The organism is Polynucleobacter sp. 86C-FISCH, from assembly GCF_018882415.1.
Lineage (GTDB): Bacteria > Pseudomonadota > Gammaproteobacteria > Burkholderiales > Burkholderiaceae > Polynucleobacter.
Genome location: NZ_JACVOL010000001.1, coordinates 286,524 through 396,155, shown reverse-complemented (window position 1 = coordinate 396,155; position 109,632 = coordinate 286,524). Strand labels below are relative to the sequence as shown.

Genomic DNA, 109,632 nt, shown 5'->3' with positions numbered 1-109,632 from the left:
AGTGGTGCTACTGCCGATGTTGGTAGCTACAACATTACGGCAGCAAGCGCTTCTGGCGGTACCTTTACGGCAAGTAACTACAACATTAATTATGTGAATGGCAGCTTGAGTGTGACTGCTGCGCCACTGGGCGTAAGTGCAACTGGAGTTTATAACGGCACCACAGTGATGGTTCCTGATGGCTATAGTGTTACAGGATTGATGAATAACGAGACCATTACTTCTGTTAGTGCTTTATCTATTAGTAATGCCAATGTAGCAGCCAATACATATATTGCTGGCCTTACTGTCGGTAATGGTACGGCCAACATGGCCAACTATCAAATTACTCAAACCTATAACGCTGCGCCAAATACCACAACAACCAATGCATTCATCATGACTCCAGCGCCTCTTACGGTGACAGCTGATAATGCCGCCAGATTTATTGGTCAAGGATTGCCGGGTAGTTATAACGTGAGCTACTCTGGTTTTGTAAATGGTCAGAATGCTGGTACATCTGGAATCACCATTGGCACAGTAAGTAATAGCGCTAATATTAGTTCCGGAGCAGGCCCATATACCTTAACTCCCTCTGGATTTAGTTCAACAAACTACAACATTGGTTATGTCAATGGCGTCTATACAGTTACACCAGCAGATACGCTGATGGTTCAAGCGGGGTCTCATACTACTGGTTATGGAACGACGGCAAGCCTAACTCCTGCATCGGTTCAATACTATGTAAACGGTACTGGGGTTGTCTCGCTAAATTATGTGAGCAACAGCGGCAATACATATACCTATAGAGATAACTTCGGTGGCAACGTTACTTTTACATTGTCGCCTGCAAATGCTGTGACAAGTAGTAGCAATAATTTAAAAGCCAACTCCTATCAAATTACTGGTGGTAATTTGACTCAGGGTGGTACGATGAATTTGGTTGGTACTGGAGTCTATACCGGCAGTCTGGATGTGACACAGCGTGCTTTAACTGCAAGCTCAAGCAATGTGTCAAAGGTTTATGACGGCACTACAGCTATGATTGGCGTCAATATTAGTCTTAGCCCTGTGGTAAGTGGTGACAGAGTCGCCACCAGTGGTAACGGGGCCTTTAACCAAGCAAATGCAGGTAGCAATATTGGCTATAACGTCTCAGGTTTAATGCTTGAGGGAGCTGATGCTACAAATTATTACCTTACTGGTGGAACGAGTTTCTCAGGCTCAAATGGTGTGATCTCTCAACGCACGGTAACCTTGAGCGCAAATCAGGTGTACAGCGGAAGTACTGCCTTAACTAACGTAACCATTGGTAATTTAGTTGGCGGAGAGACGTTAACTTACAGCGGTAATGCTAATAGTAAAAATGTACAAGATAACGGTTCTAACTACATCGCCAATATGACGTTAGGTAATGGTACTAACGGCGGCCTAGGAAGCAACTATCAATTGCCGGTACTCAATGTTACAAATGCCCCAGTAACAATTACCCGTTTAAATTCAGTCACTTGGACTGGTGGGTCAACAGGTGATTGGTTTGATCCAGCCAACTGGGCTGGCGGGGCCGTACCTGATTTGAATAACGTAGCTAATGTGGTGATTCCAAGTGGCGCTACGGTTACATTCAATAACAATATTACTTCGCCTGCACAGGCTGGACCTGTATTAATAGATAGTCTAGGTGGTGCTGGAGGAAATCTATCTCAACAGCTCGGCACTCTGAATGTGGGAAGTGGGGGCATAACTCTTAATGCCCTCACGCTGACTGGTGGCAATCTGAGTAGCCAAGGTGCGGTGAACTTATCTACCTTTAATCAGTTGGGTGGCAATGTCACTGTCAATAGCAGTTTTGTGACGCAATCCTATAGTCAATCCAACGGTAGCACTTCTGTTACTGGCAATTTAACAGCCGGCAATATGACCATATCCAATGGAATGACAACAATACTCGCTGACTTGGTTGTTGCTGATCAGTTAAATGTTGGCGGTGGAAACTTGACTGTAGCTGGCGATGCAAATGTTAATGCTTATAACCAAACCAATGGTACTGCTTCTGTTGCGGGCAATTTAACTGCCGGCAGCATGACTCTGTCTAATGGTAGTGCTACGGTACTTGCAAACTTAGTTGTAAGTAACCAACTCAATGTCGATGGCGGAAACTTGACTGTAGCCGGTGATGCAAATGCAACAAGCTATAACCAAAGTGGTGGGGCTAGTCAAGTAAGCGGTAATCTTTTGGTTCAGAATTACACGCAAAGCAATGGCACAACTTCAGTAAATGGCAGTCTGAATACCCAAGCCTACAACCAGACGGCAGGTAATACGACCGTACAAGGCAACATTGATGCTGCTAGCTACGCGCAAAGCAATGGCAATACACAAGCGGGAGGTAATCTTACCGCTTCTAATGTTTCACTAAGTGGTGGCACAACACAGGTGCTTAGTAATCTGCTTGTCAATGGAGTATTTAGTCAAACAGGCGGTCAAGTAAACGTTGCGGGCAGCGGTAATATTTCCACATCTGGGACTATGACCCTTGGCAATCTCTCGGTCGGCGGCACTTTGAATGCAAATGCAGCCTCCGGAAATATTATTCAGAGCTCAGGATCACGCATGTCGGTAACGGGTCTAGCTAGCTTTAATGCCCCTCTGGGAACTGTTTCCTTGGGTGGTAATAATTCGTTTGCTGGCGGAGAAAGCATTGTCGATGAAAATAGCGGCCGCAATGATAATCAGATTAAAGTGCCTGTAGACCCTTGGATTTTCCAGCAATATGCAGTTTTAGGCGGAACTCCGGTATATGTTTCCGTTCCTAAGTTGCAGATTTCAAAGAATGAAAAATTATCTTATACATTTGCCTTTAATAAAGAAGTCGAATTAGTCTCTGAAAACCTCTTTGTCATTCCAGATGATTACGTCAGTCTTGGTGTCGTTACGTTAGAGGAGTCTCTAGGTGCGGCAGCGAATGAATCACCGTCACCTAAGCAGCCTAGTGAGGTATCCAAGCCGCAGCAAGAACGCTTAAAAACCTCGAGTCCTAGTGGATTCATGCCAGTCGTATTTAGACCAAATAAATCAAATTAACAATTTGCTCAAGCTCCTATCCATATGATATTTCGTCTAGAGGACTTTGAGTACGCAGCATACTCTCGCAAGCATGAGGATGCTGCCAAGATGCTGGTTAATTTGCTCGCAATTCTAGATAGTAGCTATGGGGTTCCTGGCCATCAGTTTCAAGCACAGGCATTAGCTGGTATTGCGCCTAAGCAAGCAGAGGCTCACGTAGGCGTCCGCCTAGCCTCAGCTATTTCCTGTTTATTTTCCGACAAAGACTTTCAATTTAATCCGCAAAGCTTAACCTCGCTATTTACATTGCAGCGATGGTTTGCTTCGATCTTTGGCTCGACATTATTTTTAAATGCCGATCATATAGTTCGTGCATTAAACCTGACAGGCAAGGGTAACCTCAGTCAGTTAGAGGTTTCATCGCAAGATTTGCCCAAATTTTGTTTGTTGTACTTGCCAGAATCAGAAATCGTTTTAGAGATCGACACATTATGGGATGCGAATAAACATTTAGCAGCATCCTTGGGAATGGCTTTGCTATCCCCCCGTTTTTTAGGTTCTCCACAGGCGCACGATAAGCGTGAAGCATTGCTACCCTGGTTAACTGAAAAGCTGCATGAAATTGAAAGCCTAGATACCTTACCATTTGGGATCATGCATGATGTCTATATGCACTGTAGTTATGCAGATCAGCCCGAGAAGCATGATATTAAAGGCGCAATTAACGTATTGATTGAGCGTTGGCTAGATTCTCATGGTTTGATGCCTTTAGACACCCCAGTCTCTATTTCATCGGATGACTCTAAACCAACGATGCTGGTTGTGATGGAGTGGTTTAATGCAGGCCATTCTATTTACAGAACCCATTCGCGTACATTGGAAGCTGCTAGAGAGTTATTTCATGTGGTGGGTATGGGGCTTGCTAATGCAACAGATGCAGTAGGGCATGCAGTTTTTGATGAATGGATCGAAATTAAGCCTACGGGTTTGCAAGAGCAGATTGCACAGATTCGTGCGGTAGCAGAAGAGCGCAAAGCCCAAGTCTTTTACATGCCCAGCGTAGGCATGTTCCCTCTGACTATGATGCTGGCAAATATCCGCTTAGCGCCTGTAATGGCCATGGCTTTAGGTCACCCAGCAACCACGCATTCATCATCGATGGATTATGTAGTGGTGGAGGGGGATTACGTTGGGGATCCAGACTGCTTTAGTGAAGAGTTATTAATTCTGCCTAATGATGGCATGCCGTATCGCCCCTCAGGCTTAGCTAGCCAAAATCCTGAGCCGCCAATTATTCGCGAGAATCCTGAAGTAGTAGATATTGTTGTGGCTGCCTCTGCCATGAAAATTAACCCAGGCTTTCTAAATGCACTGAAAGAGATAGCTGTTCAAAGCAAGCAGCCCGTGAAGTTTCATTTTGCTGTCGCATTTGCGCAAGGTATGGTTTATGAGCAAGTTAAGCGAGTTGTCAAGAATGTTCTTGGCGACTATGCAGTGGTATATAGTCACCGTGGATATACCGAGTACATGAATATAGTGCGTAAGTGCGATATGTTTATCAATCCATTTCCATTTGGCAATACCAATGGAATTATTGATACGGTTACGGCGGGATTGGTGGGCGTATGTAAGACGGGCAGGGAGGTCAATGAACATATTGACCAAGGCCTTTTTGAACGCTTTGGAATGCCCAATTGGCTCGTGGCAACCACCACAGAGGATTACATTAAGGCGACCATTAAATTGGCCGAGAATCACAAATTACGCAACGAGCTTAGACGTAAGCATGCTGGACCAGATAAAGTGCAGCGAATCTTTGAAGGTCGCCCTGAAATCATGGGGCAGATGCTGATGGAGCGTCTCCAAAAGGCTTCGAATAATAAAGCTAAAAAACCAAAAAAAATTAGCAATAAACGAAGTAGTATTCCGGCATGGTTAAGTAAAGAGGTTGATGGCTATTTTGCAACCCAGGTTGATGTAAAGCCGAAAACTATTCTTGATATTGGGGCCAATATTGGAGCGTTTGCTTTGCGAGCCCATCAAGAATGGCCCGAGGCAAAAGTAATCTGTTACGAGCCTATGCCATTTAATATTGAGGCTCTAAAGGCTAACGTAGATTCTGCATGGTGTCAGGTTGAGCCTTATGCTGTAAGGGCCTCTGCTGGCTCTGGGGATATTTATATTGGTGATATGTTTGTAACTGGTGGATTCCAGAAAAAAGACCGACAAACCGACAGTAAGATTTCCGTCCAGTGTCTTGCTGCGTCTAGCCTACCATCTGCCGAGTTAATTAAAATTGATACTGAGGGGTGTGAGTTAGAAATTCTGGAGAGGCTTGACCTACGCCAAACTCAGGTCATCATGCTTGAGCATCACAGCTTAGATGACGCTAAAAAGATTAAGTCATTATTAGCGAAAAACTATGTAGCAATCCAGGATGAATCAGATCGAGAGGTCGGAACTGAAGTTTTTGTTAGAAAAGTCTGATTAATACAGTTTTTAGAAAATTAGCCCCATCAATTTTTAGCCCCAAAACATATGAAATTATTTACTAAACAAACCTTCGTAGCTATTTTTTCCATATTCATTTTTGGATCAGCAAATTCTCAACCTGCTAAAACGTTGGTCACAATCAACGGCGTCAAAATTACCTCCACACAATTAGATCAATGGGTCTCAGTGGCTGTCTCAGAAGGTGCTAAAGACACTCCTGAGCTACGTCAGGGGGTGTTAAATGATTTAATACTCAGAGAAGCTATTAATCAAGAGGTTAAGAAGAGTGGGCTGCTTTCAAAAGGCAATAATGCATTTAAGGTAAAGCTTGCAGAGCAGAATGCCATCGTAGATCTTTGGTTTGCACAGTATTTTTTACAGAATCCCGTAACAAATGAAGATGTACGGGCGGTTTATGACAAGCAGGTGGAGTTAAGTAAAGACCCTAAAAATGCTAAAGAGTATTTTGTGGCTCAGATTGTTGTCGCTAATGAGGCAGAAGGCATTGCCTTGATTAATCAAATTAATGGCGGAGCTTCATTTGAGGAGCTTGCTAAGACCCGATCCTTGGATAAGGTATCTGGTCAGCAGGGTGGCGTAGTTGGTTGGGTTCTTTCGAGTCAGCTAACCCCGCCAGTGAATGATATTGTGCCTAATTTAGCTAAGGGCAAGATCACGCAGTCACCTGTCAAGACGGCCAATGGTTGGCATGTCATCAAGGTCGAAGATATTAAGCCATTTGTATTGCCAAGTTTTGACCAGGCTAAAAATGCAATCGCACAATCTCTGATTCAGCAAAGACGTCAAGAGGCCGTGAATGCGTTAACTAAAGGCTTCAAAATTAATCAAGAAAAGTAGCCCTTTAGCACCTTGGATTGTTGAGTTACTTGTTAATTGATAATCATTCCATCAATCCCGAGTAATTTCGTGATGTATTTGGGGTTGTCATCCTAAGGGTGCATACTTGAGGGATGAATAAAGAATTAATAGTAATTAGAATTTGTTTATTAGCTGCTTCTTTGGCTTTATTTGGTTCGGTTAATGCAGCAACGCCACAGGATCTTTTAAAGACCTATGAGTCTCAATCTGGCAAAGCATCTCCAGCCAGAGGTGAGCAGTTTTTTAATGCCAAGCATGGTAAAGAGTGGAGTTGCGCTTCTTGCCACGAAAACCCACCCAATCACGACACTAAGCACATTGTTACTGGCAAGGTAATTAAGCCTTTGTCACCTAACGCCAATCCAGCACGCTTTACGGATGAAGCTAAGGCAGATAAGTGGTTTAAGCGTAACTGTAATGATGTTCTAGGGCGTGACTGCACCGCTCAAGAAAAGGCGGATGTTCTTGCCTGGCTAATAACTATTAAGTGAGGCATTCATGAAAAACTTTTTTACATTGATATTGAGTGTGTTGGTGGTTGTGCCTGCCTTTGCGGCAAAGATGCCTATGCCATCAGATATGCCTAAGTCCTATGAGGGTGAGTGCGCCAGTTGTCACATGGCTTACCCGCCAGGCCTGTTGAGTGAAAAGAGTTGGCAAAACGTCATGAGCGGCTTGAATAAACACTTTGGCACCGATGCAAGTCTTGATGCAAAAGATCAAAAAGAAATCTCCATCTGGCTGCAGAAGAATGCTGCCACCAAGCAAAAATATAACGTAGTAGCCCCAGAAAATCGCATTACCAAAACTTCTTGGTTTATTCGTGAGCATGATGAGATCAAGGCAGATATTTGGAAAAGGGCTGGCGTTAAAAGCCCAGCCAACTGTGGGGCCTGTCACACCACTGCGGCTGAAGGCATCTTTAGTGAAAAAAGTATTTCTATTCCCGCCAAATGAGTAATAAGCAAACCATCTTGGTGTGGGATATCCCTACGCGTGTTTTTCATTGGCTGCTAGTAATTTGCTTTGCGGGAGCATGGCTTACTTCTGAGAGCGAGCGCCTGCAGATGATTCACTATGCGTTTGGCTATTCTGCTTGTGCTTTGGTGCTCTTCAGATTGTTCTGGGGAATTATGGGTACAAGATACGCACGCTTTACCCAATTCCTAAAGGGTCCAGCAGAAATGATGAAGCACGCTAAGGGCCTTTTGAGCGGTAATCAGCATAGCACCCCTGGGCATAACCCAGTAGGCGGAATTGTGATGATTGGCCTCATGTTATTGATTCTATTAATAGGTCTCACGGGCTACTTCAGTGTGAAAGAATTTTTAGGCGACTTAATGGGTGAAGCGCATGAAGCAATCGCCAGCCTAGCCTTAGCAGTAGTTGTGGTTCACGTTGCTGCTGCGATCATCATGAGTTTGCTCCAAAAAGAGAATCTAATTAGATCTATGGTGACAGGTAAAAAGCAGGGCCTGCCAGAAGAGGCGATTCGGTTTCCTCAGTATTTGATCGGGCTCTTGCTGGTTCTGGGCTCTATCTACTGCTTTTATATGATCCTTACAGGAGCTGTTCCTAGTCTTACTCAGTAAGGTCTATGGCAATAGGCTCTCAGTGGGTATATCAGCTATATGGCGATATCACCTCGAGCGACAAAGTCACCAAATAGGCATAGAATCAAAGAATGAGAAAGATATGCATCGCTCTTTGCCTAAGCCTCTTTGCCAGCTTGATTCATGCGGCTGTGATGCCTATTGAGCAACCCGTTTCTCAATCATCAGCTTCCCAAACCCATCATCAAGTTGCTGCGGCTGATAACTCAGCACACCATTGTGATGAAGTGACTAACAATACATCGGATAGCAATAGCAAGCAGCCTTGTCATGGGGATAGCTATCAATGCTGCTTAGGCTTGGTATTTATTTCTCCATTTGCAGTACTGGCTCCTGCGGATTTCAGTGCGATCCCAGCCGCAAATTATTCTTCATTGGCACTTCAGTCGATGATCAACTGCATCTATAAACCTCCAAAATCCTAAGCTCTTTTTGTATTACGCATGAGCTTGATTTGTGATTACTAATCACACACTTATTTTGGAGAAATACTATGAACATGACTCACTACATGGAGTTATTGGCTGTTAACCAGCCTTGGAATTTAATTATCTTTATGGCCATCCCAGTCATTCTGGCGGAGACCTTGGCTATTACAGAGTTATATCTACTATTTACCCGCAAGTTTGATGGGGCAGTCTATTACCTCAATCGATTTGCAGGTATCGCAGTAGGCATCTACTTTATTGGCATCATTTACTACATCGTAGCTAATGCCATCATCCCCATTACCAAGGCGGGTGAGTGGAGAACGATCATTGATGTCATAGCAGTATTTACTTATGTCATTGCTGGTCTTCCATTAATTTGGATTGCCTTACAAGAATTAGGTCTTGTTAATAAAGCGCTTGATCAAATGGGTAAACTCAAAATCCATGCGATATGTGTAGCCCTATTCTTGGTATTTGGGCATATAGCTATGATTGCTGGTATGGCCGATCCAAGTATTCTTGGTTATAAGGGTGCCACCGCTCATCAAATGAGCGGGTCCAATGACTACGAGCATTGTGATCCTGCAATGCACCAACAGATGATGGGCGATCATCAAAAAATGATGAATGGAAACGCATCCTCTCCACCAATGCCTATGGGAAACCAAAACCATAAGCATTAATAGCAAGGTACTCCGATAGAAGTTAGGTAGCGAAATTACTCAATACGGCCCTTGAATGAAAGTTCGGGGGCTTTTTTCTGGTTAGTACGACTACCCATCTTTTCTGTGGAAAAGTCTAGCCTTGATTCAGGTATATTGTTTTTGATTCATTGATAAAAATAGGAGAACACATGAACCGCGAACTATTTGAAAAAGGCTTAAAAACACGTAAAGAGGTTTTGGGTACTGAATATGTAGAGACTTCATTAAAAAATGCAGATGACTTCAATATGCCAATGCAAGAATTGGTCACAGAGTACTGTTGGAATGAGATCTGGAATCGCCCTGGACTTGAGAGAAAAACACGCAGCTTTTTAAATTTGGCAATGATTGCCGCCTTGAATCGTCCGCATGAATTGAAATTACATGTTCGTGGCGCCATCAACAATGGCATAACCAAAGAAGAAATTCGAGAAGTATTTATGCAAGTAGCCATTTACTGTGGCGTACCTGCAGCTATTGATAGCTTCCGTGTGGCTAAAGAGGTCTTTAAAGAGATGGGAATCTAATGAAGTCTGTAGTTTTAGGCTTGTTATTAGTGGTTCTCGCTCTTTCTGGGTGCGCACATCTTTATAAAACGCAAATACATGATGTTGTGTATTTGTCAGACTCTCAATTTGATCAAGTTGCTGATGGATTTGGGGATGTGCGCGTCAATGGTGCAAGCGGTAAGCCCTATGTAATAACTCAACAGCATTTCCAGAATCTGATGGCAGTTAGAAAGAAGATTGCTCCTGTAAAAGGGCAATATATGCAAATTGCCCTGGTTGATTCAGATTTTCATACCTTGCTATTGCTATCGCATGATGGCAAAAGTTATGTAGCGATGAGTTTTGATTTTCTGAATATCTTTGGGTCCGATGAGGAGTCTTTAGCTGCTGCATTGAGTCATCAATATGCACATATAGCCGCTGGCGATAATGCCGATGTTCAGGATAGTAGGGAAGTAAAGTATTTTGTTACCAAAGAAATTGTCAGCACCGGGGTATCGCTTTTTGCAACTGCTGCTGGCGGGTATGGAGCGGGTGCTGCGATTGATGAGGCGAAACGTGTTCAGGATAAAGGGATTGAAGATCAAGTAAACCCACTGGGTATGAAGTGGCTTCTAGATGCCTCTTACTCACCGTGTGGGTATCTGAAGATTAAATATGTAATGGATAAAAATTCTGCTGTTTCCAGTGCGCTTACTTATTTATATACGCATCCTGGAATTAATGATCGCGTTAAGTTGTCAAAGCAGTACTTAAAAGAAAACAATCTTGAGTGCAGCAATCTAACCCCCGACCCATCTGAGGGCGTGGTAAATAAGTCTGGCCGGCTACAGCAATAACAGCATCAGGCAATTGCCGCAACACACTATTTGACCTGAATAATCTCAGAAAAGATAAAGCCACCCGAAGGTTACCTTTTTATAACTGGAAGGTTGGGCGAGACTAATTTCGTCCAAACTTCGTTTTCGAACTCGTGACGAATGGATTGCCAAAGTGCTTTTATCCTTACCTAAGGCTCTTATAAAGGCAATTTGTTAATAAGCAATCTTTTGTAGCTAAAGTAGAGTAAAATACATTCAGCGATTTTCAAGCTAATAGTGTTGTTGTACTAGTAATTAATACCGCAGTTCTGCGATAGTTCTTCTTAGCATCTCCCCCGCCATTCTTGACTTTCGCCCTATTTGGGGCATAGCCCTTTTTTATATTTTTTTTAAGGAATAGTCAGATATGGCAAACGGAACTGTGAAATGGTTTAACGACGCAAAAGGCTTCGGCTTTATTACCCCTGAACTCGGTGGCGAAGATTTATTTGCCCATTTTTCAGCAATTAATAGCAGTGGATTTAAGTCTTTAGCTGAAGGTCAAAAGGTGACTTTTGATATTACTACTGGCCCTAAAGGCAAGTTAGCAGCCAATATTCAACCTGTTTAATTCAGAAGCAAATGCCAGGCGAAAATTATTTGCCTGGTCCAAAGCCCAGCATGACTGGGCTTTTTTATTTTCATTAAGGATTTTAAATGGCAAAAGAAGAGTTGCTTGAAATGGAAGGTCTTGTTGATGAAGTTCTGCCTGATTCTCGTTATCGGGTTACTTTAGACAATGGACATAAGCTTATTGCCTATACAGCTGGAAGAGTCAAAAAAAATCACATCCGTATTTTGGCTGGAGATAAGGTTTCTTTAGAGCTTTCCACTTATGACTTGAGCAAAGGTCGCATCACATTTAGACATATTGAGAAGAAGCAATCTTTTGCTAGTGCGCCGAAAAGACGATATTGATGGCTGTAGAGGTTAAAGCCACAAATTAAATTAATGTTTGCAATGAATCTAAGGCCCTGGACGATACCGCCCCAGGCAAGTAATAAACACTAAAACCACCTTCGGGTGGTTTTTCTTTAGATGCCCTTCTTGGGTCGTTTGCGGCCTGCCAGTTGTCTACCTGTGTAATGTCGTTTAACCCGACCAACCATTCGGCGTCGAGTACGAGATGCACAAGGTCAATCAGTCTGATCCAGCGCCTGCCATCCCGATCTATTTTGGTTCAATAGATCCTCTATTGAGTCAAGATAATGGTCACCGCTCCATTCGGACAAAAGAAAGGGAGGCCACATCTCTGAGATCCCTTTGTATAACTGGTGGATCAGGCGTGATTCGAGCTCGCGACCAGCGGATTAAAAGACTTAAGAATTGTGTCAAACAGCAGTCAATACATTAACCTAAGCCTTTCTGGAAATCCCTATGATCTTTACATACGCTCACATGGCGCTGGTTTTGAGATCTTGAATTTAAAGCGGTTTCGACAGGGCTGTCGCGAGAAGCGTCTGGTTAAGCAACAAATCTTAGTTTTCGAAGCGTAATACGTCTTGGTGCTACATTTAAGTGCTAATGTTTAAAACAATCTTTGCCCTTCCTCGCACAGTTTGGCTAATTGGTCTTATCAGTCTGGTAAATGACTCGGCTAGCGAGATGCTCTATCCGTTAATGCCTCTATATCTAGCCTCAGTATTAATGGCGGGGCCTAAAGCGCTGGGGATCATCGAAGGCATTGCTGAGGCAACTTCTAGTATTTTTAAGCTAGTCTCAGGCGTGATTGTTGATCGCACTAAAAAAGCAAAACCTTGGATTGTTCTGGGTTACACGCTAGCAGGCATTGGAAGGCCTCTTATTGCAATTGCGAACTCATGGTTATGGGTTTTAGCGATTCGTTTTACAGATCGCATGGGTAAAGGTTTACGAAGCTCTCCTAGAGATGCTCTGCTGGCCGAGACTGTTGGTGAGAATCAGCGCGGTGTTACATTTGGTTTGCATCGTTCGATGGATAATGCAGGCGCCGTGATTGGACCCTTGTTGGCTGCCTTATTCTTATCGATGGGGGTTCCGCTTAAAGACATCTTTCTCTGGGCAATTGTGCCGGCAGTCATTACAGTAACCCTCGCTTTGTGCATAAAAGAGCCGCAGAGAGAAGCTAACCCGCAAGCAAGTAAATTTAGCTGGTCGCTGAAAGGCATGCCAGATCAATTTAAAAGATATCTATTAGTGGCCGGAATCTTCGCTTTGGCCAATTCATCAGACATGTTTTTGTTGTTAAGGGCGAGAGAGGCGGGTGTTCCTCAAGAGCAAATCCCACTGTTATGGGCAGCAATCTCTCTGATCACCACTCTATTTGGCACACCTTTATCTGCTTTGTCCGATCGATTTGGGCGCAAGCTATTTATTCTGATTGCTTGGATTGCCTTTGCTTTTTTCTACATATGCATGGGATTGCCCGGCCTCTCCACCTACCAAATATTTGTACTCTTTGGAATTTATGGATTATTTAAAGCGGCTACAGAAGGTGTTGAGAAAGCGCTAGTAGCAGATATGGCTCCCAAGGGATTGGCTGGCACAGCATTTGGATGGTTTAACTTAATCACGGGATTAATGTTATTCCCAGCTTCATTTATCTTTGGTTGGATATACGAGTCGGTAGCGCCGATATATGCATTCATGTTCTCAGGGAGCTGCGCGTTAGTAGCTTTTGTATTAATGGCCTTTTGGGTGGACAGCAAAAAAGAGGCCTAAAGCCCGGTGCCAATTTCCTTTAGTGGAAGAAATATATATATCTTGAGTAACTCATTCCATTCAGCCAAAAGAAAGGGGGCCGCAATTCTGCAATCCCTTTATATAGCCGGTATGTCAGGAGAGATTCGAACTTGCGATCACTAAATTAGAAGAAATCAAACTTCTTTAAAAATACAGACCAATCAATTATTGATAAGCTCTGAATGCGTATGTGCGATTTTGTGCGTAATAGAATTTAGAAATTGTCAGTTGCGCAGGGAATCTTACCCGATTTAACCGCTTTTAAAAATGTGGCATAGTCAGCTTCATTTTGCTTGCTGTAAGCAATCGCGAACTTTACTAGAGCATCATCTAGCGCTTCACTTTTTCCACAGTAGCCAGTAAGAACGGCAGGATCTCCTGAACGAGCATGAGCATTGGCTAGCGCCCAGCCAAAGAGCCTGGCAAAATCAGGGAATACTTTGGTATTGATACCGTCTCCCCCAACTGAAATTCCACCCTTCATATCTCGCAACTGCCGCACATAGAAATCCGATTCTGCTGATTTGCCAAAACCCAAAAAGAGATCAGGGGCCCCTTGAATTAAGCATTGCCCATGAACAACGCGCTCCCCTTCCGACTTAAAACTCGAATTTGGAAAAAAGGGTGCCAGTACAGATTTTTGAGCCTGCTTTGTTTGCAGGAAAAGCGGATCATTGTTATCAAGTCCCTCAAAATACATTACCCAGCAACCAGTCCCCACGCTGCCAACTCCAACAACTTTTCTGGCCCAATCAATCCATTTATACCGCGCTAATAAATGCTTGCGATCAGGTGCAAGAGACTGAATGTAGGAATTAAGGCCCTCATCATTTAACTCTGTAATTCTTATTCCGTGAAATGAAAATTGCGGGTGCTCCATGAGCGGGGGGTTGTTAATAAGTCGAATTCCTGCCTCAGTTTCCTCTGTTAATTTCCCGAGAATACCGTGACCGCTATTTTTCCGCGCTTTATCTAATAATCTTTCTAAATATTTTTGGCTTACTGGCGCTGCAATTTTCGCCGCAATACTTTTTAGTGATTTTTCATCAATATAGGTACGCTTCAGGTCGATATAAGGGACTGAAGCATATTGGCGCAGGTTATTTCGATATGACCTGGAGATATGCCGCACAATTTCTTCACCATAGGTCTGATCTTGACCAAGTAATTGGGATGCAATCATAGCGCTGGCAGCAAGACGTTTTAAATCCCAGTCAAAGTTACCAGGCAAGGTTTCATCGAAATCATTGATTCCAAAGACTAGTTGGTGCTCGGTAGTGGAGAAGAATCCAAAATTGCTAACGTGCATATCCCCGCATAATTGAACCTCAATAGAAGGGCTTGGTAGCTTAGCTAAGTCTTGAGCCATACATGCAGCGCCGCCTCTAAAAAAGGCAAATGGATCGATGGCCATTCGAGCATGACGAATTGGAACATATTCTGGGATTCTGGTTTTTGCTTGAGAAAGCAAAATCTCAATTGGTCCTTGGCACTTACTTTCTACAGTAAATTCGCCAATTGAGGATCGATCAATTTTCTTGCGAATCGATTTTCCAATATCGAGTCGCTCTTGAAGGCTTGGATTTCTTGCGAGAAAGAAGTCATATAGTTCGCTAGTCATGCGAATATGATCTCATAGATAAGGGGCGTAAAAAAGCCCCGCGATGCGAGGCTTAGTACATCTTAGTGGGTCGGGCGAGGTTCGAACTCGCGACCAACGGGTCTAAAGATGTTAGATCGATTCAGATAGAGCGGGCTGGTTAGTCTTTTTGCAGGAAGACATTCACGGTTTCAGTAAGCTTCTTGTAACTCTGGAATAAGAAGGCATGTCCTCCTTCATAAAACGCCAACCAAGCAAAAGGAATTTGGCTGGCGATGACGACAGAGTTCTGTGGATTGTCGATGATATCTTCACGACCATCGGCAACTAACACGGGAATTTTAATTTTCTTTAAATCAAGGTAATTCTGATTGTCGGCATCCCAAAGGGTGATACGAGCTCGAACTTGGCGAGCCTTTGTTTCCTTAGATACTACAAAATCATCAGGGATAGTTCCTGCAGCCTTTGCTGCCATAAATCTTTCATATACAACCTTAGCAGCTGCTTTGCCTTGTGGTGTCATTGGGAATAACAACTCAAAATTCTCCATAGGTGACAAGCTAGGGTTATTTAACTCTTCTCCAACTTTTTTATTAATGGCGATCTGATATTTTCCACCTGGGTTAGGAGCGCACAGAATAGCTTTGCTAACCAGATCTGGATGTCTGATTACAAGCTGTTGTCCAACTCGAGCACCCATGGACCATGAGAATACGTTTACCTTTTTAAAGCCTAATGATTTGACTAGGGCCGCAGCATCATCTGCCATTTGCGGAATAGTTGTATTGTTTTCTTTGGTATCGGTGGATAGTCCAGCACCACGATTATCAAAAATAATGAGTTGGTTATTCTTTGCCAGCTCTTCAAGAAGAGCAGGATCCCATGCACTCAAGGTGCCAGCATAACCCATAATCATAATCATTGGGTCGCCTTTACCTTTGAGGTAATAGGCGAGCTTCACGCCATTCACAGAAGCGTATTTAATTTCAGGCTTTTCTTGAGCTTGCGCTGAAAAGCTATGACCAAGCGAGATTAGAAGGGTTGCAATTGTTAAATAAACACCTCGCACCAGGTTGGCATTTAAACGGCGTAGGGGGTTGTTTAGAGGCATTGTCAGGTCCAGTTTGCGATGGGTTGCTCAAGGTGTCATATTAGCATTGCAAAATTTGCCCCAGATTTTGCGGGCAAAATAAAACCCGCCGTAGCGGGTTTTATTAAGACTCCTGAATTTGGATTACTTTAAAAATGAAGAAGATAAATCCTGAGCGCCGGCATTATTTATTCCATACGCCTGGAGCGCCTTAACCTCTTTTACATCCTTCAATGCAGCCAGATCAACTACAGCCCAATTGAGAGAATTGTTGATACTACGTATGTAATATTTACCACGTGAAAGATCTTTCATTACAGTGAAATCGGAAACTTCACTTGAAGATTTAGTAGTACTAGCACCGCCATCGCCTTTGCTGCCTGCGGCATCAATGGTAAGACCGTCAGGACGATCAAAATTATTCATAATATGGCCAAGTTGATTGATGGCCTGATCCGGTGTCGTGCCTTTTGTTACATAGTTTGCGTAAAAAGCGGCCTTAACAAAACGTCCCTGTGAGGTATTCGCAGCAGAAAGGCCTGCTATTGCATTACCGGAATCCGCTGTGGCTAATTTTAGCTTCCCCAACTGCCCCGTGTTTTTGTCAACATTATTAAATGTATAGTTGTTTAGGTTTTCGAGATGCCATGGAAAATGAGGTCCATTAGTTAAAACGCCAACAGGGTTGTCATAGATATTGGCCAAGCCATTTGTAAATTCAATCACAATTGCGCCGCCACTTTTATCGTGAATTGCATAGTGAAGTGGGACGGGAAGGTTATCAAATAATTTAACATCGGGCAACCAGACCTGTACGGCACCACTAGATAAAACTTTCCTAACTTCATCAACCGTTTTAAAGTTTCCAAGCACCCAAGTGCTAAAAAGTTGGCCAGAAAGAATCTTCGAGTTATCTGACCCCAAAGTCATCGAGGTGGTTGGGGTTATCTCGTTACCAGATAAGCTGAGGCCTTGGTCATTAAGACCATCTAGAAATAGCTGCTGCTTAACACCATAGCCTTTAGAGCTGCCTGCACCAATAAATGCATATTTTGTATTAAAGGTCATGCCTTGCTGACCCGCAGGGGTTGTTGACTCAATTTTTGTACCTGCAGGCATATAAGTCAGCAATGCTGGTGGCCGCGCAGAGTTTTCAAGTGTACGTCCGTGATACACGTTGCCATTTGTGTCGGTGATGACAAGAGATGTACAAGCTATGGCATTGCCAATGGAAGCTGCCATCAAAGATGTAGCCGTGAACAGACTAAGTGTTTTTTTGAAAATATTCACGAAAAATTTTCTTTCTGGATCATTTTTGGGATTTATTAATAGGGCTGAATATCAGGCTTTTAACGACAAACAAGTAAGACAAAAGTTAATTATCTGATAAAGCTTTGTCCAATAATATACAAATTAAGGCTTAAAAAGATGACTTATTGCCCTATAAGTACTGTTCAGTTGCTTGCGATTCGATAATTATGATTATTTGTGGCTTTTAGGTTAAACGGCTCAAATTGGCCCACAGAAGGTGGCTTTCTGATCACAGCCGCATATTTTCGAAAACCTTTGAAATTAGCATCTGTTATAGTTTTTCGAGTTAAATCAAATCCCCCAATCATGAATAAAATTCTCAGTTTTTTAGTATCCTCCGCTCTCATTATCTCTTCAGTCGGTAATGCTTTTGCTTGTACTGCTTTATTGATAACTGATACGAAAGGCAATGCCTATAAAGGGAGGACTTGGGAATTTTCAGCGCCAACTCCGGCGATGGTCACTTATCTTCCTGCTGGCAAAAAGATTGAGTCATTAACACCAAGCGGAGCCAAAGGAAAAGTCTTCGAAACAAAATACCCAATTCTTGGATTAACGCTTGCAATGATGCCGGGTGCGGCGCTACCATTTTTTGATGATGCATCGAATGATCAAGGCCTTACATTTTCTGCTAATGGATTCAATGGTTCATCTGCGCCACCTTTGGGGAATGACAAGTCCAAAATATTGTCGGCAGTTGACTTGGGTGTATGGATCTTGGGTAGTTTTAAAGATGTTACGCAAGCAAAAGCCGCTTTGCTGAGTGAGGACACACAGTTTTGGCTGCCAAAAATTGCGGCAATGGGGGGTAGTTCGCTACCTTTCCACTATGCAATTTGGGATAAAACTGGCGCCGGCATCGTGGTTGAATTTCAAAACGGCAAGAAGAACGTTTATGACAATCCTGTCAATGTGATGACAAATACGCCCGAGTTTCCATGGCATTTAACCAACCTCAATAACTACACTTTCACAAACAAAGATAAAAATACCGGTCAATTAGGAAGCTTAAAGCTAGCAACCGAAGATGCTGGTATTGCTTTGGCTGGACTGCCAGGTGCGGAAACTGCCCCTGGGCGGTTTGTAAAGGGCGCTTTTTATACGAACTATGTTCGTAAGGCCAATACACCAGATGGGGCAATCGTGACCTTGGGCCACATCATGAATAACTTTGATAGGCCTTATGACTTGACCGTTGACGGTGCCGGTGGAGTGGGCGATGGCCCCAGAACCAACTCCGTCTCGAGTGAGGTTACTTACTACACCGTGATGAACGATCTATCGAGAAATCTCTTTTATCTCAGAAGTATCGGTGCACTCAATTGGTCTGTAATAGACATGAATAAATTAAATAATGTCACTGCAATGAAATCAGTTCTCGCCACTGAAGTAAATAAGGCTGGAGCCGATCCTTACACGCTGTTTTATAAATAAGAATCATCCGAATAGCCCGCTAAATTAAATATTGCATACTTCATGAAAAAAATTCTCAGCTTTTTAATGTCTTCCACCTTGATCCTTTCCTCAATTGGGAATTCTATTGCTTGCACCTCTCTGGTGATCACTGATGCTAAAGGCAATGCTTATAAGGGAAGGGGTTGGGAATTTTCAGTCGATACCCCAGCTATGCTGACTTATCTTCCGGCCGGCGGAAAAATTGAATCTTTCACGCCAAGTGGCGCTAAAGGAAAAGTATTTGAAACAAAGCATCCAATTCTCGGTATTACTCTTGAGGTGTTGCCGGGCGTAACTCGGCCATTATTCCTAGATGCCATTAATGATCAAGGTCTTACCATGTCAATTCAGGCATTGAATAACTCATCCGGGCCGGCTGTAGGCAATGACAACTCCAAGGTAATGGCGGTTGTTGATTTAGGCACATGGATTTTGGGTAATTTTAAAACTACAGCTGAAGTAAAAACAGCTTTGCTTAGTGGCGATACTCAGATTTGGCTTCCACTGATTCCGGTAATGGGTAATGTGACTTCCCCGATGCATTATGCGTTTTGGGATAAATCAGGTAACGGGATAGTGTTGGAGTTTCAAAACGGAAAAATGAATGTTTACGACAACCCAGTAAACGTAATGACAAACGGCCCTGAATTTCCCTGGCATTTATCTAACCTCAATAACTACACCTTTACAAACAAAGATAAAAATACAGGTCAGCTTGGCAAACTGAAGCTTGCTACTGAAGATGCTGGAATTGCTTTGGCTGGACTGCCTTCTGCTCAGACATCACAAGGTAGATTTGTGAAGGCTGCGTTTTATGCCAATTATGTACGCAAGGCAAAAACTCCCGATGATGCAGTTGTAACTTTGGGCCACATTATGAATAACTTTGATAGGCCTTATGACTTGACCGTTGACGGTGCCGGTGGAGTAGGTGATGGTCCTAGAACTAAATCCCTTTCAAGCGAGTCTTCTCGCTACATGTTGATGACAGATTTAGCGAGGGGACGCTTTTACGTCAGAACTATCGATGCTCTCAACTGGTCTATCGTTGATATGAATAAATTAAAGGGTCTTACTGCAGTAAAAACATTCCCAATTGCCGACATAGACAAGGGTACGGCTGACCCCTATACCCTCTTTTATAAGTAAGACCTAGTTATTGATTTTATAAAGCCACCTCCGGGTGGTTTTATTTTGTCGGTTAACCCGATAAACTGTCACGTATTGAGATGCTCACGGTCACCCAGCGTAGACCATCCCCACTCGAAACGTCCATTCAGTTCCGCATTGCTCCTAACAGTCACCACATTGATTTCAGCAAAAGAAAAAGCCACCCGAAGGTGGCTTTTGTATAACTGGTGGGTCGGGCGAGATTCGAACTCGCGACCAACGGATTAAAAGAAAAAATACACTAATAAATCCTTGTTAAATCAATACTAAAATAAATGTGTGTATCAAAGTGTGTAGTTAAAGTCTTGTTTTATTAGTTATTTTGATACTACTCTTTAATAATAGTTGTATTGCGTACTAATATGTATTACACTATCTACATGTTTGAGCAATGCCTTTATTTCAATACCACTTCGTTAGCTCGTAAGTTAGAGCGCGAATGGAGTACAGCATTTAAGCCCTTTGAGCTAACGCCACCGCAGGCATTTATGTTGCGAGTTATCTTACAAAAGCCAGCGTCTTTACAGAGTGAGTTGGCTAATGAGATGAATATCACTCGCTCTACTGCGACACGGACATTAGAGGGCTTGCTTAAGCTTGGCTACATTAAGAGAGTGACATCCCTTAAAGATGGACGAGAGACTGAATATCATCCTACGCCTAAAGCAGTAAAGGTTAAGGATGGGATAAATGATGCGAGTGCGGCAGTCACTAAGCGTATGCGTAAAGTACTTGGCAATGATGTATTTGAGAAGGTAGTTGGAGAGGTAAAGGCAGTAAGCGAGTCACTGTAGTTTTTTTTAACCAAATAGTTGTATTGCGTACTAATAAGGAGAGCAAAATGCCAATATTAAATGTAAAGGTAAGCGGCACTAAGAGCGCGGAGATGACAAAGCAAATAACAGATTTGCTATTGGATATTACGACACGGATATTAAAGAAGAAGAGGGAGGTTACTGCTATTGCTATTGATTATGTGGATAGGGATAGCTGGATGGTAGGGGGTAGACTCCTAAGCGAGCAAAACAAAAATAGCTTCTACTTTGATATTAAGGTGACTGATGAGACAAATACAAAGGATGAGAAGGCGCAGTACATAAAAGAGGCATTTGAGGGATTTGCGAGAATACTGGGCGACTTACACGAGGAGAGTTATGTCTATGTAGCAGATGTAAGAGCTGCTGCTTATGGATATGGCGGTAAGACGCAGGAATATCGCTATCACCATTGAGATTAGTAGTTGATATTGGTGTTAGGCAAATAACTGATTGACACCGCGATGTGTCTATTAGAGTATTGCCTAACATATTTGATTCTAGGAAATCAGCAATGCCAGCACCTAAATTATCTCGCGCTCCCATACCTAAATTTACAAAGAGAGAGTTGGATGTAGCAAATCTTTGTGCTGTAGCAATTTGGTATGGAATAAATTATGAGACTGGCGCAATACAGAAGATAAGTGACGCTAATTTAATGAGTAGATTTGCCCCTTACTTCTATGAATATCATCAAACAAAAAAGAAGCCTAATCCAGATATTTTTTTGGCTGATGTGCGAGACCTAATATTGGCTTGTGGAATAAAGATGCTGTTTAGAGGTATTGCTGGGATGGATTTTCGCAAAGGAATCAATGCGATTTACTCTGATGTTTATCCAATATTCCTAAAGGCGCAAAAGAATCCAACACGAGTAAGCTCTTACAAGGATGCTGTTAAATGCTTGGAAGCCTTAAGCAAAGGGTTCGTGGTGAATCCAAAAGACAACAGGCTGAGCTTGGCGTCACGCATCCTTTTCTTTTTGGCGCCAAATCTACAAACTTTCAATATGAATAACAGCATTGCTAAGTCTTATGGTCTACAGTCTCGTCCTCACCATCACTATGCTGGATACTTTGAGTTGCTCGCAAAAGGACTGATTACTAATCAAACGGCTTTAAGCAAATACAAAATCCCTCCAATGCGTGACGAATTAGATTACAAAACTTGGTATGAGGCGAGTAGAACTGATTGGTGGAGGCGAAGGGTGTTGGATTTAGCTGTTATGTTTAGAGCTTCGCCATCAATTGTGCCTAACCCTAATCTAAAGCACTTAATTCAACAGGTGCGTAAGGCTGATGAAGAGAAGGCTAATGCTGTTTAAGCAAGCTCTACAGCACTTCGCAACATATTGTCATTGATGTCTATGTAAGCCTGCGTAGTGCTAATGCTGCGATGTCCAGCTAAGCTCATTAGTACTCGCACGCTAACACCTTTGCTGGCAAGGTTGGTAATAAAGCTACGACGACCTGAATGCGAACTCGCGCCATCAATGCCAGCACGCTTGTAAAGGAAGTGGAAGTGTTGAGTTAGTGTATTGGCATTAAAGCCATCGCTATCCTTTTTTTGGCTGTAAAAAAACTTCATAGTCTTATCTACAGGGCAGTAGAAGCGTATGTACTTGTCAAGCTCCTTACGCAATCTCTCATTTACAAATACAACTCGCGCAAATTGACCTTTAGTCATCGCTGGCGTTAGCCGTATTTCGTTGCGTACAATGCCTTCGCTGTCTACTACATCATTAAACCTTAGCGAGGCGACTTCGCCAACACGCATACCAGACAAAAAAGTAGTCATTAGTAAAGCTCTATTGCGTGCGGCGTGCTTTCGTGTAGATATGTAATCTAATACCTTGCGCAGTTCTTGTTCGTTTAGTGTTTTTGCTTGTTTAGCCATAGCGTATTTCCCATCTAAATAAAGTTTTGCTATGTCTAAATTGTGTTTTCTTATGTCTAAAATTCCTACCGTTTTTTCGTCTTTATGCGGCAAATGATTTTCCTTAATGATTTCAGCTGGTTACACCCTCTAAGCCAGCATCCATAAGGATTCATACGAAAGCTTATGTATTGGTATTTAGTCTAATTAATATGGAATTGGACTAATTATGGATAAGAAATCACCCACGCTAATTTCACCCGTATCTAGCACTTGGGCTCTTATTCCACCTCTTCCAGTAAAAGCACTCTTAAACTCATCTTTACCTGTAAGTTTTGAGGGGTGACTACAGGGGTCACAAAGCTCTGTTCCCCTAAGCCTTATGCTCCCTAGATAAAATGTTTGACCAACTAAATTATTCAGCTCTTCAGGGGCTATTTCGCTAATAACGATATTTCTTCTCGTTTCTTCATCTAAAAAGCTTTGTAAATTCTTCGCGCTTAAAAAATGGTTTGCTGTATCAATACCCATCCTTGTAATTAAAGTTATGTCTCGAACCTTCCCTTTATTTGTATTTGAGAAAGTGCCTACATAAGAAGAGTATCTATCGCCATCAATTCCTTCGTTGGCAATGACCTTGACCTTTAACTTTTTTGTCATTGGTATTGCCGCCTTTGGGCATACAAAAATATTTTGGATATTTGGTTTCGAGTTCATTTGCTGTGTAAGTAACCTTGTAAGTATTCATTTTATTACTTTAAGTTATGTTTGAGAAGATAAAGCTTCGCCAATTAAAGCTTCACACAGCTTCAATTAGTTTCAGCAATAGACAACTTAAGTCAGTAATGCTGTATTACGCTAAATCCCATAAAACATTATCCGTGTCTGCTCTACCTAACTCCTTAGTTAAATAGTCCATCCATCCACTGTCAGCAATGCTTACTTCGCTTTCCTTATCAATACCTACTACCTTAGTCTTAGCGTTATCCACCAATCCCTTAATCTCATTCCATTTAATGTGACTAGGTATCTCACCAATTGCCATATGTAAATGTAAGTTCTTACAGCTACGCTCACCCTCAACTACGATTAAGTACTTCAATCCTTTTCCGTATCGCTTTGCGCTATTTCCAAATATTTGTTGATTTAATTTTTGTGTAAATCGTTTAGCAATTTGCCTACACTCCTCTTTATCAATCTTTTTGTAATAAGAGCCTTTATTACTTTTGACCTCTATTACTTGTTTAAGCGTAAGCGTTAGTGCTACTGGATAGTTTTTGTGTATGCTGCGCAACCAATCGCGTGTAGCTACTTTTTGAGTAGGTAGGGCATTTGGATTAAATGCTGTTTTTTGACGGATTTGAGCTAATTTCATACCTGTATTTATGTAATATCTAATAAAGCAGCAAATTTATGCGAATTTATTAGATTTATTTAATAAAATCAGGTACTTACAAGCGCCTAAATATTAAGCAAAATAAGCTGTTTTTTGCTGAGTTGCTGTGTTGCTATGCGATACCCATATTTGAGTGTTTGTAGTGTGTTTTTGAGTGCTTTTTGACGGCGCTTTGACAGGAACACTATGCGCAGTGACGAGAGAAGAGGGTTTTGAAGTAATTGGCACCTACCAATACCTAATATTTAATTTTGTATGTGCGATAAAAATAGGTTTACTTAGAGCTCCATAGGCAAATAAAGGTTGTCCAGACCGCGAAATAGACAATAACTTAAGTGTGCTTATTACATTAAAGGAGAATTAAATGAGCGCACTAAACAGTCTAAAGTTGGTTGTCAGTAAAAAATACACTACCGTATCGCCAGTTGTTCAGCGTCGCAATAAATTGGTAAAAAGACTACACGAGCAAATTGAATTATGCGAAGCGCAAAAGGCTGGCAATACTTACGCACCAAAAAAACTCAAAACATTTGCCAACAAGCAGACAGGTGAAAGAAAGACTGTAGAAGTCGCTAAGCGAGTAAAAGAGTGGTTTTGGATAAATGACTCTGGCAAAATCAATTTAGCAATTAAGTACGGCGCTAAAACACTTCCATTAAATAAAAAGGGCGCAAATGCTATTGAGCTTGCTACAGGTGACGAGCTAATAAATACGCTTAAGTCAATTAAGGTAGCTGTATTAAATGGCGAATTAGACGATGCTATTACAGAGGTAAGCGAAGCTACCAAGGCTGCTTTTGGAAAATAGTTAAAAAATTAAAGCGCGGAAAGAGAAGGGGTATGTTGATAAAAGAGGTTGAGGTAAAAAACATACCCCCCGTACCCCCTGAAAAAGCTCGTTTAGATGCCTTAAAGCGGCAAAAAGATAATCTAAATAAAACAATTAAGGCTACTAAAGCAAGAGAAAAGATTACACAAGGACAACAACAGCTCAGTAAAGCTCTCCAGTCTTAGTCTGCTTTCTTTTTCTTTGTAGGTTGCTTGTAGCTGTAGCGTTTTTTGACTTCCTTATCCAGCTCCATATCTATTAGCTGCCTGCTTTCGTCTCCTCGCAGTTGATGGACAGCCTTAACGGAGTCAAGATGGCTGTAGTGTTTTTCAATCATCGTTGTGCTTGTACCCATCTGCTTGGCTAAGGTATGGATAGGAACATTGTCATTAGTAAGCGCAAGGGTGGCATAGGTATGGCGTAGGCTGTACAGCACCCGTTTCTTGTTGCTTACAGGGTCAGTTTGTAGATTGTGCTCTTTAAGGTAAGTGTCAAATAGTTTAGAGAAGCTGGTAGGGCGGACTAACTTAGCTTTGCGACTTGGTTTATGTTGTCTCTTACTTACGAACTCCTTGTAAGTGAATATGTAGTCCTTACATTGCTCCTTTAGTAGCTTACTTAATGTTTTGCCATAGTTGCGCTGTGCTATGTCTTCTAATGCTTTAACTGTTGGTAGTCTTCCTATCGCTAAGCGTGAGCCAGTTTTGCCAGCTTGGATATTGATGACAGCAGTCCTATTTAAGTTAAGGATTGTGATTTCTTCGCCTGTATCGCTGAATTCGCTTGGCGGTTCAATGACGCCAGTCTTTTTGACTATTGGATATTTTTTGATTTCTATTTGTGTCCAGCGCAAGTCCAATAGCTCCTTGCCAGGGCGTGCGCCTGTGTCTAGCAGGACCATTACATAGTCCTTAAGCAACTGCCTTAAATCCTTGCTATCAGCCTTGCCAGCTTCTATCCATCCGTCAAAGTTGCTCTTGAGTGCGCGAGTTTCATCTAAGCCAAACTCGATACGCCTCTCACTTGCCTTGCCTTTAGCTATCAGCTTTGGTCTATTCAATTCAACCATAAAGCCTTTGTAAACAGCTTCGTCAAATATCAGCTTGAGTGCGGCATTGTGAGTTAGTTGCGTGCTACGGGTGGGCGCTTTGCCCATACGCTTAGTTCGTCTTCTATCTAACTCTTCCAACGCTTCGTATGTAATGTTGTTTACAGCGTACTTGCCCAGTACTGGAATTAAGTAGGTATCTATTGCTGTTATGTAGTCTTTGTAGATAGGCTTTGCTTTGCCTATCTTCATCTCATCCTTAAGTTTGCGTACGACGGCGTTCGCAATATCCTTAAAGCGTCTTGTGATTGGTGCCGTGTTTAGTTTCTTGCGTACATTGGCTTCTACTAAGATGTCGTGTGCCTTTGCCTTTGCTGTCTCTAAGTCACGCTCGCCTGTGCTTGTCCTTTGCCAGCGACCATCTACATTAAATCTACATTGCCAAATAGCACTACGGTCGCGCTTGTAAACGACCAGCTGTCTTGGGATGAGGGTATGTGTGGTGGGCTTCTGCGTGGTCATTTATCGCTCGCTAAGCCTTTAGCTTACAGGGGCGAGCAAAAATGGGCAATAGGTGTGTAAGCGGTGTGTAGTAAAAGAAAAAGCGCACTTTCGTGCGCTTCGCCTTATGCTATGGTGGGTCGGGCGAGATTCGAACTCGCGACCAACGGATTAAAAGGGCGGTGACCGAATGGACCGCAGGGCCATATAGGCATTGAATTGTCTTGTAGTAATTGTCTAATATATTTCCCGGAAAAACTTCTTTAAAACCCCTTCTGAAAGGGGTTTTTTGCTCTCAAACTACTGGATATTAGACATTTTTGAAGACACGTAATTTTTCAATTCTTGGGTTGTTATGGCGCCACCATTTTTGTAGCTCCGCATCCAGATTAAACAGTGGATGACCACTCCGGATACATCATAGACAATTTGATTGCCCAGATTGGTATGTGGCGTGATTGGGAACTCCCAGAAAACTGCACCAACAATGCAGGAGAGCATTCCGAGCATACCAAGCAATGGGATTATGTTGCCTGCTTGAGCTAGTCTTATAAGGCCAAGATATAAAACGTAGAACACTAGCATGAACACTACTGAAATTGCACTAAGCCCGATTCCGGCTAACAAGTGTTCGATGTTGCAAATGGCGTCTTCAGAAATTCCATAATTTAGTACCCCAAAGTAATCGATCTTGTGATCAAGTCGTGAGTAGCGTAAATAGGCGCCAACTACGCCGCAAATAAAAAATTCTAGGAAATGTAATCTGCAAAACTGTTTTAAAGACATGGTAGTTTAAGTCTCTTTAGAAACTCCATTTGAGATTTTGACTTTGTTTGTATCAACAGCTTCTTTCCAGCGCTGCTTCACATAGATCTCTGTAGTGGATTTGTTTGAGTGGCCGCAGAGGTGTTGAATGGTTTCGATGGGGGTGCCATCAAGCCACATATCAGTAGCGCCTTTGCCTTTTAGATCGCGAAATCCAAACGACAGCATTGGGGGAATGCCTTGCGCCGCCCGAGCCTCATTGGCTTTTTTGATGTAGCGTAAAAGCATGCTCGTGAGACCAGAATAAGTGTAAGCAGTTCCATCGCCCTTTTGAATTAGAGGCTCTTTCAAATACACCACTTTTCTTGATTGCTTGATTTTAAGTAGCTCAATAAGATCGTCGTCTAGAGCGATCTTCATTTTCTTGCCGGTCTTATTTTGTATGAACTGCAGTTCAGTTCCATCGCTTACTAAATTGGACCGTTCCCATAAAATGATGTCACTTTCAGGCCGCTGCAAGGTCCTATAGGTTAACTGCATTAATAGCTTTACATTTGGCGCTGCTAATGCAAACACCTCTGAATATTCAGCATGAGTAACATATCTATCGCGTGCTGTGCCAGGATTTTTCTTAACGCCGCTGGCACGCATACAAGGGTTGATGAGAAGACCCGGTACCTTGCCGGTGCGAATTAGCCAAGATATGCATGAAGAGAGGGCAGCTTTCTCTTTGTTGCCACGTTGGCCACGTCCTAGTTGTTCATTAACCTCTAAAAAATCTTGCACCATCTGCGGCGTTAAATCTTGTGGAGCAAGAGGTGGTGCGAAAAATAGGCGTAAAGCGCCGGGCTTTTTTTCTGTGCCAACGATGGCATTTCTGTAATCAAGCACTGTCCTGGCCGCTAGTTTTTTTGAAGTAGCTCGCGCTTCACAGTCAATTAGAAATTGATCTAGCCAATAAACGAGAGTCCCAAATAAGTTTTCCGGATCGTTATAGTGGCGGCCTTTGCGGTTGGCAATTTCTTTATCTTTGCCAAGAGCTTCCCACTTGCCATCCCTATGCGCATAGTAAAACTGCCCATGCTTTTGATAAACACGGGGTTCTAAGCCGTTGTCATTTTTCCTTTTGCGTCCCATGGCCCCCATTTTATGCCTTTCTAAAGGCCAAAATTAAAGCCTCTCGATTGGTGGTGTTGGCACTGCAGACTTCGCTCATAGAATCTTTTTGTAGGGTGGCTGTATTAATGCCCCGCAAAACCTCATCCCTATGCGCGCGCAGCATTAACGGTTTGCCGCTTGGCTTTACGAGAACGGTAAAGCCTTGCGCGCGCAGGTAACGAATTTGCGCAGCCCCATTCCTCAGGGGTTCACACATCTCATCTATTTCTTCTTGGTGTAGGTATGCACTTGTCATCTCATTACTTTCTCGGTAATGAAATATATCACGATTGTGAATCTAATTCACAATCGTGATATTAAATAATTGAAACGAATTGTTCTAATTTACCTACTTGTAAAGCGGCTGATTGATTATTAACTTGAGCGTGGTCTGAACAAAATAATTTCTGCAGACTGAGCGGCCTTAGCCTTTGTTGAGCGCTGCTTTTTTGGTATTTGCGTGAAGTCGATGATCTGACATATTTTTTTGTTTTTCAGCTATTGCTTCAACATAACCAATTATTTTGTATTTGGTGCTGTCGTGAGTAATTTTGTGAAACTGCATTAACAGCTCTAGGTCAATTGGCTCAAGACCAGAGGCGGTGGTGCGTTCCTTTTGCAATTCTTTTAGACCCTTACCAGTCTCAAGCCACTCAGCTTGTACTTGTAGTGCCTTAGCAAGCTTTAAAAGATTCCTAGGAGCGCCACGCTGCATTGATTCATAGTTACCAATTGCCCCGCTGGATTTAAGGCCAGCAGCTGTCGCGAGCTCCTTTTGAGAGAGACCGAGTTCATTGCGCCTTTGTGCGATACGGGAGCCGATAGTATTCACAGTTGTGATTTTTAATCAAATAACTATCACAAAGGTGTTGCTAACAATCACGAATGTGATATATGATCACATTTATGGATCCTTTAAATAAAGCAATCGAATACGTCGGCAATGCGGGGGCGTTGGCCAGCAAGCTAAAAGTTGTTCCAAGCACTATTGCCAATTGGAAGGCAAGAACAGGCATGGTGCCCCCCAAGTATTGCGCCAAAATTGAGCAAATTACCGGTGGTGCCATCACACGCCAAGACCTAAGGCCGAATGATTGGCTGGAGTATTGGCCGGACTTACCACGTCAAACGCGAATTGTTTGTTTGGACGACTTGCCAGACGATCTTAAGTCAATGCATCCGCTGCTTAAAAATTGCGGTCGTTTTGAGGACGATCATGCCATTTATGCGTTCTTGTTATTACCCCCTGATTTACGAACCCAAGTTTTCAATACAACGCCTTTTAATATCCTGATCAGTGAGGTGATGTGTCTTAAGTTGCGAGCTCATCCTTCGGGCACTTCCGCATGAAGCAATACTCCGAACTTTATAAATTACTAACCCAAACCGATTTGGCCAGGGTGGCACGTAAAGCCCGAATGGATATTGATGATGTGCGCCAGGAGGCCAGACTGCTGTGCTGGTCAATGGCTACTGGTCAAAGCACTTATAACGAACAAAAAGGCACTCCAAAGCAATACATCATGGGCTGTTTGTGGGGGCTAGCAGACCATGAGCATTTTCATGCGCATCAGGAGGCTAATGAAGCAACAGACCATTTAATGGAAATCATGGAGGATGAAGGTTCAAACCCCCTGGAAAAACTTTTGGAAGATGAAAAATTAAAAACAGGGCACTACCTTCCTGATTCAACGCAATTCACTGCAGCGATGACATTAGAAGAAATGCTGTGGTTTTCAGGCGCTTCGTATGCGGCGATAAGTGAATTTACCGGCATTGGTAAAACCACTGTTTTTAAGCGCATCTCAAAGAAATTTCAAGGCCTTAAGGGCTTGAAATGAATTATTACCACTTTGCAAAAGAACAAAACCCGCATGGGCGGGTTTTGGTACTGCGAGCTAAAGAAAAGCAAATAACCTTGGACTGGTTAATAGAAATTCTACAGCTCGTAGTTTCTCTTTGCAAATTTTTTTTGCACAAAAGGAAACTATGGCTACTTCAACGAGCGTAATAAACCCTAATTTAGCCGTGGAAGGGGGCTTGGCATGAAAGTTCAAGTCACCGTAACAGGGTTAAATCAAAAACAGACCTTCACAGGGGTTTTTCCATCGACATGTGATGCGATTTTGAGCGCAATGGATGCCCATTCGTGGGCGTTATCTGCCAGCGCCAAAAATATTGATTCAAAAGATGGTCAATCTTCGTATGTCAGAAGGTCATGGCACATCTTGCCAATGGGTGTAGATCTTGATGAATAGGCATTTTCGATTTATTGAGGCAGTTTTCAGCGTTGGGGTGAACGTCTTGCGCATTAAGGATATGCGGGCGACTAGGATCGCTTCCGAAGAAGGGACTTATCACCCCTCTGTCGCCCTGCATGACGATGCTGCACATCTAAAAATCTGGGCAATTTTTGTCCAAGTCATAGCAAACCTCTATGGGTGCGCCGTGCGAGGGGGAGAAGTCCCCGCCAAACCTCTTGTTTGGTGTGCAGCCTCGCACGGCCGCATCCACCCCTTTTGAAAAGGCGGATGTGTTTGAGACGCATCCTAAGGAGTTAGGCATGGCAGGCGTAATCGAATTTTCGAGTCAAGGCTTGACCGCCCCTTTACACAATATAAAAGTTCGTTATACTGACACCAATGCTGAAACAACAGCAGGCGGATTTGACAGTCCAGTAGGCGACAGCGTGAAGCTGTCAGGTAACAACCTTGCGGCTTTTTTTGCGCCAAGATTTCCCTTCAATGGGCGGTCTGGGCGGGGAGATGCCGCAAGGTATCTCGCCAGGGTCGCCTCTGGTCTGTCAACCCGTCCAGATACCGCCCACCATCGTTTGACAGCGATAGGGCGGTTCGTTAAACGAACTGAAAGGCGACGCGCAATGGCAGCTAAAGCTAAATTATTAGCAGCACCAACCCAAACCTTTTTCCCTAGATTTAAACGAGGCGATGTTTGCAAGTTACGCAAATTTAAACCCATACCCGAATTAAATGGGTTTGTAGTAACACTTCTTTCCAACATTCAAATTGTTCAGGGCTTTGACGCACCACATAAGTGGTGGCTTGGTTACGAAACCGATCTTTGCTATCGGGGCCGATGGATTTTCCCAAGCGAAGATCAGTTAATCAAGATTGGTGAAGTAGAGCTCTGATGAGTAAATACTCGGCATTGGCTGATGCTCATCTGCCTGGTAATGAACGCTTTTTTGATTCTGGTTCTGCGCTTTCTCGTGTATTAAACGAAGCGCCGTTTTATCCCAGAGTTTCAGATAACAAAACGGCTACGCTTACCCGCCCCAGGCATCTTGCAGTGCGCTTTCCATACATGCAAATTAATCGCCGGGATATGGTCAGTTGGTTGATCTTTGATCTTGATCACGCCAACCCTTCTATCTGGGAAGATGCAGGCCTTCCGGCCCCCAATCTGATCGTGCAAAACCGCAAATCAAAAGGTGCTCACCTGTATTACGCAATCAAGCCGGTTTGCACATCAATTGAGGCTAGGACTAAACCGATTGACTACATGAAAGCAATTTATTCAGCCATGGCCACAAAGCTAAAGGCTGATATTGATTTTCATAGTGGGCCAGTAGCGAAGACTCCTGGTCATCCTTGGTGGGCAACAACGGAGTTGCATGGCCACGAATATGAATTAAGCCAATTGGCTGATTATGTAGATCTCCCACTTATTTCTCCCTGGGCGAAAAATCCCAACATTGATTTGGTCTCGCATTCACGCCATTGCATCATGTTTGAGTGGCTTCGGCACTATGCGTACAGCATTGTGAAACACGAGCAAGATCAGGGTACTTTTGAAGGCTTTGCAAAAATGTTAGAGGCCTTTGCTCATAACAAGAATAGTTTTTATGGCCTTGGTTTTTGTCAGAACCTTTCACAGTCTTCCTTAAAGGCTACGGTTAAGTCGGTAGCTAGGTGGACGTGGGAGCGCTATACCGGCAGTGGTCGATGCCATCGCGGTGTTATGCGCTTAGACCCTGCGCTGCCATTAGAAGAGCGTAAACGACTGTCAGCGCTTCGCACGCATGAGCAAAGGCGTAAGGCTACCGAGGCCAAGATCAGGGCAACAGTACGCCATTTACAGCGCGAAGGGGTGGCAGTGACTCAGGCAGCCATTAGCCGCTTTTCTAAGTTGGCCAGACAAACGATTGCCAACTACAAAACCACTATTTCAGATGCTTTGCAGCCGGCAACGATTGCCATTTTGCATTCAAAAAGAACGCTCAACGCAATTGCTAATGTAGTTAAATATGGTGTACATCAGGTAACTGGCTCTTTGCAAAAGAAACAAACCGAGGAGGCCGGGGAGGAGGAGCGCTTGAAAAACGTTCCAAATGTTCCACCTGTGTTCCAAGGAGCGGCACCAGTTGATTGACAAGAGGGTATTTTTGCAAGATTGCTCGGTTGACAGATTTGAGGATTTGCAAGGTTTGTGTATAAGTTGGTAAGGCAAGCAGGGCGGTGGGTAACGGCTTTATGTTATCCACGGCACGCGCGTCAGGTGCCGATGAGCGGTGGGCATACTTTGGTATCGGCTTGCCGATTGTCCATCACCCTTTATGGGTGTGGGCAACAAAGTTGTCCAGGGCGAACGTGATTAACTAATGTGGTTAATTGGCGAGTTTTTGCGCATTTTTTTCTTTTCGCCCATTAAGCTTGTAAGACGTTGATTTACTTGACCTCTTTAATTGGCTAAATTGGACTACTTTTTTTGATCTTTATGTTCTTATTAATGTAGGATTGCACTATGAATGCATTAGCTAATACCTCCCCAAGAGACCAGGAAGACCACCTCTTAAATAAGTGTGTGGCTGTTTCGCTTGGACGCTTGGATAAGGCTGCCGATGGTATAGAGGCTAATGTATTTAGGGTGGCAAGTTTAGTTTTGCAATCGACCTATCCGACTCATGCTACAAAATTAGCTCAGGTGGCGGCAGTTTATTTTGATAGTCATCCAGGTGAGTTGGTTCAAAGTGCTCAAGTCGTGCGCAATCGCTGGGTAGCTAGTCTGCCTCGTTTGCGCGACATGCTTTCTAGTAAATTTAAGTTTGGGGCTCATGCATGAGTAATAAGCCTATTACCTTACATACTGATACTCCGCTTGCTCAAGGCGTCATTGCACTATTGCATGAGTTGGAGACTCGTCTAGAGCTCTCTAAGCCGCTGGGGGTATTTGTTGCAGGTGGTGTAGCAGCGCATTTTTATACTGCTTCCAGATCAACCTACGATGTTGATGCTGAATTTAGCTCTCGCATTCTCATTCCGCAGGATTTAGCGGTAGAAGTAGACATGGGTGAGCAGGGTGTGCAAACCTTATTTTTTGACACCAACTACAATTCGACTTTTGCATTGATGCATGAAGATTATTTGAAGGACTCGGTACCGCTAGACACTGGCCTTGAATTTATTAAGGTTAATTTACTGGCACCGGTGGATTTGGCAGTGAGCAAGATCTCTCGTTTATCCGATAACGATAAGCAGGATATTGCTGATTTGGTCCGATCTGGGTGCACCAATGCTATAGCAATTGAAAAGCGCGCCAATGAAGCTGTTGGTGGTTATATCGGCAATTTGAAAGAGGTGCGTCAAAACATTGACAGCGCCGTAAGCATCGCCAGGCAGGCTGAACCTAAGATCTATAGAGCACCGAAGAAGGGTGTGGATTTTGGGATTTAATATAGGTCAGATTTAACGCTCTAATCCTAAATCCTTTTTTCGCGCAACTGGAGAGGGAGCGCTTATTAAGCGCTCGCTCCTTAGTGAAATAGTCGGTATGCTACTAACTGCCTGCGCTGCATTGGATAGACAATTCTTATCCTCTAAGCTTAACTTGTGCAAGTCACCATCATTAAAGTATGTAAGCGCCTTAAGGCTTTCACTGGGTTGCATTGCATTTCCAAACATACTGCGCGCAGCTCCCAAACCATTTTCAAGGCTTACACCAGCTTTGATCATGGCGGCGATGTCAAAGTAATCTTTGTACTCCGCTCTTTGTAAGATCACCTTTAATTTCGTGGCCATTAAGTCATTTAATGAGGCCACTTGCATTACTCCATCATCAGTAACGAGGGGCGTATCAACTCGCCCCATTTTTAAGTTGCCAAAGAATGAAACCTTTACCTCTTGATCTTCTTTCTGTTGTCCTGGTACTAAAAGACTTACGGCGTTTGATTCCTGTTGGATAACATGAGAATCTTTGAGAAAAGGGAGTTCTTGGTAGAGGGCTTTTATATCTAACGGATCACTAGAAAAGAAATCAAAATCAATTGAGATTCGATGGCCCAGTTGCAATGCTATGGCGGTACCGCCGTAAAGAACATATCCTAATTTTGGCGTTTTAGAAAGCTCTGGCCACAAGTCTTGTTGTGGCTGTGGCAGTGTTTCTTTTTTCGGAGAGAACTTCATGCGCCAAACCTTCGAACGGGGAGCGATGGAACTTCTCCGAGTTTGCACAATTGGAGACGATAGTGCCAGTAATACCAAGAGCGCTCATTAAACCAACCTGCTTGTGCGTTTTTCAGGGTCTTAATTAAAGCCTCTCCGCCCACACTTTCTATGAGGTATTTGGCATCATCAAAATCACCAATATTCATTACTTGGGCGATCACTCTTTCTGGCCAAGTGGCTGCTTCAATTGGGGTTTGCCACCAAATATATTTCTTGGCCATCGCTTGAACGGCTTGTGTTTTAAGGTTTTGGTTTATGGCTTGCATCCCTATATTTTAAAGGTTTTATGCCTATTTGGCACCACTTGATCGCCACAACCCCAGCACACTTGTTCCCATAAAAACTACCTGTTGGCAGAGTATTCCATACAAGCCACTTTCTATGGCAAACCCAATCATTACTATATTCGCCAATAAGAAGCTGACCCACCCATAGCTGGCGTACTTACCATTGATGGCCACTAAGAACGCCCCAATAATTCCCAAAACTGACCCCAACCATTCAAACCCCCAATCAATCATCTTTTACCTTTGAAATTAAACTAAAACCCTTTGGCGTAAGTACGCTCGTCAGGGGGCTTGTTGCTGCATAAGCTTGCCCCGGAACTCCCTTGTAATTATTGTTTCCAGTAGCTTTAGCAATTACCGCATTGGCGTACCTCAACCCTATGGCGCTATTCGTTTTCCCCGTGTTGTAAGCAGATAGGGTCCCTATCAAATTACCCCCGGAGACTTTCCAGCCATCAAGCAATATGTCTTGAGCGATTTTTAAATTTGTACAGGGCTCTAAGACTTGTTCAACTGAGAGTTTGTACCTCGCCAGATGCTGACTATTGATCTGCCCTAATCCCATGTCTACCGACTGTCCGGCCTTGATCATTTTGGTGGCAATCGCCACTGCCTCTTCTTTGCTTGAAGCCTTTACAGAGCTTTTTAAGGTGTTGTTATGCAGCGCATGAGGATTCCAGCCGCTTTCGTGTCTAACGATGGCAGCAAGGGTGGTTGGGGAGATATTTGGTGCGCAAGTTTGCATTAAGTCAATTGGTGCCATACCTCTAATGCCCGCCATGTTCAGGGGTGAACGCCCTGCGCATTATCAATAAGCCCTAGGTGGGCTACTCCCCCAATCTTTAAAGGAGCCTTTATGGCCAATGGTTTAGAGAAACAGTCCTCCGATTTATCAGAGGACTTTTTGACGTATGCATTCACTGAAGACGCTATTGATGATGAGGATGCCTTGGCTTCAGTTGGCCAAGAAGATGCCGATTTAATTACTACAAATTAAGGGATGAATATGGCTAAGGAACAAGCAATTACTCCAAATGAAACCGCCGAAAACACAAAGCAAGACTTTCGCGCGCGATTAACTAGCAAACTCATCGAGCAACTTGAGGCGGGAGTCGCCCCATGGCAAAAACCATGGGATGCGCGGGTTGATTTAATGCCCCAAAACCCGGTTACGGGTAAGCCGTACCGCGGCATTAATAATTTAGCGCTCTCGTTGGAGGGTCGTTCAGACACAAGGTGGATGACTTACAAGCAGGCTGCCGCCGCTGGTTACCAGGTAAATAAGGGTGAACGTGGCTCTCAAATCGAATATTGGAAGCATGCAGAGCAGCAACCAAAGCTTGATGCGACTGGCGCACCTATTTTGGGGCCTGATGGAAAGCCAGAAACAATCAACGTAACCTTGGCTCGCCCAAGAGTTTTTACGGCAGTTGTATTTAATGCTGAACAAATGACTGGGGTTCCAGAGCTAGTCAAAAGTGACCGGACTTATGAGTGGGCTCCAGAGGAGCGCGCTGAACAAATTCTTAATGCCTCCGGCGCACAAATTACCCATGAGCAAGCGGACAGAGCCTTTTATCGTCCCCGTACCGATTCAATTCATATGCCAGGCAAAGATCAATTTGCAAGCAGCCAGGCGTACTACGGTACCGCGTTGCATGAGCTTGGGCATTGGACAGGTCATAGCAGCAGGTTAGACCGAGATTTATCGGGCGCTTACGGCAGTGTTAGTTATGCAAAAGAGGAGCTTCGCGCAGAATTGGCTAGTTATTTTTTGGCTGATCGCTTAGGTATTCCTCATGATCCAGGCCATCATGCTTCATATGTTGCCTCATGGGTTGAGGTCCTAAGACAGGATAAGAATGAAATCTTTAAAGCTGCAGCTGCAGCAGAAAAGATTACTGAGTATGTAATGGGGCTAGAGCAAGAGCGCGGTATCGCTCATGAGCAAGGCCTATCAAATGAACAGCCTATTTCTGTCAAAAAGAGTCCTTTCGTCGAAGGAGGTATTGCAGCCGCAGGTGGCCTTAAATACGCCGAAAATCCTTATGAACGAGGTTCAGAGGACCATCTAAATTGGTCAAAGGGGCATAACGACCCTCGCGCTAAAAGAGCTATGAATCCTGGTGTATTTGAACGGAGCCGCAATGTAGAAATTGCCACGGAATTGCAGGCGGCCATTGAGGATACTGTTTTAGTTGTACCCTTTGCTCAAAAAGAGCTGGCGAAGGCTGCGGGGGCTAAGTGGAATCCAGAGACCCAATTTTGGTATGCGCCGAAAAATGCACCTCTTGAACCGCTGAAAAAATGGTTGCCAAATCATAAAGAAGTTGAGCGGGCAATTTCTAAGGCTGCTCGTGATGCAAATCGTGATCCTCATGAGGAATTTGGAGCTGCAGTTCGCGCAGCAGGGCTCGTGCTGGAAGGCCAGCCCATTATGGATGGCAAGTTTCACCGTGTACCAATTGAGGGTAAGGGCGCTGGCAATAGAGATGGTGCCTATGTTGGACACCTAGATGGAAAGCCTGCAGGCTTCATACAAAACCACGCTACCGGCCTAAAAGAAAATTGGACCATTGGAGGTGAAGAGCTTTCTGCGGACCAGAAGGAGCAGTTGCGCGCACAAATGCAGATCGCCAAGCAACAAAGAGAGGTTGAACTAGCCGAACAACATGAGGCGGTAGCAACCAAGTGCCATGAAAAATACTATGCGGCAAAGCCTATCTTTGAAGATAGAGAGCACCCCTATTTGGAAAAAAAAGGCACTGTCTTTGCCTACGGAGTTCATGTTGATGCGGCCGGCAATCTACTTATCCCGATGCGAGACATTGACGGCAAGCTATGGTCTATCCAAAGCATTTCACCGGAGGGTGAAAAGCGTTTTGAAGCTGGCGGTCAAAAGAAGGGAACAATGTATTTTTTCAATTCTGACAGCGACAAATCAAATCCATCAAAGCCAATTATTGTTGCTGAAGGGTTTGCTACGGCAGCAACCATTGCGCTACATACAAATCAAAATGTGGTCGCCACGTTTGATGCTGGCAATATGGAGCCAGTAGTTGCAGCGCTAAAAGAGCGCTTTCCAACAACTCCGATTTTTATTGCTGCAGATAATGATCGTGATAAATCAGTCAACGTAGGCGTGGAAACTGCCACAAGAGTTTCAGAAAAGTATGGCGTTGGTCTGATTGTCCCGCAGTTCCCTGATGGGATGAAGGGCAGTGACTTTAATGATCTTGCTAGTGGCGCTGATTTTGTAAAGGCCACAACTGAAATTAGCCTCGTTAGGGACCAAATTGAAAAAGGCATTGTCTCAGGTGAGGAGCAAAGCCGTAAGGCAGCTATATCTCTGGGAAAGTCGCTGCTAGGCGAGAAGGCGACCGCTTTGAACGCCGATGCGCAATTGCAACTAGGAACCAATGAATTTTGTGGCAAGGTTTTGGGGCTGACAAGCCTACATGTTGCCCAAGCTGCCCCGGGAAATGAGGTGGTAGTTCATGCAATCAAAAGGCTGGATCGATTGCCGATCGTAGGTAGAGACCTCTCCATCAAATACCAGCATGATGTTGGCGGTCGTGTCATTGGAATGGTCAAACCTACATCTAAATCTTTATCAAAAGATCTACAAAGGTAGTGGTACACCGCTCTATATAGGGCGGTGAATGTTAATTTCAATCAGAAGGAGTGTCGAATGACTATTAATGCGGAAGTAAAAGGTAATTTATTGGCCGACCCAGAACAAAAGGTTATTCAGGTCAAGGGTGAGAATAAAACCATTACCCAAATTCGAATTTGGTCTGATGTTTACAAAAAAGACGCAGCCGACGGATTTTCTCAAGACGAGGAAAAGTCAATGCCAGTTAACATCACCATTTGGAATGAGCGACTTGGCGGTGAAGTCATGCACTTGCTTGGCAAGGGTATGCGAGTAAATGCGCAAGGGGAATTAACAATCCAGACTTGGGTTGATAAAGAGTCTGGAGAACATAAACATCAAGCGCATATCGACGCTAACTACGTCAATCTTGCGTTGAATCGCATAGAGCAAATTCAAATGAAACCTAAACAAGAGTTATGAGCTTGCCTGGGCGTTCAAGAATTTCTAAATAGGGGGTGAACGCCCTGCGCATTATAGGTAGAACCACTTTTGGAACATACCTATATGCGTCTCTTTATTGCCGAAAAACCCTCTGTCGCCGCTGCCATTGCTGATGCTTTGGGTGGTGGTAAAAAAGGTTCAGGCTTCTATGATCTTCCGTCTGTAGATACTAAAGTTACCTGGTGTTATGGGCACCTACTTGAGCAAGCGCAGCCAGAGTATTACGTAGAAGGCGGCAAAGTGTTGCCAAACCATCTCCCAGTAATCCCTGATGTTTTTAAGTTGTCACCAAGACCAAAAGCCGCTGATCAAGTTAAGGTCATTAAAAGCCTCTTGAAGGAGGCTAATGAGGTCGTAAATGCGGGTGATGCGGATCGAGAGGGCCAATTACTGGTTGATGAGCTATTTCCAGTTTTGGGTTGGAATGGTAAAACCTCGAGGCTTTGGCTTTCCAGTCTTGATGCTGAGAGCGTCAAGTTGGCCTTGGCCAAAATTAAGTCCAACAGCGATTACAGTCGCATCTACGATTCCGCTCTTGCACGCCAACGCGCTGATTGGCTAATTTCTTTAAATGCCTCAATTGCGCTCTCTCGTAATCTTCAGGCAATGGGTGAGCAGGGTGCGTGGAGCGTAGGCAGGGTGCAAACACCAACACTCGCTTTAATTACTGATCGTGATGCTGCAATTAAGAATTTCACAAAACAAAACCATTATTTATTGGAAATAACACTTGATGGCATTGTCGCTCGGTGGTCAATACCTGAGGAATTTTTAAATGAGCAAGGCCTTCTATTAAAAGAAGAAATCGCACAACAGTTGTGTTTGGAATTGGTTGGTGCAACTTTAGTGGTATCGGAGTTTGCTTGTAAGCCCGGAACTCGTTCTGCCCCAATGCCTTTTACTTTGGGGACTTTACAGGCAGCTACTAGCAGATTGCTAGGTCTTTCGGCAGCACAAACACTCGCAGCAGCACAAACACTCTACGAGGCGAAATTAACCACTTATCCGAGAACTGATTGCGCTTACTTACCGCTTGAGATGTTTTCTAAAGCGAATCAGATATTGACAGATTTAGGGTTAATTGGAGAAGGGATTGATCCAAAGCGCCAGCATGTTGCTTGGAATACTTCAAAAGTAGAAGCGCACCACGGAATTATTCCTACTGGGGTGGTCACAAAGGGGGCTAACTTAGATTCAAACACCATTAAAGTTTTTGAACTCATTAAAAAGTCGTTTGCCCAGCTTTTTATGGAGCCAGAATCTTTTGAGGTGCGTCAAGCAAAATTTACTTTGGACAACGACCCGTCAAAAGTTTTCTTAGCTAAGTCTCGTACAGTTTTGGTTGCAGGGTGGTCAGGAAGTGAATCAGACGAGCAGCAAGAGGATGGCGACTCCACGAGCTTTTCCCAGTTACCAGACCTCGAGAAGGGCCGGGCGCTCCTTTGTAATAAAGCTGAGGTACTTAGCAAAGAGACGGCACCTTTAAAACATTACACGGATGGCACCCTAATTGCGGCAATGAAATCCGTCCATAAATATATTGATGATCCAAAGCTAAAAGAGCGCCTTAAGGAGACCTCTGGTCTTGGAACAGAGGCCACTAGAGCAGCAATGTTGGAGGCGCTGATTAGCAAGGGTTACGTAGAGCGTAAGGGCAAAAATTTAATTGCAACACTAAAAGGCACGCAGTTAATTTCGTGGCTGAGAAAAGATGTTGGCACGGCAACTTTTGCGCAAGCCGCGACAACTGCATTGCAAGAAGATGCATTGGCTGATATTGCAATGGGCCGACTTACATTAGATGCATTTTTGAGTTCAGTAAAAGATACAGCGCGCCTCTTGTGCAGTGCGCTGCTCAATGCAAATTTTATTGATTTGGCCACGTTGACTTTTAATGTTTGCCCCGCTTGCCATGGCGCTAAGTGCATCTTGCGAACCAGCAAATCAGGAGGCACATACCATGCTTGCGCTGAATGCTGCGCTAGATTTGCAGATGATTCTGGAAAACCCGGTAAGCAGTTTGAGGATTTGCCAAAAAGTAGCTCTTCCAGCTCCAAAGCAAATCTAAAAGGGCCCAATTGTGATCAATGCAATAAACCCACTGCATCACTAAAAACGAGGGCTGACAAGACCTATTTCCGCTGTATGTCTTGTGGGATTTCTTGGTGGCCAGGGTATAAAAATTCAAAAGAACTTGGCTCAAAGTGGCCACTACGCGAAGGAGTTGCAAATCAATGAGTATTAAATCTTTGCGGTCGTTAGCGCCTTTTATTTTTGCACCAGTGGCAGTTATCAGCTTATTGCATTCACAGGTGTCCGCTGCTACCCCAGCTGTAAAAAGTATTAGCAACAAATCGATGCCAGCTGCGACACTGGATACGGCTCCATACAGCGGCTCTGGCAAGTTGCCGGTGGGCTTGGCACTAGAAAAATTGTTGCCAACGGTGTCTGCAATTTACTTGAATAGCAATCTGAGCATGAGCAAGGTAGTCACTTGGAAAGTTGTCAACGGTACGATCGGCCAAGCACTCGATGATATTTTTCATCCGCTGCAACTTGAGTGGTACTTGACGGACAACAGTTTAGTAGTTAAGAGGGCAGCCCTTGGTTCTGAGCAGATTGTTACCACTATTGCTGGACCGCGCGGGTCTTACTCAATCACAGAAAAAGTAACCGTTTCCTCAGGGGGAGAGCTAGACATTGGCCTTACTGAATCAAAAGAACCACAAAAAAATATACCGGCAATAGCAATAGAGCCCCCAACTCGGTATTGGCAGCTCAAAAAAGGTGAAACCATTCGCTCAGAGTTAACTAAGTGGGCCAAGGATTCGGATTGGTCATTAGTTTGGCAGTTTGATAAAGACTGGGTAATTCCCGCCAATTCCGAATTTTCTGGAAATTTTGACGTAGCAGCAGCAAAAGTAATTGAAACCCTCTCAACCAATGGGGTTCTCATTCACGCCAATTTTTATAACGCCAATAAAACTTTGGTTATCACCGGCCCTGGAGTCACACCGCAATGAAAAATTTCAACACAAAAACAAAAAGAAGAGGTTTGTGGGCTTTGCTTTTGACGGCCTGCTTCTTGGTTTCCGCCTGTTCAGGTTTTATTGGAGCAAAGAATAATCAGCGACAAGCTGCTTATGAGGAGCAGCTGGCAAAGTATGGAAATACCGATCCTGCACGACCTGTAGTACTTAAAAATTCAGGGGCGTATTTAGCTGGAGAGAAGATTAGTGTTGCGGAGCAATTATCGCCACTCTTAAAAAAGAAGGTGGTGTACAAGCCTTCGCGTTCAGTTCTTTTGCCTGATGTGGCGCATTGGATCAGCGAAGAATTTAACATCGCGGTTGACTTAACAGGTCTCCAGGTTAATACAGCAACTCAGGCAACCATGAGTGGTGCAGGTATATCAGGGGCGTCGAATACCCTTTCCCCACCACCTACCCCGGCTGCAATTGCACCCAATGCCATGAACGGCTCCGGCCTACCAGCCCCACTTGGCGGCCCAATAACACCGAGCACTTCGCTTGGTGCGAACTTTCAGGCGCCAACAACTACACCGCTAACACGGTTGCCACTTCAGATTCCAATGACCCTTAACTATGAGGGTACCTTAAACGGTCTATTAGATCAGCTCGCGCAAAAAACTGGAGTGTGGTGGAAGTTTGCCGATGGCAAAGCACTATTTTTTCGGAGTGAATCAAAAACCTTTTACCTCCCAACCATCGCTCGTACCTTCAAGGGTAGCTCCACCATTACAACCACCTCATCCTCAGTTTCTGGCTCATCGGGTTCTGGTGGTGCCGCCGCCTCGGGTGGTGCAAACAGCTCTTCCGGCGCTGACAGCACTTCACGTTATGACGTAGATCTTTGGAAAGATATTGAAACAACAGCCAAGGTGGTCGGTAAAGGCGCTGAAGTAGCAGTCAATGCAGCAGCAGGTTCTATTACGGTTACCGGGTCCCCTGCAGAAGTGCGACATATGGAAACATGGGTAAAAACGTTGTCTGATCAGTTATCGCAGCAGGTTCAGATTGATGTCAACATTTATACGGTTGCTGTAAATAACGAAGAGAACTATAGCTGGAATCCTAGTGTGATTTTTAAATCCACTGGTAATCTGGGTTTTAATGTTACCGGTGTTCAAACCCCAGCAGTCATTGGGGGTATTACACCTTTCAATATTGGCGCTTCTGTAATCAACTCTTCGAATTACGCAGGCTCAACAGCGGCATTCAACGCACTTTCAACCATAGGCAAGGTGTCCGAAAAACTTCATCAGCAAGCGATTGCGATGAATGGCCAACCAACACCAGTTCAGTTGGCCCGCCAGCAGAGCTACCTTGCTTCCTCTAACTCTACGACCTCAGCAAACGTCGGCACTACAACATCACTTACCCCTGGGACATTTACTGTTGGATTTACAGCCATGTTTGTGCCACGCATTATCAATGGCAAGATCGTGCTGGCCATGACTATGACAAATAGTGCCTTGGTCTCCCTAAAGACAGTGACCAGTGGGTCGGGATCATCTCAGGCCTCCATTCAAACGCCCGACATTGATACCAGCACTTTCCAAAATACCGTAACTCTAACGCCAGGCGATGCTTTGCTTCTGACCAGCCTCACGAAAGAAACCGGCACGAATCAAAACGCTGGGATTTTATCCCCCTTTTTCTATCTTCTGGGTGGCGGGTTTGATGCAACTTCCGGTAGACAAATTATGGCTATTGTTGTTACAGCCAAAGTGTTGTGAAAATGTTTGAGAAAGAAATTATGAATCAGAAAAATTATATGAGGATTGCCGCCTCATTAGTATTGCTTTTCAACTTTACATTGTCGGCTAGCTCAACCCAAGCGCAGACTTTCGGAAATTTAGTGACCGCAAATGCTGTTCACGAAAGCGGCGTCAAAATTCCCGCGTCAGCAACAGCCCCTAATTCGGAAACATTACCCACAAGCGCCACTCCAACAACGGCATGGGCGGGTCCGTCATTTGGGGATTTGGAAAAATTACGATCAGAAAATGTGATGCTAGCTGAACAATTAAAGAATGCCGAACTAAAGAATAAATTAATTGCGCAAGGCGGCAATGCTGGACCTGCAGCTCCAAAAGGGGTTAATGCAACCTCGGAGGGTGTTGGTAGTAATACTTCGCCTGCCCCTCGAGTGGTAATGATTGCTGGTGCAGAGGGTAGTTATCGCGCCAACATCCTTCTCGCAAATGGTCAAGCTCTTACAGCATCAACTGGAACCAGTGTTCCTGGGTTTGGACTAATTACCGACATTACTCCCAACGCGGTGCAATTTGGTTCTGGTAAGACCAGGCGCTCATTACCGCTGATTACCAGCGGCACTAACGCGGATTACTTAATCACCCCTTAATTCACTTCTTTAGCCAAGATCAAAATTTATGACCAAACAGAAATTGGAATCTACCTCCATCACCTTTAATAAGGATGAGCTCTTTCTTGTGCATTGGATTTTATCGAACGCAACACGATTTCCAAAGAATCTAAAAGAGGAGAGGTTGTTAAATAAGATGCTTTTAAAAGTAGATCGAAAGCTTTGTGCATTTAGCCAAGGAGCGGTCAAATGATTCTTCAGTTTAAAAAAACACAATGGATGTTGGGGATGCAGTGGCAAGCATTTGATGCTAAGCCTACCACTCAAGAAATTAAAGCGGAAGCGAACCATTTTGGAGCGCTGGCTTACGGACTACGATTTGCTGAATTATCAACTCAGGTTGGTTTTAGTGATGAGTCTTTAGTTGATTCAGGTAAAAAATTTTTTAGGCCAAAAGTCTATAGCTTGGCAGCAAAACTGGCTCATGCAAATATGGAGCCTTGGTATGGAATTTTCAATCTAGGGAATGGTCGGTACTGGTATTTGGCAGTTCGCGACGGCTACTCAATATTGCCTGACGGTGATGTAGTTGGTACCCAAGAAGAAATTGAACAAATTAGAAACTTGCATGCAAGTTTTAGTGATTGGAATGTTTCAGAGGGTGATCTCGAATATTTGGAGGCATTACTCGATCAGACGATTGAAAAAGAATCCCGCCACGAAATTCCAAAAGCAAAACTGGTGCCCATCAAAAATATTGCCCGCAATATCAAGGTTCGATTACCGTTGCTAATAGGTGTATTAACACTTTGTATGCTAAGCGCAGGTATTGCCTATTGGCAAGTTAAAGAGTCTGAAAGGGTCGCGCATGAGCAAGCGCTGAAATTACGTGCAGAACAAGATAGAGCCACGAAATTAAAAGCACTGGCTCCTTTAAATCAGCCCTTGCCGAATCAATGGTTAGAGGCCTGTAAGGCAAAATTATTTAACCTCCCATTAAATCAATACGGCTGGAGGCTTGGCTCTGTTAGCTGTCAGGATGCTACTTTTAGCGCAAGCTGGAAGATAGCACCTGGCGCAACTGTAAAAGATCGACCTGAAGGCGTTCTTAATGCAGACGGAACGGAAGTGCTGCATACGGCTTCCTTGGAATTTGCCGGAGATCAGCAATCAGAAAAGACCCTAAACCCAAGCGGCTTAACGGAGAACGCTTTAAAGCTGCGTTTTATCGCGCAAAGCCTAGGGTTAACAATGGAACTTGGGAACAGTAATAACTCACAAGCTGCGCCTTTGCCCGGTCAAACTAGTGGACCCAATTCTATTACGCCAGCAATTGCCGGCTTACAAAAAACCAGTTTTGTTATCACGAGTAAAACAAGCCCATTTGCAATTGATTTTAGCGAGGTACCAGGTATGCGGATCCAGAGGCTCAGCAGTAGTCTGACTGATGACCAAGGGTTCAAGCTGGAGGGGGTGATTTATGGACTTTAAATTATCTCCTCGCAAAGCGCTTATTGAGCCACCTGATGGTTTCGTTGCCAACGGGATTGCTCGTAGTGCCCATAGTTTTGACCCACTCCCCATTCGATTGCTTGACAAAGTGGCAATTGATGAATCGCAAAAGGTGATCTATACGGATAAGCGGACTAGCGGGCACCCGTACTTTTTAAGTTGGATCGCGCGAAACAAAAGACGTGCCGAAATAGAGGTGCAAATATGCGAAATAGCACACATTGCAACCCTACGCGAGCAGGGCTTTACTCAAAAATTATCGATGGAGAAATCTGATCTAATGGTTCGCAGCTATGCCGTTGATTTAATTGCCACCGCCGGAAAGTACGGCGCCTCAGATATTCATCTCATGATGCGAGGAACCCATACTGACATTCAATTTGAAATACAAAGCAAGCTTTATCAGTTTGCAACCTTGTTTCATGCCGAAGGTAACGCTATTGCCCGGGCAATTTTTCAAGGCATTGCGCAAACTAAAGCTGCAATGTTTGAAGAGTTGGCATATCAAAATGCTCAGATTTCTGGGTCGGAGTTTCCGCCTGAGTGTCGCCTAGCCTCCTGCCGTATTTTTAGAGGCCCTGCATTTTCTTTGGGTGCTGATGGTGGAAGCTTTATGACCATACGCCTCCAGTACCTATCAGGTCACCAAAAGGAAGCCGGCCTACCAGCATTGTCTTTCCCTCCTAGACCAGCTGGAAAATTTGCACTTAAAGAGATGGGTTATAGCGCAGATCAAATTGAAAAAATTGACCTGCTAATGAATTCGCCTTCTGGCGTTGTAGTCATTAGCGGTCCGACTGGCTCAGGCAAAACATCAACACTGTTTCAGATACTGCAAGAGCTAGCCAGAATTCGACCTTATTGCCGGCAGGTATGCGTTGAAGATCCAGTTGAAAACCCAATGGCTTGGGCTGTCCAGATGGTTATCACCAATGCAAAAAACGACGAAGAGGTTGGTATAGAATTTGCCAACCTAGTGCGTGGCGCTTTGCGCATGGCCCCGAAAACCCTCTTCTTAGGAGAGATTCGAGGTCCCGCCGTGGCTATGTCGGTAATTGAAGCCGCTCTAACGGGCCATCAGGCCTGGAGCACAATTCATGCGCCATGCCCGTTCACGATTGTTGACCGCATGGAGTTGATGGATCAGGTTTTACTTGCACGCAAGTGTTTTTGCGATGCTGAAATTATTCGTGGACTCATTGCGCAGCGCCTAGTGCCAAAACTGTGTGAACACTGCAAAACCTCTTTCGCCGACGGCCAAAATAACAACATTAGTAGCCGATTAATTAAGGCACTTAGAAGCCGTGGCTCACTCGAGAATGTTTTCTTATTTAAAGAGGGTGGTTGTGAGAAATGCAATTTCACCGGCAGCTCAGGGCGTTTTGCCATCGCAGAAGTTGTGGTCTGTGATGAGGAGCTTATGGCGGACTTTATCAATCATGGCACATCTGTCGCCAGAAAAAATTATCGCGCAAGACTGGATGCCGATTTGCCAATTTTTGATCAAGCGCTTGAAAAAGTATTTTCTGGGCTTATAGATCCGCGGGCGGTTGAAGAGGCCATAGGACGCATTTCATTATTGCCGAAGGATGCAACGTCATCTATATGAGTACTTCTGGCCTCTCCGCGTTAATTGCAAGATTTAAATCGGCAAAAGGATCATTACGCTCATTGGAGCCGAAAAGCCTTGCCTGGCGTATTAGAGAGCCTTTTTACCAACATTTGAGTGACCAAGTGGCTAACGATATAGCGCTTGAAACTTCGCTGAAATTCTTTCAAGACAGGATGGTGCGTCAAAAGCGTCCTGGCTATGCAAAACTTATTGCGGTAATTATTTCGCGCTTAAAAAACGGTGATACTTTCGCACAAAGCCTGCGTGGCCTAGTGCCGGAAAATGAAATTATTATTATTTCGGCAGGTGAACTAAGTAGTAGGCTACCGTTTGCTCTCTCGCTGATTCTTGAGCAGCAAGCCCGCAAACATAGACTTACTCAAACTTTACGCCAAGGCTTAGCTAGCTCTGTAGGTCATTTGCTAATTGCAGTCGCGGTGCTTTGGTATTTGGCAAGCGCTGTCATTCCGCAACTCACTATGGCGGTACCAGAGGCCCAAGCCCAAGGGTTGGTGAGCGCTCTGTACAAAGTCAGTTCTTTTATAAATTCCTACTGGGCCTTAAGTATTCCGATAGGCATCATTGTTTTTATTGCTGCAATTTTTTATACGCTGCCGAGATGGACTGGCCCCTCTCGATTGGTTGCCGAACAATATTTCCCGTGGAGCTACTACAGAGATCTGGTTGGGTATCAATGGCTCATGATTTTTACAACTCTGCTTGCATCGGGGATCTCCGATGTGACCATCTTAAAGACGCAATCAAAAGAGGCAACACCTTATTTGCGCGAGCGCTTAACTTTGTTGTTCCATCGTTTACATAGTGGCGGCATGAGCCTAGGTGACGCTCTTATTACGCCAATACAAGCGGATGGACTGTCGATGAATTTCCCCTCCCCAGAAATTAACGAGTCCATCGTAGCGCTTTATGGATTTGCTAATTTTCCGAAGCGAATCATCACGCTTGTTGAGCAGTGGGCCAAGCAAATCGAAGAGCGCACTTTAACCCTTGCAAAAAAAGTTTCAGCAATTTTTGAATTTGTAATGATTTTTGGTATGGCTCTTTTGATTTTGGCGGTCCAAGACCTCTCAAATCAAGTTGGCATGCTCGCAAAGTAGTTTGTAGTAGTTGTAGTTGTAGTTTTTTAACTTGTAGTTTTTTACTTTAGGAGAAGCAAATGCGTGACTTACTCGGTAGTTTATTTTCAGCATTAATTGTAGTAATTGGTTTGATTGGCGCGGTCTTGATTTATAACAGCGTCACCAGCACCAATAAGTCTTCCCAGGCCTTTACCGACCTTACAGCAATGGTGGGTTCAGTACAAAGTGTTTACGCCAGCCATACCACCTTCACAAACCTAACGCCGTCAGTCATTATTGCCGGCAAACTAGCACCCTCTTCGATGATTTCAGGTACTCAATTAATGAATCCATGGCGAGGAATAGTTACGGTCGCAGCTAATAGTGGTAATGCTGGATTATTTGATGTAACTGAACCATCAGTGCCTAGCGATGCATGCGTCAAGATGGCTACATCTCTTGGTGGTTTGGGTGGCCTTGCTATTAACGGTACAAGCGTAGCGCTACCAGCGGATCCAGCGGTAGTAACACCACTTTGCTCAAGCGATGCAAATTCACTTGTATTTACTTTTGGACGTTAATTAATCCATGGGTTATTTTGCCCCTCTTATTTTTAGCGTGGTGACCATGGGCTTGCTGGCGCTTTTTAGCAGCCAGGCGAGTGTTACAGCAATAAACTCAACGCAAGCAAAATCAAGAAACGATGGACAAGCATTTTTGGCCTATCGTGATGCGGTAATGAGTTACTGGCAAAATAACCCTGGCTTTATTGGAGTCATTCCTAACAATGTATTGCTATCGACAGGCCGACCCTTTTCTACAGATTTTTTGCAAAGGGTTGGCAATGTCATAGTGAATACTGGAGGCAGAAATGGCCGGGCCATTATTTGTTACGGAACCTTTAATCAGAGCGTTGCTTTTGAGGCAGCTCAAGCCGCAGGTAATGACGCCTCATTTGGAGTGTCATCAGGGCCGACTTGGAGCAGTGTCGCTGTTGGTTTGGGCAATACCTCAATTCTTCTCCCAACACTGATTCTCCCGGGCAATATTGTTTCTGTAATCACACTAGATCTTTAATCTGGAATTATCCCTATGCGCGAACTTTTGGGTTCTCTTTTTGCCAGTCTCTTAGTGGTCGGCGCGGCAATAATGTTCATGAATTACAACAATCAGAGCATGACCAATCAGAGAGTGGCTGCAACTGCAGGGCAAGCTCGAGAATTTAATGTTGCCGTTCAGTCCTACATAACACAGTACTCTAGCGCTGTTAGTGCTCTCGCAACACCCACAACACCAGCAGTAATAACTGTGGCAATGCTTAAGGCCCCCGCGGTTAAGTTATTACCCACAACTTTTTCTGGAGCCAATCCATATGGCCAAACTTGGCAGGCCCAGGTTTTAGAGCCAAGTACTGGTAATTTACAAGTGCTGGCACTAGGTATAGGTGGCACTGCTTTACCTGATGAAATCGCCTCAAAAATTGCATCCTTAATTGGGGCTTCGGGAGGCTTCATACCAAAAAATGATTCAGGAACTTGGCCATCCGCTACTTCAATTGCCCAAGGGGCATATGGTGGTTGGAATGTATCAACAGCTGGTTATACCGGAATTTCTGGTGGTAATTTGGCTTCATTGCTTACTTTTAGCAATGGGCAGTTTGTTAGCAATTATTTGTATAGAAATAACGTGGGCAATGCCAGCCTTAATACGATGAATACGCCAATAATTATGGCATCTACTCAAACCAATGGTGGTGCTTGCTCGACTAATGGAGCCTTTGCCCAGGATGGCACTGGCCTTAGTTTGACTTGTCAAAATAACATCTGGGTAAGTAACACTGCTTGTCCGGGATATTACGGTGACCTGAACGTATTGGAAGGAAACCCTGGTACACAATCTTGCGTTAACGGTGCGGGTATGGCTAATGCCCCGACTGGTGATTGGTTCTTCGTAAATATTCAACGCCACGTTAATGGGGCAAATTATTACGCAGTGCAAACTGCAGCGCCGATGACAGGTGCCCACGTCGGATCTAAATATATTCGCGTGCAACAATCCGGGACGGCTGGTGTAGGGTGGGGCGCTTGGAACAAGGTCGTTACACAAGACGCTGCAGGCAATGTTGTGATTCCAGGAAGAATGACTGCGAACACTTTTGTGCCAAGTTTGGTCGCTACCGCAGGCAATGGCTGCTCACCTAATGGCTCGATTGCGCAAGACGCCACGGGCTTGACACTTTCTTGCCAATCCGGGGTGTGGAAAGGAAACTCAGTCAAGGGTCTTGGTTTGGGCGGAGAAACTTGGCACAACATGACAGGCGCACGCAGATTTAACACGCAGTATATAAATCCCTACAATTACCCAATAGCTGTTTCAGCCACAGCTACGTGCGCAACGACTTCTGCCATTCAAGGCTATGTTAATGGTGCTTTAGTGTCATTTTTCCAATGGCAGTTCAATGGTTGCGGATCCTACGGCGGTGCCTTCATTCTTGTGCCGCCTGGGGCTACTTACCAGCTCAATAGTGGCCAGGGGGTTTATAACTGGCAGGAGCTGTACCAATCCTAATGCTTTCATGATGTTTGCCCCAATGTGAATTCCAACTTTTTAATTGCAAAACTAACGTTGGCAAACGACTGAGTATATTTCTCCGCTCCCGAAGTAATTCCAGCCGCCCATCCATGTCCCGGAGTAACCGGCAGGACAAGAACAACCTCCTGTTTGTAAGTTTGCACTCCAACATGAGCCATTGGTATTCCATCCACCAACCATATAAGCGCCACCAAATGAAGTGCCAGGATTTTTCCAAACTCCGGATTGGCAAGATTATCAATAAAGCTCTGACCAATTTTCGATGTAATCGCCGAAGAGTCGAGTAACGCTATATGTAGAGTTTGGGGGAACTATGAATGACAGATTGTCTCGTTCCGTTGTAGCGTGAGCTCCGCTGAATTGGATAGTAGCTCCATTTACATTGGCATATGTAGTTGAACCTGCTGTGGCCGTGTAAGAAACCAAAACCAAAATTGGATAGCTAAGGCTGTTCGTGTAAGTTAATCCATATCCCCTTGAAGCTGTCACGTCGTGCCAAGTTTCTCCGCCCAAACCAAGACCCTTGACTGAGTTTCCTTTCCACACCCCGGATTGGCAAGAGTAGCCTCGATCTAATTGTGGGTGCAATAAGTCATAAATCCATTGCCAATGCCTCCAATAAGCCAAGCGTTCCAGGTGTAATTTGGAGGACAACCCCAGGTTGTATTAACGCCCAGGCAGGTCGAGCCAGTTCCCCCATTATTTGTTGATAAGCCACAAACCGTCCCTTGATCTTCTCCGCCTTGTTTACTCCAAACCCCGGATTGGCAAGCTAATCAAAACATGTGGCCGCTGACCATGAAACATCATCACCGCACTGGCTTTCAAAAAGATACCAATTATTTCCGGATAAATACACGCTTGATTGATTTCCGCAATTGGCCCTTACTCCAACAGTGGAAAGAACACATAATCGATGAGGTCCCATATTGGTGGTTTGGTTTGTATAGCCTTGATAAAAGCTTAAGGTACTGTAGCTAAAAGGTGGTGGCTTCCAGACCCCGGATTGGCAACTAATGATTAAAAGATCGCGGCACTTAATAAAATTTGACCGATCCCGCAATTGTATGGGCTCGAAGTTACCGTATAAGACGATCCTGCCGGCACCAAAAAAGAAGTGCTAGTCGTTTTATATCCGCCCTGCCAAGTGTTGGATGCGCCGCTTACCCATAACCCATCAACATAAGCATTTAAATCATAATTATTGTTACCGCAATAATGGTTTTGATGGCCGCCAGAAGCCACAACAAATAAGCTGGTGCCGTAATTATTTATAAGACTAGCAGATCCAGCGTATGTCAAACCCTTATAAACATAAGTAACTTTACTAGACCCACCCTTCCACACTCCGGATTGGCAATCATGGTTTCATGCAGGCAACATAGGCCACCGCAATGCCGCCATTTGGAGGCTGTCCATTGCAATCCGCAACCCATCCATTCTTGGTAGCAGTAATTCCAGAAAACCAAATTGTTTCGCCTACGTAAGCTGGCCAACTTGCAATAAGAGTTGGGTAAAGATTTGGATTTCCTGGGTTCCACGGGGTGCAATACCCACCTCCTCCAACTACAACTTCATCGTCGTTACATGCGGCAAAACTTCCATCACCAGCCAAATTACCAACCTCTCCCTGAACTCTTCTAAGAGTTCCATTAAATTGTTTTTTCCACACCCCGGATTGGCAAAAAAAGAGTGGTTTATAAACTCATCACACACTAACCTTCACGATCTAACCCAAGGTTATCGGGGGGTTAGATCATTATTTAGTTCATTCTTTCTCAAAAATATTGTATCAATCGGTGTAGCTGGCACCCAATGGATCAATCATAATAATGTTCTTTTCGTTCACCAATTCTAGATATTGATCCGGTAGAGGTATCTTTTTTGACGCCCTCATTGACTGCAAAATGAACCGCAATAATGTGTTTTGAGCGTTTTCAATTGCCGTCTCCTTGCAGGATCCCCTCGCAACTAAATTATCAAAATCTAGCAACTTAATTTGAAACCAATCCTTCGTATTATGAAGAGTTGCTGGATATGGAACTAAACAGTCCAGAATTGCTTGCTTGCCTTTGTGTTTGATGCCTTCCAGTTTTTTAACAAGTCTAGCCGCTTTTAAATGAGTGTAGCGCTTAAGCATTGATAAGCTTTTATGGCCACTAATTGCCGCCACCTCCATTATGTCAAAAGTACCCAATTCAAAAAGCCGACTAACGGCCTCATGTCGTAGATCATGAAAATGCGGAGGATCCACAATCTTTAGTTTTTGAATCATAAATCTCCATGTGGACTTAAGCCCATTTGAAGTGTAAGTAAAAACCTTGCCTTTTGGTTTGGGACCTAACCTTATCAACGCATCCCGAGCCTTTATGGAGAGGGGCACATCGCGCTTACTGCCATTTTTTGTTTCCGGAAGATGGGCAATTCTGGACCTAAGGTTAATATTTTCCCAATGCAATCCTAGTATTTCGCCTTGCCGCATGGCGGTTTCTAAAGCAATAACAACAATTGAATAAAATTCTTTGTTAGTATGCCCAAAGCAGTACCGTAGAATTTGCCGGTCTTCTCTTGTGGTAAGTCGGCGATCACGGCCCGGTGGAGCTTTTGGTTTGCGAACTTTCACTACGGGGTTGCTGTTACATAATCCCCATTCAATTTTTGCAATATCAAAAAAATTAGATAGAAGCGATAGCTCAAGTCGCACTGTCGCCGCAGAAATCGGTTTCATGGTGCGCTCATTTATGGCTTGTAGTCTTTGATCTCGGTAAGTGGCGATATCAACACTGGTAACGGTGCTAACCTTTTTATTTCCTAGGAACGAATCAGAAATTTTCTTTAATCTGTATCGCTCTTGTTCGTAACCCTTTTTTAAGATCGATACTTTTTGTTTGTAATGCGCAAGAGCAAGCGCAAGGGTTGAATTCTTTACTATCTTCATTTTTCACCTTAGGGTTATATGGAAACTACGATATACCCCAGCTCTAAATTTTAGCCCCCATAGATTTTTTGTGGTAAACGCTGTGCGCATTAAAGGCGTTACTGGTAAGAATAAAAAATCACTCATGAAACAAATAACTTTATTTGCAAGGGCGGCAATATTGGCCATAATTTTGGTGGCTACAGTTCCAATTGGTTCATCAGTCGTCCATGCTCAAACTTCTGGAATAGAGGGGTTGGTGCGTTGCCTACAAAGTGACTCTCGTTTTCGGGGTAACGGCTGCAATCAAATTGTCGGTCGCTACTGGGCAATCGAGCCATTAATCACTCAGGCAGCACTCCAGGAAAAAATGGAGCCAGCCCTGTTAAAAGCACTAGTCGCAGTGGAATCTGCATACAACCCTCAAGCGCTCAGTAGGGCTGGTGCTAGGGGCCTTACTCAAGTGATTCCAAGTACAGCCATGAGCTTAGGTCAGCATCCCGATAATCTTTGGGATTCAAGGCAAAGTCTTGCTACAGGTGCTCATTATTTGGCTGCGCAATGGTACACGTTTAAAAATTGGCCATTGGCAATTGCTGCCTACAATGCTGGACCAGGCGCAGTGAGGAAATATGGTGGAATTCCACCATATCCAGAGACACAGGCTTATGTAAATAATGTCCTATATGTTTATAGGCGTTTTAGAGAGTATGAAAAGTAAAACTGCTTGATCATTAGAAATTACCTTTGGAATTCACAAATTCACAGATTTTTAACGTAGGTTCACAGGTGTGATCGTTTGATTTAGAAAATACTTAGCATCTAGTTGATGTGTGCCGTATGCAGTAAGCGCAATCAGTACCCCAACCACGATTAATGAGGTTCTAGAAATAGCGGCAGTAAGCGCTGTTAAAAAGGTCTTCTTAAAGGTCTCTAAAAAATCAAGATGAATGACTGGTTTAATTTGCTCTTGCAGTACTTTGCGAGTAGTTTCCTCTAAAACATTGGTCATTTGTTGCATTGCTATAGCCGTATCTACGGGGTTTGGTGCTCTTGCATAAAAGAAGGCAACTATTGAAATCAGGGCTGCTGATGTGGGCTCCTCAACCGGCCAGCCAGCATCATTCATCGCCTTAAGCAATTCCCGAACTTCAACCTCTTGCCCCGTATTGAGTGGAGCGCCAAGGCAGCGCTCAAATATCTTTTCAGCGATTGGATAAGCCATACACCCCCCTTATTCCGTTTTTTCGAGTTGATCAACTACTGCTGTTGATGCCGCCGCCCTTTCAAGCCACGATTGCAAAGCGAGGCGGTATCCCAGCTCCAATGGTCTGCCATTAAGGCCTTTGTAAAGTACTTCATGAAATGGCCTCCGGCCGATCATTACTGTCAATGAATCATTAAGCTCAGGCAGTTCAGTTTCCAGCCATCCACCACCGGTTACAAGATCATGCAACTCATCTTTTTCCCATAACATGAATTTGTCCGTGGAGCCAAAGAAAAGATTTTTAATGACGAGGCCTTGCTCATATCTAGATGGCATGTTGCGAATTCGATATGCGAGTGATCTGAGGCTTTCTTGAGTGCGACTTAGTAACCAAACAGGAATTGCGTTGGCTTCCCGCAAAACCTCATTAACAATGGGAATAGAGCCATCAAACGCCCTTGTTCCAATTTGCGCTGGCATATTCACAATGCAGCGCACTTCAGTGGTTTGTGCTGCAGCTGTGAGCTTGGAGACTAGGCCGGCGAACTCAATCCAACCATTCTCGGTGGATAAGTCAATTAAGTTTGCGGCGATGATCCCCAAAGACGCATCGGTTGTAAGACCCCCGTCACCGCAAACATCTGGATTGCTAAGATCTGCATCATAAACCGCAACCTTGGGACGTTCACCCTCGGGTTTGCTTATGAAGTGATGTACTAAAGCCCTAGCGGCCAAGCTTTTCCCAACGCCACCTTTATCGCCATCGATAATGTATGTTTTAAGCATTTTTTTATTCCTATTAAATTATTGGTTTGGTTTCACTGCGAGAGTTACGGCGCTGATTGGTGCGGGGATTAATTCGATCCCAATTCCACCGCTGGCTGGTATTGGTTGTGTTTTGTCGAACACATAAATCAAAGCCCGCCTGTCATTTTTTAGCCTGAAAAATACCACGGAGTCCTTTGGCGTAACCATTGCTTGGTTATCGTCGCAAATAACACCAACATTTTTGAAGGGGGTTAAAAGACGATTGATGCTCTCATTTGAGACTCTCACTTGGCTGCCATCCTGGACCAAGATAGGTTCATTAGCCTGCGCCAGCCCCGCATTTAAAAGTAAAGTAAGGATTGGTGTAACAAATATTGCAGCTTTCATTTTGATTCCTTTGTAAGATTAGTAATTAGTGTTCGCCAATAAAACGTTGACGCCCCTTTGGATCAGGTTCAAGGCTTTTGCGAAGTTCATAGTCGGCTGTGCTTTCGCCTGGTTGGCGATCTGAACCGCCGGCTACAGTACCCTCCCCCATTAGCGCGGGTTTATCGGGCTCCTTTCGGGGGTCATCTGACCTACCATTTATGAAATCGATAGTTTTTGGGTCGCGAAGGGGTTCTGATTTAGGCTTTTGAGTGATAGTGCCAGGTGGCTTTTGCTCCAATTCCTCCTCAGTCTTTTGGCGCTCCCTCAGGATGCGTTTTCTTAGAGCCTCTAAAGCCTTAAACAAGTCCCCGGAAGGAATCTCTGGCATTGCTTTTTCAAGGTGCTCTAAAACCACTGCCCATTGAGCTCCTTCGGCAATCATCCCGCGGATCAGGGTTTCTTGAATGGATATCCTAGCCCTAGCCAATTCACGGTTAGTTTTGGCTTCCCTCGCTTTGCGCATGGCAACTGATAGTTTGACTAAAGCAATGTCTCCGGCCTGCCATGAGCGGGTTTGTCTCGCATGTTCTTCTGGAGTTAATTGAATTTGATCGTCGTCGTTTTGTTTTTCCATCTAAAACTCCTAGCTACACATTGGTCATACCCTAAATGCGCAAACCATTCACCCTCTTGCTTTTGGTTTTTTTGGGGTTGGCTAATTTGCGCTTTAAGTTGGGAGTTTTAGGGTTTTTCAAACTGCAACAAGCGAAGCGCGGCGCAGTTCTCTGGAACCAAAACCATTTACAGGAATGGTTTGGATGAAAAATATTATTTTTCATGGTGAAAGATGGGTGTCGGGCGTAGCCTGACCAAGGGGGTTTGTCCACATTTCGTAGAAGATCGGCAGCGTAGCGTCCGAGCTACGTACGGAATGGCAGACAAACCCATACCTTGTACGAATTACATTCGTTTGGGATTTCGGACGCTGCACGGACGTTTTTAGCCGAATGGCTCCCAAAAAAAAATCTATTTACCGCAAAGGGGGTGAATGGTTTGCGCATTTAGGGTATGACAACCAACAAGGTGATGCCCATGAAAAAGCAAGTTACAGACAAAAAAATTCACGCCAAGAAAAACAAAGTGAAGCGAGTAACAGTGCGGTTTACTGAGGCAGCAGCCGCAGCCATCGTTAAAACCAGCGCCAAGGCTGGGCTAGCACCATCTGTTTTTTTGAGAAACTGTGCACTGGGTTTGCAGGTTCCATCAAAAACAGACCAGCAGGCTGCCGCTGAATTAAGGCGCATTGGATCAATGCTCAAGCATTTGTATCCAAAGGATTCCAATTGGACGACAAGTGAAAAGCGCCAATATTGGTCGGCAATGCATACCCTCTTAGGCGTTGCTAAGAATTTAGATGGCAAAGGTTTTAAGGGTGATCAGGATCGGTCCGATGTTGGCTAAAGTTATCGGACTTTCTAAAGGCGGGGTAGTTTCAGCCCAAAAGGTTCTAGCCTATTTGGGCAGGGATGGGGCTGATCAGGCGAATGAGCTTATTCAATTTGGCACTCCAGAGATGGGGGCGATCAATCTCGATGCCAATCTGATCACCGCACAAGACCGAAAAGACGTGGCTGAGTTATGGGATTCCATGGTTTCGAATAACCATGGAATCCGCTCCAACCCTTTTTATCATGTTGCTCTCAATTGGCAAGAAGGGGAGCACCCGGATGCTGAGCATGTTCAAAATGCTTGCAAGCACGTCATGCAGGCCCTAGGTATGCAAGAGTGCGATGCAGTGTGGGCTATTCATCGAGACACCGACAATGATCACGTCCATTTAGTGATTAATAGGGTTCGTTCCGAGGATTTTCAGCTTGTCCATGTCCCAGCCTGGGATTACCTTAAGCTGGATAAAGCGATGCGGGAGCTTGAGATTGAGCAGGGCTGGTCTCACAGTAATGGCCCTTGGATTGCCTTAGAAGTTGAAGGCAAGACAGAAATTGTCAGAATGAGCCGTAAAGAGCGTAGGGCTAGAGGCTTGTTACAAGATGCCAATCTAGTTTCTGATGGTTCAGGACTTACTCAGGCTGCGATTCGGTCTGAGAAAAACTCTGGGGATGATTCTTTTCAAAGATGGGTTGCGGGCTCCCCGTCAATGTTTTTAAAGCAGTTGCTAAACCAAGACCATCCTAACTGGCAAATGGTTCATGAGTGTTTGGCCACCCAGGGATTGAGAATCACTCCAAAAGGTAGCGGCATGATCGTTATTGGCTTGGCTGAAGATGGATCTGAACTAGCCGCCAAAGCTTCGCAGCTGGGGCGGTTTGCAACCAAAGCAGCTTTAGAGAAAGCGCTTGGTCCTTATGAGCCAAGCAATTCTGCGCTGAAGTTGGAAACTAATGCTTACTTGATTGACAAAAGAGGTCATTTGTTTGACAAAGGACCTGTTTTGTTTAATGGTCAGGCGGCCCCGTTTGACGTGGGCGCTGATATTAGGGCGGAAAAGGTTAAGGCAAGAGCCGACGCCAGATTGATTTTGATGGAAAGATTTGAACTTGATCAAGCCCAAAAGAAGGCAACTCGTATAAGCTTGCGTACCGAGATGCGCGAAGCACACGCCTTAGAAAAGAATGCTCTGCGCGTTAGCTTAAAGGATCGCCGACAAGCGGCGCGACTCATCGCAAAATCAAAAGGAAGAGATGTTGGAATTGCCTTGTCGTTGTTTGCATTTGAGGCCGCTAAAGAGCGTGAAGCCTTATTGTCCAGACAGGCAGCTGAGCGCAAGGCTTTAACAGCCCATGTCTCCCGCAATCAAGTCTTGCGCAACTGGCTAGAGACGGAGGCGCTAAGTGGAGATGCGGCCGCCCAGTCGGCATTGCGTGGAATTATTTATCGTGAGCAAAGAGAGAAAAAACTAAAAGAGTCTGCCATTGAAGGGCAAGAGCAGGGTGTGTTTAAAAAGATGGATCTATCTCAACTTCACGCAGAAGTAGATGCTCGTTGCAGAAGAATTACCTATCGCAATCAAACCGGCCAAAAACAATTTACCGATACGGGGCCTCGCATCGAGGTTCATATTAAGACTGGTGCGGGCTTGGACGCAGCTCTAAAGGTAGCCGCTCAGAAATACGGTGGCAGGATCACGTTAACTGGAAGTGGTGCATTTCGTGAACAGGCTGCTAGAGCAGCAACACGTCTGGGCATCACTGTTTTAGATAAGGATCTGGCATCGGTCGTAAGTAATGAAAGACAAGCCAGTCAGTATCCAGCTCAAAAACCCCCGCGAAACACGACCCCTGCAGTCAGTTTAGGAGGCTCACGCGGTAAAAAAGATAAGGGCAATGAGCGATAGGCGGCCATGTTTAGGTGAACGCCCTGCGCATTAAGGATATTGCAGCCATTAGCTGTAACTATCGACATGGAGCGTTCTTGAGTACATCTAATCAGCAGGTCAAAGATCGGCAAATGGAGGCATTGCGCCGGGCACTTGGCGAGGATATGTTGCGCTACCTAGCGGATCCTAAGGTAATTGAGATTATGCTTAACCCAGACGGTAAAGTCTGGATTGACAGGTTGGGTGGCGAGATGGAACACATCTGCGACATGAGCCCCATTCAAAGTAAACAAATAGTAAATACTGTGGCTGGAATGTTGGAGACTGTAGTTACACCAGAAGCCCCAATTTTGGAATGTGAGTTGCCTTTAGATGGCAGTCGATTCGAGGCTTTGATTCCACCATTAGTCGCTCAAACATCTTTTGCTTTACGAAAAAAAGCGCTCCTAGTTTTTACTTTGGATGATTATGTTTCTAAAGGAATAATGAGTGAAAGTCAAAAAGGCATTATTGAAGAGGCCGCTAAAGACCGCTCAAATATTTTGGTAATTGGCGGTACTGGTACTGGTAAAACTACTCTAGCTAACGCGATTATTGATGCGGTCGCCAAGGTAAGTTCGCAACATCGCATTGTTGTTATTGAAGACACTCGTGAGCTTCAAGTGAATGCACCTAATACGGTTTTTCTTCGCACAAGCGATAACACTGATATGACAAGATTATTGCGCGCAACAATGCGTCTTAGACCGGATCGAATTATTGTTGGAGAGGTTCGAGATGGTAGTGCGCTTGCATTGCTTAAGGCATGGAATACTGGGCACCCTGGTGGTGTTGGCACTGTTCATGCTAATGATGCAAGGGCAGCGCTCATTCGCGTTGGACAACTTATTGCTGAAGTCACGCCTCAACCCCAGTCTGAGCTTATTGCTGAAGCCGTTAATTTGGTAGTTTCAATTAAACGCACCGCTACTGGTCGAGTGGTTGATGAGATTGTTCGCGTCAATGGCTGGACGCAAGCTGGGGGTTTCGATGTCACCAGCCTCATCTAATTTATATGTTGTTGACTTGGGGGCTGATTGCCCCCAAAAACTTCCTCCTGGCTGCCGATTTATTGGGTCACTTCATTCAAATTCATTGGGCACAGGGTCATTGATTCAAGTAATTAATAGCGGAATTTATGCATTAGTAGTTGATGGCTCTATTCACTACCTAAATCAATTCGAAATTGAGCAGACATTAAGAAGGTTGCAGCCATCAGAAGAGCTGCCCGAAATAGAAACCACTCTTGGGTTCGCCAAACTTGAGAGTTTATTTGGTGATATTGGCATTGACTGATTTTAAAAGAACGTCGCTATTTAGCGCATATATATGAATGATAAATTAACCCCCGAATACTCAAATGATGATGGCGATGCCAGTCAAAAACATATGCGGGTTGAAGCTGCTTTATCCAAGTTAATTCAAGACTATCCGAACTCTGGCGGCAAGGCTCTTATTGATACCCAAAAGGGTGTGGCGCAGCCTATTCAGATCGATATGCTCGCACATCCAGATAGAGGTTTGGCCACTCCTGATGGTCAGCTTACAGAGTTAGGTGAAGCAGCGCTTAAATCACTTCAAAATAAAATAAATGAAATTTTGCGATTTGATTCACGCAAGTCTACTACTCCTTCTATTGAGAGGGTTGGCAACGAACCTGAGCAGGCGGTAAGAAGCTTTACGTCCTCATCCGTGGTGCGGTCACCAGTTAATGAGTTGCCCATTCAAAATCAAAACAAGTCAAAAAATAAGACGAAGCAAGGGCCTGAAATTAACTAAGGCCTTCTTTGATTCAAGCAATATTCCCAATTAAGGATCGCGCATGACCACTAATAGTCTTTACAACATTCCCGATGCCAGACATGACGTGTCAAGTTTTTCGATGGCGCCAATCATCACTTTCGCCATGATTGTTGTTTTAAGCTGCAGCGCCGCGACGCAATATGTAGCGAACGCATTTGCTTATGATCCTCATTTGGGTGCGCCGATTATGGCATCAATTTATTTTCCTTTCGACGTGCTGATATGGATGTGGAATTTAAATAACCCTAAATTTGGACCCTTTGTAAGAAGCGTGCTAATAAACGCGCAATTAATTTTGGCTGCTGGCGGGGTTGCTTCTTTGGTTTTGCCATTAATGGTTTCCTACCGCCGATCAAAAAGACAAAAAAATAAGAAGAATGATCTGCACGGCTCTGCCCACTGGGCCAGCCCTGATGAAGCAAAAGCTGCAGGGGTGCTTGCTTCAGAGAAAAACAAAGGTGGGGTTTTGTTTGGAGCGTTTGAAAGTAAGGGAAAGATTGCTTATCTACGACACAAGGGTCCAGAGCACATGATGGTATTTGCTCCTACCCGATCTGGTAAAGGTGTTGGTATTGTGATTCCAACCCTCTTAAGCTGGGATGAGTCGGTGGTAGTCCATGACATCAAGGGGGAGAACTGGGCGTTAACTTCTGGTTTCCGCCAAAAAATACTAGGTCAGCGTGTAATTAAGTTTGATCCAACTGACCCAGGTTCGGCGCGGTTCAATCCATTAGATGAAATTCGGATGGATGGAAATTTAGTCAAGGATGTTCAAAACATCAGCACCATGATTGTGGATCCAGATGGTAAGGGTCTTAATGATCACTGGGCAAAAACAGGTTTTGATTTGATGACCGGAGTTCTTTTATTTATCCTGCTTTATTACCCCAAAAATAACCCTAATCGATGTCTTCAAACGGTTCAAGCAATTCTGTCTGATGGTGGCCCTATTCGAAAAATCGCAGATGACATGGCCAAAGAATTTAATGCGGCCATGGACAAGGAGCAGCGCTCAGAGAAGATTGAAGAGGGCACCGCTGCGGTGATGACCTATATTCGGGACACTGCCAATCAAAAGCTAGAAGATGAATCCACTACAGAGTTTTACAAGGTGGGGTGGGGTGCTGTAGCTCAGGCTACTCAGTCATATCTCAATAAAGCGCCTAATGAAGCCTCCGGCGTTCTCTCCACTGCGCTATCCTTTTTATCTCTTTATCGCGATCCGATTGTTGCAGACAATACCCGCTTCTCTGATTTTTCATTGGAGTCATTGATGGGTGGTGCCGTAGTAGATGGCATCCCCCAGTACCCTAAAACTTCCTTGTATTTAGTGGTCCCGCCTAGCGATAAAGATCGTCTTAAACCTTTATTGCGCCTGGTAATCAATCAAGTGGTGAGGCGATTAACGGAGGGTATGGAATTTAATGCGGATGGCTCAGGTAAGAGTAAGTTTCCACATAAGCTCCTGCTTTTAATTGATGAGTTCCCAAGCCTTGGTAAGTTAGATATTTTCCAAGAGGCTCTAGCCTTCATAGCGGGCTATGGTCTTAAAGCCTTGTTAATTGTTCAGGATTTAAGTCAACTGAACGCAGCTTATGGCAAAGATGAATCCATTATTAGTAACTGCCATATTCGGATTGCCTATGCACCAAACAAAATCGAGACCGCAGAGGTGCTCTCAAAGATGGCGGGCCAAGCCACTGTAAGTCATTCGCAGAGGCAGTATTCAGGTAATCGGTTATCGATGATGCTGGGGCAGGTCAACACGAGCGAGCAGATTGTGCAAAGGCCACTGTTAACGGCGGACGAGTGTACTCGCCTTCCCGAGTCTGATGAGATTGTTTTTGTTGCCGGCAATGCACCAATTTATTGTCAAAAGATTAAGTACTACCAAGATGCTAATTTTGTTGCTCGCGTAAAGCTTGGCGCTGCTGATAACACCGGCCGGCAATAAAATGCTTGCCAACAAACTCTTGTTGGGGCGGCGATTCTTTCTCTATCTCGGATTTCCATCGCTATTACTAGTTTCTTTTTATATCTTCTTGCAGTTGGCCTATAACCAGGGGTACCGTATTAACTTCACTAGAAGTATGCCTCTTGGCGTCTATAAGATTCACTCAGGCCCCGAAAAATTCCAGCGAGGGGATCAAGTGATTTTTTGTCTTCCAAAAGAAATATTGCCAAAAGAGGTTAATTTGCCCAAGGGCGACTCCTGTTCTTCCGGAGCGCTGCCCTTTTTAAAAGAAATCATCGCAGTGCCTGGGGATCATGTCCAAGTGCTAGCAGCCGGCGTTGTGGTTAATGGAGTATTGATAAATCAAACTACTTGCAGCGCCGCTACTGGGTTATCTTGTATGGGGTATCAGCAGACCCTGCCTGAAGGGATGTATTGGGTTTTCGGCTCTGGCCATATGCGAAGTTTGGCAAAACATAGTTTTGATTCGCGTTACTTTGGCCCGATATCGATAGAAACAATACAAGGCACTGCTGTAAAGCTGCTTTAGTGGGGTGAACGCCCTGCGCATTAAGGGTATGAGGACTCTTCCTCACTAACCTTAATGGAGAAAAGCATGTTCCCTAAGCACTTATTTAATAATTCACCACTTAAAACTTTTTTCACTTTTTCGCTGTTGATGGGTTTTTATGGTTTTGCTCATGCCAATAGTTCTGGCAGCTTGCCATGGGATTCGTCTCTAACAACACTCCAAAATAATCTTACGGGCCCAGTAGCGGTTGCGGTTGGCTCTCTAGGTTTTTTGGCTGCAGGCCTTGCCTTAGCCTTTGGCGGTGATGACCTAAGCGGGGTTGTAAAGAAGTTACTTTATCTGGTATTGGCAGTTTCTATCATGATCCTGGGGAATAAGTTTCTGGCGGCCCTTGGGTTAACAGGGGCTTTGCTCATTTAATGAAAGAGACCTCTGTTGAATTGCATCAACTTGCACAAGAGGCGCGAGCTTTTTTGCAAAAACTTGTGGCTGCGGGATATGCGGAAGATCAAATACTGGCCACGATTAGGCAGATGGATTCGTGGCTGCAGGTGGACTCTGAAAAAAAAGTATCTGAAGCGGAATTACCCGCTTATACGCGCGAATTCGTTGAGCGTTTGTTAAGAAGTGGGTTTTCAGAGAACAAGATTATGGACGCCCTAAACCACGTGGCGATTTTATTAATAAAAAATAGAGGAGCTAGCCATGAGCACTAAGGAAAGATCGGGAGAAGAGTCGGACCCGGGTTGCATTATTCATGAATCACTTAATAGGCCTTTGCTTTTTATGGGTGGCGAAAGGGAGTTGGTTTTAATGTTATTAACCATCGCTGGAATTTTTATCTTTTCACTAGCAAAAGTCTGGGCTGCTGCAATTGGAATTTCACTTTGGCTGGTAGGTCATTGGATCCTGGTTAAAGCCGCTCAATTTGATCCGCAGCTATCAAAGACGGGGCCTAGATCACTACGGTACCGACATCACTACCCGGCAACTGCAACACCATTCGCAAAAATCAGGGAGGTCGAATGAGCGGTTTTGGGTTAAAGGATTTTCGTACCAACCTACTCAGCTACCCTGACCTTTTGCCTTGGGCGGCATTGGTCGATAACGGTATTGTTTTGACTAAAAGTGGCGGCCTTATTGCTGGCTGGGAATACCATGGGCCAGATCTTGATTCATCTACTAAATCCGAGCTGCTATCTATGTCAGCACAAATTAACAGTGCTCTCAAATTGGGTGATGGATGGGTAATACACTGCGATGCTGTTCGAAGCCCATCGCCTGGCTACGCCCCCGAAGGGGCTTTCCCGGACCCAACTACTATGCTCATGGACGATGTAAGGCGTCTTTCATACTCGGGAGCCGCGGCTGGTTATTCCAGTAGATTTATATTAACTGTCACCTGGTGGCCTATACCCGATAGCGCAAATAAGGCAGCTGCTTTGTTTGTAGATGGAAGGAGTGCTGGGACAGCTACTCGAAACCTAGAACGTTTTAAAGAGCAGATTGATGTTATTGAGGGTCGACTAAGCCATCTTTTACGTATTGACCGAATGCTCGACACAACTGACGATGCCACCGGGATAACAACCAGCCCGCTACTGGGGCATCTAGAGCAGTGCGCAGCCTTTGCGGAAGACTTTGTACCTATGCATCTTCCTCAAATACCGATGTACCTTGATTCAGTAATTGGGCATCACGACTTGGTAACTGGGTTCGTACCGCGAATTGATAGACGTTTTGTAGCTGCAATTGCAATTACCGGCTTTCCTGGTCAAAGTAGTCCTGGAATTTTAGATTTCTTATCGCGGCTCCCCATTACTTATCGCTGGAGCAACCGCTTTATTTACCTTGACCAGGCGCAAGCCGATAGGGTTCTTGGTAAGTACCGAAGCAAGTGGGCTCAAAAAAGAAAAAGCATGATGAATATCTTGCGGGAAAACTCTGGCGGCCAAGCAACTCATATCAATACAGATGCTGATCGAATGTCAATGGATGCGGTGCAAGCCATGGCTGAGGCCTCGTCTGGGCAAGTCTTGTTTGGTTATTACACAAGCGTTATTTTTTTGGCAAATGAAGATCCTCAAAAGCTTGATGAAATATCAAGGGAAGTCGTTAGGTTAATCAACAACAAAGGTTTCTCAGCGAGGATTGAAGATGTGAATTCCGTTGAAGCTATTGTTGGATCTATGCCTGGAAACACGACTGCAAATGTGCGCAGGCCGTTAATACATACACTTAACCTCGCACATCTTCTTCCAACTACTGCGTTGTGGGCGGGTCCTGATAAAAATCCTTGCCCGTTTTATCCAGAAAATAGTCCACCGCTCTTTTATGCAAAGACCGATGGGCACACGCCTTTTCGGGTTTGTTTGCATGATGGGGATTTAGGGCATACGGCCATTATTGGTCCTACAGGATCTGGTAAATCAACCTTAATTGGCTTGGTGGTAGCGCAACATTTTCGTTATCCAAATGCGCAAGTTTTTGCGTTTGATAAAGGGTATTCTCTGTACCCGCTCGTCAACGCTGCAAACGGAGAGCATTACGATATTGCAGGTGAAGGTCCAGACCTCAATTTTTGTCCATTGGGCCGAGTTGATGAGCCGGCTGAGCAGGCATGGGCAGCCGAATGGATTGAATCGTGCGCAGAGCTTCAGGGCGTTGTTATCACTCCGGAGCGCCGTAAGGAGATTTTCAGATCTATTGTGCAGCTTGGTCAGTCGACCGATCGGATGCACCAGCGGACTTTATCAAATTACTTGCTTACCCTACAGGATCAAACACTTCGTGATGCATTGCATGCATACACACTTTCGGGAATGGCTGGCTCGCTTTTGGATTCGGAATCTGACAGTTTAGGTAGCAATCCATTTCAAGTATTTGAAATGGAGCATCTGCTAGGAAAGGGGGATAAGCTAGTTCTTCCGGTGTTAACTTATCTTTTTCATCGACTTGAGCAGCGTTTTAAAGGTCGCCCAACAGTGCTAGTGCTCGATGAGGCGTGGATTATGCTTAGCCATCCGGTATTTAGAGCGAAGATAAAAGAGTGGTTAAAGGTCCTACGTAAAGCAAACGTGGCAGTAGTTTTTGCTACACAAAGTTTGAGTGATCTTGATAGCTCGGGAATTGCTGATGTTATTTACGAAAGCTGCCCCACAAAAATCTTATTGCCAAATCCCGAGGCAATGACAGATAACAGTAGGCCCTTTTATGAGCGCATGGGGTTAAATGCTCGGCAAATCCAAATTTTGTCTCAAGCTGTTCGAAAACGGCAGTACTACATACTGCAGCCTAACGGTCGTCGATTATTTGAATTAGGTCTTTCCGGTGTTGATTTAGCCTTTATTGGATCAGCCGGCAAAGAGGATATTTTGCGGGTTCGTGAACTTCAGAATCAATGCGGGGTTAGTTGGCCGGAGCAATGGCTTGTAGAGCGGGGACAGGCCAGTGCCGCAACCCGGTGGAAGGAATGCTTTGCCGCCAGTGCCATAACAGAAGCAGGGTGAACACCCCGCGCATTATAGGTAGAGCCCTTTTTGGAGAAACCTATGGTTAATGAGAACGCCCGCAGGGTATGGATGCGCTCAGCGCTAATTTTTGGCTTGACTGGTTGCTTACCATTTTCAGAGGCTATGGCTTGGCAAGCCTCTGTAGGAATGCAAATCGTTCAACAAGCCGAACTTTCCGCCCAGCTTCAGCAGCAAATACAGCAAGTACAGGCTCAGTTGCAGATGGTTTCGCAAGGCGCTAAGAATCTTCAATCACTTGGACAAAATGCATGGAATACGGTATCTGGCCCAATTAATGAGATGACTTCCATTATTGGTCAGGCGCAGGGGTTAGCGTATAAGTCAATGTCAACAGCGGCTCAGATTAAGTCCGCCTTTGGAGACCCAACGGGTGTCATTACAAACTATCAACAAAAGCTTCAAGGTTGGGTTAGTAATAACCAGTCTCAAATGGCTGGTGTGATGCAGGTTTATAACAAGTCTGGTGAAATTTTTAGATTAACAAGTTCTGGTGTTGAGATGGCGCAGGGAGCCAGTCAGTCCGCCGTCGGTCAATTACAAGCCATTCAAGCTGCCAATCAAATTGCAGCGTTACAAGCCAATCAAATTGCAGCGCTTCATCAAACAATTCAATCAACATCTCAAGTGATGCTTGACAAAATGGCAGCAGATCAAGCCAAGGACGTTAATGACAACAACATACGTTCCCGTGTTCTCAATGGGTCGCTTGCTAAAGGTGTTTATTGATGAAAAATAAAATACAAGCAACGCTAGCGTTTTTTATTTTGATTGGACTCAGTACAAATGTAATGGCCATCGGCCTCCTGGATGGAATTTTACAAACATACGTAGGTGCCACTGCAGGGTGGATGAAGGTTGCGCAAGGTTATGCTTTTCTGATTTTTGCAGGCCTGTCCCCGCTATCACTTTCGTTCTGGGCGGTTCAGAGCTTGATTTTTGAAGGGCTTGATATATCAGCCCTAGTCGGAAAGTTAATCATCAAAATTTTTTGGCTGGCCTTTTTCTTTACGATTATTGGCCTAGCACCTACATGGGTTCCCCAGGTAACTGACACCTTCATGGTGATGGGCAGGGGGTTTGCTGGTGCAAGTGGTACTGTAGTTACCAGTCCATCCCAAATGATGGGGCTTGGAGTTGATCTTGCTGATGCAATGCTAGGCGTTTGGAAAAATCTAGCGTCGGGGAGTATTACTAGTATAGGTAATGACATCATATTGGGTTTTGGCTTAGTTATTGCCGCAATGTGCGCGTTAGCTGGTTTTGCGATCATCGCTCTTCAACTTTTATTAACTCAAGTGGAATTGGCCATCATTGCGCCTATTGGTGTAGTAATGCTCGGTTTTTTTGGCTCTCCAGCAACAAAATCCATTGCAGAAAAATACCCTTCGTACTTAATTTCCATCGGCGTTAAGTTGATGTTCATTTTTGCTATGGCTAGCCTAGGCCCAAAAATTAGTGATGTAGCTATTGCAAGCATACAAACATTAACGGCGACCAGCGACCAGCGACCAGCTGGAGTCCTGGGCCTTTCCTTCAGCATCCTTATTTATGGAATCCTTTGTCTCCAAATTCCGGCAATGGCATCGGGAATGCTGAGTGGATCAGTTAGTACATCCCTTGGCGGGATTGCTGGAGCAGGAATGGCTGCAGGTGGTGCTGTAGCGGGCGCAGCTATGGCGGCAGGTGGAGCAGCCATGGGGGCTTCCGCTGGAGGTAAGGCTGCGCTTGAGCGACTTACGCAACTAACGAGCATCCCAGGCACCACTAGTGGTGTCGATAGCATGTCTGGGTTAAGTTCCTTAACCTCACCCTCCAATACTCCGGGTACAGGCCTGGGTCCCGATTCAATAGGCGGTGCACCAAGCGCACCAAACCAAAGTAGAAGCGCCAGTACCTTTGGAAGTGGAATGGATAGACTAAATCAAGGTTTAGGGGGCATGGCTTCGCATGAAGGCCAAACGGGCGCTGGCGTAGATATCAACAGCGGCAATCACGGCGGTTAATTTTCCATCAGGAGATGAGATGTTTATTTCTAAAGAATTTAAAGCGGCAATGACGCTATTTAAACAAGCAGTTAAAACACAAAATGATGTTGCTACACAAAAGCCAATGTCAGTAAGAAAACTCCAGCTACTCTCGCTTGCCAATGGAGTTTTCGGGTTGTTTTTTTGTATTGGCGTTGTGAACTTGGTGCCACCCTTTAGTTACTTTCTGGCTTTTAGTTGCCTAATGATTACGTTCATTTTTTGGGGCCTAGCCTTTTGGCTTTACCTGGCGATGCCAAAGGGTTCTGTAGAAAACTGGCCACCGCAATTTAGAACTTACTCGCAGATTCGAAACGGTTTCTTTAAGTTGGAGAACTACCCAAAACTTTCCGATAAAAAAGAAATTTTCAAATAGAAAAAGGCAGCCATATGGCTGCCTCTAAATATCATTATGGTAGCGCCTAATAAATACCTTTGGATAATGTTCCGTTCATTATTCTTTCCTTAACATCTTTTGCCTTTTGCACCTCTTGCTTGTCTTCGTATTTTGAGTAACTATAATAGCCCCCGTAACCCAAGCCAGCCACAATCAAAGCAATTAATAATTTTAGATAGATGCTCATGATAATTTCCTTTTCTTAGTCATCGTTAGCTCTTACTTTAATAACGTTTCATCTATGTATTTTGTTGACATGACAATAATTTATGCATTAGTAATTACCCTCCTACCAAAAAATAATTTCGTCGTTGGTACAGTCATTCGATCCGTATAATTACTTGCATGAGTACTACAGTTCACTTCTCAATTAAATATGATGGGCCAGCATTAAATAGCCACCAAATGGATATACGGGAGCTCGCGCCAGCCCTAATTGCGCTCTCTAATATGCTCGAGGAGGCTAATAAGGTTGCTTTTCCAAATTCCGGTAACGTCAAAGTTAACGTCCAAGGCAACTTCAAAGGCGGTTCATTCGGCGTTGATTTAATTGCCATTCAAAGCATTACAGATCAGATCGTTTCAATTTTGTCAGGTCCAGAAGCTTCTGCGATTTCAAACCTTAAGTCCATTCTTGAAGCCCTAGGGCTAATAGGTGTCCCAGGAGCGGGGCTTATTGGTGTCATCAAGTGGTTGCGTGGACGAAAGCCATCGTCCATCCAAACCAGTGGCGATCATGTGATTTTTGAGGTTGCCGAAGAAGCAATCTCAGAAACCTTCGAAGTTGACCTCGTTGCGGGAAAACTTTATCAAAGCCGCGTAGTGAGAAAAGCTCTGGCTAGTGTTGTCAAACCTCTTGAGCGCGACGGAATTGATATCTTTGCATCAGGTAAGGATGGATCAACGACCGAAGTAATTCGCAAGCAGGAGGCTCAGTGGTTCGAGGTCCCTGAATCCGATGCTGATGTCGTATCTGATTCAATTGCGGAAAATATCCTGCTACAAATTGAGTCGATTGCGTTTAAGGATGATAACAAGTGGCGTTTTAGTGATGGTAGCGGCACTTTTTTTGCGGAGATCGCCGACCCTGTTTTCATCGAAAAGATTAATTCTGGTGCCGAACGGTTTGGCAAGGGGGATGTATTGGTTGTGGATTTACGACGCGTCCAAACCATTACTGATAATGGACTGAAGATGGAGTACTCGATTACGCGCATACACGATCATCGAGCGCCACTTCAACATAAGCTAGGACTTTAAGCGCTCCTCCTCCCCAACATCAATAGTAGGAGGGGTGAACACCCCGCGCATTATAGGTAGAACCACTTTTGGACTACCTAGGATGACTAAGAAATCTTCAACTCAAGGCGCCATCGCCAACCCATACTTAAATGCTCGCCGAGAGTGGGATGAGCGTTATGGTGATTTGCTAACGAGAGCGCATCATTGGCGAGTTTTCGCTCTTATTTCCGCCGGCATTACCCTCGCAGCTGTTGCTGGCGTGATTTATATGGGGTCAAGATCGCACATTGAGCCGATGGTAGTGACTCTTGATACTTTGGGCAGTCCCATTGCTTTAGCGCAGCCATCCACCAAATCTGTAGAACAGCGCGTACTTGTTGCTCAGGTAGCAAACTGGCTTTGGAGTGCCAGAACGGTCTTGCCTGATGCGGCCGCTCAAAAAACTTTAATTAATAGAACATATGCGATGGCTAGTAATCAGGTAGCACAGTTCTTGACTACTGAGTACTCGGCAAACCCACCTTTTGGCGGCAAGACTGTCAACGTACACATCACCAGTGTTTTGCCAATCAGTAAAGATACTTTTGAAATCAACTGGAATGAAGTTACCACTATCGATGGCCAGCCCCAAGCTCCAATACATTGGAAAGCTAATGTCACCACAGGTATCGATCCTGCTCTAGCTAAAACCCCAGAAGTTATCTTGGCCAACCCCCTTGGAATTTTTTTACAAACTGTTTCGTGGACCCAAATTCTTACACCTAAGAGTTAATTAGACGCATATGAACATAATCATCAATATAAATCGCCGCACCGCAATTGCAGTTGCTTGTATTGCATTAGTTTTCGCGGTGACTGGAGCAAGTGCAAACAACCCTGTTGCCCCAAAAGTGCCAGATCTTAGCGTTGTTAAAGCATCTCCCGAGACCGCCCCAGCGGTGGCGCCAGGACAAACGCAATCCGCAACCCATCCATCAGCCACCATAGAACCGCCTGTGCAGTCCATGCCAATAGAGACGGGTTTAAAGGCTAGACCTTTAACTTCGCGAGCTAAACCCGCACAAGGGTTGGCAGCCGGCGAGGGCAGGGTACTCTTTCCTTACGGTCAATCACAACCAACGGTTACATGTGCGCCTCTACATATTTGCGTGGTGACCTTGATGCCTGGTGAAAAAATTAATAATTTGAGCATCGGTGATTCGGTGCGATGGCTTGTACAAACATCCCAAGCGGGCGATAGTCCAATCGTCATTATTAAGCCAACCGAATCTGGCATTGGAACCAATTTAGTGGTGAGTACCAACCGCCAGCGCGTCTATTACCTTATTTTGGAGTCGAGTGCCACAAAGTACCAACCACAAGTTGGTTTTTATGATGCAGCAGAAATGACTACGCACTTTAATCACAACGAAAATGAAGAGTTATCACGCTCTTTGGCACCAGGAAAGATTGATCCAGCTAATCTTGACTTTAACTATAGTTGCGATAGTAGTGGCGGTGATGACTTTATGCCCAGCCGAGTATTTTCTGGGAATGGCCACCTCTATCTTCAGATGCCGGCATCAATGAAAAATGGCGATGCCCCAGCTATTTTTAATATCTCCACAGGATCGACCGAATTAATTAACCATCGCTACGATCCAACAAAAGGCTACTTTGTAGTGGATGGTACCCCAAGCAAATTAAAACTAATTGTAGGAAACAAGGATGGAAATCGGTCGGTAACCTGCGCGCGCAATACACAGTAAATACACCTCACAAAACATCAGATACCATGCCTTCAAACGACCTCTTTAGTGATGACAAACTTACCGCTGATGTAGGAGCGCCCTCTAAAGCGCCTCTATTACGAACACCTGCATCTGAACTTGGTGCCAGGCTGTCTAAACGCTTTAAAGCCGCGGCATTTGTATTGATCGGTCTACTGGTAACGGGCATGATGATTGGAATCATGACTTCGGGTAATGAGCCTACAGGCCCAGCTAGCGGTGCCGACGCTTCCAAGCATATGGCTGGCAAGAATGAGCCTGATACCAACTTGATGGAACGAAGGGCTTTTGAAAAAAAATTAAAGGAAATTTCTGACACGAACCCATCTAAAACTCCTAGCAATTTGAATGGCTCCCCAGTTGCTGGCGCAACTACTCCTCAAGCCACTACAGGAGTAAAAACAGCTTTTGAGAACTACCAGACTTGGCAAGAAGAACAACGCTTTAAAGTAGAAGAGGCCAGATTTGCAGCTGCTCTTAGCGCAAAAAATGCTGCAACCTTCGTCAACACCACTACTCAGGGTGGCGGTCAACCTTCAACAGATACTTCACCTCAGCGCACTTCTTCCTCAATAGGATCGGACTTATCTGATCCCACTCGTTTGAATAACATTGCAGCTGAGGTTGCCAGGGCTAGCGTTGTAAATGCAAACGGTGGGGCAGGACCGAATGGGGTATATCCACAAACGCAAAATCTGTCTTTTATTGGTGACCAAAAAAAATCAGAGAATGGCTACTTAACAAGCGGTCTTACTGCGCCCCAGGGCAAGCAAGAGCTCTTTCCGGGAAGTGTGATCCCTGCAGTGACTACTGCGGGGATTAATAGCGATCTTCCGGGCACAGTAACTGCTATGGTGCGCCAAACCGTCTACGACAGCAGAAATGAGCACATTGTTTTAATACCTCAAGGTACAAAGATTATTGGCCAATACAGCAGTTCTGTTTCATATGGACAACAGAGGGTTCTAGTTGCTTGGAACAGATTGATCTACCCGAACGGCAATAGCATTGACTTGCAAGGAATGGTCGGTGCTGATGGTTTAGGGCAATCAGGTCTTTATGACTCCGTAGACAATCACTATTTCCGGATTTTTGGTAGCGCAATGCTCGTGAGTATGCTTGGGGTTGCAGCGCAGCTGTCCCAGCCTCAAAACACGAGCGTGTTAAATTCAGCTAGCGCTGGGAGCCAGGCTGCTGGTAGCGCCTCAGCGCAGTTAAATACTGTTGGCACAAATATGGTCAACAAGAATTTAAATATTGCACCAACACTAGTTATTGCTCCAGGCTTTGCCTTTAATGTAATGGTTAATAAAACCATGATTCTGCCAGCTTATAAGTAAGATTCTCATGAGGACAAAACTCTAGGGTTTGGTATCCAAGTGGGACTGGGATGTGAGGTCTGAGCCCAGGCGCTGTATGGGCCTAACCACTGTATATTAGACAATTGTCTAATAAAGTGTCTAATAAGAAAGAGAAAGGCTCTCGGGTTATGAACCGGAGAGCCTTATAGATACTGGTGGGTCGGGCGAGATTCGAACTCGCGACCAACGGATTAAAAGTCCGCTGCTCTACCGACTGAGCTACCGACCCAGTTAAGCCATAAATTATAGCAAGAAGTTTGTAGGCCATCCTCGGGTTTGCGGGGTCTGCCCGTCAGCCCTTGTAGTTACAAGTGGCTTATGAATTTACCCGTCTGGCGACCGGTGGATTTTTGGAAAAATACTCCTTAATTCCCCTCAAAATCGCCTCTGCAATGCGATCCTGGTAGCTGTCATCGTTCAATCTGGCCTCTTCCTGAGGATTGCTAATAAAAGCGGTTTCTACGAGGATTGAGGGGATGTCTGGGGCCTTTAAAACCGCAAAACTGGCTTGCTCTACCTTCGGTTTATGTAGGGCTGCAAATCCACCAATTTGCTTGAGGATGGAGTTGCCCACCTGCAAGGAATCTTTAATCTGGGCAGTCGTCGACATATCTAATAGTAAGTTAGCAACCTGCCTATCTTGTGTCTTGATATTGATGCCGCCAATCAGATCGGAAGCATTTTCTTTGTTGGCCATCCAGCGTGCAGTGGTACTACTAGCGCCCATTTGCGAGAGTGCAAAGACGGAAGCGCCTCTAGCATTTCTTTCAATGAAGGCATCTGCATGAATCGATACAAAGAGATCTGCTTCAACACGGCGTGCTTTTTGTACTCGGACATGCAGAGGCACAAAGTAATCACCATCCCTAGTCAAGAAAGGGCGCATATACGCTTCACCTTCAATCTTGTCTTTGAGACGCTTGGCGATCGCTAAAACGACATGCTTTTCCTTGGAGCCTGCTGCACCAATCGCACCAGGATCTTCCCCGCCATGACCGGGATCAATCGCAATGGTGATCAAGCGCTTGTATTTGGCTGGTGCTGGCAACTCTTTGGTTTCGGGTATGGCTTGAGCAACAGGGGCTGCCGGAACCTTGGCGAGCTCCTTTTCTTTTTTGGTTGCGAACTGCGCAATCAAATCCACTTCTTCATTGGATTTCTCAAGAGCGGTTTCTTTTTTAGCGCTGCTTCTCACTAAAGCCATGAGTGGATCCGGTGGGGTGGTGGGGTACAAGTCAAACACCATGCGGTAGTTGTACTCAGCCACTGGATCAAGCGTAAAGAGTTGCGGCTTAATGGGTTCTTTGAGATCAAACACCAAACGCACTATTCCTGGCTGAAATTGCCCCACTCGAACTTGCGAGATATAAGGATCGTTTGGTTTTACTTTAGCTACTAAATCTTTGAGAGTGGGGTTGAGTTCCAATCCCTGTACATCAACCACTAAGCGATCTGGATTGGTCAGAATCTGTTGTGTAATCGGTAGTGGCGTATCAGATTCCAGTGTTACGCGGGTGTAGTCCTCAGAAGGCCATACGCGCACGCCCAATATCTTGGCGCCCCAGGCAATATCAACCTCAGTGAGCAATAAAGCAAAGCTCAAGAACTTCGCTGAAGTCTTGAGGGTTTGTCTTTTCGAGAGATTGGTTTTCTGATTACTCATGTATTAATAGCAAATAACTATTGCCGAATCTCTTTTAAAGCATTTACTCCAGATGGAGTCAATGCATTGATCTTAATAGCGCGCTCGTTTTCATCTGCGCCCGCTGCTAGCTGAATCTGAATATCAAAACCTGGCAAAGTACCTTCCGCTTTTTCTGGCCACTCAATGAGGCAAATTCCTGGAACATCAAAGTGTTCAGCAAATCCTGCCTCTTGCCATTCCAGTGGATCGCGCATGCGATACAAGTCAAAATGGTGAACGGTGATTGCTTGATCTTTCAATTGCAGTGGATAAGGCTCACACAATGTATAGGTAGGACTCTTCACTTTGCCCTCATGACCCATTGCCTGAATAAGGTATCTGGCAAATGTCGTTTTACCGGCACCTAGATCGCCCTCTAGGGAGATATTGAGATGCGAGCCTGATTGCTTAGTCAGAAACTTCTCAAAACTAGCGGCTAGCTGCTTCGCAAGAGAGGCAGTGTCAGCTTCCTGCCTACAATAGAGATCAATTGCAGTGAGCGGGGTCTGGATTGCCTGTGTTTGAGCCATTCCCCTAGTTTATTCAATTATTAAGATACATTCTGTATTCCATATGCCTTTACCTACCAGCCCTCAAACCTTGGATGAGCCCAATCTGCGCGATTGGCTCAATACCCAGGCTATGGCCTTGGGGTTTGATGGCTTACGCATTACCAACACCCATTTAGGTTCTGCGACCGAACGCTTGAAAGAGTGGTTGGCAGAAGGTCGTCACGGTCAAATGGAATACATGCAACGTCATGCAGAATTGCGCTCCAATCCTGAGCTTTTAGTTCCCGGCACCGTGCGCGTGATTTGTGTGTCAATGAACTACCTTCCGCCTGAGACGGATTTTGATGCTGAGTGGCAACGATTAGAAGATCCTACGCAAGCAGTGGTATCGATGTATGCCAGAGGGCGCGATTATCACAAGGTACTGCGTAATCGCTTACAAGAATTTGCCCAGCTGATTGAAGAGCGCATTGGTAAATTAGGTTATCGCGTATTTACAGACTCAGCACCATTGATGGAGGTAGAGCTGGCACGCAAAGCAGGCTTAGGTTGGCGCGGCAAGCACACACTCTTGCTCAATCGAGAATCTGGCTCTACCTTTTTCTTGGGTGAGATCTTGGTAGATGTGCCATTACCAATTGACGGGGAAGTTGAAGAGCGCTGTGGTACTTGCACATCCTGTATCGATATATGTCCGACACAAGCTATCACTGCGCCTTATCAACTCGACGCGAGAAGATGCATCTCTTACTTAACCATTGAAAATCCTGACGCTATTCCTGTTGTGTTTCGACAAGCTATGGGTAATCGGGTGTACGGATGTGATGACTGCCAACTCATTTGCCCTTGGAATAAATTTGCTAAACGTACAGAGTTGCCAGACTTTGCAAGACGTCATGGCTTAGGGCAGGCGACCCTATTGCAACTATGGTCCTGGACTGAAGCTGAGTTTGAGCAACGCCATGAAGGTAGCGCTATTCGTCGAATTGGTTACAGCCGCTGGCGCCGTAATCTGGCTGTGGCCATGGGCAATGCTTTGGCTAGCGGGCTTGAGAAGGGCGCCATTACTGAAGCATTAAACGCAGCGCTTCCTAGTGCCGATCCTTTAGTGGCTGAACATATTGAGTGGGCCTTAGGTCAAAATGCGCGGTCAGCTTAAATTGCCACAAGCTTTACAATTGCTCCATGTCATCTAACGACCAGCCTTACATTGATCCTAGCGAAACCGCGCTAGAAGAGGCTGCGGTACAGCGCTTTAAAAATCCAAGTCACGCCTTTTGGTCCGGCATTCGGGATGCAGCTGGTGCGCCCGCAATGGTGCTCTTTGCTGGCATGGTTGGCTTTGGAGCGATGGGCAAAACCAATGGCTTTGATGTTTGGTTCACGACCTTTACTTCATTTTTTATGTTCGCCTTACCAGGGCAGGTTGTTTTGCTCGAGATGGCGATTACAGGATCATCTGTTTTAGCGATCGCTTTAGCAGTTACGCTAACCTCAACACGCTTTATCACCATGACGGTGACACTCTTTCCGCAGTTTCATCAAAAAGATCGCAATCGTAGTCTCTATGCTTCCGTCCATTTACTGGCGATGACAGCATGGGCTATCTCGATGCGGGAGTTTCATGCGATTGAGATTAAGCACCGCCTCAGTTACTTTGTAGGTCTAGGTTTATTGTGCTGGTTGATCTCTGTACCTGGAACTGTCTTAGGTTACTACTTAGCTGGCATGGTGCCAAAGCCAGTTACTTTGGGTTTGGTGTTTATTAACCCATTGTTCTTCTTGCTCACCTTTACCGAAGTAAAGCCTTGGATTAATCGCATTGCGCTTTTACTGGGATGTATCTTTGGTCCGATCTTTTTCATCATTGATCGCGATACCAGTTTGTTAACGGCTGGTTTGGTTGCAGGCACCATGGCTTACTTTATCGATCGTAAGTTCTTGCGTAAAAAAGCAGGGGTGATTGGATGAATGAAGCGATGGACGCTTTAAGTCACATGAGTGATGCACTGACGGGTTGGGGTCTATGGATTGCCTTGGTTGGCGCGTGCCTAGGAACTTACTTCTGCCGTGCTATTGGTGTGTTTCTGTCGCAGAGCATTAATCAAGATAGCGAGATCTTTCGCTGGTTAGCTGCAGTGACCTACGCGATGGTTGCTGCACTCACAGTACGCTTGATTGTGATGCCGCTTGGTCTCATGGCAACCGTACCTCTATGGATACGTGTTCTGATATGCGCCTTGGCAATTGGCGTGATGATCTCTAAACCCACAAAACGATTGGTTCCAGCCTTATTGACTGGAACCTTGTTGATGGTGGGTTACGGCGTGATTCGTTAACTACCCAAATAACGCCAGCCCATCTTTTTTGTTTTTATAGATGCGCCGCCAAAATTCTGGCGATATGCACAGCTTCTCGTTGAGTGCCATCCGCAATTTGATGGCGACAGCTTGTGCCGTCAGCCACTACCCAACTATCTGGTGACTTCCGAATGCTAGGCAATAGGCTTGCTTCAGCCATTTGCTTAGACACTTCAATGTGCTCTGCTTCATAACCAAAGCTACCAGCCATACCGCAGCAAGATGATTCAATCAGCTTAGGTTCTGCATTCGGAATGAGTTTGAGTAATTCCATAGCGGGAGTAACAGCGGCAAAAGACTTCTGATGACAGTGACCATGAAAGAGCACGGACTTATCTGCTGCTTTGAGGTTCAGGTTGAGCTTGCCAGCCTTAGCTTCGCTTGCTAAGAATTCTTCGAGTAATTGCGCTTGCTTAGAAACGCTCACTGCGCGCTCACCAAAACCCATCACCAATGCTTCATCTTTCAAGGTAAACAAGCAAGAAGGCTCTAAACCAATAATCGGAATGTGTTTATCAGCATAAGGCGCAAGATGATCAACCAATTCACCAAGTGTTTCCTTGGCCTTATCAACCATGCCTGCAGCTAAATAGGTTCTGCCACAGCAAAACTCTTTGGAGCAGCTATTGGCTTTATTAGTTTGGCTTTGACTTTCGTTTTGATTCTTATTCGGGATATGCACACGATAGCCCGCAGCCTTGAGCACCTTTAATGCTGCCTGGAGATTTTCATCTTCAAAGTAGGCGTTAAATGTATCGGCTAACAGCACAACACCCTTGCCATCAGTATTGCTCGCCAGTTGTTCTGGAGTGTATTGATAAGAATCTTTTGTCTTTTGATTCCAGAAGGTCTTGCTCTTCCAAATTGGCAGACTTCTTTGCGCAGAGATGCCCATGATCCATTCTTGTAGCTTAGCAATCGGCGCAATGTGATTACGTAAGTTCAAAAGAGTTGGTAACAGTGGGATAGCGCTAATCGTGCTGGCGTATTTAGGAAGATGGGCAACTGCCAGATCTCTGAGAGAGTGACCTACACGCTTCTTGTAAGCAGAGAGGAACTCAATCTTCATCTTGGCCATGTCAACACCAGTAGGGCATTCACGGCGGCAAGCCTTACAGCTCACGCAAAGCTCCATAACTTCTTTAATGGCATCACTAGCTAATGGTGAAGATTCGGGAGATGTTCCGCTTTTCAGGTCGAGTTGATTAGATAGTGCAAGACGCAGGGTATTTGCTCTGCCGCGTGTCAGATGTTTCTCATCACGGGTAACGCGATAACTAGGACACATGACTTCAGCATCAAACTTACGGCAGTGACCATTGTTATTGCACATCTCCACTGCTTTAGCTAAACCCATCGCTGGGTCACCACCAGTGCCTGGTGCTGTAGTTTCTTCTGTGACAGGATCGTTTTGTACGTTCCAGGCCGACCAATCCAGTGCAGGTTGCAGTGGAATGACTTTATAGCTTGGTGGAAATCTAAAGTTGATGGAGTCATCCATCTTTGGTGGGTTAACAATCTTGCCTGGATTAAATAATCCCTTTGGATCGAACGCGTATTTGATTTCTGCGAGGGCTTCAGTGATCTTCGGGCCAAACTGCCAAGAGATCCACTCACCACGGCACAGACCATCACCATGCTCACCGCTATAAGCGCCTTTGTATTTACGTACTAAGGCCGATGCTTCTTCAGCAACAGCACGCATTTTCTGGGCGCCGTCTCTGCGCATATCCAAAATAGGGCGTACGTGCAATGTGCCTACGGATGCGTGGGCATACCAAGTGCCGCGTGAACCATATTTAGAAAATACTTCAGTGAGTGCTTGGGTGTAATCCGCCAAACTCTCGAGAGGCACGGCACAGTCTTCAATAAAGCTCACTGGCTTACCATCGCCTTTAAGGCTCATCATGATATTCAGACCGGCTTTACGTACTTCCCACAAATTCTTTTGCAGAGATGCATCAGGCATAGTCACTACAGAACCTGGCAAGCCCAGATCGCTCATGAGTTCCTGTAAAGCTTTGAGCTTATCTAATAGTGGCGCATGCGCTTCACCAGAAAACTCCACTAATAAAATGGCTTCAGGCGTTTTAGCGGTGTGATCAACTAAGGCTGTTTCAATGGTTTTCTTAAAGCTTGGGTTGCTGCGTGCCAAATCAATCATGGTGCGATCCACCAGCTCAACAGCAGTAGGGCCGAGCTTCACAATATGCTGAGCGCTATCCATGGCCTTATAAAAGCTAGCAAAGTTCACAATGCCGAGTACTTTGTGTTGTAGCAATGGCGCAAGTTTGAGTTTGAGCGACTTGTAATAAGCGAGGGTACCTTCGCTGCCTACTAACAAATGGGCTAGGTTGACGCTACCGTCTTGGGTGTAAGGCAATTCACTTTGGGGGTTGAAGATATCGAGGTTATATCCCGCTACCCGTCTTAATACTTTTGGAAAATGCGCCTCAATCTCCGGGGTGAGGGTATGGGCTAGGTTTTTTACAAAATCACCCAGCTCTTTTGCAGCGCCCGAACTGTTGGCGTAGTTACCAAACTGCGCTACTTGACCATCCGCTAGCCACGCATCAATACCTAAAACGTTATGCACCATATTGCCGTAAGCAATGGAGCGACTGCCGCAGGAGTTATTGCCTGCCATGCCGCCAATGGTTGCTTGACCAGCGGTGGAAACGTCAACTGGATACCAGAGGCCATGTTGCTTTAAAGAGCCATTGAGATGATCAAGCACGATGCCTGGCTCAACTTCAACATAACCTTTATCAAGATTGAGATCTAAAACGTTTCTGAAATATTTGGTGTTATCAATAACCAGTGCTGCACCAGTGGTTTGACCGCATTGGCTAGTACCGCCACCACGAGGCAGCACAGGCACACCCAGTTCAGCAGCAATCTGAATGGCGTTGGCAATATCTTGTGCAGTCTTTGGCACAAAAACAGCCACTGGCATGGCTTGATAGATAGAGGCATCCGTTGCATAGCGTCCACGACTCGCGCTATCAGTCATGACTTCGCCAGAAGTCTCTTGACGCAAGCGCTTGGCTAGCTCAGCTTGATCCACCATGAGTTCTTTGAGGTCTAGAGGCTTATTCATGACTTGCTTGTCTCCACATCTTTAATTGCTGCTTCTGATTTCAGTAACTGCACTACAACATCGCGTTTGTTTTGTACGTGCTGGATCATGATCTTGCGCATCCGTGCAGCATCTCTGGCTTTGAGGGCATCGAGCATCTCTTGGTGTTCTTCAACTGCCTTTTCCCATTTCACGCCATCTTGGTTGGAGCGAAAGCGTAGGGCTTCGATGCGGGCATTGACTTGCGTGAAGAGTCTAGAGAGCACTGGATTATTGGCAGCTTGATTAATCAGGTGATGAATACGCAGATTGAGTTTGTAGTAACTCGATAAATCACGACGCGCATACGAAGCCATCATTTCATATTGGAGGGCTTCTAATTCAGAGAGGGTGGCATCGCTAATATTGTTAGCAGCCAACTCGCCAGAGAATCCTTCGAGATCAGCAATCACATCAAAAGTGTGAATCACATCCTCAAGACTGAGTTGTACGGCAATGGCGCCACGATTGGCGATAAGTTCAACCAAACCATCTGCAGCTAAGCGACGAATTGCTTCGCGAATAGGGGTGCGAGATACATTGAGGCTCTCAGCCAATTCACGTTCATTGAGTTTGCTGCCGGGCGCGATCTTGCCTTCGACCAAGAGTGATCTGAGCTTTTGAAAGGTGGCCTCGTGCAAATTCTGAGAATTGGGCTGTTCTATGGTTGCCATGCTGGAATCCCCTAAACCCTATATTTGTATACAAAATTAACAATAAGCTATCATAAAGCATAAATACAGGCTTTAAATGCCTATTTTTAGGTTTATTTAAGGAATTATTTCAAATAATTTGTATACAAAATGAAAAATTGGCAAAAATTGTCATACACTAGCACCAGAAATAACACCCATAAACACACCCATAAGTGAGACAAAGCATGTTGAAACTTGATAACCACGCATCAGGACGCCACTTTTTACATATTCCTGGCCCTAGTCCTGTTCCTCCACGCGTACTGCGTGCCATCAGCTATCAAACCATCGACCATCGTGGCCCTGAGTTTGGCGCCTTCGGTCTGAAGGTTTTAGAAAACACCAAAAAGATTTTCAAAACTGAGCAGCCTGTGATTATTTATTCCGCTTCTGGAACTGGTTCTTGGGAAGGTGCTTTGGTAAACGTGCTTAGTCCTGGCGACAAAGTGTTGTTCTATGAAACTGGTCAGTTTGCTAACTTGTGGCGCGCGCTTGGTAAGCGCCTTGGTTTGGACGTAGAAGTGGTTGGTAAAGCTGGACAAGATTCTTGGCGTTGGGGTGTAGATGCTTCTGTTATTGAAGAGCGTTTACGCAAAGACACTGGTCATGAGATCAAAGCGGTTTGCGTAGTACACAACGAAACTTCTACTGGTGTGACATCAAACATCGCAGCAGTGCGTAAAGCGATTGATTCTCTGAAGCATCCAGCCTTATTGCTCGTGGACAGCGTATCTGGCTTGGGTTCAGCGGATTATGAGCATGACAAGTGGGGCGCTGACGTCACCATTTCTGGCTCACAAAAAGGCTTGATGTTGCCACCAGGCATTGGCTTTAATGCTTTGTCACCACGCGCTATCGAAGTAAGCAAAACTAACAAAATGCACAAAGCATATTGGGCTTGGGATGAAATCCTGGAATCTAATAAAACAGGTTACTGGCCAACAACTCCGAGCACCAATTTGATGTACGGTTTGCATGAAGCAATGGATATGATGATGGCCGAGGGATTGGATACGATCTTTGCACGTCATCAGCGTTTAGCTGCAGCTTGTCGTGAGGCAGTAAAAGCTTGGGGCTTAGAAATTCAGTGTCAAGACAAAGATTGCTATTCACCAGTGCTTACTTGTATTGCAACACCAGAAGGTATGGATGCGGATGTATTGCGTAAACATGCTCTTGAGAAATTCAATCTGTCATTGGGTACTGGTTTAGGCAAGATCAAAGGCAAGGCATTCCGTATCGGCCATTTGGGCGATTGCAATGAATTGAGCTTGATGGCTGCTTTAAGTGGTGTAGAGATGAGTTTGGGCTCCATGGGCTTTAAACCCAAGGCCAGCGGTGTAGTTGCCGCCCAAGAATTTCTCAAATAGCCTTAAATAATCAATTAGTTGGGTGGAGACAGGGTGTAGCAAGACTTCTAGACGGGAGTCGGGCTACACCCCTTATAATTCAGGTGCTCTGTATAGATAGCACTTTCATCATATAAAACATATTCGAGACAAAGAAAGATTAATCATGTTGGCTACTAAACCTTATTTAACTCAAGCTGATGTTCAAAAGATTTTGGACGCAGCAGACAAACACGCTACTGCAAATAATTGGGCGGTAACGATTGCTGTTTGTGACGACGGTGGTCATATGTTGGGTTTAATTCGTCGTGATGGTTGCGCTCCTTTGTCTTCTTATATCGCGCAAGAAAAAGCGCGTACAGCTGCAATGGGTAAACGCGAGACTCGTGTTTACGAAGAAATTATTAATAACGGTCGCCATGCTTTCTTATCTGCCCCGCACGTATCAGGCATGTTAGAAGGTGGCGTCAATATCGAGGTAAACGGGTTTACCATCGGCGCAGTCGGCGTTTCCGGCGTTAAATCTGCGGAAGATGCTGAGACCGCTAAGGCCGGCATTGCCGCCATTATGTAAGTTACCTTGACAAATACTGCTACTGAAATAAATTCTTCTACAGGGGTTAGCGAAGCCGCTACCCCTAGTGTTACTAACACTGACACTGCTGCCACTGCTTCACCTCCGGCAACAATCACTTTTGCTGACTTTGGTTTAGATCCGAAAATTCAAAAAGCGGTTCTGGAGCAGGGCTACAACACTCCGACTCCGATTCAAGCGCAATCGATTCCGCACGTCTTAGCGGGGAGCGACCTCATGGGTGCTGCGCAAACCGGTACCGGTAAGACGGCCGCCTTTGTATTGCCGATCATTCAAAAGATTTTGCGTCACGCTAGCAATAGCGCGTCACCAGCACGTCATCCAATTCGTGCATTGGTTCTCACGCCAACCCGTGAGTTGGCCGTGCAAGTGGCTGAAAACGCTGCGAACTATTCAAAGCACACTGATTTACGCGCTGCAGTGGTCTACGGCGGTGTGGACATGAAAGAGCAAGTAGGTATTTTGCGCAATGGCGTAGAGATCCTGATTGCCACACCTGGTCGTTTGCTTGATCACATTGGTTCAAAAGTGGCCAACCTCTCCCAGGTAGAGATATTGGTTTTGGACGAAGCCGACCGCATGCTCGACATGGGCTTCTTGCCAGACCTACAACGCATCATTGATTTGATTCCGGCGCAAAGACAGACCTTATTGTTCTCAGCGACTTTCTCCCCAGAAATCAAAAAGCTGGCACAAAGCTATTTGCGTACTCCAGTGACGGTTGAGGTGGCACGTCAAAATGCTGCTGCCGATACGGTTAAGCAAGTAGTACACATGGTTTCCTCTGCAGATAAGCAACGCGCAATTGTGAAGGTGCTTGAAGCACGCACACGTGCAGGCTTATCACGTCAATGCATCATCTTTACCAATAGTCGTTTAGGCTGCGCAAAGTTATCACGCGCCTTAGAGCGTGATGGTATTAAAGCAGGCGCGATTCATGGCGATAAGAGTCAAGGTGAACGTACTTTAACTTTGGATGCATTTAAGTCTGGCGCCATCGAAGCTTTAGTGGCGACTGACGTAGCTGCTCGTGGTTTAGATATTCCGGATATGCCTTGCGTGATTAATCACGAACTGCCATACAACGCAGAGGACTTTATTCACCGTATCGGTCGTACTGGTCGCGCTGGCAGTAAGGGTGATGCGATTGCCTTAGTTGATGCTAGTGAAAAGCGCTTGCTCGACGATATTGAAAAGTTGATGAAGCGCAAGTTGGATGTGCAGCCTTTACCAGCTGGTGAGCCGTCACAAAGTCGCCCATCCTCTAGTGGATCTAGTGGCTCTAGTCGCTACGGCAGCGCACCCGCCAAAATGTCTGACCCTTTCTTCTACAAGCCTTACGAGCCATCAACAGCGCCTGCATCTGCTACAGATGCAGCAAAGCCAGAAGAGAAAAAAGTTGGCATTACTCCTGCTAAGCCAGCTGTTGGCGCTTTGCTGGGTGGCTTTAAAAAGAAATAAAAGTAAGAAACAAAAGTAAGAATTAAAGAAACAAGAAATAAAAAAAGAAAGACTAAGTTCTTTAGTTTTTCCATGCATGAGTGGCTGCTAACAGCCACTCTGCAAGCGTAGTGTTCTCGCTATCAGGCAAGTTTTTCAATCCCAAATGCTTTGCTGCTTTACGTAACTCCATCAGCGAGTGTTTTTCATCTTGCGTATTGATTTGCGTCGCTAGAGTTTGTTTGCTGAGCTTTTCACCATGCTCATCAAGTACCAAAGGTAGATGTAAATACTCCGGCCTTTGATATCCCAATACCTTTTGTAGGTAAATTTGTCTTGCGGTATTACTCAACAAATCTTCGCCACGCACGATATGGGTGATGCTTTGTTCGGCATCATCAACTACAACAGCTAGCTGGTAGGTAAATAATCCATCGCTTCTGCGTAGTACAAAATCGCCCACTTCCTGATTGAGATTTTGGCTTTGGTGTCCTAGTGCTAAATCCTCAAATTCAATATGGCAATTTTGGGGGAGGGCAATGCGCCAAGCCTTTTTAGAATCCTTAAAAGCTTCAATCGGGTTGCCCATTAAATCAGCAGGTCGGCAAGTGCCGGGATAGACCATTTCTTGATTGCGGGGGGTTTCTATTCCGAGGCTGGCTAGGGTATTGGCAATGGCCTGTCTGGAGCAAGTACAGGCATACAGGCATTCCAAGTCATTTAAGCGCTCTAAAGCCCTCTGGTAAGCCTCTTGGCGCTGGGATTGATGGATGATCTCCTCATCCCAGGAAAGCCCACAGGCGAGCAATTGGGACTGTATTTGCTGGGTTGCTTCGGGGATGCAGCGAGGTGTGTCTAAATCCTCGATTCTGAGCAGCCATTTACCCCCATTTTTACGGGCATCTAGCCAGCTTCCGAGGGCGGCAACCAGGGATCCTGCGTGCAATGGGCCGGTAGGGGAAGGGGCAAATCGCCCGCGATAGCCGCCGGCTGGGGATGGAAGGTTTTTAGGTGTCGACACAGCTAAAATCATCTCATGGCTTTACCCCGTTTTGTACATCTCCGCGTCCATTCCGAGTTTTCGATTACGGATGGAGTCGTTCGCATTGATGATGCGGTCGCCGCCGCTGTCAAAGACGAGATGGGCGCTCTAGCCATCACAGATTTAAGTAATTTATTTGGTTTGGTGCGTTTTTATACGGCCGCTCGCTCTGGCGGTATTAAGCCCATTGCTGGTGCCGACGTTTGGATCAGCAATCCTGCGGATCCAGACCAACCCCATCGTTTATTGCTCTTAGTTCAAAACCATTCTGGTTATCTCAATCTATGTGAGTTGCTCAGTAGAGCTTCCTTAGATAACCAATCACGTGGTCGTGCTGAAGTGGATTCCGCTTGGTTTAGTGAGCCTGCTGCTAAAGCTGAAGATAAAAAAGCCAAGCGAACCTTATCTTATGGATTGATTGCGCTCTCTGGCGCGCGCATGGGTGAAGTAGGAACAGCATTGTTAGCTGGTCAAGAAGATCAAGCGAAGATTGTTGCGAGACGTTATGAAAAGCTGTTCCCAAAATCTTTTTATATTGAGGTTCAGCGCGGCGGCAATCCACAGGACGAGAAGCAACTGCAACTAGCCTGTCATTTAGCAAGTGAACTCGATTTACCGGTAGTGGCAACCCACCCAGTGCAGTTCATGCAGAGAAGTGACTTTACGGCGCATGAAGCCCGTGTTTGTATTGCTGAAGGCGAATTGCTTGGCAATCCACGTCGCACCAAAAAGTTTAATGAAGAGCAGTACTTCTTAACCCAAGAAGAGATGGAAAAACGTTTCGCAGATTTGCCTGCAGCAATTGCAAACTCTGTTGAAATTGCAAAGCGTTGCAATCTCTCTCTAGTGTTGGGTCAGCCACGCTTGCCAGATTTTCCAATACCGCCTGGAATTACTTTAGAAGATTATTTATTGCAACAATCCGAGGTCGGTCTGAAGCGCCATATGGAACGCAACTTCCCGGATGTGGAAGAGCGTGAAAAAGAAATGGCGCGCTACCAAGAGCGTCTCGTATTTGAAGTGAAAACGATTGCTCAGATGGGTTTCCCAGGCTACTTCTTAATCGTGGCGGACTTTATTAACTGGGCCAAGAACAATGGTGTGCCAGTAGGGCCAGGTCGTGGATCTGGTGCGGGCTCTTTAGTGGCCTACTCACTCGGCATTACCGATTTGGATCCACTACGTTACAACTTACTTTTTGAGCGCTTCCTCAATCCAGAGCGGGTATCCATGCCCGACTTCGATATTGACTTCTGCCAACACGGTCGTGACCGTGTGATCCAGTACGTAAAAGATAAGTACGGCAAAGATGCGGTAAGTCAGATTGCTACTTTTGGAACGATGGCTGCCAGAGCGGCGATTCGTGACGTGGGTCGCGTACTTGAGCAAGGTTATAACTTCGTCGATGGCATTGCTAAGCTGGTACCGAATAAGCCAGGTCAGTACATGACCATTGAAATGGCGAAGAAAGAAGAGAAGCAATTAGCCGAACGCGAGAAGAATGAAGATGAAGTACGTCAATTGCTTTCCTTGGCGCAGCAGTTAGAAGGTATGACTCGTAACGTCGGTATGCATGCGGGTGGTGTATTGATCGCCCCAGGACGCCTCACCGATTTCTGCCCTCTCTACACCCAAGAAAGCAAAGATCAAGATAGTAGCTCCGTCATTAGTCAGTTTGATAAAGATGACGTAGAAGCGATCGGCTTGGTGAAGTTTGACTTCTTAGGCTTAACAACGCTCACCATCTTGGCGGCAGCAGAGCGCTGGATTAAAACTTTGCACGCTGATCGCAGAGATTGGAATATCGGCGAGATAGCGCTTGATGATGAAAAAGCATTTGATGTTCTCAAGCGCGCTAATACGGTAGCGGTGTTCCAGCTAGAAAGTCGCGGCATGCAAGGCATGCTTCGTGAGGCTAAGCCCGACCGCTTTGAAGACATTATTGCCTTGGTGGCTTTGTATCGCCCAGGTCCTATGGATTTGATCCCAGACTTTATTGAGCGTAAACACGGTCGCCAAAAAGTCGAATATCCCGATCCACGAATTGAACCAGTTCTGCGTGAGACCTACGGCATCATGGTCTACCAAGAGCAGGTGATGCAGATGGCGCAGATGATTGGCGGCTACTCATTGGGTGGCGCTGATATGTTGCGCCGTGCGATGGGTAAGAAAAAGCCTGAAGAAATGGCGCAGCATCGCAAGATCTTTAGTGATGGCGCAAAAGCTGGCGGTATCTCCGAAGGCAAAGCCAATGAAATCTATGACTTGATGGAACGTTTTGCGGGCTACGGATTTAATAAGTCCCACGCTGCCGCTTACGCACTCTTGGCATATCAAACCGCTTGGCTCAAAGCCTATTACCCCGCAGAATTTATGGCGGCCAACTTATCGCTCGCAATGGATGACACCGATAAGGTGAAGATTCTGTACGACGATTGCTTGGTGAATAACATTCGAGTGTTCTCGCCAGACATTAATACCGGTGTTTATGAGTTCACGCCATTGCGTGCGCCTGATGCAGCCCCAGACTCCCCAATTAGCCATGTCCGTTATGGCCTGGGTGCGGTGCGTGGTACTGGCGAGGCTGCAATTGAATCCATTGTTAAAGCGCGAGAAACTGGCGGGCCATTTAAGGATCTGTTTGATTTCTGTGCTCGTGTAGACCGCAGACAAGTTAATCGCCGTGCAATTGAAGCCTTAATGCGTGCTGGTGCATTTGATAGTCTGTATCGCGACTCCGTTCCTGCAGGTGGCAATCTGTACGACATTCGCTCAACCTTGCTTGCTTCTTTAGCGAGAGCGATTGAAGCTGCCGAGCAAGCTGAGGCTTCTATTCATCAAGTGAGCTTGTTTGAAGTCGCTGGTGAGGAAAATCGCCATCTACCAGAGTTGGTACGCGAGCCTGTTTGGTCTGAAAAGAAACGTCTGCAAGAAGAGAAGAATGCTTTAGGACTTTGTTTAACGGGTCATATGTTTGATGCCTATCGTGACGAGACCTCTCACTTCATTCGCCAACCTTTATCAAAAGTTGCCGAAGGTAAAGATCAGCTGATCGCTGGCATTATCACTTCAGCACGGATGTTGACTGGCCAGCGCGGCCGTATGATGATTGCGACAATTGATGATGGCACTGCGGCCCTGGAAGTCACTTTGTATAGCGAAGTGTATGAGCCTAATCGCTCATGGCTCAAGGAAGATGAGCTCTTGGTCGCTAAAGTGAATGTGACTCCCGATAAGTTCTCAGGTGGTATGCGTATTGTTTCTGAGGCGGTGATGGATATCACTGGCGCACGTATGCGCTTTGCTCGTAACGTTCACGTATGTATTGATAACGCTATTGATATCAAGATGCTCCGCAGCCAAATCAATCCTTACTTGATGGCGAATCGTGTCAGAGATCCTAAGTTAGGAGCAGCTGCTCCAGCTGCGCCAGGCTCAAATGATGGCATGAAGGGTTTAATGTTGACTGCTGCAGTGACAACTAGCGGCGGCGCCTGTTTAATGCAGTTCCCGGAAGAGCTGCGCATCTATCCAGATGATGCTTGCTTACATAGCTTGAACCAAATCTTGGCATCCAAGCAAAAAGATCCTGTACAAGTTCAGTACCACTAAGAATTTTTTTAGTATTGACGCTATTTTAGTTTGCTAGCGCTTTTTGAATTGCTTCAATCACTTGTTTAGGTTCTAGTAGATCTAAACACTCGCTGTAGCTATCTGCTTTATCAAGACAACCGGCTTTACGGCAAGGCACGCATTCACCAGGACCTTGCAAAATGGTGACATTACCCACGGTTTGTGTACGGGCGCGCAATAGATAAGGCTGTTCACCAATGAAGCCATTGGGCCATGGACCAAAGTTGGTTGGCGGGGTAGCGCCAAATAGGGTGATGGTTGGAGTATTGCAAGCTGCCGCTAAATGCGTAATGGACGTATCAACACCAATATATAAAGCAGCGCTCCGAATGAGTGTGCCCGCTTGTGGAATAGATAGCTTACCCGCAGCGTTGATCACTTTATCTTTAATTTCTTGAGCCAATAAAGATATGATGTCGTTATTGAGTTGCACGTCCTGCTTTGCAGGTGAAGCGCTTAATACGATCTGAAAACCTTGATTAACCAACCAGGTAATGAGCTCTTGCCAGTAAGCGAGTGGCCAACGTTTATAAGCAGTCAGAGGTCCTGGATGTATGACGACATAGGGTTGCTTGAGTTCACTGGCGATGACGGGTGTCAAAGGCTCACCTTCAGGAGGCGTCACTGATATCGGCTTGGAGAATAAATCCGCTGGATTTTTAAAGAAGGCTTCTAGAAGGCGCAGCTTTTCTGTAATGACGTGTTGGTTAAAGTAATCAACATCCACAGTGTGCATACAGATGAACTTCTTCCAGGTATTTTGCTTCTCACTCTTGCTACGCTTGTGTTGATCTGCAGAATCTTTACCTTGAGGATGGCCGCCTAAGACGCCCACTCTTCTAAATGCAGCTACTAAGCCGTATAGGTAGGCCCGGTCGCTTGGTTGGGTGACTACTGCCAAGTCGTAACGCTGAAATAGGCGATTAAATAAGGAGAGGTATTCACCAAAACCAGGGCGATCCGAGGTTTCAATGACTTCAGCAATGTCAGGATTGCCGTGCAACATTTCTAACTTGCCGCGATAGCCTAAAAAATGAAATTCTGCTTCTGGCCACAGCTCTCTAGCTTTACTAATGAGAGGCGTTGTTACCAGTACGTCGCCGATTTGCCTAGTGGCAATGAAGAGGACTTTTTTGGGCTTGAGATTCGAGTAAGTAGTCATATTGTTGTGAATTCTTACAGTGCCTTAGCCAAAATCTTCTCACGCACGCGCCGCGCATTCTCAGCGGCATTGCTTTGATCGTTAATTTTATGAAATAGATGCAGGACTTCGGTAGACCAAGAGCCCGATTTACGAGTGATGCCGTGATGCTGCAATCTAAATACAAAGTCGGCATCTTCGTGACCCCAGCCTGTCATGGTTTCATCAAAGCCGTTTATCGCTTCGGCATCCTCTTTCCAGCATGCCATATTGCAACCTTTGATACGGCGCCAAACAAATTTTTTGTAATCACGCCAGGAGCCGTTACCTAGTTTTATTTTAAGAGGCCAGTATTTATTAATGCCTCCGCTAAGGCGCTTGCCTAGTAAGCCTGACGAGAACTTCTGAAAACTCCATTGCGACCAGGTGAGTAATTCTTGGGTGAGGTTTTCATTGAGAAGAATTCTGCTGCCAGTAACCAAAAATCCTTTTTGCGCCAGTTCACGATGTCTTGCCACAAAGTCCGGTTGCACGATACAGTCGCCATCTAAAAATACTAGGTAGTCTCCATGGGCAGCATTAATAGCTTGGTTCAGAATTTTGGTTTTCCGAAAACCTTGATCTTCTTGCCATAGATGCTTGATAGCAGCAGGGTAAGAGCTGCTAAAAGACTCAATCACTTGTTTTGTGCTCTCGGTAGAGCCATCATCTGCAATGATGATCTCAAAGTTCTGATCTGTTTGAGTTGCTAGCGATTCCAGGCAAAGCTTGAGCGCTTGTGGCCAGTTATAAGTGGCCAGCAAAATCGAAATCATTTGTTGGCTTCCTGGTTGAGGTGCCAAAGCTTGATATAGCGATAGTAGGTGCCTTGACCATTAGATATTGCTAGAGCAAATCCTTGCGCCCCATCTAAGAATCCCACGCGAATAATATAAGTGCGAATAAATGCCCATACGCCATGAAGAACAGCTTTCAGAGGGCTACTCGTTTTGCCTTTGGCAAATGCTTGCTCTGCGGATGCGGTGGAATAGCGATCGAGCTTTTGCAGAACTTGAGAGTAGTTCATGAAGCTGTAATGGAGTAGTGGGTTTTCTAGTTTGGCTACCTGACCATTGGGAATGAGACGCTCATGTACCAGGTCATCTGAGAAGCGGGCGGTGCCACGCTTAAAAAGACGATCTACATAGTCGGGGCTCCATCCGGAGTGACGTATAAAACGACCGCAGTACCAAGATAGTCTAGGGATGGCAAAACAGTCCACATGGGCGCTATGGTGAATTGCCGTCAGAATCTCAGATTTGAGGGCTGGAGTTAATCGTTCATCTGCGTCTATAGATAAGACCCATTCCCCGGTTGCAAGGTCTAAAGCACGGTTCTTCTGAGGGCCAAAACCAGGCCAGTCAGATGGCTGGGATATGGTCGCACCATGGTTTTTGGCTATATCTAGCGTGCGATCTGAGCTATTGGTATCTACAACCACGATCTGTTGGGCAATACCCTCCAGGGAGGCCAGACAATCGTCCAAATTGGCCTCTTCATTGCGGGTGATGAGTATGACTGATAAGGTGGGCATAATTCATTATATGAATGCTCAAGACCGTACCTCCTTAAATCGCTTAATTACGTACCTAAAGCCCCATATTGGCTTGATTATTGGGTCCCTTTTGGCTATGGCTGTAGTAGCCGCTGCCGAGACCTCCATTCCAGCCCTGATGAAGCCTTTATTGGATCGCGGTTTTACTGGACAGCTCAATAGCAAGCTTTGGCAAGTGCCAGTTTTCTTGGTGGGCTTGGCTTTGGTGCGCAGCTTGGCACAATTTCTGTCGAGTTATTTGCTAACTAGAGTAATTAACTCTGTGTTGCTGAAATTGCGTGAGCAAATGTTTCAAACACTCTTACATGCCAACACCACATTTTTTCAAAAGAACTCTGCATCTACTTTAATTAATGGCGTGGTATTCGAGGTAAATAATGTGCTTACCGTGATGGGCGGCATGTTAATCAGCTTGGTGCGAGATTCGCTAACCGTAGTAGGTTTGATGGGTTACTTAATCTATTTAAATTGGCAATTGACTTTGGTTGTCTTGATTATTTTCCCGGTGATTGCATTCATCATGAGCAAAATTAATCGTCGACTCAGGTCGCTTAATCGCGAACAACAAACACTTACCAGCGATCTTGCTTATATTGTTGAAGAAGCCGCTGCTGGTTACAAAATTGTTAAGGTGCATGGCGCTGAAGAGTATGAAATGAATCGTTTTAAGCAAAAGGCCGAGCGCGCGCGTCAGTTTGCCTTGAAGTCTGCAGTAGCGGGTGGCTTGAATCAACCCATTACTCAGTTGATTGCCTCCATGGCCTTATCTGTAGTTCTTGTGATTGCCTTGATGCAGTCAGCCGCTGAAGGCACTACAGTTGGGGGTTTTGCGGCTTTCATTACCGCCATGATGTTGGTAATTTCCCCGCTAAAGCACTTGGCCGACATTAATCAACCCCTCCAACGCGGCCTCACTGCAGCAGAGATGATTTTTGGATTAATGGATCAACCTTTTGAAGAGGGTGAAGAACGCAAGCAAAACATGAAGCCACTTGACAAGGCTAAAGGCGGCATTCGTTTCGAGAATGTCGGGTTTGCATATGAGCAGGAGGGTGATCGTAAAGATGCCCTCAGTAATATCAATCTCACCATTAAGCCAGGCGAAGTCATTGCTTTTGTAGGTCCATCCGGTGGCGGTAAATCTACCCTCGTCAACTTATTACCTCGATTCTATAAACCTACTAGCGGACATATTTTCTTGGACGATATTCCAATGGAAGATATTGTGTTGGCTGATGTGCGTCGCCAAATCGCATTTGTGAGCCAGGACGTTATTCTCTTTAACGATACGATTGCTGCTAACGTCGCTTATGGCGCTAGTGATCAAGCTGGCATCGATCGTGGCCGTGTCATGGAGGCCTTAGAGGCTGCCAATTTAAGTGCGCTCATTAAAGAGTTGCCAGAAGGGATTGATTCCCTGATAGGTGATAACGGCAATCGCTTATCTGGCGGGCAGCGCCAGCGTTTAGCAATTGCGCGCGCAATTTATAAGGACGCCCCGATCTTGATCTTGGATGAGGCAACGTCCGCTTTGGATTCTGAATCTGAACGTCAGGTGCAGGATGCTCTCGAACGATTAATGGCCGGCAAAACTACCTTGGTCATTGCCCATCGCTTATCGACTATTGAGCACGCAGACCGTATTGTGGTGTTAGAGCACGGCAAGATTATTGAAAATGGCTCTCACGAAAATTTGATTAAGCAAGAGGGACTCTATGCCAACTTGCATCGCATTCAATTTTCAAACGCTTAATTAACTAAGAACGATATCGTATTGTTCTTGTCGGAAGCTACCCTCTGCTTGGAGGGTAATGGGTTTGCCAATAAAGTCACCGAGTTGTGCCAAGAATTGATTCTCTTCTTCTAGGAAGAGATCAATGACATCAGGCGCAGCCACAATCCTAAATTCTCTTGGATTAAATTGGCGGTGCTCCCGCACAATCTCACGCAAAATCTCGTAGCAAATCGTTTGTGCAGTTTTAACCTCACCCTTACCAAGGCAGGTAGCACAAGGCTCGCAGGTAATATGAGCTAAAGATTCACGGGTACGTTTGCGCGTCATCTCTACCAAACCTAAAGCGGAGAAGTCGCTCACTGAGGTGCGCGCATGATCGCGCTCAAGATTGCGCTTAAGTTCATGCAGTACAGATTCTTGATGGTCTTTGCCAATCATGTCGATGAAATCAATAATGATGATTCCACCTAGATTGCGTAAGCGTAGCTGTCGAGCGATTGCTTGGGCTGCCTCTAAATTCGTTTTAAAGACAGTGTCATCAAGATTGCGTGCACCGACATAGCTGCCAGTATTCACATCAATCGTTGTCATAGACTCTGTTTGATCAATCATCAGATAGCCGCCCGACTTGAGGTCAACTCTGCGACCCAGCGCCTTATTAATCTCTGCATCGACATCAAATAAATCAAAGAGGGCGCGCTCGCCACGATGTAATGTCAGCTTGCCCAATAGATTGGGCATATAAGAATTAGTAAATGCTTTGAGCTTCTCGAAATTCTCAGCCGAATCCACGCGGATCTGGGTGGTTTCTTCTCCGGCCACATCCCGTAATACTCGTTCAGCCAAGCTAAGGTCTTGATAGAGTAAGGTGGGCGCGGGATTGTGTTTCATGGCCGCATGGATGTTGTCCCAGGTGGTGCGTAGGTAAAGCATGTCATGCTGCAGTTCAGTGTCTGAGGCATCCTGAGCACTCGTGCGAACAATAATCCCACCTTTTTCATCAGCGGCCATCAAGCTGGCGAGACGAGTCTTGATGGCTTCGCGCTCCTCAGGTTGGTCGATTCGCTGAGAAACGCCAATATATTTTTCGGTAGCGGTATCACTACCTGCTGGAGGAAGGTAAACCAAATTCCGCCCAGCAATACTTAATTGAGTTGTAAGACGTGCACCTTTTGTACCTAAAGGATCTTTGAGTACCTGAACTAAAAGTGTTTGACCTTCAAACAATAACTTTTCAATTTGCGCTTGGGGATTGTTTTGGGTGATATCTGCTACGTGCATAAAAGCAGTGCGCTCTAAGCCAATTTCAATAAACGCTGATTGCATACCAGGTAAGACGCGAACAACTTTTGCTAAATAAATATTGCCCACAATGCCGCGTTGGCGAGTGCGCTCAATTTGCAGCTCCTGAACAGCCCCTTGCTGAATTAAAGCAACCCGCGTTTCTTGCGGAGTGATATTGATCAGTATTTCTTCGTTCATACGCGAGTCAGGCCGGCAATTTCTAGTAATTGTTGGGTTTCATAGATGGGTAAGCCCATGATACCGCTATAACTTCCTTGGATAGAGGGAATAAAAGCACCCCCCAGACCCTGAATGCCATAGGCGCCAGCCTTACCAAAGGGTTCACCGCTGGCGATATAAGCATCAATCTGGGCTGGAGATAGCTCTGCAAATTGCACACGTGATACCTGTACCAAAATCTTGGGTATTTCTGTTGGGGCTAGCGTAACGGCGACAGCGGTTAATACCTCATGTGCTTTGCCGCTGAGCATATTGAGAATCCGCGCAGCATCTGCTGCATCGCTTGGCTTTCCTAAGATTTCACCATCAGGACTGTTGGGCAGGCTAACCGTAGTATCCGCACAAAGAATCGGAGCCCAAGGTAAATTGCTTTTTTGCCAACGAGAGAGTGCCGCTACACTTTTTGCCAAGGTAACTCTTTCAACATACACGCGAGCTTTTTCTTGGGGGAGAGGCGCTTCAATACCTTCACTATCCTCATCGGCGCTTGGTAAAAGCATTTCGAAGCGAACGCCAATTTGTTTTAAGAGTTCTTGGCGACGCGGGCTCTGTGAAGCGAGATAAATAAATGGGCTCACAAGATTACTCCCGATGGTAGGGGTGACCCTGCAGAATGGTCCAAGCGCGATAGAGTTGCTCTACCAGCAGCACTCTAGCCATGGCATGGGGAAGAGTCAGGCTGGAGAGGCGCCACATTGCCTGAGCAGTGGTTTTCAGGCTAGGATCTAAGCCATCTGCGCCACCAATTAAAAAGGTGATATCAAAACCCTCTTGGCGCCAACTGGCCAACTGAGTCGCTAAGTTTTGAGTAGTTTGGTCTTTGCCGCGCTCATCTAAGGCAATGACTCTTGATCCCTTCGGAATGGCGGCAGCAATTTTGACGGCCTCTTTAGCAGGCGTCAGGTCTGGTTTGATTTCTTTGATTTCAATGCTGCAGTCTGCAGGCATTCTTTTAATGTAGTCATGGGTTGCTGTTGCAACCCAATCAGGCATCTTATGACCAACTGAAACAATGGTGAGGCGCATCGATGCTTTTAACGACGAAGTTATTCGTCGTCGTCTTCAGATTCGCTAGCTTTGGCAAGACCTTTGCTACCAGCCAATTTCACGCGTACAGGTTTAGCACCCCACATGCCTTCTAGCTGATAGTAAGAGCGCAGCATCGGTTGCAAAATGTGCACAACGATATCGCCGCAATCAACCAATACCCATTCACCAGTTTCCAAGCCTTCAATAGAGATGACTTCGCCACCTTTAGCGTTTACCTCTTCTTTAACGGACATTGCTAAAGAGCGGGTTTGGCGATTGCTTGAACCGGTGGCAATAATGACCCGGTCAAATAATTCACTTAATTTGGTAGTGTCGTAGACGCGAATATCTTGCGCCTTCACATCTTCTAGAGCATCAATCACGACGCGTTGTAATTTACGTAAGTCCATATTTTCTCGACAATAATTTTTGTATTTAGGGTGATCTTAGCTTGATTACTGATACAAGCCCAGATTTGTAATGATTTCTAGGGTGTGGGTTGGAATTTGCTCAGACGCTATGGCGCTTCTGGAGCTGGATTTAAGGCGATCTCTTAACTCGGTAGAGGATAAGTCGACATTGAGGCTTTCATCGATATATATGAGGCCTGCAGCGCATTTTTCAAGAGCGGCAGCATCCTTTGTCTGATGTTCTTGCAGAAATTGACCCACTTCAGAGCTGATTTGCTCCTTTAAATCATGATGAGGTCTCGTGGCTACGGCAAAATTCACGTATTGACTGAGCTTTTCCCAGGAGTTCCAGCTAGGTAGTGCAACCAAGGAATCTGCTCCCATGAGCCAAGTTAGGCTAGCATCCACCCCAAATCGCTCGCGCAGTGCTTTCACAGTATCAATGGCATAACTTGGACCGGCACGATCAATTTCTATGCGATCAATTCCCACCTGAGTCGATATCTTTAAATACAAAAACGCACGAGCTAAATCAATACCAGCAGCTTCAGTCAATCTAAAACGCATTTCTGCTGATGTGATGCAGGTGCCTTTTTGCCATGGCTCACCACTAGGTATCAGTAGGAGCGCATCCAAGCGGAGTAGCTTGGCAAAATGCGTAGCTAGTTTGAGGTGGCCAACATGAGGAGGGTCAAACGTGCCACCCAGAATGCCAATTTTTTTAATAGCGCTCAATGATAGATGCTCACGCTAGCCAATCGCGTGGCTTGAGGTAGTAGTCATACAGCTTAGCTTCTGGTGTGCCAGGCTTAGGTTGCCAGTTGTACCACCACTGAACCACAGGAGGCATTGACATCAAAATGGATTCGGTACGGCCACCAGAGTGCAAACCAAAGATGGTGCCACGATCAAAGATGAGGTTGTATTCCACATAGCGGCCACGGCGATATTCTTGGAAAGCCTTTTCTTCAGGAGTAAAGCTATCTTGATAGCGGCGCTGCACAATCGGCAGGTAAGCATTAATGAATGCATCACCCACTGCGCGAGTCATCGCAAAGCTCTTTTCAAAACCGAGTTCATTAAAGTCGTCAAAGAAAACGCCGCCAATACCGCGTGGCTCTTCACGATGCTTTAAGTAGAAGTATTCATCACACCACTTCTTAAAGCGGGGATAGAGTTCTTCACCAAAAGGATCTAAGGCATCTTTAGCAGTTTGATGAAAGTGTTTGCAGTCTTCATCAACGCCGTAATAGGGTGTGAGATCAAAGCCACCGCCAAACCACCAAACTGGTTCTTTGTCAGGGGCTTGCGCAATAAAGCAGCGCACATTCATATGTGTAGTCGGTACTTTGGGGTTATTTGGGTGAAACACCAAAGAGACGCCCATTGCTTCAAAGCTGCGGCCCGCTACCTCTGGACGATGATGCGATGCTGAGGGTGGCATTTGATCACCGCGAACGTGTGAGAAACCAACGCCACCTTTTTCAAGAATATTGCCGCCATCCAAAATACAGGTGCGGCCATAGCCTTTGAGTTTGCTGTCTTCAGGCTTATGCCATTCATCAGCAACAAAGACTTTGCCATCCAAAGCACTCATTGCAGTGGTGATGCGTTCTTGCAATCCTAAAAAGTAATCTTTTAAGGCGGCAATATCGATTTGGGTGTGTTGATCTGACAAGGTTGCGCTAACTCGATATCGGTTTACTTAATGGCGCGATAGCCAATATCTTTGCGATATTGCATGCCGTCGAACTTAATGTGATTGATGGCTTCGTACGCTTTCTGTTGGGCACCACGGACAGTATCCGCAAGTCCAACAACGCACATCACACGTCCACCAGAAGTGACTACCTTGCCATCTTGCAGTTTTGTGCCAGCATGGAAGGTAATTTGATCTTCAGTATCAGCGGGGATGCCGGTAATGACATCGCCAGCACGTGGAGTATCGGGGTAGTTATGAGCAGCCAGCACTACGCCAAGAGCGGTACGGCGATCCCATTCCAACTCAACCTCATTGAGTGTGCCATCCACAGCATGATCTAAAGCGTTCACGAGATCGCTACGCAGACGCGCCATGATTGGTTGAGTTTCTGGATCACCCATACGGCAATTAAATTCGAGTGTCTTGATCTTGCCATCAGGTGCGATCATCAAGCCTGCATACAAGAAGCCGGTATATGGAATGCCATCTGCTTTCATGCCATTCACAGTTGGCATGATCACTTCACGCAAAGCGCGTGCATGGATTTCTGGAGTAACCACTGGAGCAGGGGAGTAAGCACCCATACCACCAGTGTTAGGGCCCTGATCCGCATCAAGTAGCCGTTTGTGATCCTGGCTTGTTGCCAAAGCTAAAACGTTTTTGCCATCAACTAAAACAATGAAGCTAGCTTCTTCACCGGTGAGGAATTCCTCAATCACTACACGGGCACCAGCATTACCTAATTTGTTATCAGCCAACATCATGTCCACTGCGGCATGTGCTTCTTCGAGACTCATGGCAACGACTACGCCTTTGCCTGCCGCAAGGCCATCAGCCTTAATCACAATCGGTGCACCTTTAGCATCAATGTAAGCATGAGCTTCTAAAGCGCTAGAAAAAGTTTGGTAATCCGCAGTCGGAATGCCATGACGCTTCATAAAGGCTTTAGAGAAGTCTTTAGAGGACTCTAATTGAGCAGCCAATTGGGTTGGCCCAAAAATACGCAATCCATTATTGCGGAACACATCTACGATGCCGGCGGCAAGTGGCGCCTCAGGACCCACAACTGTCAGGTGAATTTTCTCGCGCTTAGCAAAATCAGCAAGTTCTTGTAACCCAGTGATCGGCAGATTCTCAATACCTGCAGCAGTCTGTTTGGCAGTGGCTGTACCGCCATTACCCGGCGCAACATAGACTGTTTGTACTTGTGGGGATTGAGCCAGCTTCCAAGCTAGCGCATGTTCGCGTCCGCCGGATCCGATAAGTAGAATTTTCATAACAAGCTATCTATTATTTAAATGAGGTAATTAAAAAATTAAATTCAGAAATCAAAGTTCAGCGTTCGTAAAGACTTCTTGAACGTCATCCAAGTTCTCAAGTGCATCCAGCAATTTCTGCATGCTTTCTGCTAGCTCGCCTTCAAGAGCAATCTCAGTCTCAGGGCGCATAGCAACCGTTGCCAGCTCAGGCTTGAGACCTGCTTGGCTAATAGCATCTTGTACTTTCGAGAAATCCGGAACAGGGCATAACACTTCTAAAGATCCATCATCATGAGTGATGACATCTTCAGCACCAGCATCTAACGCAACTTCCATGAGTTGATCTTCGCTAGTGCCAGGAGCAAACAACATTTGGCCGCAGTGTTTGAATAAGAAAGCAACCGAACCCTCCGTACCCATGTTGCCACCATTTTTATTAAACGCATGACGAACTTCTGCAACGGTACGAGTGCGGTTATCGGTTAAGCAATCAACGATGATGGCAGCGCCATTCATGCCGTAACCCTCATAACGAATCTCTTCGTAGTTCACGCCCTCAAGTGAGCCAGTGCCGCGCTGAATTGCTCGTTGCACGTTGTCATTGGGCATATTTGAGTCTTTGGCCTTATCAATCGCCAAACGCAAACGTGGGTTAGTGGCAACGTCGCCGCCGCCTAATTTGGCGGCTACGGTAATTTCTTTAATGAGTTTGGTCCAAATCTTGCCGCGTTTTTCGTCCTGACGACCTTTGCGGTGCTGAATATTGGCCCATTTCGAATGGCCGGCCATACGGGTAAGTCCTTTTAATAATTTGGCTAGAAGACCTCATTTTAAGGGGTTCTAGACCCAAGGTAGGGGGTATCTGACCATTTTTTGTTACACTCTCATGTCTTAGCAGTAACAAAGTAGCAAAGTAAGCAGAATTTCCACTGCAAACACCTGCCTCGGTGATGGAATTGGTAGACGTGCCGGACTCAAAATCCGGTGCCGCAAGGCGTGGCGGTTCGAGTCCGCCCCGAGGCACCATCTTTAGTCACTTAAGCGTGGCCCTGACTGCACTCCAGTCATACTTCCTTATTTATCCCCAACAGCCCATTTGTTGAAAATTGACCAGCTTGAGCTTTGGATGTCAGGTGGCCCCGTTAAATTCACAGACTTCTGAGATCCGCCGCCCGCTGTAAAAATAGACGGATAGTATTTTGCAGCGTTGATATCGTTTATGCCGCTAATGCGCCATGCATACAAAGCTGCACCTAAATAATTTACTTGCTGGCTGGTTTGTTTCTTTGCGGCAGTAATTGCTTGCAATGAAGTTAAAAAATAATCGTTTAATGGCGTGGTATTCGTAAAGAGGTAGCAATTATTAGCCCCAAGGAAGGTATCAATGCTGTAGCCCGGATCAATCATTGCTGTGAGAACAGTATTTGTTACCTTGTTGTCCCGGGGAATGCCACTGCAGAGGCCTTGAGAATTAGCGGTTATTCCCGGTACGTTCAGAATGGGATTGACATAGTTATTGGGCGGGGGGTAGTTGTAGGACATCTCAAAATCCCAAATAGTGCTCGTTGCACTTGCGGGGACTACAAACATGACTGATTGCCCGGGGGCCTGAATATTGGTGAGAGTCCCCGCTGCCACATTATTTACGGATTTAGTATATGGCGATGCCAGTTGATCGGGGTTGTAAGCGGTCGAAGTATGCACAGCTGGATCAGAGTTATCCAAGTCATATAGTGGTTGCATAAACACAATATTGGTATATGTTGAATACAAAGCTTTGGCACTCGTTGGCGCGTCAAATAAAAATAAGTATTTCTTACCTCCCGCAAGAATTCGGGCTAGTTCGCCAAAAAAGAACTCCTCTTTTTGTTGGCCCACAGTTGTATTGGGAGCGGCTGGAGTTTGGTTAGAGCCATTAATGGATTTCTCATTATCAATTGCCAGACCATAAACACTTGGATCTTTAAGAATTGTTTGGGCAAGGGCTGTAGCTATAGTGGTAATTTCCGCAGAGGTGGCTGTTGACATGAAAGCGGGAAAACTATCGTCCGCATACTCGGCCACTGGCACAACTTTTAACGGCGCATTTTTATTAATGCCGGCGTAATACGCAGTAGCTGATTCGCCTGTAACACAAGGCCCTAGCGCGCCTGTATACATAGTTGGATTAATTTGAGGTAGCGCATAGTAGGCGATTTTTGGCACAGAGGAATCTGATGGACATTGATCGCTAATCAATGCAGGGGTTGATCCGTTGCTTTTATATCCCACCGAGAGGGATATAAAGGTTGCAAATACATACTCAATGTTTGCATCTGGATTTGCAGGCAAATCTACCGCTAGGGATGGTGACTGTGGCGGATTCATCGTTCCATAGTAGTAATCCGTTGCCACACTGTAATTCCAGATGCCATTACCCTTTAATGGTTGCGATGTTGCATCTGTATACATGTAAGAGACTAAATCTCTTTTTTTGACTGATGGGTCTGATGTGCTGCCAGCGTTGCTGCCAGCGGTGCTGCTGCTATCGCCCCCACAAGATGCCAGAAGACACAGGGATAGTGCTGTAAGACTGTATTTAATAAGCTTCTTGCTAAGAGGGCATGGATTCATTGGCTCATATTAATCTTATTTATGGGGATATGAGGGGCTAGATCTCATAAGTCTCAGATTCATTCGACATTGCCTGCTCAACAATCTTCTTGGTGAGTGTGGGTGAAAAGAGTTCGATGAAGGTGTATACAAATGAGCGCAAGTAAGCACCTTGCTTAACTCCCAAATGAGTCACATTGTTTCCAAACAAGTGCCCCGCAGGAATCACCTTCAGATTGCGATCTCGATCAGGGTCATATGCATGGCCTGCAACGATGCCGATACCCATGCCGGTCTCGACATAGGTTTTAATCACGTCAGCATCAATTGCTTCCAAAATAATGTCAGGCGTAATGTTTCTCTGTGCAAAGGCTGCATCAATCTTGCTGCGACCCGCGAATGCTTTGTCGTAAGTAATGATGGGGTACTTGGCGATCTCTTCTAGCGTTAGCGTTGCTTGGTTGAGTAGTGGATGGCTGAGCGGCACCATCAATACGTGATGCCATTGATAGCCTGGTAGGGCGAGCACGCCAGGAGTATTGGCGATGCCTTCAGTTGCAATCGCAATGTCTGCGCGATCATGCGTGAGTAATTCTGCAATTTGACCTGGGCTACCCTGCTGAATGCTGACCTTCACCTTTGGAAAGCGTTTAGTAAATTCAGTAAGCACTTTAGGTAGGGCATAACGCGCTTGCGTGTGGGTGGTGGCGATTACGAAACTACCTTGATCTTGGCTAGCAAAATCTTTGCCTACTCGTTTTAGTGTTTCCACTTCATCTAGGATGCGCTCAATCGAGCTCAAAATCCGTTTACCTGGCTCCGTAAGGGAGCGAATGCGTTTGCCATGACGGCGGAAGATCTCAACGCCCAACTCATCTTCTAGCTCGATGATGGCCTTGGATACCCCCGGTTGGGATGTAAACAGCGCTTTGGCAGCGGTTGTTAAGTTGAAGTTTTGTCTAACGGCTTCCCGTACAAAACGGAATTGATGAAGATTCATGGGGATTCCTATCTATATATCAACAAAGATATAGGAATCACATTCTAAATTATTTTTGGGTATTAAGCCTTTGAAACCCAGCGCAATCCAACAAGGGCTAATAGGAAATACAGCAAAGGCGGCGTAAGAGCCGTGATCAGGGACGGCCAGGAGCCCAAAAGTCCTACGTTTGAGAATAGGGAGTTAAAGAGCTGGAAGCTCATACCCAGCATGATGCCGCCGAACACCTTAATCCCAACGCTACCAGCTCGCACCTTTAAGTAAGCAAAGGGAAGCGCCAATGTGAGCATTACGAAAATGGTGAATGGGTAAATAACTTTTTTCCAAAAAGCAATCGAATGCCTATGCGCATCTTGCTTGTTATCGCGCAGATGGGAGATGAAGCGACCCAAACTCATAATCGACATTTTTTCAGGACTGATTAAAAGCACGCTCAAAATTTGGGGTGTGACTTCAGATTCCAAAGTGAGGATTGGATGAGTAAAAGTCTGCGCAGAAAAAACAGGATTAAGCGGGTCTGATTGTTTGGTTTCCTTGAAGCGCGTTTCTGTTACATCATTTAGAACCCAGACACCTGTCTCATCAAACTGTCCTGACACTGCACTACGAATGGAGAGGAGATGATAGGTGTCATCAAACTCATACATACGGATATTGTGAATCTCATTGTCCTTGTCAACCTTACCAACGTTGACGTAGCGGACCCCTGGGCGAACCGGGCCACTACCATCCTCATCACGCAAGCGATCTTTTACCCAGACACCAGTTCTAAATTGAGATGAGTATGCTGAGCCCATGGCTTTCATGCGAATCTGATCAGACTTGGCTTCTGTGTAAGGCCCAACCCACTCACTCATGATGAGTGTGAGTGCAATTAGTGGAATGGAGATTTTCGTTAGCGTAATGAGTCCGCGTCTCACATCTAGGCCGGCGATACGCAAGATGGTGAACTCAGACTGGCTAGCTAGCATCGCAAATACATAAATACTGCCAATCAAGCCTGCAATCGGAATGATTTCGGAAATGCGACTTGGTGCCTTTAGGAGTACGTGAAGTAGGGCTAAGGGGAGTGTGTAAGCCCCTTGTACTGAACCAAGCTCGCTCAAAATATCAAAGAACAAAAACAATGCCACCAATGCAAAGAGAATGAAGCCAAAGGCAGCATAAATCTGCTTGGCTAAATAGCGCTCATAGATGAAGGGGAAGAGCAGCTTCATTTTTTAACTATTGAGGCTGGCAACTGACGGAGCCACCACTTAAGTGAGGGATTGATACGATTGCGAATTAAGACTGTTGCAATCAAAAGGGCAAGTAAATGTATTGGCCAAATTGCTACAAAAACACTAACCTTACCTTGTGAAACAAAATTTTGCGTCAGGTTCAGCAGGTTGCTATAAATCAGGTAAATTAATACCGCGTAGAACATAGCTGTGTAATTGCCGAGACGCGGGTTTACGTAGGCAAGTGGTATGGCAATTAGCACTAAACCCAAAGCCATCAAAGGCAAACCAACGCGCCAAAGTAATTCAGCGCGATTAGGGTTCATAGAAGCTGGATTGGAGTCATTGAGAAGTTCTGTAATAGTCTTCTCGCGATCACGTGGCGCAGGGGCTAATGCTTCTTTACTGCGAATCTTGGTGCTGTATTCATTAAATTCGAGAATTCTAAAATCGGGCTGAGTGGGTTGCCCCTCATAGCGTCGGCCGTTATTGAGAACGATAGACTTTTCTCCACCCTCCGAATTTTGGATATAGCCAGTAGAGGACACCGCAATGCTCAAGCGACCATTCTTAGAGTCCGCTACGAAGATATTTTTTACTTCACTCTTATCTACATCGAGCTCTTCAATAAAGAAGACGCGTTCTGCTTTTGCAGATTCTTTAAATTGCCCAGCGCTCACCATTGACACATCATCGCGTTGTTGAAAGCGTTGACTGATTAAAGTAGATTCACGATTTGCCCACGGCCAAACAAATAGAGCAAGCAAGGCAATCACAATAATGAGTGGTGTAGCGAATTGCAAAATAGGGCGAATGAGATTGGTGACGCTCAAGCCGCTTGCAAACCAAACGATCATTTCGGAATCTTTGTACCAGCGGACTAAAACAATGAGGGTCGCCACAAACAATGAGACCGTTAAAAGAACGGCGAGATAACCTAAAGTGGCTAAGGCAATTAATACGAGTGCATCCTCAGGATTGACTGCTCCGTTGGCGGCGTAGCCCAAGATTCGGATAACCAGAGTGGTCACCATGATGGTGACTAAGACTAAAAACACCCCGCCAGTCGTAAAACTGAGTTCGCGGCGGAGGGCCTGTTTAAAAATCATGAAAAATAAGGGTCTGGATTCGTGGGGTTATTAGGGACTATAAATGGCTTATATTGCTATCGATAAGGGAGGCTATTCTCATGTCGGAGGATAATGGATAAACGTCCCGGATTAGCAATTTCCCCTCTTTTGAATCGACCAAAATACCGTAATAGATTATGACAATTCAATTTAGCACCAAGATTTTCCCTCAAGCTGACCTGCAGAGCCCAAAACTACAGAAATCTAGCCTCAAATCCCTATTGGGTCACAACACCGACTGTTTGGTCTTAGCCTACTCAAAAGCAGATTTTGATAGTTTCTCTGGGGCTAAAGGCGCCAAGGCCAAAGCTGGCTTTTTGCCGGAGTTGGATCTCTTGCTTGGGGGTTCTGTTAATCACGCTAATGTTGTTGGGGATTTAGACCCTAAGCAGGCTTCCGTTTGCATGTTGCGAGCAGAAAAATCGTGGACTGCAGGTGGCGTTAAAGCAAAGCGAGTATTGCTGGTGGCTTTGGGTGATGTTCATCTTGCTAGCGAACGCAGTTTGACAACTTATTCCAAAGTAGCTCGCGCAGCTTTGAAAGTGCTGAGCGGCGGATCAATTGAGAATGCACTTTGGTTTACTCCAAGCTTTGCGCTTTCCCATAAAGCAGATTTCATTGCAGAAGAAGTGCGCCTGACTGTGCAATACGCTGGCGATCAAGCCTATCGTTTTGGCGTTCGTCAGCCTGCTATGAAATTTAAAGCGAAAGATAAGGCAGATACATTTAAACAATTAGTGTTTGCTGGTAATGATGATTGTGCAAAAGAGTTAAAAGCAGCTGTAGAGCAGGGCGTAGCTATGGTTGAGGGTATGAACTTAGCAAAAGACTTGGGCAATCTTCCGCCTAATGTTTGTACTCCAACATATTTAGGTAAGACTGCGCAAGGCTTGAGCAAGAAGGCGGGCTTGAAGGTGGAAGTGCTTGGGCGCAAACAGATTGAAGCCTTAGGAATGGGCTCTTTCTTATCGGTTGCTAAAGGCTCTGATACCCCACCGCAATTTATTGTGATGCGTCATCAAGGCGGTAAAGCAGGCGAGGCTCCGATTGTCTTGGTTGGCAAAGGAATTACTTTTGATACTGGCGGTATCTCACTTAAGCCAGGCGAAGCGATGGATGAGATGAAGTACGACATGTGTGGCGCTGCATCAGTGATAGGCACTATGTACTCCGTTTCTTTAATGAAATTAAAGAAGAATGTGATTGGCGTCATTCCTACTTGTGAAAATATGCCATCAGGTCAAGCTACGCGACCAGGCGATATTGTGAAGAGCATGTCTGGACAGACGATTGAGATTCTCAATACCGATGCAGAAGGCCGTCTCATTTTGTGTGACGCCTTAACTTATGTTGAGCGCTTTAAACCAGCAGCAGTAATTGATATCGCAACCCTCACTGGCGCCTGTATTATTGCCTTGGGCCATGTACATAGCGGTTTATTTTCTGAAGACGAAGGCTTGGTGAGTGAGCTCACTAAAGCCGGCCACGCCTCTTTGGATACCGTATGGCGCTTGCCTTTGGACGCTGCTTATCATGAGCAACTCAAATCAAATTTTGCAGATGTCGCCAATATTGGTGGACGTCCAGCAGGAAGTGTGACGGCAGCATGTTTCTTGTCGCGCTTTACAGAGAAATACAAATGGGCTCACTTGGATATTGCAGGAACCGCCTGGAAGAGTGGCGCCGCCAAAGGTTCCACTGGTCGTCCGGTTCCTTTGTTAGTGAATTTCTTGCTTGAGCGCAAGTAAGAATTTGCGAATCTTTGGATAGATACTGAATGGCACGAATTGATTTTCATAGCAATGTAAACGACAAGCTGGAATACGCCTGTCGTTTAACGCGCAAGATTTGGAGTGCCACGCCTGAAGGCGAGCCTGTTCGCAATATCGTGATGGTTGGTGAGAAAGCTGATCTCCAAAAGTTAAATGATCTTTTGTGGTCATTTAGTGGCACTGATTTTTTACCGCACTGCTTCATCGAAGACGAGGCCGCAGCAGAAACGCCCATTGTTTTGACGGACGACTTTGCTTCCTCCGCCCTAAACAACGTACCTCATGCGGATGTGATGATTCACCTGGGTATGCGTATGCCTGCGGATGTACCTGCTCTAGTTGCGCGTTTCCCTAGAATCGTTGAGGTAGTTACTGTCAATGAGGCTGAGCGTTTGGCTGGGCGCGAACGCTATAAAGCTTACCGGGATCTAGGTCACGAGTTGCATAACTTTGATCAATCCAAAAGTTAATATTCATGTTGATTCATCCTCAGTTTGACCCTGCAGCAATTCGTATTGGATCCTTTGCTATTCACTGGTATGGCTTGATGTATCTAATGGCCTTTGTGCAGTTTTTGCTTTTAGG

Annotated in this window: 110 protein-coding genes, 2 tRNA genes and 1 pseudogene (1 of these 113 cut by a window edge); 71 read left to right on the top strand and 42 right to left on the bottom strand. The window is 45.3% G+C overall.

The window, feature by feature from the left end:
• The 13 genes from ICN10_RS01865 to ICN10_RS01805 form a co-directional block, all read left to right on the top strand.
• Window positions 1-3,063 (top strand): S-layer family protein (locus ICN10_RS01865; protein ID WP_216211884.1); only part of this gene is annotated, 3,063 nt, incomplete at its 5' end.
• Between the two features lie 24 nt (window positions 3,064-3,087).
• Window positions 3,088-5,532 (top strand): FkbM family methyltransferase, encoded by a 2,445-nt coding sequence (locus ICN10_RS01860; RefSeq protein WP_216211881.1) that lies wholly within the window; start codon window positions 3,088-3,090, stop codon window positions 5,530-5,532.
• A gap of 51 nt (window positions 5,533-5,583) precedes the next feature.
• A complete protein-coding gene (locus ICN10_RS01855) occupies window positions 5,584-6,396 on the top strand; it encodes a peptidylprolyl isomerase (RefSeq protein WP_216211878.1) in 813 nt (270 codons plus the stop codon).
• A 113-nt stretch (window positions 6,397-6,509) separates the two neighbouring features.
• Window positions 6,510-6,908, top strand: coding sequence for a DUF1924 domain-containing protein (locus ICN10_RS01850; RefSeq protein ID WP_216211876.1), 399 nt, complete (start codon window positions 6,510-6,512; stop codon window positions 6,906-6,908).
• Between the two features lie 7 nt (window positions 6,909-6,915).
• Window positions 6,916-7,374: a diheme cytochrome c gene (locus ICN10_RS01845; protein ID WP_255536784.1), complete on the top strand. Its 459-nt coding sequence runs from the start codon at window positions 6,916-6,918 to the stop codon at window positions 7,372-7,374.
• Window positions 7,371-8,009, top strand: coding sequence for a cytochrome b/b6 domain-containing protein (locus ICN10_RS01840; protein ID WP_216211873.1), 639 nt, complete (start codon window positions 7,371-7,373; stop codon window positions 8,007-8,009). Before ICN10_RS01845 ends, ICN10_RS01840 begins: the two co-directional genes overlap by 4 nt.
• 92 nt (window positions 8,010-8,101) lie before the next feature.
• The gene (locus tag ICN10_RS01835) at window positions 8,102-8,455 is read left to right on the top strand and encodes a hypothetical protein (protein WP_216211870.1); all 354 of its coding nucleotides are present in this window, start codon (window positions 8,102-8,104) and stop codon (window positions 8,453-8,455) included.
• Between the two features lie 68 nt (window positions 8,456-8,523).
• Window positions 8,524-9,144: a DUF6803 family protein gene (locus ICN10_RS01830; RefSeq protein WP_216211868.1), complete on the top strand. Its 621-nt coding sequence runs from the start codon at window positions 8,524-8,526 to the stop codon at window positions 9,142-9,144.
• A 170-nt stretch (window positions 9,145-9,314) separates the two neighbouring features.
• On the top strand, window positions 9,315-9,692 hold the full coding sequence (locus ICN10_RS01825) for a carboxymuconolactone decarboxylase family protein (RefSeq protein ID WP_216211866.1): 378 nt from the start codon (window positions 9,315-9,317) through the stop codon (window positions 9,690-9,692).
• The gene (locus ICN10_RS01820) at window positions 9,692-10,513 is read left to right on the top strand and encodes a hypothetical protein (RefSeq protein WP_216211863.1); all 822 of its coding nucleotides are present in this window, start codon (window positions 9,692-9,694) and stop codon (window positions 10,511-10,513) included. Before ICN10_RS01825 ends, ICN10_RS01820 begins: the two co-directional genes overlap by 1 nt.
• A gap of 388 nt (window positions 10,514-10,901) precedes the next feature.
• Window positions 10,902-11,105 (top strand): cold-shock protein, encoded by a 204-nt coding sequence (locus ICN10_RS01815; RefSeq protein ID WP_216211860.1) that lies wholly within the window; start codon window positions 10,902-10,904, stop codon window positions 11,103-11,105.
• An 86-nt stretch (window positions 11,106-11,191) separates the two neighbouring features.
• On the top strand, window positions 11,192-11,452 hold the full coding sequence (gene infA / locus ICN10_RS01810) for a translation initiation factor IF-1 (protein ID WP_215363176.1): 261 nt from the start codon (window positions 11,192-11,194) through the stop codon (window positions 11,450-11,452).
• Between the two features lie 606 nt (window positions 11,453-12,058).
• Window positions 12,059-13,234 (top strand): MFS transporter, encoded by a 1,176-nt coding sequence (locus ICN10_RS01805; protein ID WP_216211857.1) that lies wholly within the window; start codon window positions 12,059-12,061, stop codon window positions 13,232-13,234.
• A 235-nt stretch (window positions 13,235-13,469) separates the two neighbouring features.
• On the opposite strand, the gene ICN10_RS01800 is transcribed toward ICN10_RS01805, so the two are convergent.
• From ICN10_RS01800 to ICN10_RS01790, 3 genes are all read right to left on the bottom strand, one after another.
• Window positions 13,470-14,876 (bottom strand): DUF2252 domain-containing protein, encoded by a 1,407-nt coding sequence (locus tag ICN10_RS01800; protein WP_216211854.1) that lies wholly within the window; start codon window positions 14,874-14,876, stop codon window positions 13,470-13,472.
• A 139-nt stretch (window positions 14,877-15,015) separates the two neighbouring features.
• Window positions 15,016-15,966 carry an alpha/beta fold hydrolase gene (locus ICN10_RS01795; RefSeq protein WP_216211850.1) on the bottom strand — a complete coding sequence of 317 codons (951 nt, stop codon included), beginning with the start codon at window positions 15,964-15,966 and terminating at the stop codon, window positions 15,016-15,018.
• A 123-nt stretch (window positions 15,967-16,089) separates the two neighbouring features.
• Window positions 16,090-17,187: a linear amide C-N hydrolase gene (locus ICN10_RS01790; RefSeq protein WP_216211847.1), complete on the bottom strand. Its 1,098-nt coding sequence runs from the start codon at window positions 17,185-17,187 to the stop codon at window positions 16,090-16,092.
• Window positions 17,188-17,562: 375 nt separating this feature from the next.
• On the opposite strand from ICN10_RS01790, the gene ICN10_RS01785 reads away from it, so the two are divergent.
• The 5 genes from ICN10_RS01785 (at window position 17,563) to ICN10_RS01765 (ending at window position 22,020) form a co-directional block, all read left to right on the top strand.
• The gene (locus tag ICN10_RS01785) at window positions 17,563-18,690 is read left to right on the top strand and encodes a linear amide C-N hydrolase (protein ID WP_216211844.1); all 1,128 of its coding nucleotides are present in this window, start codon (window positions 17,563-17,565) and stop codon (window positions 18,688-18,690) included.
• Window positions 18,691-18,732: 42 nt separating this feature from the next.
• The gene (locus tag ICN10_RS01780; RefSeq protein ID WP_216211841.1) at window positions 18,733-19,860 is read left to right on the top strand and encodes a linear amide C-N hydrolase; all 1,128 of its coding nucleotides are present in this window, start codon (window positions 18,733-18,735) and stop codon (window positions 19,858-19,860) included.
• Window positions 19,861-20,261: 401 nt separating this feature from the next.
• A complete protein-coding gene (locus tag ICN10_RS01775) occupies window positions 20,262-20,675 on the top strand; it encodes a MarR family winged helix-turn-helix transcriptional regulator (RefSeq protein ID WP_216211839.1) in 414 nt (137 codons plus the stop codon).
• A 47-nt stretch (window positions 20,676-20,722) separates the two neighbouring features.
• A complete protein-coding gene (locus ICN10_RS01770; RefSeq protein ID WP_216211837.1) occupies window positions 20,723-21,112 on the top strand; it encodes a 4-oxalocrotonate tautomerase family protein in 390 nt (129 codons plus the stop codon).
• Window positions 21,113-21,210: 98 nt separating this feature from the next.
• Window positions 21,211-22,020: a hypothetical protein gene (locus tag ICN10_RS01765; RefSeq protein ID WP_216211834.1), complete on the top strand. Its 810-nt coding sequence runs from the start codon at window positions 21,211-21,213 to the stop codon at window positions 22,018-22,020.
• On the opposite strand, the gene ICN10_RS01760 is transcribed toward ICN10_RS01765, so the two are convergent.
• The 3 genes from ICN10_RS01760 to ICN10_RS01750 form a co-directional block, all read right to left on the bottom strand.
• Complete coding sequence (locus tag ICN10_RS01760; protein WP_216211829.1) at window positions 22,017-22,592, bottom strand: site-specific integrase; 576 nt, start codon at window positions 22,590-22,592, stop codon at window positions 22,017-22,019. The genes ICN10_RS01765 and ICN10_RS01760 overlap by 4 nt on opposite strands.
• A 186-nt stretch (window positions 22,593-22,778) precedes the next feature.
• On the bottom strand, window positions 22,779-23,288 hold the full coding sequence (locus tag ICN10_RS01755) for an MOSC domain-containing protein (RefSeq protein ID WP_255536783.1): 510 nt from the start codon (window positions 23,286-23,288) through the stop codon (window positions 22,779-22,781).
• 136 nt (window positions 23,289-23,424) lie between these two features.
• On the bottom strand, window positions 23,425-23,946 hold the full coding sequence (locus ICN10_RS01750) for a hypothetical protein (RefSeq protein ID WP_216211825.1): 522 nt from the start codon (window positions 23,944-23,946) through the stop codon (window positions 23,425-23,427).
• Between the two features lie 385 nt (window positions 23,947-24,331).
• On the opposite strand from ICN10_RS01750, the gene ICN10_RS01745 reads away from it, so the two are divergent.
• On the top strand, window positions 24,332-24,775 hold the full coding sequence (locus tag ICN10_RS01745) for a DUF6641 family protein (protein ID WP_216211823.1): 444 nt from the start codon (window positions 24,332-24,334) through the stop codon (window positions 24,773-24,775).
• 32 nt (window positions 24,776-24,807) lie between these two features.
• Window positions 24,808-24,981, top strand: coding sequence for a hypothetical protein (locus ICN10_RS01740; RefSeq protein ID WP_216211820.1), 174 nt, complete (start codon window positions 24,808-24,810; stop codon window positions 24,979-24,981).
• Here the strand turns inward: ICN10_RS01740 and ICN10_RS01735 are convergent.
• The 5 genes from ICN10_RS01735 to ICN10_RS01715 all read right to left on the bottom strand — a co-directional run bounded on the left by ICN10_RS01735 (window position 24,978) and on the right by ICN10_RS01715 (window position 29,100).
• Window positions 24,978-26,366 (bottom strand): tyrosine-type recombinase/integrase, encoded by a 1,389-nt coding sequence (locus ICN10_RS01735; protein WP_216211817.1) that lies wholly within the window; start codon window positions 26,364-26,366, stop codon window positions 24,978-24,980. The genes ICN10_RS01740 and ICN10_RS01735 overlap by 4 nt on opposite strands.
• A 279-nt stretch (window positions 26,367-26,645) precedes the next feature.
• Window positions 26,646-27,131 carry a hypothetical protein gene (locus tag ICN10_RS01730; RefSeq protein WP_216211815.1) on the bottom strand — a complete coding sequence of 162 codons (486 nt, stop codon included), beginning with the start codon at window positions 27,129-27,131 and terminating at the stop codon, window positions 26,646-26,648.
• Window positions 27,132-27,137: 6 nt separating this feature from the next.
• Entirely contained in the window at window positions 27,138-28,247 is a 1,110-nt protein-coding gene (locus ICN10_RS01725; RefSeq protein WP_216211812.1) for a tyrosine-type recombinase/integrase, read from the bottom strand.
• A gap of 10 nt (window positions 28,248-28,257) precedes the next feature.
• Complete coding sequence (locus tag ICN10_RS01720; RefSeq protein ID WP_216211809.1) at window positions 28,258-28,524, bottom strand: DUF4224 domain-containing protein; 267 nt, start codon at window positions 28,522-28,524, stop codon at window positions 28,258-28,260.
• A 168-nt stretch (window positions 28,525-28,692) separates the two neighbouring features.
• Entirely contained in the window at window positions 28,693-29,100 is a 408-nt protein-coding gene (locus ICN10_RS01715; protein WP_216861043.1) for a helix-turn-helix domain-containing protein, read from the bottom strand.
• A 62-nt stretch (window positions 29,101-29,162) separates the two neighbouring features.
• Here ICN10_RS01715 and ICN10_RS01710 point away from each other — a divergent pair, with 62 nt between their 5' ends.
• From ICN10_RS01710 to ICN10_RS01680, 7 genes are all read left to right on the top strand, one after another.
• Window positions 29,163-29,618, top strand: a complete 456-nt coding sequence (locus tag ICN10_RS01710) for a Cro/CI family transcriptional regulator (RefSeq protein WP_216211806.1) — start codon at window positions 29,163-29,165, stop codon at window positions 29,616-29,618.
• Window positions 29,615-30,109, top strand: coding sequence for a hypothetical protein (locus tag ICN10_RS01705; RefSeq protein ID WP_216211803.1), 495 nt, complete (start codon window positions 29,615-29,617; stop codon window positions 30,107-30,109). The genes ICN10_RS01710 and ICN10_RS01705 overlap by 4 nt, the downstream gene beginning before the upstream one ends.
• 204 nt (window positions 30,110-30,313) lie before the next feature.
• The gene (locus ICN10_RS01700; protein WP_216211799.1) at window positions 30,314-30,526 is read left to right on the top strand and encodes a hypothetical protein; all 213 of its coding nucleotides are present in this window, start codon (window positions 30,314-30,316) and stop codon (window positions 30,524-30,526) included.
• Window positions 30,527-30,705: 179 nt separating this feature from the next.
• Window positions 30,706-31,419, top strand: coding sequence for a hypothetical protein (locus ICN10_RS01695; protein WP_216211797.1), 714 nt, complete (start codon window positions 30,706-30,708; stop codon window positions 31,417-31,419).
• The gene (locus ICN10_RS01690; protein ID WP_216211795.1) at window positions 31,419-32,660 is read left to right on the top strand and encodes a replication initiation protein; all 1,242 of its coding nucleotides are present in this window, start codon (window positions 31,419-31,421) and stop codon (window positions 32,658-32,660) included. The genes ICN10_RS01695 and ICN10_RS01690 overlap by 1 nt, the downstream gene beginning before the upstream one ends.
• 372 nt (window positions 32,661-33,032) lie before the next feature.
• The gene (locus tag ICN10_RS01685) at window positions 33,033-33,350 is read left to right on the top strand and encodes a hypothetical protein (protein ID WP_255536782.1); all 318 of its coding nucleotides are present in this window, start codon (window positions 33,033-33,035) and stop codon (window positions 33,348-33,350) included.
• Window positions 33,347-33,961, top strand: coding sequence for a DUF6036 family nucleotidyltransferase (locus tag ICN10_RS01680; protein WP_216211793.1), 615 nt, complete (start codon window positions 33,347-33,349; stop codon window positions 33,959-33,961). The genes ICN10_RS01685 and ICN10_RS01680 overlap by 4 nt, the downstream gene beginning before the upstream one ends.
• 12 nt (window positions 33,962-33,973) lie before the next feature.
• On the opposite strand, the gene ICN10_RS01675 is transcribed toward ICN10_RS01680, so the two are convergent.
• From ICN10_RS01675 to ICN10_RS01665, 3 genes are all read right to left on the bottom strand, one after another.
• Window positions 33,974-34,690: a nucleotidyl transferase AbiEii/AbiGii toxin family protein gene (locus tag ICN10_RS01675; RefSeq protein ID WP_216211792.1), complete on the bottom strand. Its 717-nt coding sequence runs from the start codon at window positions 34,688-34,690 to the stop codon at window positions 33,974-33,976.
• A complete protein-coding gene (locus ICN10_RS01670) occupies window positions 34,687-34,998 on the bottom strand; it encodes a hypothetical protein (RefSeq protein WP_216211790.1) in 312 nt (103 codons plus the stop codon). The genes ICN10_RS01675 and ICN10_RS01670 overlap by 4 nt, the downstream gene beginning before the upstream one ends.
• 247 nt (window positions 34,999-35,245) lie before the next feature.
• Window positions 35,246-35,764 carry a lytic transglycosylase domain-containing protein gene (locus ICN10_RS01665; RefSeq protein ID WP_216211788.1) on the bottom strand — a complete coding sequence of 173 codons (519 nt, stop codon included), beginning with the start codon at window positions 35,762-35,764 and terminating at the stop codon, window positions 35,246-35,248.
• Between the two features lie 111 nt (window positions 35,765-35,875).
• Between ICN10_RS01665 and ICN10_RS01660 the strand changes: the two genes are divergently transcribed.
• The 13 genes from ICN10_RS01660 (at window position 35,876) to pilV (ending at window position 51,238) form a co-directional block, all read left to right on the top strand.
• A complete protein-coding gene (locus ICN10_RS01660; protein ID WP_216211786.1) occupies window positions 35,876-36,016 on the top strand; it encodes a hypothetical protein in 141 nt (46 codons plus the stop codon).
• 9 nt (window positions 36,017-36,025) lie between these two features.
• Window positions 36,026-38,653 carry a zincin-like metallopeptidase domain-containing protein gene (locus ICN10_RS01655; RefSeq protein ID WP_255536781.1) on the top strand — a complete coding sequence of 876 codons (2,628 nt, stop codon included), beginning with the start codon at window positions 36,026-36,028 and terminating at the stop codon, window positions 38,651-38,653.
• A gap of 57 nt (window positions 38,654-38,710) precedes the next feature.
• Window positions 38,711-39,097 (top strand): single-stranded DNA-binding protein, encoded by a 387-nt coding sequence (locus ICN10_RS01650; RefSeq protein WP_216211780.1) that lies wholly within the window; start codon window positions 38,711-38,713, stop codon window positions 39,095-39,097.
• Between the two features lie 84 nt (window positions 39,098-39,181).
• Complete coding sequence (locus ICN10_RS01645) at window positions 39,182-41,356, top strand: DNA topoisomerase (protein WP_216211778.1); 2,175 nt, start codon at window positions 39,182-39,184, stop codon at window positions 41,354-41,356.
• On the top strand, window positions 41,353-42,141 hold the full coding sequence (locus tag ICN10_RS01640) for a toxin co-regulated pilus biosynthesis Q family protein (RefSeq protein ID WP_216211774.1): 789 nt from the start codon (window positions 41,353-41,355) through the stop codon (window positions 42,139-42,141). The genes ICN10_RS01645 and ICN10_RS01640 overlap by 4 nt, the downstream gene beginning before the upstream one ends.
• On the top strand, window positions 42,138-43,877 hold the full coding sequence (locus ICN10_RS01635; protein ID WP_216211772.1) for a hypothetical protein: 1,740 nt from the start codon (window positions 42,138-42,140) through the stop codon (window positions 43,875-43,877). Before ICN10_RS01640 ends, ICN10_RS01635 begins: the two co-directional genes overlap by 4 nt.
• Window positions 43,878-43,897: 20 nt before the next feature.
• Window positions 43,898-44,506: a type IV pilus biogenesis protein PilP gene (gene pilP / locus ICN10_RS01630; protein WP_216211769.1), complete on the top strand. Its 609-nt coding sequence runs from the start codon at window positions 43,898-43,900 to the stop codon at window positions 44,504-44,506.
• Between the two features lie 210 nt (window positions 44,507-44,716).
• Window positions 44,717-45,958: a type 4b pilus protein PilO2 gene (gene pilO2 / locus ICN10_RS01625; protein ID WP_216211766.1), complete on the top strand. Its 1,242-nt coding sequence runs from the start codon at window positions 44,717-44,719 to the stop codon at window positions 45,956-45,958.
• A complete protein-coding gene (locus tag ICN10_RS01620; RefSeq protein ID WP_216211763.1) occupies window positions 45,948-47,588 on the top strand; it encodes a GspE/PulE family protein in 1,641 nt (546 codons plus the stop codon). The genes pilO2 and ICN10_RS01620 overlap by 11 nt, the downstream gene beginning before the upstream one ends.
• On the top strand, window positions 47,585-48,709 hold the full coding sequence (locus ICN10_RS01615; protein ID WP_216211760.1) for a type II secretion system F family protein: 1,125 nt from the start codon (window positions 47,585-47,587) through the stop codon (window positions 48,707-48,709). Before ICN10_RS01620 ends, ICN10_RS01615 begins: the two co-directional genes overlap by 4 nt.
• 59 nt (window positions 48,710-48,768) lie before the next feature.
• On the top strand, window positions 48,769-49,251 hold the full coding sequence (locus ICN10_RS01610; RefSeq protein WP_216211758.1) for a type 4 pilus major pilin: 483 nt from the start codon (window positions 48,769-48,771) through the stop codon (window positions 49,249-49,251).
• A gap of 7 nt (window positions 49,252-49,258) precedes the next feature.
• Window positions 49,259-49,747: a hypothetical protein gene (locus ICN10_RS01605; protein ID WP_216211755.1), complete on the top strand. Its 489-nt coding sequence runs from the start codon at window positions 49,259-49,261 to the stop codon at window positions 49,745-49,747.
• 99 nt (window positions 49,748-49,846) lie between these two features.
• Window positions 49,847-51,238: a shufflon system plasmid conjugative transfer pilus tip adhesin PilV gene (gene pilV, locus ICN10_RS01600; RefSeq protein ID WP_216211753.1), complete on the top strand. Its 1,392-nt coding sequence runs from the start codon at window positions 49,847-49,849 to the stop codon at window positions 51,236-51,238.
• 1,384 nt (window positions 51,239-52,622) lie between these two features.
• On the opposite strand, the gene ICN10_RS01595 is transcribed toward pilV, so the two are convergent.
• Both ICN10_RS01595 and ICN10_RS01590 read right to left on the bottom strand, forming a co-directional pair.
• Entirely contained in the window at window positions 52,623-52,934 is a 312-nt protein-coding gene (locus ICN10_RS01595) for a hypothetical protein (RefSeq protein ID WP_216211750.1), read from the bottom strand.
• A gap of 120 nt (window positions 52,935-53,054) precedes the next feature.
• On the bottom strand, window positions 53,055-54,200 hold the full coding sequence (locus tag ICN10_RS01590; RefSeq protein ID WP_216211748.1) for a site-specific integrase: 1,146 nt from the start codon (window positions 54,198-54,200) through the stop codon (window positions 53,055-53,057).
• A 124-nt stretch (window positions 54,201-54,324) separates the two neighbouring features.
• Here ICN10_RS01590 and ICN10_RS01585 point away from each other — a divergent pair, with 124 nt between their 5' ends.
• Complete coding sequence (locus ICN10_RS01585) at window positions 54,325-54,900, top strand: lytic transglycosylase domain-containing protein (RefSeq protein ID WP_216211745.1); 576 nt, start codon at window positions 54,325-54,327, stop codon at window positions 54,898-54,900.
• Between the two features lie 51 nt (window positions 54,901-54,951).
• Here the strand turns inward: ICN10_RS01585 and ICN10_RS01580 are convergent, their stop codons facing one another.
• The 4 genes from ICN10_RS01580 to ICN10_RS01565 are packed head-to-tail and all read right to left on the bottom strand — an operon-like array spanning window position 54,952 to window position 57,157.
• Entirely contained in the window at window positions 54,952-55,404 is a 453-nt protein-coding gene (locus ICN10_RS01580; protein WP_216211742.1) for a hypothetical protein, read from the bottom strand.
• Window positions 55,405-55,413: 9 nt separating this feature from the next.
• Window positions 55,414-56,172: a hypothetical protein gene (locus ICN10_RS01575; protein ID WP_216211740.1), complete on the bottom strand. Its 759-nt coding sequence runs from the start codon at window positions 56,170-56,172 to the stop codon at window positions 55,414-55,416.
• Window positions 56,173-56,190: 18 nt separating this feature from the next.
• Window positions 56,191-56,541, bottom strand: a complete 351-nt coding sequence (locus tag ICN10_RS01570; RefSeq protein ID WP_216211737.1) for a hypothetical protein — start codon at window positions 56,539-56,541, stop codon at window positions 56,191-56,193.
• A 25-nt stretch (window positions 56,542-56,566) separates the two neighbouring features.
• Complete coding sequence (locus tag ICN10_RS01565) at window positions 56,567-57,157, bottom strand: hypothetical protein (protein WP_216211734.1); 591 nt, start codon at window positions 57,155-57,157, stop codon at window positions 56,567-56,569.
• A 458-nt stretch (window positions 57,158-57,615) separates the two neighbouring features.
• On the opposite strand from ICN10_RS01565, the gene ICN10_RS01560 reads away from it, so the two are divergent.
• From ICN10_RS01560 to ICN10_RS01495, 14 genes are all read left to right on the top strand, one after another.
• Entirely contained in the window at window positions 57,616-57,984 is a 369-nt protein-coding gene (locus ICN10_RS01560; protein WP_216211732.1) for a hypothetical protein, read from the top strand.
• Complete coding sequence (gene traI, locus ICN10_RS01555) at window positions 57,974-59,875, top strand: TraI/MobA(P) family conjugative relaxase (protein WP_216211729.1); 1,902 nt, start codon at window positions 57,974-57,976, stop codon at window positions 59,873-59,875. The genes ICN10_RS01560 and traI overlap by 11 nt, the downstream gene beginning before the upstream one ends.
• Before the next feature lie 77 nt (window positions 59,876-59,952).
• Window positions 59,953-60,906, top strand: coding sequence for a P-type conjugative transfer ATPase TrbB (gene trbB, locus ICN10_RS01550; protein ID WP_255536780.1), 954 nt, complete (start codon window positions 59,953-59,955; stop codon window positions 60,904-60,906).
• 100 nt (window positions 60,907-61,006) lie between these two features.
• Window positions 61,007-61,192, top strand: coding sequence for a hypothetical protein (locus ICN10_RS01545; protein ID WP_216211726.1), 186 nt, complete (start codon window positions 61,007-61,009; stop codon window positions 61,190-61,192).
• Between the two features lie 33 nt (window positions 61,193-61,225).
• Window positions 61,226-61,675 carry a hypothetical protein gene (locus ICN10_RS01540; protein WP_216211723.1) on the top strand — a complete coding sequence of 150 codons (450 nt, stop codon included), beginning with the start codon at window positions 61,226-61,228 and terminating at the stop codon, window positions 61,673-61,675.
• Between the two features lie 43 nt (window positions 61,676-61,718).
• On the top strand, window positions 61,719-63,653 hold the full coding sequence (locus ICN10_RS01535) for a type IV secretory system conjugative DNA transfer family protein (protein WP_216211720.1): 1,935 nt from the start codon (window positions 61,719-61,721) through the stop codon (window positions 63,651-63,653).
• 1 nt (window position 63,654) lies between these two features.
• Window positions 63,655-64,203, top strand: coding sequence for a signal peptidase I (gene lepB, locus ICN10_RS01530; RefSeq protein WP_216211717.1), 549 nt, complete (start codon window positions 63,655-63,657; stop codon window positions 64,201-64,203).
• Between the two features lie 66 nt (window positions 64,204-64,269).
• On the top strand, window positions 64,270-64,605 hold the full coding sequence (locus ICN10_RS01525) for a TrbC/VirB2 family protein (RefSeq protein ID WP_255536779.1): 336 nt from the start codon (window positions 64,270-64,272) through the stop codon (window positions 64,603-64,605).
• Window positions 64,605-64,901: a hypothetical protein gene (locus ICN10_RS01520; protein ID WP_216211711.1), complete on the top strand. Its 297-nt coding sequence runs from the start codon at window positions 64,605-64,607 to the stop codon at window positions 64,899-64,901. Before ICN10_RS01525 ends, ICN10_RS01520 begins: the two co-directional genes overlap by 1 nt.
• Window positions 64,891-65,214, top strand: a complete 324-nt coding sequence (gene trbD / locus ICN10_RS01515) for a conjugal transfer protein TrbD (RefSeq protein ID WP_216211709.1) — start codon at window positions 64,891-64,893, stop codon at window positions 65,212-65,214. Before ICN10_RS01520 ends, trbD begins: the two co-directional genes overlap by 11 nt.
• Window positions 65,211-67,694, top strand: coding sequence for a transporter (locus ICN10_RS01510; protein WP_216211707.1), 2,484 nt, complete (start codon window positions 65,211-65,213; stop codon window positions 67,692-67,694). Before trbD ends, ICN10_RS01510 begins: the two co-directional genes overlap by 4 nt.
• Window positions 67,695-67,736: 42 nt before the next feature.
• Window positions 67,737-68,444, top strand: a complete 708-nt coding sequence (locus ICN10_RS01505) for a hypothetical protein (protein WP_216211704.1) — start codon at window positions 67,737-67,739, stop codon at window positions 68,442-68,444.
• Window positions 68,444-69,721 carry a type IV secretion system protein gene (locus tag ICN10_RS01500; RefSeq protein ID WP_216211703.1) on the top strand — a complete coding sequence of 426 codons (1,278 nt, stop codon included), beginning with the start codon at window positions 68,444-68,446 and terminating at the stop codon, window positions 69,719-69,721. Before ICN10_RS01505 ends, ICN10_RS01500 begins: the two co-directional genes overlap by 1 nt.
• 19 nt (window positions 69,722-69,740) lie before the next feature.
• A complete protein-coding gene (locus tag ICN10_RS01495) occupies window positions 69,741-70,118 on the top strand; it encodes a hypothetical protein (RefSeq protein ID WP_216211699.1) in 378 nt (125 codons plus the stop codon).
• A 46-nt stretch (window positions 70,119-70,164) separates the two neighbouring features.
• On the opposite strand, the gene ICN10_RS01490 is transcribed toward ICN10_RS01495, so the two are convergent.
• The gene (locus tag ICN10_RS01490; protein WP_216211696.1) at window positions 70,165-70,326 is read right to left on the bottom strand and encodes a hypothetical protein; all 162 of its coding nucleotides are present in this window, start codon (window positions 70,324-70,326) and stop codon (window positions 70,165-70,167) included.
• Between the two features lie 158 nt (window positions 70,327-70,484).
• Here ICN10_RS01490 and ICN10_RS01485 point away from each other — a divergent pair, with 158 nt between their 5' ends.
• From ICN10_RS01485 to ICN10_RS01470, 4 genes are all read left to right on the top strand, one after another.
• Window positions 70,485-71,399, top strand: coding sequence for a hypothetical protein (locus ICN10_RS01485; RefSeq protein ID WP_216211693.1), 915 nt, complete (start codon window positions 70,485-70,487; stop codon window positions 71,397-71,399).
• Window positions 71,400-71,481: 82 nt separating this feature from the next.
• Window positions 71,482-72,153 (top strand): VirB8/TrbF family protein, encoded by a 672-nt coding sequence (locus tag ICN10_RS01480; protein ID WP_216211689.1) that lies wholly within the window; start codon window positions 71,482-71,484, stop codon window positions 72,151-72,153.
• Between the two features lie 10 nt (window positions 72,154-72,163).
• The gene (locus ICN10_RS01475; RefSeq protein WP_216211687.1) at window positions 72,164-73,129 is read left to right on the top strand and encodes a TrbG/VirB9 family P-type conjugative transfer protein; all 966 of its coding nucleotides are present in this window, start codon (window positions 72,164-72,166) and stop codon (window positions 73,127-73,129) included.
• 26 nt (window positions 73,130-73,155) lie between these two features.
• Window positions 73,156-74,490: a TrbI/VirB10 family protein gene (locus ICN10_RS01470; RefSeq protein ID WP_216211685.1), complete on the top strand. Its 1,335-nt coding sequence runs from the start codon at window positions 73,156-73,158 to the stop codon at window positions 74,488-74,490.
• A gap of 174 nt (window positions 74,491-74,664) precedes the next feature.
• Here ICN10_RS01470 and ICN10_RS01465 read toward each other — a convergent pair.
• From ICN10_RS01465 to tsaE, 3 genes are all read right to left on the bottom strand, one after another.
• A tRNA-Lys gene (locus ICN10_RS01465) sits at window positions 74,665-74,740 on the bottom strand.
• An 87-nt stretch (window positions 74,741-74,827) separates the two neighbouring features.
• Entirely contained in the window at window positions 74,828-76,174 is a 1,347-nt protein-coding gene (locus ICN10_RS01460; protein ID WP_216211682.1) for an N-acetylmuramoyl-L-alanine amidase, read from the bottom strand.
• A 17-nt stretch (window positions 76,175-76,191) separates the two neighbouring features.
• Complete coding sequence (gene tsaE / locus ICN10_RS01455; protein WP_216211679.1) at window positions 76,192-76,725, bottom strand: tRNA (adenosine(37)-N6)-threonylcarbamoyltransferase complex ATPase subunit type 1 TsaE; 534 nt, start codon at window positions 76,723-76,725, stop codon at window positions 76,192-76,194.
• Window positions 76,726-76,768: 43 nt separating this feature from the next.
• Between tsaE and queG the strand changes: the two genes are divergently transcribed.
• The 3 genes from queG to ICN10_RS01440 are packed head-to-tail and all read left to right on the top strand — an operon-like array spanning window position 76,769 to window position 79,046.
• Entirely contained in the window at window positions 76,769-77,866 is a 1,098-nt protein-coding gene (queG, locus tag ICN10_RS01450; RefSeq protein WP_216211677.1) for a tRNA epoxyqueuosine(34) reductase QueG, read from the top strand.
• A 26-nt stretch (window positions 77,867-77,892) separates the two neighbouring features.
• Window positions 77,893-78,678, top strand: coding sequence for an AzlC family ABC transporter permease (locus ICN10_RS01445; protein WP_216211673.1), 786 nt, complete (start codon window positions 77,893-77,895; stop codon window positions 78,676-78,678).
• On the top strand, window positions 78,675-79,046 hold the full coding sequence (locus ICN10_RS01440; RefSeq protein WP_255536778.1) for an AzlD domain-containing protein: 372 nt from the start codon (window positions 78,675-78,677) through the stop codon (window positions 79,044-79,046). The genes ICN10_RS01445 and ICN10_RS01440 overlap by 4 nt, the downstream gene beginning before the upstream one ends.
• 34 nt (window positions 79,047-79,080) lie before the next feature.
• Here ICN10_RS01440 and ICN10_RS01435 read toward each other — a convergent pair whose 3' ends face one another.
• Complete coding sequence (locus ICN10_RS01435; protein ID WP_216211668.1) at window positions 79,081-82,167, bottom strand: FAD-binding and (Fe-S)-binding domain-containing protein; 3,087 nt, start codon at window positions 82,165-82,167, stop codon at window positions 79,081-79,083.
• The gene (locus tag ICN10_RS01430; protein WP_216211664.1) at window positions 82,164-82,859 is read right to left on the bottom strand and encodes a GntR family transcriptional regulator; all 696 of its coding nucleotides are present in this window, start codon (window positions 82,857-82,859) and stop codon (window positions 82,164-82,166) included. The genes ICN10_RS01435 and ICN10_RS01430 overlap by 4 nt, the downstream gene beginning before the upstream one ends.
• 206 nt (window positions 82,860-83,065) lie before the next feature.
• Between ICN10_RS01430 and ICN10_RS01425 the strand changes: the two genes are divergently transcribed.
• The 3 genes from ICN10_RS01425 to ICN10_RS01415 all read left to right on the top strand — a co-directional run bounded on the left by ICN10_RS01425 (window position 83,066) and on the right by ICN10_RS01415 (window position 86,285).
• A complete protein-coding gene (locus ICN10_RS01425) occupies window positions 83,066-84,250 on the top strand; it encodes an alanine--glyoxylate aminotransferase family protein (protein WP_216211661.1) in 1,185 nt (394 codons plus the stop codon).
• A gap of 148 nt (window positions 84,251-84,398) precedes the next feature.
• Window positions 84,399-84,803, top strand: a complete 405-nt coding sequence (locus tag ICN10_RS01420) for a heme-binding protein (protein WP_216215096.1) — start codon at window positions 84,399-84,401, stop codon at window positions 84,801-84,803.
• 6 nt (window positions 84,804-84,809) lie between these two features.
• Complete coding sequence (locus tag ICN10_RS01415) at window positions 84,810-86,285, top strand: DEAD/DEAH box helicase (protein WP_216211659.1); 1,476 nt, start codon at window positions 84,810-84,812, stop codon at window positions 86,283-86,285.
• A gap of 61 nt (window positions 86,286-86,346) precedes the next feature.
• Here ICN10_RS01415 and gluQRS read toward each other — a convergent pair whose 3' ends face one another.
• Window positions 86,347-87,297: a tRNA glutamyl-Q(34) synthetase GluQRS gene (gene gluQRS, locus ICN10_RS01410; protein WP_216211656.1), complete on the bottom strand. Its 951-nt coding sequence runs from the start codon at window positions 87,295-87,297 to the stop codon at window positions 86,347-86,349.
• Window positions 87,298-87,300: 3 nt separating this feature from the next.
• Between gluQRS and dnaE the strand changes: the two genes are divergently transcribed.
• Window positions 87,301-90,918, top strand: coding sequence for a DNA polymerase III subunit alpha (gene dnaE, locus ICN10_RS01405; RefSeq protein ID WP_216211653.1), 3,618 nt, complete (start codon window positions 87,301-87,303; stop codon window positions 90,916-90,918).
• A gap of 25 nt (window positions 90,919-90,943) precedes the next feature.
• Here dnaE and ICN10_RS01400 read toward each other — a convergent pair whose 3' ends face one another.
• Genes ICN10_RS01400 through ICN10_RS01390 form a run of 3 tightly spaced genes read right to left on the bottom strand, consistent with a single transcriptional unit; the run spans window position 90,944 to window position 93,653 of the window.
• The gene (locus tag ICN10_RS01400; RefSeq protein ID WP_216211650.1) at window positions 90,944-92,101 is read right to left on the bottom strand and encodes a glycosyltransferase family 9 protein; all 1,158 of its coding nucleotides are present in this window, start codon (window positions 92,099-92,101) and stop codon (window positions 90,944-90,946) included.
• A 14-nt stretch (window positions 92,102-92,115) separates the two neighbouring features.
• Window positions 92,116-92,895, bottom strand: coding sequence for a glycosyltransferase family 2 protein (locus ICN10_RS01395; RefSeq protein ID WP_216211647.1), 780 nt, complete (start codon window positions 92,893-92,895; stop codon window positions 92,116-92,118).
• The gene (locus tag ICN10_RS01390) at window positions 92,892-93,653 is read right to left on the bottom strand and encodes a glycosyltransferase family 2 protein (protein WP_216211643.1); all 762 of its coding nucleotides are present in this window, start codon (window positions 93,651-93,653) and stop codon (window positions 92,892-92,894) included. Before ICN10_RS01390 ends, ICN10_RS01395 begins: the two co-directional genes overlap by 4 nt.
• A gap of 10 nt (window positions 93,654-93,663) precedes the next feature.
• Here ICN10_RS01390 and msbA point away from each other — a divergent pair, with 10 nt between their 5' ends.
• Window positions 93,664-95,427, top strand: coding sequence for a lipid A export permease/ATP-binding protein MsbA (gene msbA / locus ICN10_RS01385; RefSeq protein ID WP_216211640.1), 1,764 nt, complete (start codon window positions 93,664-93,666; stop codon window positions 95,425-95,427).
• On the opposite strand, the gene rng is transcribed toward msbA, so the two are convergent.
• The 8 genes and pseudogenes from rng to ICN10_RS01345 form a co-directional block, all read right to left on the bottom strand.
• Window positions 95,428-96,891, bottom strand: a complete 1,464-nt coding sequence (gene rng, locus ICN10_RS01380) for a ribonuclease G (RefSeq protein ID WP_216211637.1) — start codon at window positions 96,889-96,891, stop codon at window positions 95,428-95,430. It lies immediately after the preceding gene.
• Complete coding sequence (locus ICN10_RS01375) at window positions 96,888-97,511, bottom strand: Maf family nucleotide pyrophosphatase (RefSeq protein WP_216211634.1); 624 nt, start codon at window positions 97,509-97,511, stop codon at window positions 96,888-96,890. Before ICN10_RS01375 ends, rng begins: the two co-directional genes overlap by 4 nt.
• A 4-nt stretch (window positions 97,512-97,515) precedes the next feature.
• Window positions 97,516-97,959 carry a 23S rRNA (pseudouridine(1915)-N(3))-methyltransferase RlmH gene (gene rlmH, locus ICN10_RS01370; protein ID WP_068323912.1) on the bottom strand — a complete coding sequence of 148 codons (444 nt, stop codon included), beginning with the start codon at window positions 97,957-97,959 and terminating at the stop codon, window positions 97,516-97,518.
• A gap of 23 nt (window positions 97,960-97,982) precedes the next feature.
• A pseudogene (gene rsfS, locus ICN10_RS01365) lies at window positions 97,983-98,372 on the bottom strand (ribosome silencing factor); the annotation flags it as partial.
• Between the two features lie 45 nt (window positions 98,373-98,417).
• Window positions 98,418-99,107, bottom strand: a complete 690-nt coding sequence (locus tag ICN10_RS01360; protein ID WP_216211630.1) for a nicotinate-nucleotide adenylyltransferase — start codon at window positions 99,105-99,107, stop codon at window positions 98,418-98,420.
• Between the two features lie 10 nt (window positions 99,108-99,117).
• A complete protein-coding gene (hemF, locus tag ICN10_RS01355; RefSeq protein WP_216215094.1) occupies window positions 99,118-100,029 on the bottom strand; it encodes an oxygen-dependent coproporphyrinogen oxidase in 912 nt (303 codons plus the stop codon).
• 44 nt (window positions 100,030-100,073) lie between these two features.
• Complete coding sequence (gene purD / locus ICN10_RS01350; protein ID WP_216211627.1) at window positions 100,074-101,351, bottom strand: phosphoribosylamine--glycine ligase; 1,278 nt, start codon at window positions 101,349-101,351, stop codon at window positions 100,074-100,076.
• A gap of 51 nt (window positions 101,352-101,402) precedes the next feature.
• Complete coding sequence (locus ICN10_RS01345; RefSeq protein WP_216211623.1) at window positions 101,403-102,122, bottom strand: YebC/PmpR family DNA-binding transcriptional regulator; 720 nt, start codon at window positions 102,120-102,122, stop codon at window positions 101,403-101,405.
• Between the two features lie 152 nt (window positions 102,123-102,274).
• On the opposite strand from ICN10_RS01345, the gene ICN10_RS01340 reads away from it, so the two are divergent.
• Window positions 102,275-102,359, top strand: a tRNA-Leu gene (locus ICN10_RS01340).
• Window positions 102,360-102,407: 48 nt separating this feature from the next.
• Here ICN10_RS01340 and ICN10_RS01335 read toward each other — a convergent pair.
• From ICN10_RS01335 to lptF, 4 genes are all read right to left on the bottom strand, one after another.
• Window positions 102,408-103,784, bottom strand: coding sequence for a hypothetical protein (locus ICN10_RS01335; RefSeq protein WP_216211620.1), 1,377 nt, complete (start codon window positions 103,782-103,784; stop codon window positions 102,408-102,410).
• 199 nt (window positions 103,785-103,983) lie between these two features.
• The gene (locus ICN10_RS01330; protein WP_068323897.1) at window positions 103,984-104,925 is read right to left on the bottom strand and encodes a CysB family HTH-type transcriptional regulator; all 942 of its coding nucleotides are present in this window, start codon (window positions 104,923-104,925) and stop codon (window positions 103,984-103,986) included.
• Between the two features lie 62 nt (window positions 104,926-104,987).
• On the bottom strand, window positions 104,988-106,142 hold the full coding sequence (lptG, locus tag ICN10_RS01325) for an LPS export ABC transporter permease LptG (protein ID WP_216211616.1): 1,155 nt from the start codon (window positions 106,140-106,142) through the stop codon (window positions 104,988-104,990).
• On the bottom strand, window positions 106,139-107,254 hold the full coding sequence (lptF, locus tag ICN10_RS01320; RefSeq protein ID WP_216211613.1) for an LPS export ABC transporter permease LptF: 1,116 nt from the start codon (window positions 107,252-107,254) through the stop codon (window positions 106,139-106,141). The genes lptG and lptF overlap by 4 nt, the downstream gene beginning before the upstream one ends.
• 164 nt (window positions 107,255-107,418) lie before the next feature.
• Between lptF and ICN10_RS01315 the strand changes: the two genes are divergently transcribed.
• The 3 genes in view from ICN10_RS01315 to lgt are tightly spaced (at most 29 nt apart) and all read left to right on the top strand, a layout consistent with a single transcriptional unit that may run on beyond the window.
• Entirely contained in the window at window positions 107,419-109,023 is a 1,605-nt protein-coding gene (locus ICN10_RS01315; RefSeq protein WP_370626211.1) for a leucyl aminopeptidase, read from the top strand.
• A 29-nt stretch (window positions 109,024-109,052) separates the two neighbouring features.
• Entirely contained in the window at window positions 109,053-109,517 is a 465-nt protein-coding gene (locus ICN10_RS01310; RefSeq protein ID WP_216211608.1) for a DNA polymerase III subunit chi, read from the top strand.
• A 5-nt stretch (window positions 109,518-109,522) separates the two neighbouring features.
• Window positions 109,523-109,632 carry the 5' portion of a prolipoprotein diacylglyceryl transferase gene (gene lgt, locus ICN10_RS01305; protein ID WP_216211605.1) on the top strand. Its footprint extends 679 nt past the window's final position, so 110 of the gene's 789 nt are visible here — the first part of the coding sequence; its start codon is at window positions 109,523-109,525; the stop codon falls past the right edge of the window.

What these genes read in the sequence shown, in the direction of transcription:
- ICN10_RS01640 (WP_216211774.1), top strand. Translation starts at nt 41,353, where the DNA reads ATGAGTATTAAATCTTTGCGGTCGTTAGCGCCTTTTATTTTTGCACCA.
- ICN10_RS01790 (WP_216211847.1), bottom strand. Translation starts at nt 17,187, where the DNA reads ATGGCAGCTTCCATTGGCAATGCCATAGCTTGTACATCTCTTGTCATC.
- trbD (WP_216211709.1), top strand. Translation starts at nt 64,891, where the DNA reads ATGAGCACTAAGGAAAGATCGGGAGAAGAGTCGGACCCGGGTTGCATT.
- ICN10_RS01655 (WP_255536781.1), top strand. Translation starts at nt 36,026, where the DNA reads ATGGCTAAGGAACAAGCAATTACTCCAAATGAAACCGCCGAAAACACA.
- tsaE (WP_216211679.1), bottom strand. Translation starts at nt 76,725, where the DNA reads ATGGCTCAAACACAGGCAATCCAGACCCCGCTCACTGCAATTGATCTC.
- ICN10_RS01440 (WP_255536778.1), top strand. Translation starts at nt 78,675, where the DNA reads ATGAATGAAGCGATGGACGCTTTAAGTCACATGAGTGATGCACTGACG.
- ICN10_RS01310 (WP_216211608.1), top strand. Translation starts at nt 109,053, where the DNA reads ATGGCACGAATTGATTTTCATAGCAATGTAAACGACAAGCTGGAATAC.
- dnaE (WP_216211653.1), top strand. Translation starts at nt 87,301, where the DNA reads ATGGCTTTACCCCGTTTTGTACATCTCCGCGTCCATTCCGAGTTTTCG.
- ICN10_RS01840 (WP_216211873.1), top strand. Translation starts at nt 7,371, where the DNA reads ATGAGTAATAAGCAAACCATCTTGGTGTGGGATATCCCTACGCGTGTT.
- ICN10_RS01650 (WP_216211780.1), top strand. Translation starts at nt 38,711, where the DNA reads ATGACTATTAATGCGGAAGTAAAAGGTAATTTATTGGCCGACCCAGAA.
- pilV (WP_216211753.1), top strand. Translation starts at nt 49,847, where the DNA reads ATGACCAATCAGAGAGTGGCTGCAACTGCAGGGCAAGCTCGAGAATTT.
- ICN10_RS01645 (WP_216211778.1), top strand. Translation starts at nt 39,182, where the DNA reads ATGCGTCTCTTTATTGCCGAAAAACCCTCTGTCGCCGCTGCCATTGCT.
- ICN10_RS01490 (WP_216211696.1), bottom strand. Translation starts at nt 70,326, where the DNA reads ATGAGCATCTATCTAAAATTATTAATTGCTTTGATTGTGGCTGGCTTG.
- msbA (WP_216211640.1), top strand. Translation starts at nt 93,664, where the DNA reads ATGAATGCTCAAGACCGTACCTCCTTAAATCGCTTAATTACGTACCTA.
- ICN10_RS01830 (WP_216211868.1), top strand. Translation starts at nt 8,524, where the DNA reads ATGAACATGACTCACTACATGGAGTTATTGGCTGTTAACCAGCCTTGG.
- ICN10_RS01395 (WP_216211647.1), bottom strand. Translation starts at nt 92,895, where the DNA reads ATGATTTCGATTTTGCTGGCCACTTATAACTGGCCACAAGCGCTCAAG.
- ICN10_RS01710 (WP_216211806.1), top strand. Translation starts at nt 29,163, where the DNA reads ATGATCACATTTATGGATCCTTTAAATAAAGCAATCGAATACGTCGGC.
- ICN10_RS01475 (WP_216211687.1), top strand. Translation starts at nt 72,164, where the DNA reads ATGAACATAATCATCAATATAAATCGCCGCACCGCAATTGCAGTTGCT.
- ICN10_RS01495 (WP_216211699.1), top strand. Translation starts at nt 69,741, where the DNA reads ATGTTTATTTCTAAAGAATTTAAAGCGGCAATGACGCTATTTAAACAA.
- ICN10_RS01770 (WP_216211837.1), top strand. Translation starts at nt 20,723, where the DNA reads ATGCCAATATTAAATGTAAAGGTAAGCGGCACTAAGAGCGCGGAGATG.
- queG (WP_216211677.1), top strand. Translation starts at nt 76,769, where the DNA reads ATGCCTTTACCTACCAGCCCTCAAACCTTGGATGAGCCCAATCTGCGC.
- traI (WP_216211729.1), top strand. Translation starts at nt 57,974, where the DNA reads ATGTTGGCTAAAGTTATCGGACTTTCTAAAGGCGGGGTAGTTTCAGCC.
- ICN10_RS01850 (WP_216211876.1), top strand. Translation starts at nt 6,510, where the DNA reads ATGAATAAAGAATTAATAGTAATTAGAATTTGTTTATTAGCTGCTTCT.
- pilP (WP_216211769.1), top strand. Translation starts at nt 43,898, where the DNA reads ATGAATCAGAAAAATTATATGAGGATTGCCGCCTCATTAGTATTGCTT.
- ICN10_RS01665 (WP_216211788.1), bottom strand. Translation starts at nt 35,764, where the DNA reads ATGCAAACTTGCGCACCAAATATCTCCCCAACCACCCTTGCTGCCATC.
- ICN10_RS01575 (WP_216211740.1), bottom strand. Translation starts at nt 56,172, where the DNA reads ATGCTTAAAACATACATTATCGATGGCGATAAAGGTGGCGTTGGGAAA.
- ICN10_RS01690 (WP_216211795.1), top strand. Translation starts at nt 31,419, where the DNA reads ATGAGTAAATACTCGGCATTGGCTGATGCTCATCTGCCTGGTAATGAA.
- ICN10_RS01680 (WP_216211793.1), top strand. Translation starts at nt 33,347, where the DNA reads ATGAGTAATAAGCCTATTACCTTACATACTGATACTCCGCTTGCTCAA.
- ICN10_RS01615 (WP_216211760.1), top strand. Translation starts at nt 47,585, where the DNA reads ATGAGTACTTCTGGCCTCTCCGCGTTAATTGCAAGATTTAAATCGGCA.
- ICN10_RS01815 (WP_216211860.1), top strand. Translation starts at nt 10,902, where the DNA reads ATGGCAAACGGAACTGTGAAATGGTTTAACGACGCAAAAGGCTTCGGC.
- ICN10_RS01500 (WP_216211703.1), top strand. Translation starts at nt 68,444, where the DNA reads ATGAAAAATAAAATACAAGCAACGCTAGCGTTTTTTATTTTGATTGGA.
- pilO2 (WP_216211766.1), top strand. Translation starts at nt 44,717, where the DNA reads ATGATTCTTCAGTTTAAAAAAACACAATGGATGTTGGGGATGCAGTGG.
- ICN10_RS01565 (WP_216211734.1), bottom strand. Translation starts at nt 57,157, where the DNA reads ATGGAAAAACAAAACGACGACGATCAAATTCAATTAACTCCAGAAGAA.
- ICN10_RS01425 (WP_216211661.1), top strand. Translation starts at nt 83,066, where the DNA reads ATGTTGAAACTTGATAACCACGCATCAGGACGCCACTTTTTACATATT.
- ICN10_RS01705 (WP_216211803.1), top strand. Translation starts at nt 29,615, where the DNA reads ATGAAGCAATACTCCGAACTTTATAAATTACTAACCCAAACCGATTTG.
- ICN10_RS01585 (WP_216211745.1), top strand. Translation starts at nt 54,325, where the DNA reads ATGAAACAAATAACTTTATTTGCAAGGGCGGCAATATTGGCCATAATT.
- ICN10_RS01670 (WP_216211790.1), bottom strand. Translation starts at nt 34,998, where the DNA reads ATGCAAGCCATAAACCAAAACCTTAAAACACAAGCCGTTCAAGCGATG.
- ICN10_RS01795 (WP_216211850.1), bottom strand. Translation starts at nt 15,966, where the DNA reads ATGCCTCTAAACAACCCCCTACGCCGTTTAAATGCCAACCTGGTGCGA.
- infA (WP_215363176.1), top strand. Translation starts at nt 11,192, where the DNA reads ATGGCAAAAGAAGAGTTGCTTGAAATGGAAGGTCTTGTTGATGAAGTT.
- ICN10_RS01540 (WP_216211723.1), top strand. Translation starts at nt 61,226, where the DNA reads ATGAATGATAAATTAACCCCCGAATACTCAAATGATGATGGCGATGCC.
- ICN10_RS01570 (WP_216211737.1), bottom strand. Translation starts at nt 56,541, where the DNA reads ATGAAAGCTGCAATATTTGTTACACCAATCCTTACTTTACTTTTAAAT.
- ICN10_RS01435 (WP_216211668.1), bottom strand. Translation starts at nt 82,167, where the DNA reads ATGAATAAGCCTCTAGACCTCAAAGAACTCATGGTGGATCAAGCTGAG.
- ICN10_RS01560 (WP_216211732.1), top strand. Translation starts at nt 57,616, where the DNA reads ATGAAAAAGCAAGTTACAGACAAAAAAATTCACGCCAAGAAAAACAAA.
- ICN10_RS01695 (WP_216211797.1), top strand. Translation starts at nt 30,706, where the DNA reads ATGGGTGCGCCGTGCGAGGGGGAGAAGTCCCCGCCAAACCTCTTGTTT.
- ICN10_RS01635 (WP_216211772.1), top strand. Translation starts at nt 42,138, where the DNA reads ATGAAAAATTTCAACACAAAAACAAAAAGAAGAGGTTTGTGGGCTTTG.
- ICN10_RS01485 (WP_216211693.1), top strand. Translation starts at nt 70,485, where the DNA reads ATGAGTACTACAGTTCACTTCTCAATTAAATATGATGGGCCAGCATTA.
- ICN10_RS01750 (WP_216211825.1), bottom strand. Translation starts at nt 23,946, where the DNA reads ATGAAATTAGCTCAAATCCGTCAAAAAACAGCATTTAATCCAAATGCC.
- ICN10_RS01605 (WP_216211755.1), top strand. Translation starts at nt 49,259, where the DNA reads ATGGGTTATTTTGCCCCTCTTATTTTTAGCGTGGTGACCATGGGCTTG.
- ICN10_RS01400 (WP_216211650.1), bottom strand. Translation starts at nt 92,101, where the DNA reads ATGACTACTTACTCGAATCTCAAGCCCAAAAAAGTCCTCTTCATTGCC.
- ICN10_RS01445 (WP_216211673.1), top strand. Translation starts at nt 77,893, where the DNA reads ATGTCATCTAACGACCAGCCTTACATTGATCCTAGCGAAACCGCGCTA.
- ICN10_RS01700 (WP_216211799.1), top strand. Translation starts at nt 30,314, where the DNA reads ATGAAAGTTCAAGTCACCGTAACAGGGTTAAATCAAAAACAGACCTTC.
- ICN10_RS01825 (WP_216211866.1), top strand. Translation starts at nt 9,315, where the DNA reads ATGAACCGCGAACTATTTGAAAAAGGCTTAAAAACACGTAAAGAGGTT.
- ICN10_RS01835 (WP_216211870.1), top strand. Translation starts at nt 8,102, where the DNA reads ATGAGAAAGATATGCATCGCTCTTTGCCTAAGCCTCTTTGCCAGCTTG.
- ICN10_RS01535 (WP_216211720.1), top strand. Translation starts at nt 61,719, where the DNA reads ATGACCACTAATAGTCTTTACAACATTCCCGATGCCAGACATGACGTG.
- lptF (WP_216211613.1), bottom strand. Translation starts at nt 107,254, where the DNA reads ATGATTTTTAAACAGGCCCTCCGCCGCGAACTCAGTTTTACGACTGGC.
- ICN10_RS01755 (WP_255536783.1), bottom strand. Translation starts at nt 23,288, where the DNA reads ATGAACTCGAAACCAAATATCCAAAATATTTTTGTATGCCCAAAGGCG.
- ICN10_RS01590 (WP_216211748.1), bottom strand. Translation starts at nt 54,200, where the DNA reads ATGAAGATAGTAAAGAATTCAACCCTTGCGCTTGCTCTTGCGCATTAC.
- ICN10_RS01855 (WP_216211878.1), top strand. Translation starts at nt 5,584, where the DNA reads ATGAAATTATTTACTAAACAAACCTTCGTAGCTATTTTTTCCATATTC.
- ICN10_RS01335 (WP_216211620.1), bottom strand. Translation starts at nt 103,784, where the DNA reads ATGTATACAGATGCAACATCGCAACCATTAAAGGGTAATGGCATCTGG.
- ICN10_RS01780 (WP_216211841.1), top strand. Translation starts at nt 18,733, where the DNA reads ATGAAAAAAATTCTCAGCTTTTTAATGTCTTCCACCTTGATCCTTTCC.
- ICN10_RS01480 (WP_216211689.1), top strand. Translation starts at nt 71,482, where the DNA reads ATGACTAAGAAATCTTCAACTCAAGGCGCCATCGCCAACCCATACTTA.
- ICN10_RS01860 (WP_216211881.1), top strand. Translation starts at nt 3,088, where the DNA reads ATGATATTTCGTCTAGAGGACTTTGAGTACGCAGCATACTCTCGCAAG.
- ICN10_RS01330 (WP_068323897.1), bottom strand. Translation starts at nt 104,925, where the DNA reads ATGAATCTTCATCAATTCCGTTTTGTACGGGAAGCCGTTAGACAAAAC.
- gluQRS (WP_216211656.1), bottom strand. Translation starts at nt 87,297, where the DNA reads ATGATTTTAGCTGTGTCGACACCTAAAAACCTTCCATCCCCAGCCGGC.
- ICN10_RS01675 (WP_216211792.1), bottom strand. Translation starts at nt 34,690, where the DNA reads ATGAAGTTCTCTCCGAAAAAAGAAACACTGCCACAGCCACAACAAGAC.
- ICN10_RS01430 (WP_216211664.1), bottom strand. Translation starts at nt 82,859, where the DNA reads ATGGCAACCATAGAACAGCCCAATTCTCAGAATTTGCACGAGGCCACC.
- ICN10_RS01785 (WP_216211844.1), top strand. Translation starts at nt 17,563, where the DNA reads ATGAATAAAATTCTCAGTTTTTTAGTATCCTCCGCTCTCATTATCTCT.
- ICN10_RS01460 (WP_216211682.1), bottom strand. Translation starts at nt 76,174, where the DNA reads ATGAGTAATCAGAAAACCAATCTCTCGAAAAGACAAACCCTCAAGACT.
- ICN10_RS01845 (WP_255536784.1), top strand. Translation starts at nt 6,916, where the DNA reads ATGAAAAACTTTTTTACATTGATATTGAGTGTGTTGGTGGTTGTGCCT.
- ICN10_RS01525 (WP_255536779.1), top strand. Translation starts at nt 64,270, where the DNA reads ATGTTCCCTAAGCACTTATTTAATAATTCACCACTTAAAACTTTTTTC.
- lepB (WP_216211717.1), top strand. Translation starts at nt 63,655, where the DNA reads ATGCTTGCCAACAAACTCTTGTTGGGGCGGCGATTCTTTCTCTATCTC.
- rng (WP_216211637.1), bottom strand. Translation starts at nt 96,891, where the DNA reads ATGAACGAAGAAATACTGATCAATATCACTCCGCAAGAAACGCGGGTT.
- ICN10_RS01765 (WP_216211834.1), top strand. Translation starts at nt 21,211, where the DNA reads ATGCCAGCACCTAAATTATCTCGCGCTCCCATACCTAAATTTACAAAG.
- ICN10_RS01685 (WP_255536782.1), top strand. Translation starts at nt 33,033, where the DNA reads ATGAATGCATTAGCTAATACCTCCCCAAGAGACCAGGAAGACCACCTC.
- ICN10_RS01740 (WP_216211820.1), top strand. Translation starts at nt 24,808, where the DNA reads ATGTTGATAAAAGAGGTTGAGGTAAAAAACATACCCCCCGTACCCCCT.
- ICN10_RS01505 (WP_216211704.1), top strand. Translation starts at nt 67,737, where the DNA reads ATGGTTAATGAGAACGCCCGCAGGGTATGGATGCGCTCAGCGCTAATT.
- ICN10_RS01730 (WP_216211815.1), bottom strand. Translation starts at nt 27,131, where the DNA reads ATGTCTTTAAAACAGTTTTGCAGATTACATTTCCTAGAATTTTTTATT.
- ICN10_RS01735 (WP_216211817.1), bottom strand. Translation starts at nt 26,366, where the DNA reads ATGACCACGCAGAAGCCCACCACACATACCCTCATCCCAAGACAGCTG.
- ICN10_RS01720 (WP_216211809.1), bottom strand. Translation starts at nt 28,524, where the DNA reads ATGACAAGTGCATACCTACACCAAGAAGAAATAGATGAGATGTGTGAA.
- ICN10_RS01510 (WP_216211707.1), top strand. Translation starts at nt 65,211, where the DNA reads ATGAGCGGTTTTGGGTTAAAGGATTTTCGTACCAACCTACTCAGCTAC.
- purD (WP_216211627.1), bottom strand. Translation starts at nt 101,351, where the DNA reads ATGAAAATTCTACTTATCGGATCCGGCGGACGCGAACATGCGCTAGCT.
- ICN10_RS01520 (WP_216211711.1), top strand. Translation starts at nt 64,605, where the DNA reads ATGAAAGAGACCTCTGTTGAATTGCATCAACTTGCACAAGAGGCGCGA.
- ICN10_RS01725 (WP_216211812.1), bottom strand. Translation starts at nt 28,247, where the DNA reads ATGGGACGCAAAAGGAAAAATGACAACGGCTTAGAACCCCGTGTTTAT.
- ICN10_RS01610 (WP_216211758.1), top strand. Translation starts at nt 48,769, where the DNA reads ATGCGTGACTTACTCGGTAGTTTATTTTCAGCATTAATTGTAGTAATT.
- ICN10_RS01345 (WP_216211623.1), bottom strand. Translation starts at nt 102,122, where the DNA reads ATGGCCGGCCATTCGAAATGGGCCAATATTCAGCACCGCAAAGGTCGT.
- ICN10_RS01820 (WP_216211863.1), top strand. Translation starts at nt 9,692, where the DNA reads ATGAAGTCTGTAGTTTTAGGCTTGTTATTAGTGGTTCTCGCTCTTTCT.
- lptG (WP_216211616.1), bottom strand. Translation starts at nt 106,142, where the DNA reads ATGAAGCTGCTCTTCCCCTTCATCTATGAGCGCTATTTAGCCAAGCAG.
- ICN10_RS01760 (WP_216211829.1), bottom strand. Translation starts at nt 22,592, where the DNA reads ATGGCTAAACAAGCAAAAACACTAAACGAACAAGAACTGCGCAAGGTA.
- ICN10_RS01745 (WP_216211823.1), top strand. Translation starts at nt 24,332, where the DNA reads ATGAGCGCACTAAACAGTCTAAAGTTGGTTGTCAGTAAAAAATACACT.
- ICN10_RS01470 (WP_216211685.1), top strand. Translation starts at nt 73,156, where the DNA reads ATGCCTTCAAACGACCTCTTTAGTGATGACAAACTTACCGCTGATGTA.
- ICN10_RS01800 (WP_216211854.1), bottom strand. Translation starts at nt 14,876, where the DNA reads ATGACTAGCGAACTATATGACTTCTTTCTCGCAAGAAATCCAAGCCTT.
- ICN10_RS01805 (WP_216211857.1), top strand. Translation starts at nt 12,059, where the DNA reads ATGTTTAAAACAATCTTTGCCCTTCCTCGCACAGTTTGGCTAATTGGT.
- ICN10_RS01620 (WP_216211763.1), top strand. Translation starts at nt 45,948, where the DNA reads ATGGACTTTAAATTATCTCCTCGCAAAGCGCTTATTGAGCCACCTGAT.
- ICN10_RS01775 (WP_216211839.1), top strand. Translation starts at nt 20,262, where the DNA reads ATGTTTGAGCAATGCCTTTATTTCAATACCACTTCGTTAGCTCGTAAG.
- ICN10_RS01660 (WP_216211786.1), top strand. Translation starts at nt 35,876, where the DNA reads ATGGCCAATGGTTTAGAGAAACAGTCCTCCGATTTATCAGAGGACTTT.
- ICN10_RS01580 (WP_216211742.1), bottom strand. Translation starts at nt 55,404, where the DNA reads ATGGCTTATCCAATCGCTGAAAAGATATTTGAGCGCTGCCTTGGCGCT.
- rlmH (WP_068323912.1), bottom strand. Translation starts at nt 97,959, where the DNA reads ATGCGCCTCACCATTGTTTCAGTTGGTCATAAGATGCCTGATTGGGTT.
- ICN10_RS01390 (WP_216211643.1), bottom strand. Translation starts at nt 93,653, where the DNA reads ATGCCCACCTTATCAGTCATACTCATCACCCGCAATGAAGAGGCCAAT.